Source organism: Nannocystis bainbridge (assembly GCF_028368995.1).
GTDB lineage: Bacteria > Myxococcota_A > Polyangia > Nannocystales > Nannocystaceae > Nannocystis > Nannocystis bainbridge.
The window spans coordinates 1,670,926-1,786,268 of record NZ_JAQNDL010000003.1; the positions used below are offsets into that span (position 1 = coordinate 1,670,926).

Annotated in this window: 82 protein-coding genes (1 of these 82 running past the window's edge); 37 read left to right on the forward strand and 45 right to left on the reverse strand. The window is 71.4% G+C overall.

What is annotated here, in order from left to right:
- The first annotated feature begins 301 nt into the window (after positions 1-301).
- Complete coding sequence (locus POL25_RS31910; protein WP_272090058.1) at positions 302-937, forward strand: hypothetical protein; 636 nt, start codon at positions 302-304, stop codon at positions 935-937.
- Positions 938-1,059: 122 nt separating this feature from the next.
- Here the strand turns inward: POL25_RS31910 and POL25_RS31915 are convergent, their stop codons facing one another.
- Positions 1,060-2,286, reverse strand: coding sequence for an RCC1 domain-containing protein (locus POL25_RS31915; protein WP_272090059.1), 1,227 nt, complete (start codon positions 2,284-2,286; stop codon positions 1,060-1,062).
- Positions 2,287-2,349: 63 nt separating this feature from the next.
- Between POL25_RS31915 and POL25_RS44630 the strand changes: the two genes are divergently transcribed.
- From POL25_RS44630 to POL25_RS31930, 3 genes are all read left to right on the forward strand, one after another.
- Positions 2,350-3,009: a DUF1707 SHOCT-like domain-containing protein gene (locus POL25_RS44630; protein WP_272090060.1), complete on the forward strand. Its 660-nt coding sequence runs from the start codon at positions 2,350-2,352 to the stop codon at positions 3,007-3,009.
- Between the two features lie 430 nt (positions 3,010-3,439).
- Positions 3,440-4,609 (forward strand): hypothetical protein, encoded by a 1,170-nt coding sequence (locus POL25_RS31925; RefSeq protein ID WP_272090061.1) that lies wholly within the window; start codon positions 3,440-3,442, stop codon positions 4,607-4,609.
- Positions 4,610-4,737: 128 nt separating this feature from the next.
- Complete coding sequence (locus POL25_RS31930; protein ID WP_272090062.1) at positions 4,738-5,874, forward strand: hypothetical protein; 1,137 nt, start codon at positions 4,738-4,740, stop codon at positions 5,872-5,874.
- A gap of 26 nt (positions 5,875-5,900) precedes the next feature.
- Here POL25_RS31930 and POL25_RS31935 read toward each other — a convergent pair whose 3' ends face one another.
- From POL25_RS31935 to POL25_RS31950, 4 genes are all read right to left on the reverse strand, one after another.
- Positions 5,901-7,028, reverse strand: coding sequence for a hypothetical protein (locus POL25_RS31935; RefSeq protein WP_272090063.1), 1,128 nt, complete (start codon positions 7,026-7,028; stop codon positions 5,901-5,903).
- 78 nt (positions 7,029-7,106) lie between these two features.
- Positions 7,107-7,991, reverse strand: a complete 885-nt coding sequence (locus POL25_RS31940; protein WP_272090064.1) for a hypothetical protein — start codon at positions 7,989-7,991, stop codon at positions 7,107-7,109.
- Positions 7,992-8,851: 860 nt separating this feature from the next.
- Positions 8,852-9,466 carry a class I SAM-dependent methyltransferase gene (locus POL25_RS31945; RefSeq protein WP_272090065.1) on the reverse strand — a complete coding sequence of 205 codons (615 nt, stop codon included), beginning with the start codon at positions 9,464-9,466 and terminating at the stop codon, positions 8,852-8,854.
- Positions 9,463-10,587, reverse strand: a complete 1,125-nt coding sequence (locus POL25_RS31950; protein ID WP_272090066.1) for a DUF3419 family protein — start codon at positions 10,585-10,587, stop codon at positions 9,463-9,465. Before POL25_RS31950 ends, POL25_RS31945 begins: the two co-directional genes overlap by 4 nt.
- 306 nt (positions 10,588-10,893) lie before the next feature.
- Between POL25_RS31950 and POL25_RS31955 the strand changes: the two genes are divergently transcribed.
- Positions 10,894-11,382 carry a YbhB/YbcL family Raf kinase inhibitor-like protein gene (locus POL25_RS31955; RefSeq protein ID WP_272090067.1) on the forward strand — a complete coding sequence of 163 codons (489 nt, stop codon included), beginning with the start codon at positions 10,894-10,896 and terminating at the stop codon, positions 11,380-11,382.
- A 45-nt stretch (positions 11,383-11,427) separates the two neighbouring features.
- Here POL25_RS31955 and POL25_RS31960 read toward each other — a convergent pair whose 3' ends face one another.
- Together POL25_RS31960 and POL25_RS31965 are read right to left on the reverse strand one after the other, a co-directional pair.
- Positions 11,428-11,703, reverse strand: a complete 276-nt coding sequence (locus POL25_RS31960; RefSeq protein WP_272090068.1) for a PAAR domain-containing protein — start codon at positions 11,701-11,703, stop codon at positions 11,428-11,430.
- 16 nt (positions 11,704-11,719) lie between these two features.
- Complete coding sequence (locus POL25_RS31965; protein ID WP_272090069.1) at positions 11,720-13,858, reverse strand: type VI secretion system Vgr family protein; 2,139 nt, start codon at positions 13,856-13,858, stop codon at positions 11,720-11,722.
- Positions 13,859-14,311: 453 nt separating this feature from the next.
- Between POL25_RS31965 and POL25_RS31970 the strand changes: the two genes are divergently transcribed.
- From POL25_RS31970 to POL25_RS31995, 6 genes are all read left to right on the forward strand, one after another.
- Positions 14,312-15,568 (forward strand): hypothetical protein, encoded by a 1,257-nt coding sequence (locus tag POL25_RS31970; RefSeq protein WP_272090070.1) that lies wholly within the window; start codon positions 14,312-14,314, stop codon positions 15,566-15,568.
- 62 nt (positions 15,569-15,630) lie between these two features.
- Complete coding sequence (locus POL25_RS44635; RefSeq protein ID WP_272090071.1) at positions 15,631-17,466, forward strand: cytochrome c3 family protein; 1,836 nt, start codon at positions 15,631-15,633, stop codon at positions 17,464-17,466.
- Between the two features lie 188 nt (positions 17,467-17,654).
- On the forward strand, positions 17,655-18,110 hold the full coding sequence (locus tag POL25_RS31980; RefSeq protein ID WP_272090072.1) for a hypothetical protein: 456 nt from the start codon (positions 17,655-17,657) through the stop codon (positions 18,108-18,110).
- A gap of 27 nt (positions 18,111-18,137) precedes the next feature.
- Positions 18,138-18,716 (forward strand): Uma2 family endonuclease, encoded by a 579-nt coding sequence (locus tag POL25_RS31985; RefSeq protein ID WP_272090073.1) that lies wholly within the window; start codon positions 18,138-18,140, stop codon positions 18,714-18,716.
- Between the two features lie 33 nt (positions 18,717-18,749).
- Positions 18,750-19,961 (forward strand): aminotransferase class V-fold PLP-dependent enzyme, encoded by a 1,212-nt coding sequence (locus POL25_RS31990; protein ID WP_272090074.1) that lies wholly within the window; start codon positions 18,750-18,752, stop codon positions 19,959-19,961.
- Between the two features lie 140 nt (positions 19,962-20,101).
- Positions 20,102-22,345, forward strand: a complete 2,244-nt coding sequence (locus POL25_RS31995; protein ID WP_272090075.1) for a GumC family protein — start codon at positions 20,102-20,104, stop codon at positions 22,343-22,345.
- Between the two features lie 54 nt (positions 22,346-22,399).
- On the opposite strand, the gene POL25_RS32000 is transcribed toward POL25_RS31995, so the two are convergent.
- The gene (locus POL25_RS32000) at positions 22,400-23,068 is read right to left on the reverse strand and encodes a DUF3592 domain-containing protein (protein ID WP_272090076.1); all 669 of its coding nucleotides are present in this window, start codon (positions 23,066-23,068) and stop codon (positions 22,400-22,402) included.
- Positions 23,069-23,372: 304 nt separating this feature from the next.
- Between POL25_RS32000 and POL25_RS32005 the strand changes: the two genes are divergently transcribed.
- Positions 23,373-24,410 carry an endo alpha-1,4 polygalactosaminidase gene (locus POL25_RS32005; RefSeq protein WP_272090077.1) on the forward strand — a complete coding sequence of 346 codons (1,038 nt, stop codon included), beginning with the start codon at positions 23,373-23,375 and terminating at the stop codon, positions 24,408-24,410.
- 1 nt (position 24,411) lies between these two features.
- Here the strand turns inward: POL25_RS32005 and POL25_RS32010 are convergent, their stop codons facing one another.
- Both POL25_RS32010 and ltrA read right to left on the reverse strand, forming a co-directional pair.
- Positions 24,412-26,220 carry a hypothetical protein gene (locus POL25_RS32010; protein WP_272090078.1) on the reverse strand — a complete coding sequence of 603 codons (1,809 nt, stop codon included), beginning with the start codon at positions 26,218-26,220 and terminating at the stop codon, positions 24,412-24,414.
- 113 nt (positions 26,221-26,333) lie between these two features.
- Positions 26,334-27,761 (reverse strand): group II intron reverse transcriptase/maturase, encoded by a 1,428-nt coding sequence (gene ltrA / locus POL25_RS32015; RefSeq protein ID WP_272090079.1) that lies wholly within the window; start codon positions 27,759-27,761, stop codon positions 26,334-26,336.
- A gap of 986 nt (positions 27,762-28,747) precedes the next feature.
- Here ltrA and POL25_RS32020 point away from each other — a divergent pair.
- Complete coding sequence (locus POL25_RS32020; RefSeq protein ID WP_272090080.1) at positions 28,748-31,135, forward strand: tetratricopeptide repeat protein; 2,388 nt, start codon at positions 28,748-28,750, stop codon at positions 31,133-31,135.
- A 273-nt stretch (positions 31,136-31,408) separates the two neighbouring features.
- Here the strand turns inward: POL25_RS32020 and fusA are convergent, their stop codons facing one another.
- The 11 genes from fusA to coaD all read right to left on the reverse strand — a co-directional run bounded on the left by fusA (position 31,409) and on the right by coaD (position 44,814).
- Complete coding sequence (gene fusA, locus POL25_RS32025) at positions 31,409-33,508, reverse strand: elongation factor G (RefSeq protein WP_272090081.1); 2,100 nt, start codon at positions 33,506-33,508, stop codon at positions 31,409-31,411.
- Positions 33,509-33,810: 302 nt separating this feature from the next.
- Positions 33,811-35,829, reverse strand: coding sequence for a transketolase (tkt, locus tag POL25_RS32030; RefSeq protein WP_272090082.1), 2,019 nt, complete (start codon positions 35,827-35,829; stop codon positions 33,811-33,813).
- 251 nt (positions 35,830-36,080) lie between these two features.
- Positions 36,081-36,668: a hypothetical protein gene (locus POL25_RS32035; RefSeq protein ID WP_272090083.1), complete on the reverse strand. Its 588-nt coding sequence runs from the start codon at positions 36,666-36,668 to the stop codon at positions 36,081-36,083.
- A gap of 816 nt (positions 36,669-37,484) precedes the next feature.
- On the reverse strand, positions 37,485-38,825 hold the full coding sequence (gene ahcY, locus POL25_RS32040; protein ID WP_272090084.1) for an adenosylhomocysteinase: 1,341 nt from the start codon (positions 38,823-38,825) through the stop codon (positions 37,485-37,487).
- 43 nt (positions 38,826-38,868) lie between these two features.
- Positions 38,869-39,312 carry a 1,2-dihydroxy-3-keto-5-methylthiopentene dioxygenase gene (locus POL25_RS32045; protein ID WP_272090085.1) on the reverse strand — a complete coding sequence of 148 codons (444 nt, stop codon included), beginning with the start codon at positions 39,310-39,312 and terminating at the stop codon, positions 38,869-38,871.
- An 18-nt stretch (positions 39,313-39,330) separates the two neighbouring features.
- Positions 39,331-40,011, reverse strand: coding sequence for a methylthioribulose 1-phosphate dehydratase (gene mtnB, locus POL25_RS32050; RefSeq protein WP_272090086.1), 681 nt, complete (start codon positions 40,009-40,011; stop codon positions 39,331-39,333).
- A gap of 949 nt (positions 40,012-40,960) precedes the next feature.
- Positions 40,961-42,145, reverse strand: coding sequence for a hypothetical protein (locus tag POL25_RS32055; RefSeq protein WP_272090087.1), 1,185 nt, complete (start codon positions 42,143-42,145; stop codon positions 40,961-40,963).
- A 52-nt stretch (positions 42,146-42,197) separates the two neighbouring features.
- On the reverse strand, positions 42,198-43,442 hold the full coding sequence (locus POL25_RS32060; RefSeq protein ID WP_272090088.1) for an MYXO-CTERM sorting domain-containing protein: 1,245 nt from the start codon (positions 43,440-43,442) through the stop codon (positions 42,198-42,200).
- A gap of 10 nt (positions 43,443-43,452) precedes the next feature.
- On the reverse strand, positions 43,453-43,653 hold the full coding sequence (locus tag POL25_RS32065; protein WP_272090089.1) for a hypothetical protein: 201 nt from the start codon (positions 43,651-43,653) through the stop codon (positions 43,453-43,455).
- Complete coding sequence (locus POL25_RS32070; RefSeq protein ID WP_272090090.1) at positions 43,650-44,255, reverse strand: hypothetical protein; 606 nt, start codon at positions 44,253-44,255, stop codon at positions 43,650-43,652. The genes POL25_RS32065 and POL25_RS32070 overlap by 4 nt, the downstream gene beginning before the upstream one ends.
- A 34-nt stretch (positions 44,256-44,289) precedes the next feature.
- Positions 44,290-44,814, reverse strand: a complete 525-nt coding sequence (gene coaD, locus POL25_RS32075; RefSeq protein WP_272090091.1) for a pantetheine-phosphate adenylyltransferase — start codon at positions 44,812-44,814, stop codon at positions 44,290-44,292.
- A gap of 21 nt (positions 44,815-44,835) precedes the next feature.
- On the opposite strand from coaD, the gene POL25_RS32080 reads away from it, so the two are divergent.
- Both POL25_RS32080 and POL25_RS32085 read left to right on the forward strand, forming a co-directional pair.
- The gene (locus POL25_RS32080) at positions 44,836-45,699 is read left to right on the forward strand and encodes a hypothetical protein (RefSeq protein WP_272090092.1); all 864 of its coding nucleotides are present in this window, start codon (positions 44,836-44,838) and stop codon (positions 45,697-45,699) included.
- An 84-nt stretch (positions 45,700-45,783) separates the two neighbouring features.
- Positions 45,784-49,008: a serine/threonine-protein kinase gene (locus tag POL25_RS32085; RefSeq protein ID WP_272090093.1), complete on the forward strand. Its 3,225-nt coding sequence runs from the start codon at positions 45,784-45,786 to the stop codon at positions 49,006-49,008.
- Here POL25_RS32085 and POL25_RS32090 read toward each other — a convergent pair.
- From POL25_RS32090 to POL25_RS32115, 6 genes are all read right to left on the reverse strand, one after another.
- Positions 48,982-49,914, reverse strand: coding sequence for a nucleotidyl transferase AbiEii/AbiGii toxin family protein (locus tag POL25_RS32090; protein ID WP_272090094.1), 933 nt, complete (start codon positions 49,912-49,914; stop codon positions 48,982-48,984). The genes POL25_RS32085 and POL25_RS32090 overlap by 27 nt on opposite strands.
- Complete coding sequence (locus tag POL25_RS32095; protein ID WP_272090095.1) at positions 49,911-50,489, reverse strand: type IV toxin-antitoxin system AbiEi family antitoxin domain-containing protein; 579 nt, start codon at positions 50,487-50,489, stop codon at positions 49,911-49,913. The genes POL25_RS32090 and POL25_RS32095 overlap by 4 nt, the downstream gene beginning before the upstream one ends.
- A 203-nt stretch (positions 50,490-50,692) precedes the next feature.
- Positions 50,693-51,019, reverse strand: coding sequence for a hypothetical protein (locus tag POL25_RS32100; protein WP_272090096.1), 327 nt, complete (start codon positions 51,017-51,019; stop codon positions 50,693-50,695).
- 26 nt (positions 51,020-51,045) lie between these two features.
- A complete protein-coding gene (locus POL25_RS32105; RefSeq protein WP_272090097.1) occupies positions 51,046-52,095 on the reverse strand; it encodes a phosphotransferase enzyme family protein in 1,050 nt (349 codons plus the stop codon).
- Entirely contained in the window at positions 52,092-53,825 is a 1,734-nt protein-coding gene (locus tag POL25_RS32110; protein WP_272090098.1) for a peptide MFS transporter, read from the reverse strand. The genes POL25_RS32105 and POL25_RS32110 overlap by 4 nt, the downstream gene beginning before the upstream one ends.
- A 446-nt stretch (positions 53,826-54,271) precedes the next feature.
- On the reverse strand, positions 54,272-55,045 hold the full coding sequence (locus POL25_RS32115) for a tetratricopeptide repeat protein (protein WP_272090099.1): 774 nt from the start codon (positions 55,043-55,045) through the stop codon (positions 54,272-54,274).
- A 30-nt stretch (positions 55,046-55,075) separates the two neighbouring features.
- Here POL25_RS32115 and POL25_RS32120 point away from each other — a divergent pair, with 30 nt between their 5' ends.
- From POL25_RS32120 to POL25_RS32135, 4 genes are all read left to right on the forward strand, one after another.
- The gene (locus POL25_RS32120) at positions 55,076-55,816 is read left to right on the forward strand and encodes a hypothetical protein (protein WP_272090100.1); all 741 of its coding nucleotides are present in this window, start codon (positions 55,076-55,078) and stop codon (positions 55,814-55,816) included.
- Between the two features lie 277 nt (positions 55,817-56,093).
- Complete coding sequence (locus POL25_RS32125; protein WP_272090101.1) at positions 56,094-56,507, forward strand: ankyrin repeat domain-containing protein; 414 nt, start codon at positions 56,094-56,096, stop codon at positions 56,505-56,507.
- A gap of 172 nt (positions 56,508-56,679) precedes the next feature.
- Positions 56,680-57,477, forward strand: a complete 798-nt coding sequence (locus POL25_RS32130; RefSeq protein ID WP_272090102.1) for a hypothetical protein — start codon at positions 56,680-56,682, stop codon at positions 57,475-57,477.
- A gap of 192 nt (positions 57,478-57,669) precedes the next feature.
- Positions 57,670-58,818 carry an ankyrin repeat domain-containing protein gene (locus POL25_RS32135; RefSeq protein ID WP_272090103.1) on the forward strand — a complete coding sequence of 383 codons (1,149 nt, stop codon included), beginning with the start codon at positions 57,670-57,672 and terminating at the stop codon, positions 58,816-58,818.
- 28 nt (positions 58,819-58,846) lie between these two features.
- Here the strand turns inward: POL25_RS32135 and POL25_RS32140 are convergent, their stop codons facing one another.
- Complete coding sequence (locus tag POL25_RS32140) at positions 58,847-59,620, reverse strand: SDR family oxidoreductase (RefSeq protein WP_272090104.1); 774 nt, start codon at positions 59,618-59,620, stop codon at positions 58,847-58,849.
- Positions 59,621-59,839: 219 nt separating this feature from the next.
- On the opposite strand from POL25_RS32140, the gene POL25_RS32145 reads away from it, so the two are divergent.
- The 3 genes from POL25_RS32145 to POL25_RS32155 all read left to right on the forward strand — a co-directional run bounded on the left by POL25_RS32145 (position 59,840) and on the right by POL25_RS32155 (position 64,883).
- Positions 59,840-60,571, forward strand: a complete 732-nt coding sequence (locus tag POL25_RS32145) for a hypothetical protein (protein ID WP_272090105.1) — start codon at positions 59,840-59,842, stop codon at positions 60,569-60,571.
- A 44-nt stretch (positions 60,572-60,615) separates the two neighbouring features.
- Positions 60,616-61,257 carry an RNA polymerase sigma factor gene (locus tag POL25_RS32150; protein ID WP_272090106.1) on the forward strand — a complete coding sequence of 214 codons (642 nt, stop codon included), beginning with the start codon at positions 60,616-60,618 and terminating at the stop codon, positions 61,255-61,257.
- 83 nt (positions 61,258-61,340) lie between these two features.
- On the forward strand, positions 61,341-64,883 hold the full coding sequence (locus POL25_RS32155) for a serine/threonine-protein kinase (protein WP_272090107.1): 3,543 nt from the start codon (positions 61,341-61,343) through the stop codon (positions 64,881-64,883).
- Positions 64,884-65,065: 182 nt separating this feature from the next.
- Here POL25_RS32155 and POL25_RS32160 read toward each other — a convergent pair whose 3' ends face one another.
- From POL25_RS32160 to POL25_RS32175, 4 genes are all read right to left on the reverse strand, one after another.
- On the reverse strand, positions 65,066-65,581 hold the full coding sequence (locus tag POL25_RS32160) for a nuclear transport factor 2 family protein (protein ID WP_272090108.1): 516 nt from the start codon (positions 65,579-65,581) through the stop codon (positions 65,066-65,068).
- A gap of 396 nt (positions 65,582-65,977) precedes the next feature.
- The gene (locus tag POL25_RS32165) at positions 65,978-66,328 is read right to left on the reverse strand and encodes a hypothetical protein (RefSeq protein ID WP_272090109.1); all 351 of its coding nucleotides are present in this window, start codon (positions 66,326-66,328) and stop codon (positions 65,978-65,980) included.
- A 31-nt stretch (positions 66,329-66,359) separates the two neighbouring features.
- The gene (locus POL25_RS32170; RefSeq protein ID WP_272090110.1) at positions 66,360-66,908 is read right to left on the reverse strand and encodes an RNA polymerase sigma factor; all 549 of its coding nucleotides are present in this window, start codon (positions 66,906-66,908) and stop codon (positions 66,360-66,362) included.
- Positions 66,909-66,919: 11 nt separating this feature from the next.
- Positions 66,920-67,396 carry a hypothetical protein gene (locus POL25_RS32175; RefSeq protein ID WP_272090111.1) on the reverse strand — a complete coding sequence of 159 codons (477 nt, stop codon included), beginning with the start codon at positions 67,394-67,396 and terminating at the stop codon, positions 66,920-66,922.
- 337 nt (positions 67,397-67,733) lie between these two features.
- Here POL25_RS32175 and POL25_RS32180 point away from each other — a divergent pair, with 337 nt between their 5' ends.
- Positions 67,734-68,417 (forward strand): hypothetical protein, encoded by a 684-nt coding sequence (locus tag POL25_RS32180; RefSeq protein ID WP_272090112.1) that lies wholly within the window; start codon positions 67,734-67,736, stop codon positions 68,415-68,417.
- Between the two features lie 74 nt (positions 68,418-68,491).
- Here POL25_RS32180 and POL25_RS32185 read toward each other — a convergent pair whose 3' ends face one another.
- Complete coding sequence (locus tag POL25_RS32185) at positions 68,492-70,138, reverse strand: NHL repeat-containing protein (RefSeq protein WP_272090113.1); 1,647 nt, start codon at positions 70,136-70,138, stop codon at positions 68,492-68,494.
- A gap of 448 nt (positions 70,139-70,586) precedes the next feature.
- Here POL25_RS32185 and POL25_RS32190 point away from each other — a divergent pair, with 448 nt between their 5' ends.
- Both POL25_RS32190 and POL25_RS32195 read left to right on the forward strand, forming a co-directional pair.
- A complete protein-coding gene (locus POL25_RS32190) occupies positions 70,587-71,495 on the forward strand; it encodes a hypothetical protein (RefSeq protein WP_272090114.1) in 909 nt (302 codons plus the stop codon).
- Positions 71,496-71,530: 35 nt separating this feature from the next.
- Complete coding sequence (locus POL25_RS32195) at positions 71,531-72,187, forward strand: hypothetical protein (RefSeq protein WP_272090115.1); 657 nt, start codon at positions 71,531-71,533, stop codon at positions 72,185-72,187.
- Between the two features lie 306 nt (positions 72,188-72,493).
- Here the strand turns inward: POL25_RS32195 and POL25_RS32200 are convergent, their stop codons facing one another.
- Both POL25_RS32200 and POL25_RS32205 read right to left on the reverse strand, forming a co-directional pair.
- On the reverse strand, positions 72,494-76,327 hold the full coding sequence (locus tag POL25_RS32200) for a hypothetical protein (protein ID WP_272090116.1): 3,834 nt from the start codon (positions 76,325-76,327) through the stop codon (positions 72,494-72,496).
- Between the two features lie 269 nt (positions 76,328-76,596).
- Positions 76,597-77,562: a HEAT repeat domain-containing protein gene (locus POL25_RS32205; protein WP_272090117.1), complete on the reverse strand. Its 966-nt coding sequence runs from the start codon at positions 77,560-77,562 to the stop codon at positions 76,597-76,599.
- A 400-nt stretch (positions 77,563-77,962) separates the two neighbouring features.
- Between POL25_RS32205 and POL25_RS32210 the strand changes: the two genes are divergently transcribed.
- Positions 77,963-78,712, forward strand: coding sequence for a glutathione S-transferase family protein (locus POL25_RS32210; RefSeq protein ID WP_272090118.1), 750 nt, complete (start codon positions 77,963-77,965; stop codon positions 78,710-78,712).
- 302 nt (positions 78,713-79,014) lie between these two features.
- Here POL25_RS32210 and POL25_RS32215 read toward each other — a convergent pair whose 3' ends face one another.
- The 5 genes from POL25_RS32215 to POL25_RS32235 all read right to left on the reverse strand — a co-directional run bounded on the left by POL25_RS32215 (position 79,015) and on the right by POL25_RS32235 (position 86,393).
- Entirely contained in the window at positions 79,015-80,253 is a 1,239-nt protein-coding gene (locus POL25_RS32215; protein ID WP_272090119.1) for a hypothetical protein, read from the reverse strand.
- Between the two features lie 364 nt (positions 80,254-80,617).
- Positions 80,618-84,334, reverse strand: coding sequence for a PAS domain S-box protein (locus POL25_RS32220; RefSeq protein ID WP_272090120.1), 3,717 nt, complete (start codon positions 84,332-84,334; stop codon positions 80,618-80,620).
- A gap of 256 nt (positions 84,335-84,590) precedes the next feature.
- On the reverse strand, positions 84,591-85,352 hold the full coding sequence (locus POL25_RS32225; protein ID WP_272090121.1) for a transporter family protein: 762 nt from the start codon (positions 85,350-85,352) through the stop codon (positions 84,591-84,593).
- A gap of 24 nt (positions 85,353-85,376) precedes the next feature.
- Positions 85,377-85,868 (reverse strand): DUF421 domain-containing protein, encoded by a 492-nt coding sequence (locus POL25_RS32230; RefSeq protein ID WP_272090122.1) that lies wholly within the window; start codon positions 85,866-85,868, stop codon positions 85,377-85,379.
- Between the two features lie 15 nt (positions 85,869-85,883).
- Positions 85,884-86,393, reverse strand: a complete 510-nt coding sequence (locus POL25_RS32235) for a hypothetical protein (protein ID WP_272090123.1) — start codon at positions 86,391-86,393, stop codon at positions 85,884-85,886.
- A gap of 430 nt (positions 86,394-86,823) precedes the next feature.
- Between POL25_RS32235 and POL25_RS32240 the strand changes: the two genes are divergently transcribed.
- Positions 86,824-87,705, forward strand: coding sequence for an MBL fold metallo-hydrolase (locus tag POL25_RS32240; RefSeq protein ID WP_373372121.1), 882 nt, complete (start codon positions 86,824-86,826; stop codon positions 87,703-87,705).
- Between the two features lie 362 nt (positions 87,706-88,067).
- Here POL25_RS32240 and POL25_RS32245 read toward each other — a convergent pair whose 3' ends face one another.
- Positions 88,068-92,228 carry an SUMF1/EgtB/PvdO family nonheme iron enzyme gene (locus POL25_RS32245; RefSeq protein WP_272090125.1) on the reverse strand — a complete coding sequence of 1,387 codons (4,161 nt, stop codon included), beginning with the start codon at positions 92,226-92,228 and terminating at the stop codon, positions 88,068-88,070.
- Between the two features lie 453 nt (positions 92,229-92,681).
- Complete coding sequence (locus tag POL25_RS32250) at positions 92,682-94,946, reverse strand: MYXO-CTERM sorting domain-containing protein (RefSeq protein WP_272090126.1); 2,265 nt, start codon at positions 94,944-94,946, stop codon at positions 92,682-92,684.
- 507 nt (positions 94,947-95,453) lie between these two features.
- Here POL25_RS32250 and POL25_RS32255 point away from each other — a divergent pair.
- The 10 genes from POL25_RS32255 to POL25_RS32300 all read left to right on the forward strand — a co-directional run bounded on the left by POL25_RS32255 (position 95,454) and on the right by POL25_RS32300 (position 112,389).
- The gene (locus tag POL25_RS32255; RefSeq protein ID WP_272090127.1) at positions 95,454-95,996 is read left to right on the forward strand and encodes an EF-hand domain-containing protein; all 543 of its coding nucleotides are present in this window, start codon (positions 95,454-95,456) and stop codon (positions 95,994-95,996) included.
- 393 nt (positions 95,997-96,389) lie between these two features.
- A complete protein-coding gene (locus tag POL25_RS32260) occupies positions 96,390-97,541 on the forward strand; it encodes an STAS domain-containing protein (RefSeq protein WP_272090128.1) in 1,152 nt (383 codons plus the stop codon).
- A 653-nt stretch (positions 97,542-98,194) separates the two neighbouring features.
- A complete protein-coding gene (locus tag POL25_RS32265) occupies positions 98,195-101,890 on the forward strand; it encodes a tetratricopeptide repeat protein (RefSeq protein ID WP_272090129.1) in 3,696 nt (1,231 codons plus the stop codon).
- Positions 101,891-102,751: 861 nt separating this feature from the next.
- Positions 102,752-103,381: an RNA polymerase sigma factor gene (locus POL25_RS32270; protein WP_272090130.1), complete on the forward strand. Its 630-nt coding sequence runs from the start codon at positions 102,752-102,754 to the stop codon at positions 103,379-103,381.
- Between the two features lie 58 nt (positions 103,382-103,439).
- Positions 103,440-104,414 (forward strand): serine/threonine-protein kinase, encoded by a 975-nt coding sequence (locus POL25_RS32275; protein WP_272090131.1) that lies wholly within the window; start codon positions 103,440-103,442, stop codon positions 104,412-104,414.
- The gene (locus POL25_RS44640) at positions 104,404-107,133 is read left to right on the forward strand and encodes a CHAT domain-containing protein (protein ID WP_272090132.1); all 2,730 of its coding nucleotides are present in this window, start codon (positions 104,404-104,406) and stop codon (positions 107,131-107,133) included. Before POL25_RS32275 ends, POL25_RS44640 begins: the two co-directional genes overlap by 11 nt.
- A 173-nt stretch (positions 107,134-107,306) precedes the next feature.
- Positions 107,307-107,945, forward strand: coding sequence for a hypothetical protein (locus POL25_RS32285; protein ID WP_272090133.1), 639 nt, complete (start codon positions 107,307-107,309; stop codon positions 107,943-107,945).
- A 212-nt stretch (positions 107,946-108,157) separates the two neighbouring features.
- Complete coding sequence (locus POL25_RS32290) at positions 108,158-108,787, forward strand: hypothetical protein (protein ID WP_272090134.1); 630 nt, start codon at positions 108,158-108,160, stop codon at positions 108,785-108,787.
- Positions 108,788-108,918: 131 nt separating this feature from the next.
- Positions 108,919-111,003 (forward strand): S8 family serine peptidase, encoded by a 2,085-nt coding sequence (locus POL25_RS32295; protein ID WP_272090135.1) that lies wholly within the window; start codon positions 108,919-108,921, stop codon positions 111,001-111,003.
- Positions 111,004-111,252: 249 nt separating this feature from the next.
- Positions 111,253-112,389 carry an SMI1/KNR4 family protein gene (locus tag POL25_RS32300; protein ID WP_272090136.1) on the forward strand — a complete coding sequence of 379 codons (1,137 nt, stop codon included), beginning with the start codon at positions 111,253-111,255 and terminating at the stop codon, positions 112,387-112,389.
- Positions 112,390-112,543: 154 nt separating this feature from the next.
- Here the strand turns inward: POL25_RS32300 and POL25_RS32305 are convergent, their stop codons facing one another.
- The 3 genes from POL25_RS32305 to POL25_RS32315 all read right to left on the reverse strand — a co-directional run.
- On the reverse strand, positions 112,544-114,034 hold the full coding sequence (locus POL25_RS32305; RefSeq protein WP_272090137.1) for an ATP-binding protein: 1,491 nt from the start codon (positions 114,032-114,034) through the stop codon (positions 112,544-112,546).
- 93 nt (positions 114,035-114,127) lie between these two features.
- A complete protein-coding gene (locus POL25_RS32310; protein ID WP_272090138.1) occupies positions 114,128-114,868 on the reverse strand; it encodes a hypothetical protein in 741 nt (246 codons plus the stop codon).
- A gap of 127 nt (positions 114,869-114,995) precedes the next feature.
- Positions 114,996-115,343, reverse strand: the end of a protein-coding gene (locus POL25_RS32315; protein ID WP_272090140.1) for a hypothetical protein. It continues 1,605 nt past the right edge of the window; 348 of the gene's 1,953 nt are visible here — the last part of the coding sequence; the start codon falls outside the window, past its right edge — the gene reads right to left on this strand; the stop codon is at positions 114,996-114,998.

Genomic DNA, 115,343 nt, shown 5'->3' on the forward strand with positions numbered 1-115,343 from the left:
CGCCCCGTCGCAACCGCGACGCACAGGCGCTCGCCCGACGCGATGCTCCTGCGATCCAGGAGCGGCGCATGCCTCGAATCATAGGACCTCGCCGCCTGCCCTGGCGCAGGCGCTCCCGGCCCTCGCGGCTCCTGCGCGCCCACCCTTCGCCCCTGCGCCCGCGCGGCGTCGCTCGCTCGTCGCGGGCCGCGGGGGCCACTCACCGCCGCGAGAACGACGGTATCACCGCAGCTCGCCGGGCCTCGCCGCCCCCGGCCCCGGGCACGCGGGCGCGGCCCTGGTGATGCGATATCGTGGGGCGATGTTCGCCTCGCTCGCCGCGCTCGTGGTCACGACCAGCACCCTCGCCGCCGAGCCGGCCCCGGCCGTCGCCGACGACACCAGCGCGCCGAGCTACATGCAACCGATCTACGTCGACCCGCCGCCGGGCCACTACGACCCGCCGCCCGGCTTCTACGATCCACCGCCCGCCTACTACGAATCCGACCCGCCCGGCGGTCCCCCCATTTATAAAGATCCGCCCGCCGGGTACTACGATCCGCCGCCTGGCTGGTACGACCCGCCGCCTGGCTACTACCTCCCGCCCGCCGGCCTCCCCGCGCCGCTGCCGATCCCGAGCGAGCCGGTCGCGCTGCGCGACGACGCCTGGGACAAGTGGGCCCGGCGGCACGATCAGCTGCGCGGGCGCCAGATCGGCTGGGGCGTCGCCCTCGGCCTCAGCGTGCTCACTCTCGGCCTCGTCGCCGCCTTGCCTCCGTCCGACTGCCGTGATTGCGGCATCCTCGGCCGGCCCGTCTTCGGCATCGGCGCCGTCGTCCTCGGCAAGATCTCCCTCGTCTCGACCATCATCAACGGCGTCGCCCTCGCCCGCCACAACCGCGACCGCCCCGGCGCCAGCCTGAGCCTCGGCCCCGGCTCCGTCCAGATCAGTTTTTAAAACTGGTCATGTCCCCTGGGACATGTCCTCATGAGCATGACCGCATGAACATGCTCCTGCGGGCATGTCCATCAAGGGCACCGCGCACGCATCGCCGGTGTCCCGACGCGGCCCCGGGCCGCTCACCAGGCCACCGGCGTCGGTCGCGGGCGATCGTCGAACCCGCCGTCGCCCACCCCGCCGTACGCGTTGCTGCCCCAGCACAGCACCTGCCCCTCGTCGGTGCGGGCGCACGCGTGCAGCTGCCCGACCACCACCTCGCTCGCCTCTGCCAGCGGCAGCATCGCCGGCGCCGCGCAGTACGGCTCCGGCGGCGCGCCTCGGGGCGACGGCGTCTCCGCCTCCACCACGTACTCGCGCGGCTCGCCGCACTCGGGCCACAGCGTGCGCTCCTCGCCCAATTCGCGGCCCCAGCCGCGAGCTGTGCCATCGGCCAGCATCGCCGTCGTCCGGTACTGCCCGGCCGCCACGCGCTGCGCCTCGCCGAGGCCGACCACCCGCGCCGGCGGGCCCGCCGTCGCCGTGCCGCCGTCGCCGCGCTGCCCGAACGTATCACCGCCCCAGCACACGGCTGTCCCATCGGACAGCAGCGCGCACGCGTGATCGAAGCCAGCTGTCAGCGCCTGCGCCCCGGCGATGCCCTCGACCTTGACCGGCGTCAGGTGCTCTCGTCCCGACGCGTCGCCGCACTGGCCGTACTCGTTCCAGCCCCAGCACAGCACCTCGCCCGCGGTCGTGCGCGCGCAGCTGAACGCATAACCGACCGCGACCTCCACCACCGACCCGAGCCGGGGCACCGCGCCCGACCCACTGGCGAACACCCGGCCGGCGAATACTCCGGCCGGCGCCCCGCGCCAGCCCTCGCCGCGGCACACCACGCCGCCGCCGCCCACCACCGCGCAGTCGTGATCGAGCCCCAGCGCCAGCTGCCGGACGTCGCGCCATTCGGCCACCGGCTGCGGCCGCGTGCGGATCGCCGGCGCCCCCTCCGCGAGCTCCTCCGGCGTCGCCCGGCCCCAACACCACACGCTGCCGTCGCCGAGCACCGCGCACGTGCGCTCGCCCTCCGCGACGATCTGGACCGCGTCGTTGATGCCGAGCGCCACCACCGGCCGCTCGCTCCGCGCCGCCGCCCCGTCGCCGAGCTGACCGCTCACGCCCATCCCCCAGCAACGGACCTGCCCGCCGCGCAGGCGCGCGCAGGTGTGAAACGAGCCCGCCGCCAGCTGCTCGACCACGAACCCCGCGGGCCCCGGCGATGCGTCGCGCGGCTCGACCGGCGCGCGACCCCACCACGCCGGACCACACCCGACGAGCATCATCGCCACCATGGCCCAGGCCCAGCGCAAGCACGGCCAGCATACCCGATCTCGCGGCCCTGGCGCGCTCGCCCTCATGGTACAAGGCGCCCCGTGGACTCGCCGGCCGGACAGCTGCAACGCGCGCGCGAGTGGGCCCGGACCCGCCTCGGCGACGGCTACGCGCAGGACCTCATCGACCAGGACACCCTCGACGAGCGCCTCGAGGCCGTCGAGCGCGCGACCACGGTCGCCGAGATCGACGCTCTGACCGCCGACCTGCGCCCGGTCGAATCGACCGCGCTGGTGCCCGCCGCCGCCGCCCTGGCCGTCCCTGCCGCCGGCTCCCGCCTGCGCGTCCTGTTCAGCTCGATCGATCGCACCGGCGCCTGGCACGTCCCCGCGCGCACCCACGTGCGGGTGGTGTTCGGCGACGCCACCCTCGACCTGCGCCAGGCGGTCCTGCCCGGCGGCCCGATCGAGCTCGACATCCACCTCGTGTTCGGCAACCTCGAAGTCATCATCCCGCCCGGCTGGCAGCTCGACAACGACTGTGGCGCGATCCTCGGCTCTGTCGAACAGCTGAGCGGCCCGCCCCCGCCGGGCGGCTCGCGCCAGGTCCTGCGCCTGCGCGGCCGGGTGATCTTCAGCAGCCTGACGATCCACGAGCGCCTGCCCGGCGAGAACGCCGGCGGCGCCCGCAAGCGCCGCAAACGCGAGCTCAAGGCCCTGGCCGAGCGCAGCGCCCGCGCCCTGCCGGCCGGCGACGATTGACGACATGCCTGTTCAGGCATGTCCGAAAGGGCATGCCGCCAAGGACATGCCTCTCGGAACATTATCATTGGAGCATGTCCGATCGGCCATACCGACCCCGCGCCCTTCACATGCAGGCGTCGACCCGCGGCGCGCACGCGTTCAGCGCCGTCATCACCGGCGCCTGCATGCAATTGAACTGCTCGAGTGGGACGAGCTCGGCCAGGCAGCCGGCGAATCAGGCCCCCTCCTCGAGCAGGACCGGGCGCGGCCATACAATTGCCGCGTCCGTGCTCGCCTGCGTGTGCGCGCGTGAGGTCTGCCCGAAGCGCCTGCGAGCGCGGCCGTGTCTCTCGCGGCCGGGGCCTCCAGGCCCCTTAGGATACGTCTCTGTGGACATATTGACAGTCCTCGCCGCCGCGGGCGATCCTGGCGGGAAATGAAGCGAGTCATGCGCGATCGAAGCCTACGAATGGGCGCCCTGGCGGGCGTGATTGCTTGCAGCGGCGGCTGCGGTCCGAGCGAGGACGGCACCTCCGGCGCGACCGGGGCCACCGGGGTCACCGGGGTCACGGGCGCCACGCAGGGCAACACCGGGGGCATGACCGGCGTCACCGGCGTCACCGGCGAATCGAGCGGCACCGACTCCGATTCGGGCGTACCGACCGGCACTGGCGAAAGCACCACCGACGACCCGACCGCCGGCGCCACCAGCAACGACTCCTCCGCCCCCAAGCTCGACCTGGCAATGGCCGACTTCGGCGCCCCGACCGGCGACGGCTGTACCAAGGTCGATTTCCTGTTCGTGCTCGACAACTCGATCTCCATGGGCGACGAGCAGCAGAACCTCGCCAACAGCTTCCCCGGGTTCATCAGCACCATTCAATCGCAGGTGCAGGCCCAGGATTACCACATCATGGTGATCGACACCGACGACCAGGACAAGTGGGGCGAGAAGTGGGACAAGTGCCACAATAAGTGCATGACCGACGATCCGGGCGACAACTGCCTGACGGTCTATTTCCCCGACATCATCTGCGGCATGGAGCCGCCCGCGCCCGAGGCCTGCGATCAGACCCTCGGCGCCGGCCGCAACAAGGGCGCCGGCGGGCCGCCGCTCGCCTGCCCGATCGACGGCGGCCTGCGCTACATGACGCAGGACCAGGCCGACCTCGGCGGCGCCTTCGATTGCGTCGCCGACATGGGCGCGACCGGCAACTCCAACGAGCGCCCGGCCCAGGCCATGCTCACCGCGCTGGGCCCCCAGACCCAGGCCGGCGGCTGCCACACGGGCTTCCTGCGCGACGACGCGGTCCTGGTCGTCACCATGATCTCCGACGAGCAGGAGAACGGCTCGCCCGGCACCCCGCAGAGCTGGTATAACGATTTGCTGGCGCTCAAGGGCGGCAACGAGACGGCGATCGTGCTGCTCTCGCTCAACGGCGACGCCGAGACGATGGGCCAGGAGTGCAACCCGACCGCCAAGATGGTCGAGTTCGTCGACTACTTCGGCGACCGCGGCATCATCGACAGCATCTGCGCCCCCGACTACAGCCCGTTCTTCCAGGAGGCCGTGGGCGTCATCGACTACGCCTGCGACGAGTTCGTCCCGCCGGGCTGACGCTTCAGCGTCACCGGACCGCGCCGGACCGCGGGGTCTCCCCGAGCGTCACCGGTCCAGTAGGACATGTCCCCGGGGACATGTCATGCCACTTCTGCGGCCGGGCGGCCTGTGCTAGGCAGGTCGTCATGCTCGAGCGCCTCGACGCCGTCGACTGGTCCGCCGTCTACCACGCCTACGGCCCGGCGACCGACACACCCGCCAGCTTGCGGATGCTGCTCGACGCCGACCCGGAGCAGCGCCAACGGGCTTACCGTCACCTGTTTGCGATCCTGCTCGACGACAGCCTGCGCAACCAGGCCACCGCCGCCGCCGCCCCGTTCCTGGTCGAGCTGATCGACGATCCGCACACCCCCGATCGCGCCGCGCTGCTCGGCATGCTCGCGTGCAGCGTCGCCGGCCCCTTCACCGTCGCCTCGCCGGCGATCCTCGACGACGGCGGCCCGCACGTCCACCCGATCCTCCGCGACATCTACCGGGCCGCCGAGCTCGCCGTGCCGGCCGGCCTGCAGCTCGTCGAGGCCGCCGACGAGCGCCTGAGCGTGATCGCTATCTACTTCCTCGCGACCCAGTGGCGCCGCGCCGACGCGATCGTGCCGGCGCTTCACGCTCGCTTATACCAATCCCCCACCGCGGTCGTGCGGGCCATCATCGCCTTCGCTCTCGGCCAGCTGCGACCCGAGGACCCCGAGCTGGCCGCCCTCCACGCGCACGACCCCGACGCCACGGTGCGGGCGATCGCGGCCGCGGCCCTGCTCCATCGCGCCGGCGCCGTCCCCGAGCGGGTCCTCGATGCGCTCATCGCCGTGATCGAGGCGCGCGACGACCTCGCCGGGCTCGAGCAGCTGCCGTGCATCGAGCTCGGCGTCACCGACTTCGCCCGCGCCCTGTGTGCCGTGCCGCCCGCCGCCGGCGCGCGCGCCATCCCGCCGCTGATCGCCGCCCTGCAGCGCACCACCGGCTTCGCCACCCTCGATCTGGTCGAGGCCCTGCTGCATTTTGCGTTCGGCGACCCGCCCCCGCCCGCCGCGGACGAGGATGACGGCGCGCCCGGCCCCGCTCCCGCCACCCTCATGCCCGAGCAACGGCGAGTCCTCACCGCCGTGCTCGCGGCGCCCCATCTGTGGCAGCTCGGCGACCTGTTCTTCGTCCTGAAGGCCCATCGCTTGCCGGCCACGCGCTCGGCGCTGGCCGAGCTGCTCGCCGCGCCGGCGCCGCTCCGGCCACAGCCTCACGATCGTGCTGCACGTCCCCAGCGTCCGTAACGGGCGCCGTCACTCGGGACAAGGCATCACGGCGCAGGGCTTATGCTCACCGACACTTCTTGAGCTACGGTCTCGGGCACGCTCACGGTGACGAAGAACTGACCCTCGTCGAGCCACATCACTTCCCCTTCGGAGTTACCGGTGATCGCTATTCCCGGCTCGGGCAGCCACGCGCAACCACCGCATGGCCCGAGAAGGGCGTAGCCGACAGTTCCATCCTCGGTCGTCGGAGTGACGACAACGACCTTGTATTCGCCGGGCGTATCGATGACGAAGGACCGAGACACTCGAACGCCCCATCCAGGTCGCGCCTCGTCGATCAAAGCAAGACTTACCCCTCCCTCGACATCCTCGTCGCTACAATCGAGCGTGCGCTGGAACACCACCATCCCGTCCTGGGGCACGATCTCGGGCGCCGAGCACTCGAATCGCGGCAACGGCGAGATTCCCTTTGGGCAAGCTTTCGCCGAGAGATACTCCTCGGCGAGTTCGTCGGCCGAGCGATCGTAGTGCTGCAAGAACGCCGACTGCCAATCGGGAAATTCCGACTTCCGTGGGATTGCTGCGTACACCGCGTGAAATCTTTCTGCGCCGTACACCTGGAGCAGGTACGAAACAAACAGTCCCGCCACCCCGTATGCTTCGTCCGTGAGCCCCAGATCGCCCTGGACGAAGTCCACGAGGTAGGGACGCGGATCGCGCTCGTCAATCTCGGCCAGGCTTCCCCCTGAACCAGGGTCCAGAGCGACCGCGAGGCCCTCGTCGAGGAAAGGGGCGCCCGGAGGCATCAGGGCGTGGACAACCTCATGATGGTGGATCGGAATATGGCTGTATGCCTCGGTCCCAATCGAGCATCCTTTGGCCTCTACGCACGTATCATTCGTCCAAAGTTCAAAATCCTCGTCGGTAAGCCACGAAAACGTGATACGGGGGAGCTCCTCATTATCACGATCAAGGCCCAGCACCAGCGCGGTATGAAGCGCGAATGCGTTCACAGCGAAGGCGTTCCCGGCGCAGGGCTCCATCCCCCGACTGTATCTATAATCGACGTGGTCACCTGAGATTACAAAGAAGTCGGGTTCGCCGCCGTGCTCGCAGGCGAACCCCGACCCGACGAACGAACACAGCAACAGCCGAAATCGCAGGTCGGTCATGGCCGATAGTCCGCACGGGACGGTACCATGGCTCGGCGTGGTAGGTCCACGCGAGCCATGTGTCTGTCCTCACAGAGATCAGTTGGTCTGCAGCGAGACCGCCAGGAGAGAACCTTCCGCCTGATAATTCAGCATCAGAGAAAGGACTCCATTGCGGTACGATCCCGAGAGCTGCTCGATCGTGACCTGGGTAAAGAAGTCAACGTCTCCGCTCGGAAAGCCATTCAGACTCAGCCCGCTTGCCCAAGCCCTCAGCACGGCATCATCCGTGGGGAACGTGACCGTACCGCGGGCGAAGCGCCATTGACCGCGCAGTTCCTCAGTGAGCTGAAAATCTGCATTCTGCAGCGCGTACGATGTCTGAGCCCCAGACGGCAGAGTGTAAACGCCCGTAAAATTGCGTTGACTACCTTCGATCGCGGTGATCACGAGATCGCACTGTACGGTATCACAGTTCTCGGTTCTTACTGCTAGGTAGCCAGTTACATTGGTCTGAGAACTGCTTCCGCCGTCGAACCCGGTGAGACTCAGGGTGGCGTGGAAGGTCTTCGAGGGCGAGCTTCCGTCCCACACCGGTGCAATGAATGCGCAATCGTTCTTGCCTTCTGGCGCAGGGTAAACTGTATCCTCGAAAGTGCTCACGGGCAAACAATCCCAAGTATCGTGGGCTTCACCGACCGCTTCCGGAATCACGCTTTCGTCGTTGTACAACCCGTCGATTGCAGTCTCTCGCTGGGAAACGCAGTCCATGGAACAGGCGGTGGCAGCTTCCGTCGCGGTGCCTTGGCCGCATGGAAATTGATCCACTTGCCAACACTTTCTTTGATTTGTATCTGCTAGAGCTGCAGCCCGCTTGGCCGAGTCGGCCATGTCTGCCGTCTTCATGTAATAGAAGCACATCTCCCTCATCTCGGTTTGCAAGTCGATATTCGTCTCTTCGGGATCCCACTTGCAATACCACATGCCGGTTTCTTCCGGACCATCGGTCTCTCCTGAGGTCGTCGAACTCCCACCCGTCGTCGAGTCTCCTCCGGTCGTCGGGTCACCTGCGCACTCCCACATCTCGGAGGTTTCGCTCCAAACGCAAGGAGCGTTCCCCGACGGCAGAGGTGGTGGGTCCGAGTTCACCTCGCATGGTGAGATGATCTTCTGCTCTTCTGGCAGCGACGGATAATCGCAGTAGTCCCCCCCCAAGCATCCCATCCGCCATCCGGGCTCGCTCCTTGATCGTTGAGGTAATGATGACCACACAACTCTTCCTTTGAGTATCCATCAATACAGTATGCAGTGTCGGGGTCGGGCACGCAGACCGCTGGAAGATCCTGGCCCAAACAGTGCAGCCAGTAGTGTCCGGCCTGTTCGGCTGAGGTATCACTTGTGCCACCGATCACCCAATGATCACACCTATGGCAGCTCACGGTACAAGCGGCTAGGGCAAGGAGAGCCGGCGAGCGGCGCATGAGGGTCCAAGCTTCATGAGATGACATGTACGACATTTGTTAACTCCATCTTTGGTGGCACCAAGGCCATGATCTTGGTGCGTGCTGGTTTGTCTGCTGGTTCGCTTCAGAGCGCCCTTTTCCTGTACGTGACGCGCCTCCAAGCGTCAAGCTCTCTCGACCCGAACCTTCGCCACTGGAGGTCACACCGGTCTGTGGCGAGACATCTCGTTCGAGAACTGCTCTTCACCCTGCACAGACAAGAGCCAAGAGGCTGGTTCGGCATGCCTGCATATCGAAGGGAGTCTCTGAGCAGTCTCATAGGGATTCCCAGATAGGAGACTTGGGACTCACCTGAGCTCCCTGTGTTGCGCACCCATGGAGTCACCCGGGCCGGCGCAGGCGCGCGAGCACGTAGTAGCGACCTGGCCCCAGAGACATGTCCGCCCCGAGCCCCGCGAGCCACCCCGGATCGAGCGGCGTCACGCGATACAGCGCGAGCCAGGCCCGCAGCCCGGCGGCGAGCGGGCGCGGCAGGCCGCCCAGGTCGGCGAAATCGACCACGTGGACCTCGCCGCCGGGGGCCACCTGCGCCAGCGCGCGCTGCAGCGCCTCCTCGCGGCGCTGCACCATCGACAGGCAGTACGAGAACAGGATCCGCTGCGGCGGCCGCCCCAGCACCGCGCCGTGGTCGGCGTCCTCGGCGAACGCCCGCTGGAAGCGCGCCCACGGGCAGCGGACCGTCGCCCGCTCGAGCATCGCGTCCGCCGCCTCGATCGCCCCGTACGAGGCCCACGGCCGGCGGCTCTGCAAGATCTCGAGGTTGCGCCCCGTGCCCGGGCCCACCTCCACCAGCGACGCCCACGGCCGGGTCAGCAACGCATCGAGCGCGCGGTCGCGGCCGAACAGATAGTATTTGCGCGTGACGTCGTAGAGCGGCCGGGCCGCCCGGTAATAGCGATCGAGGAAGACCCGGTGTTCGGCTTGTTCGGGCGTCAATGGACGATCCTGTAGTAGTTGACGCCCTGGTACTGGCGCGAGCGGTCGAGCTGCGCGGCCGCGGAGCTGCGGGCCACGAGCGGCTGCAGGTGGCGGCCCAGGCCGTGGCGGGCGATCAGCGAGTGCGGCTCGACGCTGCGGTACATGACGATCCCGCCGTCGCGGCTGGTGCGGAGGATCTCCGCGAACAGCTTGTGCTGCGCCGGCGCCGGCATCCAGTCGGGCGCGTCGCACAGCGTATAATGCGACCACGTGTGCGGCCCCGCCTCCCGGAGCACGTCGAAGATGTTGCGCCGGTGGAACCGCGTCTGCGTCGGGGCCCCGAACGAGCGCGCGTGGCGATCGCGGCGCAGGTACGGCGGCACCGCGTCGGGCACGTCGTGATTGTAGTGACCGGCGATCGCCGTCCACGCGAACCAGTTGCGGGCCAGGTCGGTGGTGGCCACCCGCTTGACGTGGTCGACCAGGAAATCGACGATGCCGGCGCGCGAGGACTCGAGGATCCGGTCGCGCTGGGCGAAGTTGACGCCGAGCGCGACCAGGTTGATCGGGCTCTGCAGCACCGGCGCGATCAGCGGGTGACGCAACACCGGCGTCAGCGTGGCGTCGATCAGCGCCGCCCGCTGCTCGACCGGCGTCGCGCACATCCGCCGCAGCCACGCCCCGTCGATCCCGGCCAGCCGCGTCAGCGCCGTGAACATCCGCGCCGTCAGGCCCTCGCGGTAGAACGCGCGGCGAAACATGGAATGCCGCTTGTGCCAGTAGCGCTGGACCCACTCCGGCAACGTCCCGGTCAGCCAGCGGATCAGCGACTCGTGCTCGGGGTGGGCGCCGCGGCCGAGCAGGTCGTAGAAGCGGTCGTAGCTGCGCAGGCGCTGGGCCGCGGCGGTCTTGAGGGCCGCGAGCGCCAGGTGATGCGGGTTGATGTCGACCGCGTCGATGCGCCGCGGGTGAGCGCTGAGGTGGCCGGCGATCCGGCAACCAGCGCCGGAGATGCCGAGCACCGTGCTGGTCTCGTCGAGGTCGAGGAATTGCTCGTCGACCTCGCTGTCCTCCCACAAGATGTTGTAGACGAACAGCCGCGAAAAGATGTGCTGAAAGGCCAGGTCGCGCAGGTGCATCCGCGGCGCAGGAGACCACCCGCGCGTCACCGCCGGGCCGCATCGCCGCAAATCTTCGCCCGCGCCGCGTGACGGCCGGGCCACATGCACGGGCGGCCCGTCGCTCGTGACGACTCCGCCGCGCCGCTGACGTTCGCGCGTGACGCCGGTGATACGACGAACCGCCGCTCGTCTGCACGACCCGGCTTCATCCGCGCGCTGCGACGGCCGCGCCCGTTCACCTGGCGTCGGGACCGCCCGGGCCGCGCCCCGCCTGCGCGGCGTCCGAGCCGGCGCGCCCGCCGGCCTGCGTACACTCGCGCCGTCATGCAGCTCCGCTCGCCCGCGTTCGCCTCGATGGGACCGATCCCCCGCGCGCACACCTGCGAGGGTGACGACATTTCGCCGCCGCTCGAATGGGGCGACCCGCCCGCCGGCACCTGCAGCTTCGCGCTGATCGTGCAGGACCCCGACGCGCCCGACCCCGCCGCCCCGCGCCGCATTTGGGTCCACTGGATCGTCGTCGATCTGCCGCCCGATCTGCGAGCATTGCCGGCCGACGCGGCCGCGTCGCTGCCGTCGGGCGCGCGACACGGCGCGAACGACTGGGGCCGGACCGCGTGGGGCGGCCCGTGCCCGCCGATCGGCCGTCACCGCTATTTCTTCGCCCTCTACGCCCTCGACACCCGCCTCGACGCGCTCCAGGCCCCGACCCGCGCCGCGCTCGAGGCCGCGATGGCCGGGCGAATCCTGGCCCGCGCCGAGCTGGTCGGCACCTACGAGAAACAGCGCGCCGCCCCGCACCGCACCGGATAACATGTCCATTCGGACATGTAACATGTCCGAATAGACAGGCCCGGTTCAACCACCGATGAGGATCTGCGGGAACCCGGCGACGATCGTGCCGCCGTGGCTGGTCGGGTCGCCCATGCGCGCCGCCGGCTTGCCGTCGACCAGCACGGTCGTCGAGCCGGAGGCGATGCTGTCCTGTCCGATCACACAGACGGCAGGATCTCCGACCCGCGCGGCCGGCAGGTAACCCATCAGCACTTTGGGCGAGCCGGCGGCGATGGGACCGCCGACGTGGTAGGGGATCGGGCACGTATGAACGTCGGTAGCGCGGGCTGCAGGAGGCATGGCGAGTCTCCTCGGTTCAACCGTTGGGGGCCTGTTCGGACGGAGTGGGCGCCGTCGGCGACGTCGGCGCGGTGACGGAGGGCGCGCTCGGCGAGGCCGGCGAACCGGCGGCGCCGGGCAGGGCCGCGCCGCCGCTGTTGAGCTTGAGCAGGACGCCCTCGATGCTGACGCCGGCGCTGTCGATGGTGACGAAGCCGCCCGGGCCCTGCAGGGTGATCCCGGTGGTCGCCTTCAAGATGAGCGTCATGCCCTCGACCACCACCGTGCCGGTCGCCTTGGTGCTGGCGTCGCCGGTGACGCTGACGTTGCTGTCGCCGAGGCTGCTGAGGCTGTGCGCGCCCATGACCGAGATCCGCTGCGCGCCGCCGATCTTGAGGTCGAGGCCGCCGCCGATGCCGAGCGTCGTCTGCCCGCTGACGTCGACGTCGACCGTCGCGCCGAAGCTGGCGCTGGCCGCCCCGCCGACCTTGGTGTGGGCCACGCCGACGACCTCGGTGTGGGCCGCCCCGCCGATCTTCGTCATCGCGTCGGCGCCGACGGTGCGGTGCTCGTCCTTGCCGACCTGCGCCTTGCGATCGTTGAGGACCTTGTGGTGCTCGTCGTGGCCGACGGTCTCGCGGCGGTCGTTGCGGACCGTGAGGTCCATGTCGCGCTGGGCGTGCACGAACACCTGCTCGTCGCCCTTGGCGTCCTCGAAGCGCAGCTCGTTGAAGCCGCCGCCGGTGTAGGTCTCGCTCTTGATCGTGCTCTTGGTCTTCTCGTCGGGCAGCGGGTACGGCGTGGCGTTGTTGCCGTGGTACACGCGCCCGGTGACGATCGGCCGGTCGGGGTCGCCCTCGATGAAGTCGACGATCACCTCGTGGCCAACGCGCGGGATGAACATCGCCCCGTAGCCGTTACCGGCCCACGCCTGGCTGACGCGCACCCAGCACGACGACTTTTCGTCGCTCTTGCCCTCGCGGTCCCAGTGGAACTGGACCTTCACGCGCCCGTGCTCGTCGACGTGCACCTCTTCGCCGGCCGGACCGACCACGGTCGCGGTCTGCACCCCGCGCACCTGCGGCCGCGGCGTGGCCCGCGGGGCCCGGTACGGCACGCTGCTGGGGATGCAGGTGAACTCGCCGCGGTAGACCAGCTCCTGCTCGGCGGTGTGGTCGATCGTGCTCGGCTGCTCGCCGAAGTGATTCACGCGCAGCACCCGGTACTCGCCGTCGAGCTCGACGCGCGGGTGGTCGGCCAGCTTGAACCCGAAGCCCGGGGTCAGGCGCGGCGAGTCGGTGGTGCCGCGACCGACCCGCTTCACCGCCTGGGCCGCCTCGAGCTCCGACTTCGCCAGCCGCTTGCCGAGCCCCGCGTCCTGGAACTCGCCCGGGAAGTCGTAGAGCTCGAACGTCGGCTTGGCGCCGGCGTGCTCGGCCTCGAGCAGGCGGTCCGGCTGGTGCAGGTTGAAGTCGCGCAGCGTCACGTGGTCGGGCCGGATCTCCTCGCTCATGCGGAACAGCCCGACGTGCTCCTTGTCGCGGACCATGTCGTCGATGCGGAACGGCAGCGTCGGCTCGCCCACGATCAACGGCGCCCCGCCGGCACGGTCGCTGATCACCATCACGTGGCGCTTCGCCGCGTGGTCGAAGTAATAGACGATGCCCTCCTCCTCCATCAGTCGGCTGATGAACTGGAGGTCCGTCTCGCGGTACTGCACGCAGTAGTCGCGCGGCGCGTAGCTCCCGGTCAGCTCGAACTGCTGGCGGCGGCGGCTGATGCCGGCCCCGTCGAGCACCTTGCGCAGGATGTCCGGCGTCGACATCTGCTGGAAGATCCGCGAATTGGTGCGAAACAGCAGCGTATAAAGCTGCGGCACCAGCGTGATGCGGTACATCGCCCGCGGCCGCATCTCGCCGGTGTACTCGGCGCGCAGGATGATCCCGTGGACCAGCCGCGGCTCGCCGACGCCGACCACCTTGAGCAGCGCGCTGCGTCCGACCAGCTCGCCGACCTCGATGTGGCGGGCGACGACGTCGAGGTGGAACTCGTACAGCGCCGAGATGCCCTCGCTGCCGCTGAAGCGCACGACCCAGAAGTTGTCGCTGAGCCCCTCGATCTCGAACGTACACGAGCGATCAGCTTGACGTGCGACCAGCAGCAGCTCCGACTCCATCGCCGACCCTCCAGCTCGGCTCTTATCACGCGGCTGCGCGCCGGTGCAAACAGAACGGGCCGTGCGGGCTGTTCCGCGCGCCGCCGGGCGAAGCCGCGCCCGCGCCCGCGCGCGATCGACTGGCCTGCATTTCACATGTCTCATGGGACATGACCTTCGAGACATGAAGAGGTCGCGTCCGCCGCGCTCGCGCCCGCGAACGCCCGTCCCGGCCGCGCTCCGCCGGGCGTGCGCGGTCGCGGCACGGCCGCGCCCGGATGCGCTAACCTGCCCCGGCCGCACGGGATCGGCCCGCATCGGTCTTTGTGTAATTCCCTGACCCCGGACGACGCGCATGACATCGCCTCGAAGCCGCATGCTGCCGGACAATCCGATCCTCCACGACGCCGACCGCGAGCAGCACGAAGACCTGGGCATCCGGGCGGCCCTGCACGAGGCCAGGACCGCGGCGACATGAGCGGTGACGAGCTGGAGCGCCTCAGCCAGGCGATCGCCCTCGCCGACGGCTTCCAGCTGCTGGTGCTCGAGTGCCACGACCTCGACGCGTGGGACCTTCACCGCCTGTTCGACGCGGTCCAGACCCGCGTCGCCGCGTTGCGTGGAGTGCCGCCGCTGGTGCTGGTCTATGACCCGCACGTGACCACGCGCGAGTCTGGCAGCCTGCGCGACGAGGCGTGGGTCGAAGGTGTCCTCGAGGCCATCCTGCGCGTGCCGGCGACCGACACGGAGGAGGCCTCTGTGGTCGCGGTGATCGACGGCACCGGATTCGACGAGGCCGATGCGGACAGCCGCGAGCTACTCAGCTGGGAGTTCCTGTTTCATCGCATGAACGAGCGCCGCAATGCGGTCAGCCGCACCCTGCGCGGGACGCTGGCGCTGGCGCTGCCGCCCGCGCTGGTGCGCGTGTTCCTCGAGGAGGCGCCGGACGTGGCTTCGATCCGCAGCGACATGATCGGCCTGAATCCGTCACACGTACCAGCTTCACCCGGCCGCCCGCAGCTGACGCGCCGCATGGGCTACGCGCCCGAGCTGCTGCGCGAGGCGGCGCTGCGCCGCCTCGCCGCCGATCCGCGGCTCGAGCCGTCGGCGCGGGACAACGCCCGCCGCGCGCTCGCGCCGGCCTCGCAGCACGAAGAATCACCCCCGGCCGCGCATGATCCTGCGAGGCAGGCGCTGCTCGAGCTGCTGCTGTCGCTCTTCTCCGTCGACGAGCTGCACCGCATCACCGTCTATCAGTTCGGGACGGAGCTTGGCGCGCAGCTGCCCATGCAAGCGCCGGCCGCGAGCGTCGCCTTGGCGCTGATCACCAGCCTCGAGCGACGCGGGCTGCTCGACGACAACTTCTTCGCGCTGCTCCGCCGCGAGCGTCCGCGCCGCACGCCGGAGATCGATCGGGTCCAGCAGCTCCACGGCGGGCCGTCAGCGCGCCCGCTCGTTACCTCGTCGTGGCGCTGGACGCCGTCGCCCGAGGAGCTGCACCTCGCGCTGCTCGAGCTGCCGCGCGCGCAGGTCCACCAGGCCGTGCAGCTCGCGGAGGACGAACGCGTCAGCGCGCCGCTGACCCGCAGCGGCGCCGCGCACGCCAGGAGCGTGCAGCGGGCCCGCATGTCGGTGCGCGACATCGTCAACCAGGCCGCAAACCAGGGCCCGGACGCGCTGCAGCGCCTCGCCGACGCGCTGGTGACTCTCGGCTACCAGCCGCGCGCCTGAGGTCCCGGCACGCACCTGCGGGCCTCGCAACGCACCCTGGTGGTTGTGCCATCATCGCCGACGTGCGCCCCGCCCCGCTGCTCGCCGTGGCCGCGTTCGCCGGCGCGGCCGCGGTCGCCTCGATCTCCGGCCGCCTCGGCGATCATCACGAGCGCCGACGCAGCCACGCGGAGCTCACGCGACACACGCCCGCGATCGGTCGCAGCGGCTACGTCGGCTCGGACGCGTGCGCCCCGTGTCACCCGGCCGCGCACGCCAGCTGGGCGGCCACCTATCACCGCACCATGACCCAGCGCGCCGGCCCGGACAGCGTGCTCGCCCCGTTCGACGGCCGCGACCTCGACGGCCCCGGCGGCCCGCACCGCCCGCTGCGCCGCGGCGACGAGTTCTGGGCCGAGCTGCCCGACCCCGAGCACAAGCTCGCGCGCGCCGCCGAAGGCTTGCCTCTGGGACATGTCCCGAAGGTCATGCGCCGCATCGTCATGACCACCGGCTCGCACCACATGCAGGTCTACTGGGTCGAGAGCCCGCGCGACCGCCGGCTGCACGCCTTCCCCTCGGCGTGGCTGACCGACGAGCAGAAGTGGGTCCCGGTCGAGAGCACCCTGCTGCGGCCGCCACAGGGCGACGTCGTCTACACCTGGAACCGCGCCTGCGTGCCGTGCCACGCCGTCGCCGGCCAGCCGCGCATCGACGACGCCCGCGTCGACACCCGCGTCGCCGAGCTCGGGATCGCCTGCGAATCGTGCCACGGCCCCGGTCGCGCCCACGTCGAAGCCCGCCGCAGCCCGCTGGCCCGCTACGCCATGCACCTGTCCCCGGGGCCAGATCCATCGATCGTCCAGCCGGCCCGCCTCGACCACCGCCGCAGCGCCGAGCTGTGCGGCCAGTGCCACGGCGTGGCCCGCTTCCCCGACGAGGCCACCTGGCTGGCCCGCGGCGACGCCTATCGCCCCGGCGAGCCGCTCGCGCCGCACCGTCAGTTGGTCCGCCACCCGGTGCGCGAGGCCCAGCCGTGGCTCGACGCCGTGCTCGACGAGGACCCCGAGTACCTCGCCGGTCGCATGTGGTCCGACGGCCACGTGCGCGTGACCGGCCGCGAGTACACCGGCCTGCTCGAGACCCCGTGCTTCCAGCGCGGCGAGCTGTCGTGCCTGTCGTGCCATCAGTTGCACGGGTCCGATCCCGACGACCAGCTGCGCGCGGCGGCGACCGGCGACGGCGCCTGTACTTCGTGCCATGTCCTTCCGGACATCCAGGCCCACACCCGTCACCCGGCCGGCAGCGTCTCGTGCTACGACTGCCACATGCCGCGGACCTCCTACGGCCTGCTGGGGGCAGTCCGCAGCCACGTGATCGACAGCCCCGATCTCGCCGTCACCCTCGCCACCGGCCGCCCCGACGCCTGCAGCCTGTGCCACGTCGATCGCCCGCTGGCGTGGACCGCCGGCCACCTGCGCGGCTGGTACGGCCACCCCGAGCCCGAGCTCGCGGGCCATCAGCGGACCGTCGCCGCGGCTGTCCTTTGGGCCATCTCGGGCGACGCCGGCCAGCGGGCTCTGGCCGCCGACGCGCTCGGCCGCGGCGACATCGTCGGCCCCGACTGGCGCGCGCCGATCCTCGCGCACCTGCTGGCCGACCCCTACGACGCGGTGCGGCAGATCGCCGCCCGCGGGCTGCGAAGGCTGCCGAGCGCCGCCGGCCTCGAGGTCGACGGGCTCGCGCCCGCGGAGGTGCGCGAGACCACCGCGGCCGAGCTGCTCATCCGCTGGCGCGCGGCCCCGCGGCCTGGCCCCGACCCCGCGCGGCTCGTCGATCCCGCCGGCGATCACGATCTCGCGACCCTGCAGGCGCTGGCCGCCCACCGCGACGAGCGCCCGATCGACCTGAAGGAGTAGCCGATGCCGCCCCCCTGCCGTGAACTCGACTGCCCCGCTCGCGGTGCCTATCTCCGACCGCAGCGCGGTGACGCTCGAACGCCGATTCCGAGGAGCACCAAGCCTGCTCGCTCACCGCGAACTCGCGAGCCCGTGACGAAGCTCGACCGCGCCGCCGGTGACCCGTTCGCTCGCGCGAGATATCACCGATGATCGCTGCCGACCCCGCCCCCGCGGACCGCTACGCCGCCCGCCACCTGCGGAGCGGCTGGCTGTGCCTGCTGGTGTTCCTCGCCGCCGGCCTCGCGCTCGAGTCGCTGCACGGCCTCAAGGTCGCGGCCTACCTCGACCTCGACCAGGCGGTGCGGCGGCACATGTGGACGCTCGCCCACGCTCACGGCGCCCTGCTCGGGCTGGTCCACCTCGGGCTCGCCGCCACCGCCCGCGCTCACCCGTCTCTTGCGACATGTTCTCATGGACATGTCGCATCGGTCAGCCTCGACCTCGCCAGCCTGCTGCTGCCGCTCGGCTTCTTCCTCGGCGGCCTGTGGCACTACGCCGGCGACCCCGGCCTCGGCGTCCTGCTGGTCCCGGTGGGCGGCGCGCTGCTGGTGCTCGCCGCCCTGCAGGTGTTGCTGGGCCTGCGCCCCGCCCCGGAGGCGTGAGCGCGCGCGGCGTGCTATCGTGCGTGGGTGTCGACCGCCCGCAAGCTCGCTACCTACGACGACCTCCTCGCCGACCCGAGCGAGGCCAAGACCGAGATCTTCGACGGGGAGATCCACGTCCAGCCGAGCCCCCTGGCCGGCCACGGTCGGGCGCAGCTCGCCCTCGGGCGATTCATCGGCGGGCCCTTCGACGGTGACCGGCGCGGGCCCGGCGGGTGGTGGATCCTGGCCGAGATGGACGTCCGCTTCGACGTCCACAACGTCGTCCGTCCGGATGTGGTCGGCTGGCGCCGGTCCCGACTGCCGGATCCATGGAACTCTCGACCGATCGACGTCGTGCCCGACTGGATCTGCGAGGTCCTCTCGCCCTCCACCGCCAAGATCGACCGCGTGCGCAAGCGGCAGCTCTACGCCCGCCATGGCGTCCCGCACTACTGGCTCGTCGACCCGATCGACCGCGTGCTCGAGGCCTTCGTCCTCGACGGCGCCGAGTGGCGGCTCGCCGGCACCTACGACGACACCGACATCGCCCGCATCCCTCCGTTCGAGGCCATCGAGATCCCGCTCGAAGAGCTATTCCCGCCCCTGCCGCCGCCGCCCGCTTGACCTGCGCCGCCGCGGCTCGGTTATCCTCCGCGCGTGACCTTCCCGCTCGACCACGTCCGCTCGCAGTTCCCCGGCCTCGCTTGCGACGAGGTCTTCCTCGACAACGCTGGCGGCTCGCAGATCCTCGGCGGCGTCATCGACGGCATCGGCGCCTACCTGCGCGACTGCAACGTCCAGCACGGCGCCACCTACGGCGCCTCGCAGCGGGCCGTCGCCCAGGTCACCGCCGGCAAGGAGGCGCTCGCCTCCCTGTTCGGCGGCGGACCGGGCACCGTCGTGTTCGGCCCCTCGACCACGCAGATCATCTTCAACATCGCCGTCGCGCTCGGGCCCTCGCTGCGGCCGGGTGACGAGATCGTCGTCACCGAGGCCGACCACGAGGCCAACGTCGGCGCCTGGCGGCGCGTCGCCGCCCAGCGGGGCGCCGAGGTCAAGGTGTGGCCCCTCGATCGCGCCCGTCAGACCCTCGAGCTGGCCGACCTCGCCCCGCTGCTCGGCCCACGCACGCGGCTCGTGTGCATGACCCACTGCTCCAACATCCTCGGCACCATCTTCGACGTGCGCGCCGCCGCCGAGCTGGTGCATCGGGCCGGCGCCCGGCTGTTCGTCGACGGCGTGGCCTACGCCCCGCACGGCCCGATCGACGTCGCCGCGCTCGGCGTCGACGGCTACGTCTTCAGCGTCTACAAGGTCTACGGCCCGCACCTCGCCGCTGCCTGGCTCGCGCCCGAGCTGTTCGCCGAGCTCGCCAACATCAACCACGACTTCTACGACTGCGGCCCGTACCGCCTGCAGCCCGGCGGCGTCAATTACGAGCTCGTCGCGGCCAGCGCGGCGATCGCCCGCTACCTCGACGATCTCGGCGAGCGCCTCGGCCCCGGCCCCGACCCGCGCGGGCGCGCCTGGGCCGCCATCGCCGCCCACGAGGCCGACCTCGCCGAGCACTTGCTCGGGTTCCTCGGGACATGTCCCAAAGTCCATGTCGTCGGGGACATCCGCCCTGGCCGGGCCGTGCGCGTGCCGACCATCAGCTTCGTGGTCGACGGCGTGCCCTCGCCGACCATCCCGGCGCAGGTCGATCCGCACGGCGTCGGCGTCCGCTTCGGCGATTTCTGCTCGCGCCCCCTGGTCGACGCGCTCGGCCTGCGCCCCCACGGCGGGGTCGTGCGCGTCTCGCTGGTCCACTACAACAGCCACGCCGAGGTCGAGCGGCTGATCGCCGCCCTGCGCCCGATCGTCGCCTGAACGGCCCGTCCTGGAGGCGGGTCGCCGCTCGCGCCGCGGCCCGTCGCCGCCTGCCGGGCGATCCGTCACCGCCCGTGAGCACGGTTCCCTCCGCGTCGCTCTCTTGGCGCTGCGGCGCGCTCGGCCTAAGCTGTCCCGACGTGACGCCCCCGCCCGGAACCGCGCCCGCGCCCGACCCGACCGGCCCTGACGAGGCCGACCGGGCCATGGAGCAGCTCATGCGCTTCCTGGCGATCCTGCGCCGGCGCTGGCTGGTCGTCGCGATCGTCACGGTGCTGGCCCTCGCCGGCGCCGCGATCGCCATCACCGCCCTGCAGCCGCGCTGGCGGGCCAGCGCCACCGTCGTGCTCCACCTCGGCGGCCCGCAGGTGCTCGACAAGGTCAAGAACGTCACCGAGGACACCGAATCGCGGCTCCTCGCTTACAAAGAGTACTACCAGACCCAGCGCGAGATCATCGGCAGCCGCGCCGTCGCCGAGCGGGCCCTCGCCGCTCTCGGCCTCGCGCAAGATCCGGTGTTCCTCGGCCTCGCCGACATCGGCTCCGAGGCCGAGCGCATGGCCCTGGCCGCCGAGGTCGACCCGATCGAGCGCCTGCGCGGGATGGTGTTCGTCGAGGAGGTCCGCGGCTCGCGGGTGCTCAAGATCAGCGCCGACTACCCCGACCCGCAGATCGCCGCCGACATCGCCAACGCGCTCGCCGAGGCCTACCTCGCCCACGTCGACGCCTCGCGCATGCGCACCGGCGACGCCGCCAAGGCCAACATGGAGACCGAGCGCGCCAAGGCCCTCGCCGCGCTCCAGCGGGCCGAGAAGGCCCTCTCCGACTTCAAGCAGCAGCACGGCATCAGCTCGATCTCCCTCGCCGACCGCCAGAACGTCATCACCGAGGCGATCATCAAGACCACCGCCAACCTCAAGGACGCCGAGGCCGAGTCGTTCGCCGCCGGCGCCGTCCACGAAGAGGCCGAGCGCCTGCACAAGGCCGGCAGCATCGCCGGCGCCAGCCTGCTCCCGCCGCTCGAGCGCCGCGTCTTCGAGGACATGCGCGCCGAGGAGCTCGAGGCCGAACGCGAGGTCGAGCAGCTCAGCGTCAAGTACGGCGACAAGATGCCCGAGCTGCAGCAGGCCAAGAGGCGCCTGCGCATGATCCAGGGCCGCATCGCCAAGGAAGAGAAGGAGCTGCTCGCGGGCATCAAGGCCCGCGCCAACGCGGCCCGCAAGACCGAGGTGCGCCTGCACGGCTCGCTCGACGGCGAGAAGGCCAAGGCCCTCGGCCTCACCCTGCTCGAGCGGCAGTACCGCGAGCTCGAGCGCGAGTCCAAGACCGCCGCCGAGTCCTACGAGCTGGTGTCGAAGCGCGACACCGAGATCGAGATGCTCGGCCGCATGCAGTCGGAGGACATCGAGATCCTCGACCGCGCCACCCGGGGCCGCAAGCCGGTGTTCCCGCCCAAGGCGCTGCTGGTCGCGGTGGCGCTGGTCAGCGGCCTCACCCTCGGCGCCCTGCTGGCCCTCGGCGTCGACGTCCGCGACAACCGGATCCGCGGCCTCCTCGACCTCGAGCGCGCCCTCGCCGGCCTCGGCCTGCCGGTGCTCGGTCAGCTGCCGCTCCTGCCCGCCGACGCCCGCATCGGCGTCAGCAACCTGCGCGCGCAACGGCGCCAGCGCGACCTCCACACCCTGCTGTTCCCGCAGTCGCTGATGGCCGAGCGCGTCCGCGGCGTGCGGACCTCGCTCGGCTTCGCCGCCGGCAAGGACGGCCTGCGCACCCTCGTCGTCACCTCGCCCAACTCCGGCGAGGGCAAGAGCTCGACCGCCGTCAACCTGGCGATGAGCTTCGTCCAGTCCAAGAAGCGCGTGGTGCTCATCGACGCCGACATGCGCCGCCCCCGGCTGCACCAGGTGTTCGAGCCGCCGATCGGCCGCGAGGTCGACGGCCTCGCGCGCGTGCTCGCGGGCAAGTGCACGCTCGACGAGGCGCTGATCACCGGCGGCGACGTGCCGGAGGGGATGTCGCTGCTGCTGTGCGGGGAGATCCCGCAAAACCCGTCGGAGCTGCTGGAGAGCCCGCAGACGCGCAAGCTGCTGGCGGAGCTCGGCGAGCGCTTCGACCTGGTGGTGCTCGACACGCCGCCGGTGCTGCCGGTCAGCGACCCGCTGATCCTCGCGCGCATGGCCGACGGGGTGGTGGTGGTGGCCCGCTGCCAGGCGACCACCCGCGCCGGCCTGCAGCGCGCCCTCGCCACCCTGCGCCGCAGCGAGGCCAACCTGCTCGGCGTGGTCCTCAACGAGGTCGACGCCCGCCGCGAAGAGGCCGGCTACGGCGCGGGCTATTACTCGTACCACGCCGACCCCAAAGCCGCCGCGCAGGGCTCGGCGTAGGGATGTCTCTTGGGACATGTCTCATTCGACATGTCCCAAGGGTAACCTAAAATATCACGGGTCCGGCGGCAGCGCCCGGGTGTCGATCACCACGCGCTGCGGGTCGCGCGGGTCGTAGCAGACCGGCAGCGTCGGACCCTGGAGGTGCGGCCGCGGGTCGTACCAGAACAGCTGGCTCTTCACGAGCCGCAGCCGCCGGTCGCCGGGCAGCACGAACTGGCACAGGATGACCCACGGGTGGTGCTCGAGCTCGTCGTCCGAGCGGTCCTGCTCGACCGAGACGATCGTCCCCTCGACCCGCGCCCCGTCGCGCACGATCGCCGCCATCACCCGCTCGTGCCGGCGCGCCACCAACAACCAGATCAGCGCCGAGAACACCAGCTGGCCACCGGCGCCGGCGAAGATCAGCGGCAACAGCCAGCGCGCGCCCCAGGTGTCGATCTCGGCCCACGCGTCGTCGGCCAGGTCGTAGACGATCGGGACCTCCTCCCCGATCGCGTACGGCGTCTGCGTGGCGATGCCGGCGTGGAACACCCGCGACTCGCCGCCCTGGGTGACGTAGGCGATGTCCGGCGCGAACAGCTCGTCGACCGGGCGCAGCGACACCACCCGGCCCTCGGCCAGCTGCGTGGCCGCGAGCGCGCGCGCGCCGACGATCGCGAGGACCAGGCCGACGACGATGAGCACGACCCCGAACAAGCCGACGACCGTCGAACCGCGCACCTTCCCAGAGTGACCGCACGAACGGCGGTGCACAAGCCGACTCGATTGTACTTCGCCGCGGCCGCGCGCGAGCGAGCGACACCACGAGCGCGCCGCGGTCCCCATCGCCGGGCCGACCAGCCCCGCCCGAAGTCACGCGATGCTCTGCACCGGCCTCGGCGCGAGATGCACCTTGGGACAGGTCGATTCACCCGCGAACACGCGATCGCGTCGGGGACATATCAGCGCGCGAGGCGGCATCACCCCGATCTGGCGCGCCCGCGCCCGCGCGTCCTCGTCGAGGTCCCCGTGTTACGGTCCGGCCATGATCCAACGTTCGCAGGTGTGGTCCTTGTCGGCGATGCTGCTCGTGGCCTGTGGCGACTCCGGCTCCGTCAGCACGGAGAGCACGTCGGCCGGGCCGACCACCGACACCGAGGCCGCCACCGATCCGGGCACCTCCACCGACGCCACCAGCTCCGGCACCCCGACCGAGGGCAGCTCCACCGTCGATCCCACCGTCGACCCCACCGGTGCGACCACCCCCGGCACCACCGAGGGGCCGGGCACCACCGAAGGACCGGGCACCACTGACGGGCCAGGCACCACCACCGAGGCGACCACCGACGGCACCACCGGCGGCGCCGACGTCCAGTTGCCGCCGCCCGACGCCGAGTTCGACTACCAGCTCGGCGAGGCCTACGACCCGCCGGGCGAGGTCAAGATCGTCTCGCGCGACCGCAACGCCGCGCCCGCGCCCGGCATCTACAACATCTGTTACGTCAACGGCTTCCAGGTCCAGCCCGACGAGGAGGACTTCTGGCTCGACGATCACCCTGACCTGATCCTGCGCGACGGCATGGGCGATCCGGTGATCGACATCGATTGGCAGGAGATGCTGCTCGACACCAGCACCCCGGAGAAGCGGGCCGCGCTGGCCGAGATCGTCGGCGGATGGATCTCCGGCTGCGCCGCCGACGGCTACGACGCGATCGAGATCGACAACCTCGACTCTTACTCGCGCTCGCAGGACCTGCTGACCCAGGACCAGGCCGTCGAATTCATGGCCCTGCTGTCCGCCGTGGCCCACGCCGAGGGCGTGGCGATCGCCCAGAAGAACTCGACCGAGCTGCTCGATCGCAGGGGCGAGATGGGCACCGACTTCGCGGTCGCCGAGGAGTGCAACACCTACGAAGAGTGCGGCGATTACATCGACGCCTACGGCGACGCCGTGCTGATGATCGAGTACGTCGAGAAGGACTTCGCCGACGGCTGCGCCAATTATCCGCAGATGTCGCTCGTCCTGCGCGACCTCGACCTCGTCGGGCCGGACGACAACGGCTACGTGCGCGACGCCTGCTAGCTCAGCGCTCGCACAGCCGCTCGGCGAGCTGCCGCTCGAACAGCGATTCCGGCACCAGCCCCGGCTGACCGGCGCCCTCGATGTAGCCGGCGGGCTGGTCGAACGGCGCCGGCGGCTTGTCGCCGGAGAACGTGCCGCTGCCGCCGATCGCGTAGTTCTGGGCGGTCGGCGGCTGCTGGATGACGGCGACGCCGTCGCCGGTGGCGTAGTTCCAGGCCACCGAGTGGGCCAACGACCAGCCGTGGCCGGTGCCGTAGTCGCCGCGGTTGTAAAGGCCGAGCACCACCAGCTTGTCCTTGGCCGGCTCGGCGTCGACGACGTTGTCGTAGAGCAGCCCCATGCTCCACCGCCGGTGGCCCTCGCTCGACGCGTTGGCGCCGGTGGAGGTCGAGCGATGGAACACCACCCCCGAGGTGTACGACGTCCCGTTCGACACGAAGTGATGGCGGCCCCGGGTCGCGTGGCAGTCGGTGAACAGCACCTGCTGCCCGCCGCTGGCGTCGAAGTTGTACATGCGCTCGCCCGTGATCTGGGCCACCGGGTCGAGCGCGCGCGCGTGGGCCACGGTGACCTGCACACCGGTCTGCACCGTGACCGCGGCGAAGCCGAAGTGCAGCGCGGTGAACCGGCGCACCCACGCGTCCTCGACCCCACGCATGGCGATCGCCGTCCACGCGTGGTCCTCGTCGTCGCCGCCGAGCGTGTCGATGTCGATCCGCAGGTCCTCGACCCCGACCTCGGTCACCAGCCCCGCGCGGTCGGCCCTGTACACGTACGCCTGCGACAGCGCGCGATCGAGGTGGTTGAACACCGGCGCGTCGACCGTCAACGCCGGCCCGTCGATCGCCATGACCTGCCGCTTGAACACCAGCGGCTGCGAATCGACAGTCCACGGCCCGTCGGCCCCGGTGCCGCCGTGGTCGACCGCGGCCAGCCACGCCTCGGTGCACGGGTGCACGATCACCACGTGATCGCCGACCGCGTAGAGCGACGGGTCGGCGACCTCGAAGGTCCGCGCCCCGACCGGCACCCGCGCGCTGACGATGTCGCTGCGGCTGTTCGGAAGCTCGGGCTGCCAGCGATCGTTGTCCCCGCTGCCGACCACCAGCACCGGGCGCTGGTGCGGCTCGTCGCCGATCGCCCGCAAGATCGTGCTGGTCGCCGGATCGTCGCCGTCGCCCGCGCCGCGCAGCACCACCCCGCTGTGCCGCAGTCGCACGGTGCCGTGGATCTCGTACTCGCCGGGTCCCAGCAGCACCGCGCCGCGCAGGCCGTCGACCCCGGCCGGCATCGCCCCGAGCTCGTCGATCGCCTGCTGCAGATGCTCGGTGTTGTCGCCGGCGACCGGGCCGATGCCGAGCACCGTCGGCACGTCGGGGATCGGCGCTTCGCTGCGGTGATAGCCGGCGTAGCTGAAGTCGGCGATCCGGTTGTCCTGCTCGTCGGCGACGTAGGTCAGCGCGTCGTCCTCGACCGGCACGATCTGCGAGGTCCAGCTGCCCGGCGGCTGCGCGAGCGGCGGAGGACACTGCGCGGCGCCGGTGGTGCTGTCGTCGCCGGTGCTGCTGTCCGTCGCCGCGCCGCCGAGGTCGGGCGCGGGCGCTCCGGTCGACGTGCCAGTGATCGTGACGACGCCATCGGTCGGGTCGGTGCCGGTGGTCGGCGCGCCGCCGGTGCCCGTCGTCCCGGTGGTCGTCGTCGTCGTCTCGCCGCCGCTGGTGCCGGTGGTCGCGCCGCCGCCCGCAGGACAGGCGGTGACCGCCGTGAGGAGGATGCCGCCCAACACAGCGCCGCGGACCGGGATCGTCATTGGTAGATCCTACCCTTCCTCTGCTTGAGCCGGAGGAAGGGCAGGACCCCCGTTCAAACCGTGCATGCGGATTTCCCGCACACGGCTTACCGGTGGTCTCTCGAGCCGCCGCATTACGCGGCCTCCGGGTACTGCACGGTCCCCCGTAGACGGTGGAGACCGTGGTTGTGGAAGAAGTCGCGCGTCCAGCTCTCGACCTCACCTGCGCGGAGGTGCCGGCCCTTGCGCCTCATCATGAAGCGACGAAGGCGAGACCACACGTAGGTGTCGATCCGGTTGAATTTCACGGCGGCGTTCCCGGTGCGGAAGTAGTTACCCCAGCCACGCAGCACCGGGTTGATGTCACGGATGATCACCCGCACATCTTTGGCCCCGTTGCGGTTCGAGCCGGTCAGCTCCTTCACGCGCTGCCGCGCCCGCGTCATGCTACGCGTCGAGGGCCAGCGCTGGAGGAAGTACACCCTGCGATGTTCCTTCTCCCAGATCGGCCCGGACATGCGCTTGCGCAGGTGGCAGCCGAGGAAGTCGAAGCCTTGCCGTCCCCAGCTCAGCTCGACTCGCCTCGTCTTCTCGGGATGCAGTTCCAGCTTGAGACGCCGCAGGATCTCGCGGACCCTGACCTCGGCCTCCTCGCACGCCTTCCTGGTCCCGCACAGGATCACGAAGTCGTCGCAGTAGCGCACGAGCTCGCCCAGATGGGCGTGCCGTCGCTGCCACAGCTTGTCGAGGACGCCGAGGTAGATGTTCGACAGCAGCGGTGAGATCACGCCGCCCTGGGGTGTCCCCGAGAGCATCGCCGTCACCTGGCCGTCTTCCATCACGCCGGCTTCGAGCCATTGCCGCACCAGCTTGAGGACCCTTCGATCCGAGATCCGCATCTCGACGAGCTTCATCAGTCGCTCGTGATCGATGCTGCCGAAGTAGTCGCGGATGTCGGCGTCGAGCACATGGTTCCCACCTCGAGCTCCCAGCACGCGCAGTCGCTCGAGCGCCTGCGTCGCGCTGCGCTTCGGCCGGAAGCCGTACGAGCACGGAAGGAAATCCGCCTCGAAGATCGGCTCCAGCACCAGCTTCGCCGCCATCTGCACCACTCGGTCCCGGACTGTCGGGATCCCCAGCGGCCGCTTCTTCCCGTCCGCCTTCGGGATGTACCGCCGCATGACCGCGCTCGGTCGGTATGTCCCGCCCTTGAGTTCGTCGGCGATCTCTTCGAGGAAGCGATCGACGCCGTACTGCTCCACCTCGGCCAGCGTTTGTCTGTCGACGCCCGCTGCCCCCCTGTTCTTCTTGACCCGCCTCCATGCTTCCTTCAGGACGTCACGCCTGAAGATGCGGTCGTACAGCGCATGGAAGCGTCGACCCGGTTGCCGCTTGGCTGCGGCCCACAGTCGGCGTCGAAGTTCTCGCACTTTGTCACGCGGCCTGCGCCGCGTGGGGTGGTTGGGACCTGTCCTGCAGGCCATGCCCTCGCGCTTACCTTCTTCTCCGACACGACCACCCCAGGGGTCCTTCCCTCCGACGGCGTTGTTCTGCGCCGCCATCGCCGGTACTACGACCCCCTCGGACTCCCGCTGCACAGCGCTCGACTTCGCCTTCGGCTTATACGAGTCGCATCGCCCCGACACGGGCCGTGCAGACGGGCCTCTCCTGTTCCGCATCGCTCCTTGAACGCGTGCTGCGCCCCATACCCCGGGAGGACCCATCGCGCTTTCTGCTCCGGATGACTGCGCGGTGGGCGTGGCCTTCGCCGTGAGATGAGCGGCTCGGCTCCCCCATTGTTCATCTGTCGAGGCTGCAGGCTTCACTTGATGTTGCGGCCCGCGTTCTTGCTCCCTCCGCAGAGGCTCTTGACGCCCCGCTCGGGCCGCGAGAATCTCTCCTCGCGCCTGGGGCCTGCTACCGGGCGCTCCGGCGCCTACCCGGGCGGGACTTTCACCCGCTGGAACGGTGCAGCATGACGCGGCCGAGCCGCCCCCTCCGGGGCCGAGCTCGTCCGCGTCGTCAGGACGCACCATCGAGCCACGCTATCAACCGCCCCGGCGCCGAACAAGGCGCGCGCCTGCTCGCTGGCTGGGGGCGCGGGTCCGCCGAGGTCGTCACGCGCATGCCGAGGACGCACACCTCGCGCGCAATCACATGTCCGATCGACCATGCTCGACACGACATGTCCTCATGGACATGTCCTAAACGACATAAAATGCGCGAAGCCGATCCTGCACCCGGGTCGAGGTTCGGGACCGCCCGCGCGTTGGCTCCCGGTGGGACCGCCGCACCGTCCGGCCGCGCGCGAGCGGGGTCCTCGCGGATGAAATGGCGGGCAGGGGTGTGGGGTAGATCTCCGCGGCGCCAGCCCTGGGCGCCGTTCGGCGGGGTCGTTCGTTCGCCCGACAGGAGCAGGTCCGACGCAGCCCGGCAGGCCGGGTCGGGCTCGGGCTAGTATCCTTGTCACGTGCGCCGGACCGCCGCCGACCCGACCTGACGCGCGCTCCTGCGACCTCCCACCGCGCCCCCCTCGCGGCCCTCGACGATGTCCCCTCCCAAGATCCCCTCCGTGGTGGTTCGCGGCCTCGAGCCCGAGGCCGCGGTCAGCTCGATCGCGCGCGACCGGCCGTCCCAGCCGCCGTGGTCGCGGATCTTGCTCGGCCTCGCGGTCGCGGGGCCGGCGCTGTGGCTCGGTGGGGTGCCGTCGATCGTGGTCCCGGGCTTCTGCGCGCTGGTGCTGGCGCTGTGGATCCGCCTGTGCACGCGCAGCGAGCAGCCGCTGCGCGTGCCGTCGGGCGCCTTCATCGGCCTGTTCGCCGCCGGGCTGACGCTGCTGCAGTGGATGCCGCTGCCGCTGTTCCTGCGCGAGCTGGTGGCCCCGGGCCTGACCGCGCGGGTCGGCGCGGCGCTGGCCGACAGCGGCGCGAGCCCGTGGCCGGGGCTGTCACCTGTCCCCGGGGACAGCGCGCTGGAGGCCGCGCGCCTGCTCGCGCTCACCGGCCTGTTCGTCGGCGCGGCCCAGCTGTCGTGGCGCGTCAGCGCCGGCCTGGTCGCGCTGGCCGGCTCGCTGGTGGCGCTGATCGGCCTGGCGCAGGCGGCGTTCGGCCTCGAGGCGATCTACGGGCTTTATCAGCCGCTGCAGGTCGACCCGACGGTCACGCCGGCGCTGCTGACGACCTTCGTCAACGCCAACCACCAGGCCGGCCTGTTCCTGCTCGGGATCTTCAGCGCCGGCGCGCTGGCGGTGCACATGCGGCTGCAGGGCCGCACGGCCACCGACCCGGCGCTGGTCAGCCGCCTGCGCGAGCGCCGATTGGCGGCTCTGGCGGCCCTGGCGATCCAGGGCGCGGCGCTGCTGCTGTCGCTGTCGCGGGCGGCGATCGTCGCCCTGGCGATCGTCGCTCCGGTGGCGCTCATGCTCGCCTGGCGCAACGGACCTGTCCCTGTGGGCAGGTCGCGCGCGCGCGAGCCGGAGGGCCGGCTGTGGCTGCAGCGCGGCGCCCTGGCGCTCGGGCTCGGACTGCTCGCGGTGGTGGTCGCGCGCCAGGGCGCGTGGGCCGAGCTGTCGACGCTGTGGCGCGTCAACGAGGCCGAGACCAAATTTCGCATCGCCTCCGACGCGGTGGCGCTGATCGATCTGTCGCCGGTGCTCGGCGTGGGTCGCGGCGCCTTCCTCGACCTGTTCCCCGCGGTCGACTCGCGCCCGCTCGGCGTGGTCCACACCCACCTCGAGTCGGCCCCGGCGGCGATGCTCGTCGAGTGGGGCCCGGTCGGCGGCGGCCTGGTCGCGCTCGGCCTCATCTGGTGGTGGATCGCCGCCGTCTACACCACCGGCAGCGGCCGCCACGTCAGCGCCCGCCGGGTCGCCCTGTGCGGCCCGCTGGCCCTGGCGATCCACAACCTCGCCGACTTCAACCTCGAGTTCCTCGGCGTCGCCGCGCCGCTGTGCGCCCTCGCTGGCGCGCTGTCCGAGCGCCGCGGCTTCTTCCGCGCCCCGGCCCGCCCGGCCATCCTCGTCGGCGGCCTCAGCCTCGCCGGCGCGGCCGCGCTGGCGCTGTGGGCCCAGCCGTACACCTGGCAGAACCGCACCGCCGGCGACGGGGCGATCGGCGCCGGCGACATGTCCCCCGAGGCAGCCCAGCGGATGCGCCCGCTCGACGCCTCGCTGCACATCCTGCTGGCCCAGCGCGCGCTCGAGATCGAGGACTGGGCGCAGGCGCGGGCGCAGGCGACGGTGGCGAGCGAGCTGCAGCCGGCCAACTCCGACGCGTGGCTGCGGCGGGCCCACGCGGCGCGCGAGCTGGGCGACGCGTCCGAGTCGGCGAGCTCGCTGGCGCGGACGCTGGCGACGATGCGCCACCCGCCCGACCTCGAGCTGACGCGCTACCTGCTGGGCCGCTACCCCAACGCCGAGGAGCTGGCGCCGTTGATGCCGCAGGAGCTGGCGCCGTGGACCGCGGTGATGGAGTCGCTGATCGCCGAGGCGCCGGCCTACGCGGCGATCCTCGCCGCGGCACGCAGCCAGGTCGACGGCCGCGAGCCGCCGGTGTTGCACATGCAGGTCCGCCTGGCCCTCGCGCTCGACAACCCGTCACTCGCGCTGCACTACGCCCGCCTGCTCCGCATGCTCGCGCCGCACGAGGTCCACAGCCACCTGCTGCTGGCCCGCGCGCTCGAGAGCCAGCGGGTCCCGCGCGAGCGCGAGCTGCAGCACGACCTCGAGGAGGCGCTCGCCCAGGGCCTCGTCGCCGAGCCGGCCCACATCGCCCTGGTCGAGGAGAAGCTGCTCGGCTCGTACCTGCGCGACGGCCAGCCCGACGCCCTCGCCCGCGCCCGCGACCTGCTGCCGCGCCTGCTGGCCCGACCTGGCGACCGCGCCGCGCTGCAGCGCCGCCACGCGCTCGAGCGGGCCCTGGCCCAAGCTGTCCGCTAGGACAGGTCGACCGCGAGGCCGATCATTGACGCAATGAAATGCCTCTCAGGACATGTCCTGAGAGGCATCTTCAAAGCGAGCGCGCCGACGATCCGGGGAGGTGTCCCGCAGGATGTCTCCACTCAGGAAACTCCGCGGGCGCAGCTGCGAGTCACCCGCTCGGGCGTTCCGGCCCGCTCGTGCCATCGCGCTGCGCGCCCGCCGAAAGCGCCGAGGGCGGCGCGATCGCTCGCACCGCCCTCGAATGTGCGGACCTTCCGGCCCGCGCGGGCCTCAGCCCTTCTTGTTGCCGGCGTACTTCTTGATGAGCTCGTCCTGCACCTGGCGGGGGACCGCCTCGTAGCGCTCGAACTCCATCGTGTACTCGGCCTTGCCCTGCGACATGCTGCGCAGCTCGGTCGAGTAGCCGAACATCGTCGCCAGCGGGACGTGGGCCTCGATGACGCTGATGCCCATGCTCGACTCCGAGTTGATGATGTTGCCGCGGCGGCGGACGAGGCCGCCCTGGATGCCGCCCTGGAACTCCTCGGGCGTCTCGACGGCGACCTTCATGATCGGCTCGAGCACCTGCGGACCGGCCTTGGGCATGGTCTCCTTGAAGGCCGCGCGGGCGGCGATCTGGAACGCCATGTCGCTCGAGTCGACCGCGTGGGCCGCACCGTCGTTGATCTCCATCTCGACGCCGACGACGGGGAAGCCGATGAGCACGCCGCGGTCGAGCGACTGCTTGAAGCCGTTGTCGCACGACGGGATGTACTCGCGCGGGATCTTGCCGCCGACGACGTTGTCGACGAAGCGGTAGGTCTTGTCCGGCGCGTCCTCGGGCAGCGGCCGCATGGCGCCGCCGATCTTCGCGTACTGACCGGAGCCGCCGGTCTGCTTCTTGTGGATGTACGTGAAGGGGACCTCTTGCGTGATGGTCTCGCGGTAGGCCACCTGCGGCTCGCCGACGGTGGTCTCGACCTGGTACTCACGCTTCATGCGCTCGATGTAGATGTCGAGGTGGAGCTCACCCATGCCCTGGATGATGGTCTCGCCCGACTCCTCGTCGCGGTGGACGCGGAAGGTCGGATCCTCCTTCGAGAAGCGGTTGAGCGCCTTCGAGAAGTTGGCCAGGCCGTCCTTCTTGGTCGGGGTGACGGCGTAGCTGATGACCGGCGCCGGCACGAACATCGAGCGCATCGAGTAGACGACGTCGGACCCGGTGAAGGTGTCGCCCGAGGCGCAGTCGATGCCGAAGAACGCCGCGATGTGACCCGCGCCGACCTCCTCGATGTCGACCATCTCGTCGGCGTGCATGCGCACGAGCCGGCCGACCTTGTTCTTCTTGCCCGTGCGGGTGTTGAAGATCGTGTCGCCCTTCTTGACGTGGCCCTGGTAGATGCGGATGTAGGTCAGCTGACCGTACTTGCCCTCTTCGAGCTTGAACGCCAGCGCGCACAGCGGCGCGGCCTCTTCGCTCTTGAGGATGACCTCGGTCTCCTTGCCGTCGTTCGCGATCTGGTAGGCGACGTTCTTCACCTCGTAGGGCGCCGGCAGGTACTTGACCACGCCGTCGAGCAGGTGCTGCACGGCCTTGTTCTTGTAGGCCGAGCCGCAGAACACCGCGGTGAAGTTGAGCGACAGGGTCGCCTTGCGCAGCACCGGCACGATCTCCTCGGCGGTGACGTTGGCGCCGTCCTCGGCGAGGAAGCGCTCCATCAGGCCGTCGTCGAAGTCGCCGAGCGCCTCGACCAGCTTCAGGCGGTACTCCTCGACCGCCTCCTTCAGGTGGTCGGGGCACGGCTCGCGGCGGATGTTCTCGCCGTTGTCGCCGTCGAAGTACAGCGCGTCACGGGTGAGCAGGTCGACGACGCCCTCGAAGTGGTCCTCGGCGCCGATCGGGTAGGTGACGAGGTGCGCGTTGTGACGCAGCTTCTCGCGCAGCTGGCGGGTGACCTTGAACGGGTCGGCGCCGGAGCGGTCCATCTTGTTGATGAACGCCAGCCGCGGCACGTTGTAGCGCTTCATCTGGCGGTCGACCGTGATCGACTGCGACTGCACGCCGGCGACCGAGCACAGCACCAGGATGGCGCCGTCGAGGACGCTGAGGGCGCGCTCGACCTCGATCGTGAAGTCGACGTGTCCGGGGGTGTCGATCAGGTTGAGGAAGTGGTCTTTCCACTCGAGGTAGGTGGCAGCCGACTGGATCGTGATGCCCTTCTCGCGCTCGAGGTCCATCGAGTCCATCGTCGCGCCGACGCCCGACTTGCCCTTGACCTCCTCGATCTTGTGGATCTTCCCCGAATAGAACAGGATGCGCTCCGAGAGCGTCGTCTTGCCGGAGTCGATGTGCGCGGAGATCCCGATGTTTCGGACCTTTGCGAGTTCCATGGTAGTGCTCTGCTGACCTTGCCGATGACGAGTGCAGGGGTCGGGGTCCGGGTGTCCCGGCAAAAGGGAGCGGAGTGAACTCCGCCGCCCGGCCCTCCGAGCCTGTTGTGCTGCTCAACCCCGCAAACCTCGGACCTGGATGGCCTCGGCCGGGGGGGTTGAAGTTTTGCCCTGGAGCCCGAAAGACAACCCCTTGGGGTGCTTTTGAGCGCGCGGAGCATGCCACAAGGTGCCCCGCTTGGCCGCTGGAGGCGGCTCGGCGGGGCGTGATCGTCCGCACCCGCCTCGCGCGCCTCGGGCGCCTAGGGGAGCTCCAGCCAGCGCTTGACCACCGCGGCCGGCGTGAAGCCGAACCGTTCGGCGAGCAGCTTGCCCGGGGCGCTGGCGCCGTAGTGGTCCAGGCCGTGCTGGTGGGCCGCGAACCGGGCCCACCCGAACGTGGTCCCCGCCTCCACTGACAGGCGGCGCGAGATCTCGGGCGGCAGGACGCTGTCCTGGTAGGCCTTCGGCTGGGCGAGGAAAGCCTCCCAGCACGGCATCGAGACCACCCGCACGCGCTTCCCGTGGTCCTTGTGCAGCGTCTGCGCCGCGTCCAGCGCAGTCGCGACCTCGGAGCCGGTCGCCACCAGGATGCCGTCGAGCTCGCCCTCGGGCTGCCACAGCACGTACGCGCCTTCGTCGATCGCCTCGCGCGTCTCGGCCATGATCGGCAGGTCCTGGCGCGTCAGCAGGATCGCCGTGGCGCCCTCGCCGTGCCCGCGCTGCAGCGCCAGCCGCCACGCCGCCGCGGTCTCGCGCGCGTCCGCGGGCCGGACGACGTACAGGTCGGGGATCAGCCGCAGGCTCATCAGCTGCTCGATGGGCTGGTGGGTCGGCCCGTCCTCGCCGACCCAGAAGCTGTCGTGGCTGAACACGTAGACCACCGGCGCCTTCATCAGCGACGACAGCCGCAGCGCCCCGCGCAGGAAGTCCGAGAACACCAGGAAGGTCGCGCCGTAGGCCCGCACGCCGCCGTGCAGCGCGAGGCCGTTGCAGATGCCGGCCATGCCGTGCTCGCGCACGCCGAAGTGCAGCACGCGCCCGTCGGGCTGGGTCTTGCTCTGGGACGGCAGCTTGAGCTCGACGCCGTTCGAGCCGGCGAGGTCGGCGGAGCCGCCGAGGAGCGTCGGGTGGGCCTTGACCAGCGCCTCGAGGATCTTCTGTCCGGCCTTGCGGGTGGCGACCGCGCCGCCCGGCTTGAAGCTCGGGATCGCGCTGAGCACCTCGGCCGGGACGACATCGCTCTGCAGCGCCTCGAACTGGGCCGCGAGCTTCGGGTGGGCCTTGCGGTAGGCGTCGAACTTGGCCTCCCACGCGGTGCGCTGCTCGCCGAGCGCGCGCCGCTGCTGGGCCAGCGCGTCGCGGATCTCGTCGGGCACGCGGAACGACTGGTCGTCGGGCCAGCCCATCGCCTTTTTGGTCGCCACGATCTCGGCGTCGCCGAGCGGCGCGCCGTGAGCCCCGTGGGTGCCGGCCTTGTTGGGGCTGCCGGCGGCGATGACCGTACGGCAGGCGATCAGGCTCGGCCGCGTGGTCTCGCCGCGGGCGAGCACCAGCGCCGCCTCGACCTGCGCCGCGTCGGCGCCGTCGATGCGCTGCACGTGCCAGCCATACGCGGCGAAGCGTCCCAGGACGTCTTCGGTGAACGCGAGGTCGGTCGAGCCGTCGATCGAGATCTTGTTATCGTCATACAGGAACACCAGCTTGCCGAGGCCGAGGTGGCCGGCCAGGCTCGCGGCCTCCGAGGCGATCCCCTCCATCAGATCGCCGTCGCTGCAGATCCCGTAGGTGAAGTGATCGACGATGTCGTGTCCCGGCTGGTTGTAGGTCGCGGCCAGGAAGCGCTCCGCCAGCGCCATGCCGACCGCCGCCGCGAAGCCGGTGCCGAGCGGACCGGTCGTCACCTCGACGCCGACGGTATGTCCGTACTCCGGATGCCCCGGGGTCTTGCTGCCCCACTGACGAAACTGCTTCAGCTCGTCGAGCGGCAGATCGTAACCGGTGAGGTGCAGCAGCGCGTACAGCAGCATCGACCCGTGGCCGGCGCTCAGCACGAAACGATCGCGGTCGGGCCAACGCGGGTGCTCGGGGTCGTGGACGAGGAATCGCGTCCATAGCACCGAGGCCATCACCGCCGCGCCCATCGGCATCCCCGGGTGGCCCGAGTTCGCCTTCTGCACGGCGTCGATGGCGAGGGTCTTGATCGTGTCGACGAGCAGCCCGGAGAGGCGGGCATCGGGGCTCGTGGTCGCAGGGAACTCGCGGGGCGGCACGGCAGGCATGCTCGGGTGCCTATCACGATTGCGACGGCGGGGACCGACCAGGCCGCGGGGCGGCGACGTGACCGAACGCGGGAACTGCGGACGACGCCGGCGAATCTACCGCATGGCCCGCGAAGTTCGACTCGCGCGGACGCAAACACGGGACCCGCCGGACGACCGATGGTCCGGACAACTTACGGAACAGCAATGGCGGACCCGGCGCAGCCTCGACCGCGAACGGCAGGCGAAGGCTGACGCCGGAAGTCGATTGCTCAGACGGCAGTGTAACGAGTGCCGCGAGCCTGACCGGTCCACGACACGAGGCCGCGCTCGATGAGGCGCGCCAGGGCGGTGCGGACCTGCAGCGGGGTGCCACCGACCACGGCGGACAGATCCGGCGCGGCCTGCGGGCCCGGGGCGGTCTTGAGGGCGTTCAGCATGCCCTGATCGTAGGCGTCGCGGCCGGCGGGCGTGCGAGTGTCGACGACCGACTTGTTGCTGCCACGCTTGGCAGCCGGCGCCGGCGCCTCCTTGGCGGGTGCAGCAGCACCACGGCCGCCCTTGCGACCGACCGGAGCAGCAGGGGCCTTGGCCAGCGCTTGCGGGACCTTGACCGGCTTGCCGGCGCCGCGGCCGCGGGGCGCAGCGGGGGCCGCCGCGCCTCCGCCCTGACCCAGCAGTTCACCGATCGTGATCCCCTTGAGCAGCGAGCCGAGCTCGCCAGTCGCGAGCTTGCCGAGCTCAGCGAGGCTCATATGGGGAGCTGAACGGATCTGTTCGATCATCACGTCGCGCTCGGCATTCGCGACGGCATTGCGGAAGGTCGTCTCGAACCTAGACATCGTCTTTGCTTTTTGCATGACCCGAGATCCGAGGTCAATCCATATTCGGCAGTCCCGCGACAAAAATCTTCAGTCCCCGCACTTTTCGTCCTCACTTTTCGTCCGCAGTGGCTGCGTTCGGCCCGATCTGGCCAATCTGCGGCGCCTTCAGCCGTTCTCCGCAGCTTCGCCCGTTCTCCGCAGTTTCACCCGTTTCTCCGCAGTTGGGGCCCTTCTCCGTAGTTCCACCCCCCACTCGGTCGTTCGACCCCCTCGCCTCAGTTCCCCCCACTCCTCTGTTCCCCCCCACTCCGCCGCTCGCCTCAGTCCACCCCCCACTCCCCAGTTCCCCCAACGGCCCCATCCCCCCAACCTTCGGGTCCCCCCATCGGAGCGATTGGATGTCCCGCGTTTACACGGCCGTTTCGTCGGCTGCCCGGTTCGCTTACCCGCGACTCCTCGGCCCCGGCCGCGCCCGCCGTTTCCGGGCTGCTGGAGCGCTTTGGGGCGCTCGCCGGCCCGGCGACGGAAATCGGTAGCGGCCGTCCGCCTGCGACACTGTTCATATCGTCGGCACTGCCGACTCGTCGGCATCGGGCGGCTACCTGCGCGACGACCCGCGCGCCCCCTGTGCAGTATCCCGCGAACGCGGCGATCCGATGTTCGTACTTCGTTTCAGCGGACGCTCGTCCGCTCGACCGCAGCGTATGCGCGGGCGCGCGCAACATTCTCCTGAGGCCGACTCGCTACTGACTACCTTTTAAGGACCGCACAAAAGCGAAGAGGGGGACGGTCGCAGCCGCCCCCCTCAGTCGGGACATCAGCGCGCGCCAGGCAGGCCCGGCGCGCTCCGGATCAGTAGCGGTAGTGCTCGGGCTTGAACGGGCCCTCTTGCGAGACCCCGAGGTATTCGGCCTGCTTGTCGCTGAGGCGGGTGAGCTTGACGCCGAGCTTTCCGAGGTGGAGGCGGGCGACCTCCTCATCGAGGCGCTTCGGCAGCACGTACACCTTGCCCCGCGCATAACGGCTGCGCTCGGTGTAGAGCGACAGCTGGGCGAGCACCTGATTCGTGAAGCTATTGCTCATCACGAAGCTGGGGTGGCCGGTGGCGCAGCCGAGGTTCACCAGGCGGCCGCGGGCCAGCAGGAGGATCGCGTGGCCGTCGGGGAACACGAACCGGTCGACCTGCGGCTTGATGTTGATCTCCTGGACGCCCTTGTCGGCGACCAGGCCGGCGACGTCGATCTCGCTGTCGAAGTGGCCGATGTTGCAGACGATCGCCTCGTCCTTCATCTTGCGCATGTGCTCGAGCGTGATGACGTCGCAGCATCCAGTGGCAGTGACGAAGATGTCGGCGAGGCCGGCGGCCTCGTCCATCGTCGTCACCTGGAAGCCCTCCATCGCCGCCTGCAGCGCGCAGATCGGGTCGACCTCGGTGACGAGCACGCGGGCCCCGAAGCCGCGCATCGACTGGGCGCAGCCCTTGCCGACGTCGCCGTAACCGGCCACGACCACGACCTTGCCGGCGACCATGATGTCGGTCGCCCGCTTGATGCCGTCGGCCAGGCTCTCGCGGCAGCCGTACAGGTTGTCGAACTTGCTCTTGGTCACCGAGTCATTGACGTTGATCGCGGCGATCTTCAGCTCGCCGCGCTCGGCCATCTGATACAGGCGATGGACCCCGGTGGTGGTCTCCTCGCTGACGCCGAGGCACTGCTCGAGCGAAGCGACGTGCTCCGGGCGGTGCAGCACGAGCGTCAGGTCGCCGCCGTCGTCGAGCAGGATGTTCGGCGGGCTGCCGTCGGGCCAGCGGATCGTCTGCTCGACGCACCACCAGTACTCCTCCTCGGTCTCGCCCTTCCACGCGAACACCGGCACGCCGGTGGCCGCGATCGCGGCCGCCGCGTGGTCCTGCGTCGAGAAGATATTGCAGGACGACCAGCGGACCTCGGCCCCGAGCTCCGTCAGCGTCTCGATCAACACGGCCGTCTGAATCGTCATGTGGAGGCAGCCGGCGATCTTGGCCCCCTTCAGCGGCTTCTCCGCCCCGTGCTTGGCGCGCAGCGCCATCAGCCCGGGCATCTCCTTCTCGGCCAGGGCGATCTCCTTGCGGCCCCAATCGGCCAGGCCCATGTCGGCGACCTTGAAGTCGGGCGTGGTGGGCGGCTTTACCTTCGACACAGTGCTTGCAGTCATCGTCTACCTTGGTCCTCTCGCGAACAATGCGAATCCAGCGTCATCAAGCGCGGTACTCCGGCACCCAGCCCGCGGCGTCCTTGAACAGACGCACGCAGCGGATCTGCCGCCGCTCGGTCAAAAAGAAGCGGTGATACAGGTCGGCGGGCACGACGATCAGGTCGCCGCGCTCGACCTCGATCCGGATCCACCGCTCGCCCGGCCCGCGGACGTCGAAGATCCCCGCGCCGTCGAGCACGAAGCGGACCTCGTCGTCGCGGTGCAGGTGCTCGTCCTTGAACTTGCCGAGCAGCCCGTCGAGGTTCGGCGTGTCCGGCCGCAGCTCGATCACGTCCTGGGTGACGTAGCCGCGGTCGGCCTTGAGGCGGTCCAGCGCGCCCTGAAAGTCGTCGTCGGGCAGGCGCTCGTAGAGCACCCCCACGGCCGCGAGATCGGCCAGCGTCGGCCCCTCGCCCTGCGAAGCATCCTCGAGCCATTCGAGCCGCATGGTCCCTCCGCCTCCGCGTCACGCCCCGCCCAGCGGCAGCCCGAGTCGATGCGACTCGACCACCGCGCGGAACAAATAGTCGAAGCTCTCGGCCTGCGTCTTGGCCTGCACCCAGTCGCGGCCCCACACGTACACCCCGTGGCCCGCGACCAGCACCGCGTCGACGTCGGGGTACGCCAGCATCGCCTCGGCCATGCTGGCCGTCAGCTGCGACTCGCGCGGGGTGTTGGCGATGATCGGCACCCGCAAGGTGTCGAAGCAGCCCATCCCGCGCAGGCCCTTCTGCATCTCGAGCCCCTGGCACACGAACTCGCCCGGCCCGCCCTGCGGCGCGAACAGCCGCGCCGCCAGCACCGCCCACACCGAGTGCGAGTGCATCACGGCGCCGGCGTCGCGCAGGCGATAGGCGTTGAAGAACAGCGGCCGGCACTCGCTGACCTTGAGCCCCGAGGCCGGCGCGCGCACGACCTCGCAGTCGTGCTCGCCGGTGGCGCGGTCGCTCAGCACGAAGATGTCCTCCGGCTGCAGCCGCTCCTTCTGCACCCCCGACGGCGCCATGTAGATGCCCTCGGGGCCGCGGATCGAGATGCCGCCGCCGGTGCCGCTGACCCAACCGTGCTGATAAAACAGCCGGCAGAGCTCGCAGATGAGCTCGGGAATCGGTGGGTTCGACGCGTGATCGCGAGGCGCTGCGGACATCGAGGCGCGGGGAGTCTACCCCCGGGCCTCCAGGGGCGTCACAGCCGGCCGAGTGTGGATCCTCGCTTCCCGCGCCGGTCCCTCGCAAACCCTCGCCGAACCTTCGCGCCGCCCGCCGCGCGACCCAAAGCCCCGCCGCCAGCCCCGCCCTCGTCGATTGCGCGGCGCGGCGAATGTCACGCCCGCACGTCGCGGACGTCCGACCGCCCCCGGTCGCAGCCATTGGCCGCCGGCCCCGCTGGCGATTCGCCGGGCCGAACGTCGATGTGAAGCTGTCTCTCGGGACATGTTATCGCAGCGCCGCCGGCTCGAATCCTCGCAGCGCGGTCTCGCCGCCGGGCCCACCGTCGGCGCGCGGCCGTCGCGCCGTCGCCGTGAATCCGTCGGGTCGCAGATCTGCCCGGTCGCGGCGAACGGCGATCGCCCGCCGGCAATCGCCGTACTCGTACCTGTCCTCGCGGACAGCTGGGTGAGTCGCGTCGAATCGCCGCGCCCCGCCGGCCGCCCCGACGAATCGGCGGCGCATTCGTTGTCGCGCGTTCACGGGGCGAATTGCAGCACCGCGCGCGGACCCCCGCCGCAGACCGGTGTCAGTTCCGGCGGCGCCGACGCGTCGTGGCACCGACGAGGAGCAGGCCGAACGGCGATCGCGGGGCCGCATCGCTCTCGCACGACACCCGCGCGTCGAGCCCCGCATCCTCCGTCGGCGACCCGTCGGTCGAAACCCCCGACGGACGCCGGGCCGTCGGTCGACGGATGGCGACAGAACGCGACTGTCGGCGACCTCGGCCGGCGGCGGCGATTGCATGATGTCCTCGAGCGGGCTCGCCTCATCGACCACCGTCATGCACCACGAGCGTGCGATGGTGGTGACGAACTGTCACGCTCGGCGAGCCGGGTGATCGTCGCCAGCGCGCGCCACCTCGCCGATCTGCCAGCGATTCGCCGGCTAGCGCGCCCGGGCTCGCCGGCGCCGCGCCAGCGCCACGAGCCACAGCGCGGCCCAGCCGGCCCCGGCCCCGCCGCTGCGGCAGCCGCACCCGGCCGGCTCCGTGCCGGTGCCCGGGGCCGTGGTCGCCGCGCCGCCCGTGCTCGTGCTCGTGCCGTCGCTGCTCCCCGCGGTCGTCGGGTCGTCCCCGCTGGTCCCCGTGGTGGTCTCGCTGTCTCCGCAGGTCCCGTCGCCGCCGCCCGCCAGGAACGAGCCGCTGTCGCTGCAACCACCGCTCGAGGTCTCGCTCGGCTCCAGCACCGACAGCAGCGACACCGGGTACGTCGAATAGGTGCGCTGCATCGGGTCGATGACGTCGACCCGCAACACCACCGAGTCGGGCGCGACCTCCGACGGCGGCGTGAAGGCCAGCGCGATCGTCTCGCCGACCAGCGGTTCGCTGACGAACTCCTGCCACTCGAGCGCGTCGGCCAGGGCCCAGTAACCCTTCAGCGTCGAGCCCGGCATCGCCCGCGCGCAGCCCTCGAGCAGGTACGAATCGCCGGGGAACACGAACGCGCCCTCCGGATTGGTAAGCGCCGCCGCCGGCGGGGCCGAGGCTGGATCGGCGTCGTCGACCACATGCACCACCCCCGGCCGCCGCGACCAGCGGTTGAGCTCGGGCTCCCACGTATAACCGTCGATGCGCCACGCGCCCGCGGCCAGCCCGGTCGTGTCCCACACCACCGGCTCGGCCGCCTCGGCCTCGGTGATCGGTCGGCGCGCGTCGTCGGCGGTGATGCGGACGAAGCAATCGGCGTAGAGGCCGTTGGTCTCGAGCACGTCGTCGTCGCCGATGACCGCGGCGTCGATCATCTTCTCGTCGGCCCAATCGAGCCAGGCGTCGGCGTCGGCCCACGACAGCCACACCGGCGGCGGCGTCTGCGGGCTGTCGTCGCGGCAGAAGGCGACGAATTGGTGGCGCCGGCTGGTCGGCAATTCGTCGGGGGTGAGGTCGGTGTCGGGATAGGGGATCGCGTAGTCGAATTGCAGCGTGCTCGACTGGCTGCGATCGATCACCGTCATGCACGGCACGCCGTCGGGCCAGACCACCGGAGTACGCGGGTGGCCGCCGTTGGCCGCGTGCGCGGCCCCGGGCGCCGCGAGACCGACGAACACGAGCGCGACACGAAGAGGACCTCGCACGCGGCCAGTGTAGCGCGGGCCCGTCGCCGGCGCCGCGCGCGGCCCGGGCCGCTCACGCCCGCGCAGGTGCGAAAACCCCACGTCGTCGCCGGCGCAGCCCCAGCAGCACCAGCCCGGCCCACGCCCACGAGCCCGCCGACCCGCCGCTGTCACAGCCGCAGCCGTCGCGCGTCGGCAGCTCCTCGGAGGTCGTCGCCGCATCACCGGTGGTATCGCCCGTGCTGCCGGTCGAGGCCGGCCCGCCCGTCGCCGAGGTGTCGATCGGCGCCTCGCCGCTGCTGCTGCTGACGCTGCCGGTGTCGTCGCTGCCGCCGTCGTCGCCGCAGCTCTCGTTGCCGATGAACGCGTTGGTGTCGCTGCAGCCGCCGCCGGTGGTGGTGGTGTCGCCGCTGCCCGGCAGCACGACCACCAGCGACCGCGGGAACGCCGAGAAGGTGCGCTGCATCGGGTCGGTCACGTCGATGCGCAGCGCCACCGTCTCGACCAGCGCCTCGGGCGGCGGCTTGAACGGCAGCTCGAGCGCCTCGCCGTCGATCGGCACGCCCTCGGCGAACGCATGCCACTCGAGACCGTCGCCGCCGGTCACCGCCCAGAACCCGCTCATCGTCGAGCCCGGCATGGTCCGCACGCAGCCTTGCAGCATCAGCGTGTCCTCACCGAACATGAAGTCGTCGGTGTTCATGATCGCCGCCGCCGGCGCGACCGCCGAGAGGTCGGGCCCGTCGACCACGTGGATCACCCCGGGCCGCTTGCTCCAAATGTTGAACGCCGGCTCCCAGGTGTAGCCCTGCAGGATGTACGGCCCGGGCGCCAGCGCCGAGGTGTCCCACTCGAAGCCCTTGTCCGCCTCGGCGAAGGTGATCGGCCGCCGCTCGTCGTCCTCGGTGACGCGGAAGAAGCAATCCTTGTAGATGTCGTGGGTCTCGAGCACGTCCTGGTCGGTCGCGTCGGCCTTCTCGGAGATGCCCGCGGCGTCGGCGATGTCGACGTCCTTCCACGACAGCCACACCGGCAGCGGCTCCTGCGGGGTGTGATTGCGGCAGAAGGCGACGAACTGGTGGCGCCGGCTGTCGGCCACCTCGTCGGCGGTGACCATCGTGTCCTCCGCCGGGATCTCGTAGGGGAAGTGGACGACCGCGCCCTGGCTGCGATCGATCACCGTCATGCAGGCGGTCTCGTCCGGCCACTGCACCGGCGTGCGCTCGTGGATCCCGTTGGCGGCCCGGGCCAGCGTCGGCGTGAGCAGCGCCGCGGCGACGGCGGACAGGCCGAGGATCCGGAGACGGGCGGAGCGCATCGCCGACAATCTACTCCTGCGCCGGGCCCGCGGAAACCTCGCCGGCGACGAAGCGGGCGCAGCGCAGCACCGGCAGGCGCGGGTACTTGGGCCAGCTCGGGTCGTGGTCGTGCTCGGCGCAGCGCCAGAACGTCGAGCCGCGGGCCGAGTCGACCCGCCGGGCCGACACGCAGCGGGCGCACAGCCCCGGCGACGGTGAGACGACGGTCACGATCCGCCCCGCTCGGCGGGCGGCAGGATGAGCTGCTCTTCATGGGCGAGGATCCCGAGCCCCACCGCGAGGCGGGCCGCCAGCATCGTCCGCCCGCTGACCTGCCCGCGCCGCAGCGCCGAGGCCCCGACCAGCAGGCCGATGCCCCACACCAGCAGCGCCGCCATCTGCGAGCCGCCCTGCAGCAGCGCGAAGCCGATCAGCCCGCTGGCGATCCAGATCAGCAGCACCATGCGGACCGCGCCCTGGACCGGCTCGCTGGCGTCCGCGGCCTGCCCGGCCACGCGCAGCTCGAACTCGCCCTCGACCACCCGCAGACCGATCGAGTCGGGCCCGATCCGCAGGAACCGCAGCATCGGCTTGAGGCTGCGCAGCATCTCCTCGGCCCGCAGCACCGTGCGCCCGCGCAGCACGATCGCCCCGTCGGCCGGGTCGCGCTCCTGCAGCCCGCGGCGGAACCCCTCGGTGTAGAGGTCGATCGCCGTCTGCCCGACCGGCAGCCCGGCCTCGCGCGCGGCCGCGACCTGCAGCGCGTGCTCGTCGCCGCGCCACGGCTGGTCCGTGCGGGCCAGCTGTCCCTTTGAACCTGCCTCTTGCGACATGTCGTTCGAATCATGCATGATCGGACATGTCCTCTCATTCGCCGCGCATGCGCCCGTGCATCGCCGCCGCCACCGGGCCCGGGACGTAGCGGGCGAAGTCGCCGCCGTGGCCGGCGATCTCGCGGACCAGCGAGCTCGAGACGAACTGGTGGGCCGGGCCGGGGATGAGGAACACGGTCTCGACCGCCGGCTGGAGGTCGCGGTTGGCGGACGCGATCTGGAACTCGGGTTCGAAGTCACCGTGCGCGCGCAGGCCGCGGACGATCACTCGCGCGCCCTGCTGCATGCAAAATTCGATCATGAGGCCGTCGAACTTGCTGGCGCGGGCCCGCGGCAGGTGGGCGATGCACTCGGCGATCAGGGCCACGCGCTCGTCGACGCTGAAGTAGCCGGTCTTGGTCGGGTGGCGCCCGACGGCGACGATGACGTGGTCGAACAGCCGCAGCGCGCGCTCGACGATCTCGACGTGTCCGCTGGTGATCGGGTCGAACGAGCCGGGGTACACCGCCGTGAGCGGGCGCGGGAGTTCGGTCGACGAGCCGGGTTCGGTGGCTGACACCGGCGCAGTATACTCCGCCGCATGCTCCGTCCCGCACCGGCCGCCCTCGTCGCCCTGCTCGCCGCCGCCTGCGGTGGCACGCCGACCCCGCCGCCGCCGACCAAGGTCGAGGTCTCGTCGCACCCCGCGGAGATCCAGCCGCCCGAGCGCGACGTCCGGAACCCGTTCCGCCGCGCCGATCGCGACCCGCCGCCGCCGCGCTCCGAGCCGCAGTTGCCCCCGGCCGAGCTCGGCCAGGCCCTCGCCGCCGCCGCCGCCGCGCGGGCCGCCGGCAACGACGTCGAGGTCACCCAGGCGCTGCTCCCGTGCGCCAACAAGATCCCCAAGAGCACCCGCTGCGAGGGCGAGCTGGCGCTCGTGCTCGCCAAGTCGGCCGGGCACAAGGCCGAGTCCGACTACTACCTCCAGCACGCGATCGCCGACGACGACCCCGCCGCCGACGCCGATTTTTACGGCCGTCTGGCCGCGGCGCTGCGGCTGGCGCCGATGCTGCCCGAGGCGGCGGTCGCGCTGCAGCGGCGCATCGCTCGCCTGCCCGAGCCGGCCGCGGCCGACTGGCTCGCCCTGGCCGAGGTGCTCCAGGGCCTGCCGCGGCGCGAGGCCGAGGCGGCCGAGGCGCTGCAGCGGGCCTTCGAGCGCGACCCCAGTCAGCTCAAGTACCTGGGCGACGCCGGCGAGCTGCTGTCGCAGGTCCCGGGCCGGGGTGCGGAAGCGCTCACCATCCTTCAACGCTACCGCGAATCGATCCGCACCACCGAGCCGGAGCTGCTCCCGGGCCTCGATCAGCGGATCGCGCAGGTCCAGGCCGAGTTGAACCCGCCGGCGGTCGCGCCGGGCACGGCGCCTGCGCACGCCAAGAGTGCGAAGCCAGCCACCCCGAAGTAATCGCCGTCAATCGCGGCACCAGACCCCGCGGAAAGCGGCTTGTTTGACCAGTCGCCGCGCGGTGTGCGACCCTTGAGCGCCCCCGTGGACAATAAGCGCAACGGTTCCGGTCCTCCTCCGCCGCCGCGGAACGGAGGTCACAAGCCTCCGCCTCCGGGCCGACCGGCGACGTTTCAGTTCACTGACGACGACGACGACGCGCCCTTCCGCCCGCACGAGGCGGGGGAGAGCCTCCCCGAGCTGGCCGCCGACCTGGTCGACGACGAGGCTGCGCCCGAGGACGGCGATTTCGCCGATGCCAGCATGAGCCAGGATCGCCGCAGTCAGCCCTCGCCCTCGCCCTTGCGCGAGCGCCGCGGCGCGTTCCTCGACGACGGCGAGATCGCGCTCCCGCCTGGCCTCTCGCAGGTCGTGCGCAGTCAAGCCAGCCGCTTCCCCTTCCGCGACGTCGCCGACGACGACGACGAGCTGGGGGCCGCCTTGACCCCCGCCGACGACGAGCCGACCCCGCCGTGGGCCGACGACGACGACGACGACGCCCCGACCACCGCCATGCCGGTCCAGTCGTCGGCCGGCGCCGGTTCGAGCTGGCCCAAGGCACCTGTCCCGAAGGCCATCCGCGACGACGACGACGACGCCCCGATCGCCGACGCCGTCACCACCGTGAGGCGCCGGTTCGGCCACGAAGAAGACGACTTCACCGACCTCAACGAGCCCTCGCGCGCCCTCGCGGCCGCGAGGCGGCGCCCGCCTGCCGCCGAGCAGGACGCGCCGACGCTCAAGCGCCGGGTCGACTCCGCGGCCGTGGGCGCCGCGCTCGACCGCTCCGGCCTGGCCCCCGCGCTCGAGGTCACCCTGCACCCGGTCGACGACGAGCCGTTGCCGCCGCCGCCGATCGCCGCCGCGCTCGACGACGACGAGACTCTTTCGCCGCTGATCGCCTCGGCCCAGAGCGGGGTCGCGTTCGCCCGCCCGAGCCTCGACGAGCCGGCTCCGCCGCCCGAGGAGTCCGAGGTCGACCAGCCGCTGTCCGCCTTGACTGTCCCTCGGGACAGGCGCCCCGGCACCCCGATCCACGTCAGCGATCTCGACGACGACGACGACGACGAGCTCGGCGATCCCGGCGACAGCATGCTGGCCGCCCCGGTCAAGCTGGCGCCGCCGCCCCGCGAGCCGCTCGGCGAGCCGTTCCCGCTCGACCTGTGGAGCGACCCCGACGAGCTGATCGGCCGCGACATCGAGCGCTGGCGGCTCGTCAAGCCGCTCACCCACGGCATCACCACCCGCGTCTACGCGGCCATCGACGAGCAGACCGACCGCCGCGTGGCGATCCGCGTGCTCGGCCCCGATCACTCGCCGGCCGGCCGCCGCGGCCGTCAGTTCCTCTACGAGGCCCAGCAGCTGGCCCGGCTGCGCCACGAATCTCTGGTCGAGGTGATCGACGCCGGCATCACCAGCGACCACCTCACCTACTACGTGATGGAGCAGGTCGAGGGCGACTCGCTCGGCGCCGTGCTGCGGGCCGAGGGGCCGCTGCCGTGGCAGCAGGTGGCGATCCTCGTCACCCAGATCTGCGAGGCCCTGATCGTCGCCGCCGACAAGGGCGTGGTCGCCAGCGACCTCAACCTCGGCAGCGTCATTCGTCTGCACGCCGGCGACGACGAGGCCCGGCGGCGCCAGCCGATCAAGCTGCTCGACGTCGGCATCGCCCCGGTCGCCAGCATCTACCGCTCGCTCGACGGCAACCTCGTCGAGTCCAAGGGCACCCCGCCCGGCCACGCCGAGTACATGGCCCCCGAGCTGGCCAGCGGCGGCTTCCCGGGCGAGAGCACCTCGGTCTACGCCCTCGGCGTGATGATGTACGAGCTGCTCACCGGCCGGACCCCGTTCCGCGGCGACAGCTTCCTCTCGATCATCAAGAAGCAGATGTACGACGAGCCGAACGCGCCGCGGCTGGTCGTCCCGCAGCAGGACATCGCCGAGCCGTTCGAGGACGTGGTCCTGCGCGCGCTGGCCAAGGACCCGTCGCGGCGCTACGGCTCGGTCCGCGAGCTGCACGAGGCCGTGCTGGCCGCCCGCGCCCGCGAGGGCGAGCTGCGCCGCGCCACCGCGATCCTCGCGCTCGACCCGACCGACTGGGACGAGGAGAGCGCCCGCAAGGCGGAGCCGTCCGAGCCGCGGGCCGCCCACGCCGACCCGACGCCGCTGGCGACCTTCACCGCCGACCTGCGCCAGCGCGACCCGGCCCTCGCCGCCGCCGTGCTCGACGGTCCGCCGCCACGCGCGGGCCAGGCCGCGCGCAGCGCCCCCGTGCCGCAGACGCGGAGCTCCGCGCGGTCGGAGCCGCGCGCCATCCCGATCCCGACCGCGCTGCGCAGCGCCTCGCCCTCGGGCTCGATGTCGTCGTCGCGGCCCGAGCCGAGCATGATCCTCGCGCACCTGGCCCCGCCGATCCGCGCGCCCGAGCCGGTGCTGCCGCGGCCGAAGACCGCGCCGCTGCCGGTCATCGTCGTCGCCCCGCCGTCGGCCGCCGCGCCCGCGCCGAACTTCGTGCGCAACGTCAGCGTCGCCGTCATCCTCGGCGCCGCGCTGCTGTTCCTCGTCATCCTCGTGTCGCGGCGTCAGAACCCGCCCCCGCGCAAGGACGACGCCGTCGCCGAGGGCCCGCGGCGGGCCAAGGACAAGGAAGCCCCGCGGTCGAAGAAATCGGCGCGAGACGCCCGCAAGCAGACCGCCGACGAGCCCGAGCCGATCGTCGTCGGCGCCTCCGGGGTCGTGCCTCAACCTGTCCCCGAGGCCAGCCCGCCGCAACCTGTCCCCGAGGCCATCCCCGAGCCGTCACCTGTCCCCGAGGCCATCCCGCAGCCGACGGTGGTGACGCCCGAGCCCCCGCCGCCCGCCAAGGTCGAGCCGCCCCCGCCCGCCAAGGTCGAGCCCCCGCCCCCGGCCAAGGTCGAGCCGCCCCCGCCCGCCAAGAGCGAGCCGGTCGCCAAGACCGAGCCCAAGCCCAAGCCCAAGCCCAAGCCGCCGGCCAGCGACCTGCCGCTGCGCATCGAGCCCATCCGCCTCAAGTCCTACTTCACAGCGATGGAGCCGCGCGTGGTCAAGGCCTGCTCGACCTTCCCCGGCTCGGCCGGCGCCCGCGTGTCGGTCAAGATCACCGTCGACGTGCACGGCAACGTCAAGGCCGTCGCCCAGGACAAGGCCAAGGGCACCCCGCTCGGCAACTGCGTCGAGAACTTCGTCGAGTCGAGCCGCTTCAACGAGACGCAACAGGGCGGCTCACGCCTGCACATGTTCGGGTTCTAGCGGCCCGTCACGCCACGTCCAGGTCGCCGGATCCCACACGGCGGCCTGCGCTTCACGACCCAGCACCGGTCCGAGGAACGCCCGCACCGCGGCGGTCACCTCGGGCAGCGTGGGCCACGGCAACTCGTGCTGGCGCGCCATCCGGGCGTACGGCGCTTCCCACGGGTCGGGCGGATCGGGGAACGTCTCCAGCAACGGGTGCGTGCGGCGAAACGAGAACGTCAGCTCGAGCGCCGCGAGCAGGCGGGCCCTTTCGACGGCCCGGACGCTCGCCAGCAACGCCAGGTCCGGGAGATCCTTGACCCGCGAGTTCATGCGCGTTCGCGGCAACGTATAAGCATGCAGCTTCTCGGCGACGTGCGTCTCGAGCGGATAAACCCGGAAGCTCGCCCGCGACACGCCGATGAAGGCCAGCGCGTCCTCGCCGGCGACCACCTCGGGCTCGCCCAGGCTCGGCTCGCCGAAGACCACATCGACCCCGAACGGATCGGCGAACGGCTGCCCCGACAGGCTGCATTCGACCCTGAATCGCCTCCCGCCGTGAATCGCCCCGTCCGCCACGATCTCCGGGTGCTCGGGATCCTCGTGGAGCTCGAAGCGAAAGAAGTCACCCAGATCGTGAACCACCGCGGCGCGGAGCTTCGCCTGCAAATCCTCAGCGTCACCCACCCACCGCAGGTCGACGTCCCTCGTCGCCCGCGCGCGTTCGATCCGCAGCTCGAGCGCGAACCCTCCTTTCAAGGTCACGGTCGCGGGGTACGCCGCGAAGATCCGCGCCAGGAACCGCTCGAACACCAGCCGCTGTCGCTGTCGCGTCAACGGGACCCTTTGGGTCGCCGCGGCCCGCAGCCGCGTGTCCAGGGCCTGCTTGAAGCCGAGCGCAGAATCGTACTTCTTGACGCTCATGGATCGAGCCCGCCGTAGGGGAGCAGCGCTCGCTCGACCTCGCCGATTGCTTCGCGGTCCACAAGCCCGCGCCGAAGTGCTTGCATCGCAGCCTGCTTTAGCAGCTCCGGCGAGACAGCGCCCGCCGCACAATCTCGCAGCGTGCGGACCACCGACGTCACGGGCACGGCTCCGAACCACTGCCGCTCCTCCGGCGGCACCTCGTCATACGCGACGACCACCCCGTCCGGGCCTCTTCGCCGGCGCCAGCGGATCGGCAACGTGATGTGGATGTTCGCGGGCAGGACATCGGAGAGGCGATGCAGCGCCAGCGCGGTCTCATGGGAGAACACGCCCTCGCGATCCGACTGCAACCAGATCTCTGCCAGCTCCTCGTGCTCGCCCACCGGATAGCGGACGAGGCGGTACACGGCCCGGCGGGGCCGTCGCACGTGCCCGCGGTGGAGATGCGCCTGCAGGTTCGGCCGCGAAATCCCGGCCGACTGCGCCTGGTCGACCGAAAAGTAGCCGTCCTGCGCGGCCGCGATCTCGAACAGCCGGTCCCAGTCGGGCCCCCCCTCCTCGCGCCGCCGCATGCAGAAACGTTAAATCCGATTGAACTTTTCTGCAAAGCGCGACTCACCCGTGCAGAATTGTTCAATGGCATTTTACTTTTCTGTATCTCCAAACTCACAAAGCGCAATATCGCGCGTCTACACCCCTGCTCGATATCGCGCTGTGCGCGCCGAGGAATCTGTCCTGGCCGCCTTCGCCACCTGTCCCGAAGGACATCCCGACTTCACGGCCGATCGCGGATCAGCCTGAACACCAGCCGGTGTCCCTCGCCTGCATCCGGTCGCCAGCCGTCTGCCAGCGCCTGCCTCACCATCACGCGCACCATCCCCGGCTTCACCGCCGTCTTGTGCGAATGCACCTTGTTTTCGCAGCGCATCAATCCCGTGTCGACCATCAGCACTGCCCGGGACGGCGGCACTACTCGCTGGATCGCCACTGTCATGCCGCCCTGGCCCTCCGCTTGCGCCGGGGTCGGCCCCGGGCGGATCGTCCACGCATAGACCTCCTCGCCGACCTCGACCTTGCGGCTGCCGCGGGACCTGATGCTCACCGCACCAGCATCGCCGATGCGCCCGCTCAGCGCAGCAGCAGTTCGGCCCGCAGCTCGCGGGACGCCAGCGTCGCCTGGTGCAGCGCCCACTGGCCCTTCGCGCGGTGCAGGTGATGTTCGCCCGCCGCCGGGAAGCGCTGGGGGTCCCAGCCGAAATAGCGCTCGTTCAGCGCGTCGGCGGCGAACCTGGCCGTCAGCTCGAGCGCGATCCACTCGACCCCGTGGACCAGGTTGCGGCGCTCCACTGGCGCGAGCGGGAACGTCAGCGCCTCCAGCCAGCCGGCCAGCGCCGCCGCGAAGATCTCCGCGTCGAAGCTCGGTGAGCCGCGCTCCTCTCCCGCCGGGTTACACCACGAGCGCCACGCGTCGCCGAGCTCGTGGTGCAGCGGCATCGGGGCCACCGAGTCGAGGTCGATCAGGCAATGCGCCTGTCCTTCGGGACCTGTCCCATCGAACAGCAGATTGTTGAACTTCAGGTCGCCGTGGCCGACCCGCAGCGGCGCCGGGGCCAGCGGCGGCAGCGTCTCGACCGCCGCGAACACCGCTCGCGCCAATGGTTCGACCTCCGCGAACAGCCGGTGCTCGCGGTGCTGCGCCACCGCCTCGGCCAGCGTGCGCAGGTGGGCCGGCGTGTCGTGGAGCGTGCGGCGGACCGCGAACGGGTGCTCGAGGTCGGCCAGGGTCGCGTGGAACCTGCCGACCAGCGCCCCGGCCGAGCGCGCCTGCGCCGGGCTCGTCACCGCCTCGAAGCTCACCCCGGCGATCCGCGTCATCGCCCGCCAGATCCCGCGCTCGCCGAGGTCCGCCCAGCGCTCGCCGCTCGCGGTCGCCAGCAGGCGCGGGCTGACCTCGCCGCGGCGGCGCAGGTGCTCCGTCACCGCGGCGATGTTGTCGTGGATCTGCGGGGCGAAGATCGGGTGCAGGCGCTGCAGCACGAACGCGCCGGCGGGGGCCTGCACCGCGAAGGTCGCGTTGATGAGCCCGCCGGTCAGCGGGCTGACCGCGCCGCCGGCGAGCTCGGGGAACCGCGCGAGCGCCTCGGCGATCGCGGCGGCGTCGGGGGGCGGCCGGCTCATTTGAGGTACTTGTTCATGACCCGGCGCAGGCGCGGCAGCATCAGCACGATCATCAGCGACGCGAGCAGGGCCCCGCCGAAGTTGATCAGGAACACCGCCGACTTGTGCTCGAACAGGGTGAACAGGCCCGAGAGGATGCCGGACAGCTTGTTGCCGATCGACGTCGAGAGGAACCAGCCGCCCATCATCAGCGCGGTGAGGCGGGCCGGGCTGAGCTTCGACACCAGCGACAGGCCCATCGGCGACAGGCACAGCTCGCCGATGGTGATCACCCCGTAGGTGCCGATGAGCCACAGGGCCGTGCCCTTGTCGGCGCCGTTGTGGGTGTAGAAGGTCGCGGCGACCATCACGAGGGTCGAGAGCGCGGTGATCGCCAGGCCGAGGGCGATCTTGCCCGGCGTCGACGGCTCCTTGTTCTTGCGCCGCATCCACGCGAAGAAGCCGACCACGAACGGGGTCAGGACCACGACGAAGAACGCGTTGACCGACTGGAACAGCTCGGTCGACACCAGCTTGGTCTGGGCCGCCTTGCAGCTCGCCTCGGTCTCGGGCGTGAGCACCTCGGTCTTGCAGGCGGGGCTCGGCGGCGGCGGCCACTCGCTCTTCGGCACGTTGTTGAAGTACGGGTCGGGGCCGAGCTCCTTGGCCGGCTTGCCGTCGGGCCCGAGCACGGGGGTGCCGTGGTCGTCGACGATGGTGACCTCGCGCAGGCTGGTGTCGACGCGCTGGACCCCGCCGACGCCCTCGAGCAGCGGCGCTGCGACTTCGGGGATCTCGCGCCGGGTGTAGCGGTCGGCCCAGGTGGTGAGGGCGTCGCCGTTCTGGTGGAAGATGGCCCAGAACGCGATCACGGCGGCGAACAGCGGCAGCAGGGCGCCGATGCGCTCCTTGTCCTCGCCGTCGGAGCCCTTCCAGAGCTTGTAGTAGAACCAGGTCACCGGCAGGCAGGCGAACAGGAACGCGTCGTTCGACTTGGAGCCGAACACGGTCCAGCCGTCGCCGCCGAGCAGCGTGGGCACGAACCACCCGAGCGCGGCGAACACCGCCGCCGGCCCGAACACCGCCGCGAGGATCTGCCCGACCGGCTGGTCGCCCGGCTTGGTCGGCTTCAGCACGTCGGCCTCGGCCGTGTGCTTCATGCCGGTGAGGAACCAGCCGACGCCGAAGAACATGCCGATGCCCGCCGCCAAGAAGGCATAGCCCCAGCCGTAGGTGTTGCGCAGGTACGCGGCGACGAAGTTGCAGATGAAGGCACCGATGTTGATGCCCATGTAAAAGATGTTGAAGCCGGCGTCCTTGTGCTCTTTGTACTGCTCGTTGTTGTAAAGGTTGCCGACCAGCGTCGAGATGTTGGGCTTGAAGAAGCCGTTGCCGATGATGATCAGCAGCAGCGACAGGAAGAACCACGGACCGTAGCCCGGGATCGCCAGGCCCGAATAACCGAGGCCCATCAGCACGCCGCCGATCACGATGGCGCGGCGATAACCGAGGACCCGGTCGGCCAGCAGACCGCCGATGAACGGGGTCAGATACACCAGCGCGATGTAGGTGCCGTAGATGTCGCTGGCCTGCTGCGGCGCCAGCCCCAGCCCCGACTTCGCCGGCATCGCCGCGTCCGCACCCGCCTTCATGTACAGGGTGAAGATCCCGAGCATGAGGTAAAAGCCGAAGCGCTCCCACATCTCGGTGAAGAACAGGACCGGCAGGCCGCGCGGGTGGTTCTTGAACATCGGGCCCAACGATAGGGCCCGACAAGCCCGCGCGACAAGTGCGAATCCAGGGCCCGGTGGCCGGACCGCGGCGCGCCCGCAGCGGCCTCGCCGCAATCTCGCCGCCCGACCTGCACAGCGCCGCCCGCAGCGCCCGCGCCGACTCACGCCGACTCAGACCGAACAGCCGTGCGAAGGCCGGTCCGCCCGCACCACGCCCGCAGCCTGCGAACGTGCATGCACCGTCACCCTCACGAATGATTCGGCCAGCGGCGAATCACCGCGCACGGCCGAGTACGATGCGATCCCGGCAGGACGGTGGTTCCTTGTCGAGGACAAGCCATCGGCCGCGCTCCACCGATCTCGATCGGCACGGACTCGCCGCCTCGGGGCCGCGTCGGTTCATCGCAGCGGCGTCCTCTCGCTACACCTCGCCGGCCCGCGCTCACGCCGCGAACGGCCGCGCCTCACTTCTGCGGCCCGAGCCGGGCCTCGAGCGCACGGATCCGGGCCAGCACGTCGGCGTGCTCGGACGACTTGGCCCAGCCCGGCTGGAGCGACGCCATCTGCTCGTCGTACTGGCGGTACATCACCCGCGCGCGCCGCAGCCGCTCCGGGTCGGGCGTCACCTCGTAGCTGCGCTCGTAGACCACCGCGAGGTTGAAGATCACCGCCCCGAGCACCTCCGGCGCGGCCGGGTCGTTGCTGCTGCGGATCAGCTCGTAGGCCGCGCGGAACTTGGCGATCGCCACGTCGAAGTCGGTCAGCTCGTAGGCCTTCTGGCCCTCGTCGTAGAGCTTGCGGGCCTTCGCCATCGGGTCACCCGGGCCGGGCGTGACCGTCGTCGGCGGCGGCAGCGGACCGCCGAGCTGCGGGTCCGGCGGCGCCGCGCCCGGGTCCGGCGGCGTCGGGGCCGGCGGCGGGCTCGGAGCCATGCCGACCACGCGGGCCCCGACCACCTGCCCCGGCTCGCCGTCGCGGCGCAGGGTGATCTTCGAGTCGCGGTCGATATAGACCTGCGCGGCGACCTGCTTGCCGTCGGGCCACCGCGCCAGCAGCGTCGCCGGCTCGTCGCCGCCCGACACCGACCAGCGCTGCTCGCGGCTGGTGTTGCCGTCGAGCGTGACCTCGGCCCCGGTCGGGTCGGTGTCGACGCGGACCACGTAGCGCGCGCAGCCCAGCGTCGCCACCAGCGTGAGGCACCCGAGGGTCGAGGCGATCGCAGAGCGTGGGCCTGGCATGCGCGAGGTCAGGATACACTCCCGCGGGCGATGGAGAAACCCGGCCCGTGGCCGCCCCGGCCCCAGCTCGACGCCCTGCACGCGCGCTACGTGGTCGAAGTCGTCGAGGAGCTCAGCCTGTGCCCGTTCGCTCGCAAGTGCCGCGAGCTCGGGCGCCTGCACCGGCCCATCTTCCCGGCCCCGCCGAGCCCGCACGAGGCCGCGCAGGGGCTCGCCGAAGTCGTCAGCGCGCACCCCGACGCCGAGGTCGTGCTGCTCACCTTCATCACCCGCGGCGCCCTGCCCGGCACCCCGCCGGCCCCGACCCAGGCCGAGCGGGCGTTCGCCGACACCGAGCTTTTTGAGGAATTCGTCCGCGAGGTCCGCGACGCCTACGCCGGCCTCCCGCGCGCCCCCGCGCGCTTCTACATGGTCGCGTTCCACCCGGCCTACACGCGCGTCGACACCCGCCGCCCGCTGACCGCGGACTCGCTGGTCCCGCTGCTGCGACGCACCCCCGATCCGCTGATCCAGTGCATCCGCGCCGACCTGCTCGACCAGATCCGCCGCCAGGCCCAGGCCGCCGCCGAGGTCCGCTTCCGCGAGGAGATGGCCCGCCTCGGCCCCGAGTTCCTGATCCTTGCCGACCGCGCGATCAAGGCCGACCCAGAGCTCAGCCAGGACATCGCCCGCCACAACTTCGCCAGCGTCGGCGCCGGCCCCGGTCGCGAGCAGCTCGAGGCGACCATCGCCGACATCCTCGCCCAGCGCCGCGCCCTCGAGCTCGCCTGATCGTTCGGACATGCCCTCTCAGACATGCGCTGAAAGGCATGCCCGATCGGACATGCCTGATTAGACATGGTCAAACAATCATATCATCCGCCTGACGCCTCGTTCCGATCCAGAGGCCTCGCCGCCTCACACTCGGCCCGTACGACGCTCTCCTCGCGCGGCGGGACGGCCGGGTCACGGCCGCGGCAGCCGACCTGACGGCTCGCCGCCCGATCCACGCCCCGCTCGTCCGCAACGACTTCTCCGTGATTATCTCGCCCGTGGTAGCCTGCGCGGCATGTTGTCCAGCGAGCTCGTCGCCGCGGTCGAGGGTGGTGACATCGAGGCCATCGAGCAGGCCCTGCGCGCCGAGCCGGGCCTCATCGCCGCCCGCACCGGCGACGAAGACACCCTGCTGCACCTCGCTTGCTGGCAGAAGCAGACCGCGATCGCGGCCTTGCTGCTGGCCCGCGGGGCCGACCCCAACGCGCGCGGCTGCTACGGCCGCACGGCCCTCCACTACGCGGTGCACGACGGACGCGCGGTGAGCGTCGAGCTGGTCCGCTCGCTGCTCGCTCGCGGCGCCGACCCCTGGATCGCCGAGAACAACGGCTTCACCGCCGAGGCTTGGGCGCGCCAGGAGATGTGGGACGAGCCGCTCGCCGCCGTGCTGCAGATGTTCGCCGCCTCGCGCAGCCGCGCGCCCGGGTGATCCGACCCCGCTGGCGAGCTCGGCGGTGACGACGTTCCTGGCGAGCTCGACTGTTTCGCCTCTCGCTGAACGCTGATTGTGCGCACGTTCGCCGCGGCGCCCGCCTCTCCATCGCATCCTCGGGCCGCGCCGGGTTCACCTCGCGCGGCCGGGCGGGCTATCCTCCGCGTGCATGTCCGAACGCCACGTGCAGTGCAGCACCTGCGGGGTGCTCCGGCCCGAGAGCGAATCGCACAACGTCCCGACCCTCGACGCTGCCTCGGGTCATTACGTCGACGGCTACTACTGCAGCGAGCACGCCGGCCCGGCCCTCGCCGGCACCCGGGCCCACGTCGCCGCGCTCGACCTCGAGGACGACGCGCGCGACGACATGACGCCGCTCCTCACCCTCGACGCGCTCGTGCGCGCGCGCGGGCTGGCCAGCGAGGCGATCGATCCGCCCGCGACCGGCGACGGCATGGAGCGCGTGCGCAACGAAGCCCTCGCGCTGCTCGACCTGCTGGTCCACACGCGCCTGCCGATCGTCGAGCCCTCGGCCCTTTGCTCGGGCTGCTACCGCACGGTCCCGGCCTCGCAGGTCCGCGTGATCCCGTGGTTCAACGACAGCGCCGGCGATTTTGTCACCACCTTCCGCTGCGGCGACTGCTGCGCCTCCTCGCTGGCCGACACCCGCGCGCGCCTCGACGCCGGCGGAGCCCGCGAGGTCGGCCAGCTGGCCGAGTTCTTCCAGCGCCACGGCGTCACGATCCTCGAGCACCGCCGCGGCGATCCCCCCGAGGTCGTGCGACCGCTGCTGGCGCGCACCCTCGAGCTCGTGGCCGGCGGTCAGCTCCGCCTGCAGATCGGCGAGACCGTGCCGCTGAAGGACGTCCTGTCCAGCCCCCAGCCCGAGCCCGCGCCCGCTCCCGAGCCGGCGCCCGCGGGCCCGTCGCTGTGGGGGCGGATCCGCCGGGCCTTCGGCCGCGAGTGATTGTCCCTCGGGACATGTCCGAAGAACACTGTCTTTACGGGCATGTCCTGTAAGACATGTACTGACCTGCATCCGGTTGTTTTGAGGGTTGCCGGCGACACACGCTGCGCCGCAGACGACACGCGCTCGCACTGCGGCGAGTCGCGAGCGGCCGCCTGCGCGAGCAGGCCTCGCGTACACTGCGGCGGGGTCATGGCGCCGGAAGATTTCGCACCGATGGACGACGATCCGCTGCTCGAGGCCGTGCGCGTCGGCAGCATCGACGACGTCCGGCGGGCCCTGTCGCGGGCGCCGGCCGACCTCGACGGTCGCAGCCACGCGTACGACTACACCCCGCTCGAGCTGGCGATCGCGCTGGACCGCGGCGACGTGGTGCGGCTGCTGCTCGACGCCGGCGCCGATGCCAACGCCCCTTCCGCCAACGACACCGACGCATTGACGGTGGCGATCGAGGAGTACGGCGAGGACACGCGCCCGATGATCGAGCTGCTGCTGGCCCACGGCGCCCGTCCGACCGACGCGGCGCTGCTGGCCGCGGCCCGGGCCGGCGACCTGTGGGCGGTGGATCGACTGCTCGCCGCGCTGTCGGCCGAGTCGGCCTCGAGCCGCGACCTCGAGGAGATCGAGGGCGCCCTGCTGGCGGCGGCGGTCCGGCGCGGCGACGCGGCCCTGTTCGAGCGCGTGCGCGCCCGCAGCGACGACGTGTCCGGGCCGTACCTGCAATGGGCCTTCGAGGCCGCCGCCGACAGCGGTCAATCGGGCATGTGGGGCCGCCTGCTGCAGCTCGGCGAGCCCGACCTGCCGCGCGCGCTGCAGTCGGCCGTGCTCGCGTTCCTGCGCAGCGGCACCCCCGGGCAGTACGAGCTGCTGCGCCAGATCACCCGCGCCGCCGGGCCCGCCGCCGCCAGCCAGCTGTTCGCGTTCGCCGTCACCTGCGGCCTCGCCGTCTCCGACCGCACCGAGGCCCTGCTCGCGCTCGCCCGCGAGTGCGGCGGCGACCTCGAGGCCCGCGACGCCGCCGGCATGACCGCCCTGCTGATGGCCGCCGACCGCCATCACATCGAGCACATGCGCCGGCTGATCGCCCTCGGCGCCGATCGCCGGGCCCGCGACGCCTCCGGTCGGGGCCTCAGCGCCCACGTCGAGCGCTGGCCGCAGAGCGTGCGCCTGGCCGAGACCCGCGCCTACCTCGTCGAGCTCGGCGTGCCGACCGAACGACCGATCGGCGGCGAACCACTCCCCTCGCGCGACCCCGTCGGCCCCGCGCTGGTGGTCGGCTTCGCTCTGGCCGCGGCGATCGTCGCGGTCGTGCTGCTGCTGCACGCGCTCGGCCTGCTGTGATCCCACCGCGGATCGCGGTCACGCGCCGTCAGACGATCCCCCCGTTGGCGCGCACGGTCTGGCCATTGACCCACTCCGCCTCGGGGCCGGCGAGGAAGCTGACCACGCGGGCGATGTCCTCGGGTCGGCCGAGCCGCTCGAGCGGCGCGAGCTTGGTCAAGTGCTCGATCTGCTCCGGCGTCTTGCCGTCGAAGAACAGGTCGGTGGCGGTGGGGCCAGGGGCGACGGCGTTGACGGAGATCCCGCGGCCGCGCAGCTCCTTGGCGACGATGCGGGTCATGGTCTCGACGGCCGCCTTGGTGGCCGCGTAGACGGCGTAGCCGGGCAGCGCGAGGCCGACGACGCTGGTCGAGAAGTTGACGATCCGCCCGCCCTTGCGCAGCCGCTGGACCGCCGCGCGCATCGTGTAAAACGTGCCCTTGATGTTGATCGCCAGCAGGCGGTCGAGCAGCGCGTCGTCGGTGTCGACCAGCGGCACCAGCCCGGGCTGGATCACCCCGGCGTTGTTGACGACGACGTCGACGCCGCCGAACTCCGCCTCGGCGCGGTCGAACAGGCGGCCGACCGCGGCCGGGTCGGCGACATCGGCCTGCACCGCGATCGCCCGCCCGCCCGCAGCGACGATCTCGCCGACGACGTGCTCGGCGTCGGCGACCCGGCCCGCGTAGTTGACCACCACCGCGAAGCCGTCGGCGGCGAGGCGGCGAGCGACGGCTGCGCCGATTCCCCGGGACGAACCGGTGACGATGGCGACGCGCGTCGCGGTGGGAGCGAGGGTGGAAGGTTCGGCGGCGACGGTCATGCCGCAAGGATGACGAGCGTCGCCGCCCGCGGGTAGCCGCCCGGCCGTGAAATTCGCCCGTCCTCCTCCGAACACGCGGCTGCAGCCCGAGCTGTTCGCGGGGCTCCTCCGCGATTGCCCGCGGTGATGTCGAAAGCGCGGGAGACGTCATCGGTCGCGCGCGAAAGCGGGAGCGGGCGCGCCGCGAACCGGCGCAGCGGCGCGGGCTATGCTCCGGCCATGCAAGGCTCCGCGATCGCGCTGCTCATCCTCGCCTACCTCGCCGCGCTCGGCGTCGCCGTGTGGAGCGACGTCCCGCCCGGCGTGCTGCTGACCTGGGGCGCCGGCGGGGCCGCGTTGATCTGGCTGGTCGTGCTGGTGACCTTGCCGTGGAACTTGCACTTCCGGGCCCGCGAGGTCCTGGCGGAGATGCGGCGCTCGCGGGACGCCGGCATCAAGGTCACCGACGAACAGATCGCCTTCGCCGAGCGGGTGAAGCGCTGGACCCTGATCACCAGCCTCGCGATTCATTTCGTGTCCGCCGGCGTCGCCCTCGCTGTCGCCGTCTTCACCGGCGCCGACCTCGGCTATCCGTTCGCCGGCTTCTACTTGCTGTCGTGTCTGGTGCGCCCCGCGATCGCTTCGATGCAGCAGATCCGCCGCCGCCTCGAGGCGATCGCCGAGGACACCCGGTTCCCCCGCGACGACGTCATGAAGCTGCGCGGGCAGGTCGCGCACCACGAGAACGTCGTCGTCAAGCTCGAGGAGTCGCTCAAGACCCTGCGCGAGGAGCACGACCAGCTGGCCGCCCGCACCGACCGCCAGCGCGTCGAGCTCGAGCAGAAGATCGGCGCCCTGGCCCGCAAGTTCGAGGAGAGCCTCGACCGCCTCACCGACAACCGCGAGCTCATCTCCGGCATCAAGGCGTTCTTGCGGATGATCCGCGGGGGCGACGTCGACGCCAAGGTCTAGCGCCCGCTGGCCGCCCCGCGCCCGGGCGGGCTATGCTCGCCGTGATGGACGACCCCGATCGCCGCCTCCTCGATGCCTGGCGCGCCGGCGATCGCCAGGCCGGGCAAGCGCTGGCCTCGCAGCACTACCCCGCGGTCTATCGCTTCTTCTTCGGCAAGGTCCGCGACTCGGTGTGCGAGGACCTGGCCCAACAGACCTTCGAGGTCGTGTGCCGCCGGCGCGACGCCTACCGCGGCGACGGCAGCTTCCGCGCCTACCTGTTCGGCGTCGCCCGCTTCGTCCTGATCGGCTGGGCGCGCCGGCAGCGGCGGTTCGAGCCGACCGAGGACAGCCTGCCCGCCGACGCCGAGCCGCTGCCCGGGCTGCTCGCCGACCGCGAGCTGGTGCGGCTCGTCGCCACCGCGCTGCGCAGCCTCCCGCTCGACGATCAGCTGATCATCGAGCTCAAGGACTGGGAGCACCTGACCCAGGCCGAGCTCGCGGCGCTGTTCGAGGCCCCGCAGGCGACCGTCGCGCGCCGGCTGCAGCGCGCGCGCGCGCGCCTGCGCGTCGCGGTCGAGCAGCTCGTGGACGACCCGGCCCTGCGCGACCGCACCCTGCGCGGCCTCGAGAGCTGCATGGAGAGCATCCGCGTCGAGGTCGAGCGCCGGTTCGGCCCCGAGCCGCGCGGGCGGGACCCGGAGTGACGGGCAGCGAAAATAAATTCGCTAGCGCCGGGGATCAGCCCGTCGGGTCGCCGCACTTGGCGGCCACACCCACGGAGTTCGTCATGCCCGCCACCGCTCGCCCCCAAGCCCCCGCGTCCCACGTCGTCCGCGCCGCCCAGGCCCGCCTCGTCGCCCACCTCGGCGAGGCCGACCTCGGCGCCTCGGCCGAGCCGACCCTGACACCCGCCGGCAGCCCCACGCGGCTCGCCGACCCGACCTCGTGGCCGGGCCCCTCGCGCGCGCCGCACCAGCCCGCGGACGACGAGCGCTACGAGTTCGGCGAGGCCTTCGCCGCCGGCGGCCTCGGCGTGGTCCGCCGCGCCCGCGACCGCCGCCTCGGCCGCGACGTCGCCGTCAAGGAGTTGATGCGCACCGACCCGGCCGCCGAGCACCGCTTCGCGCTCGAGGCGGCGATCACGGCCCGCCTGCAGCACCCCGGCATCGTCCCGCTCTACGACATCGGCCGCCACGCGACCGGCGAGCCGTACTACTGCATGAAGCTCGTCGAGGGCCAGACGCTCGAGCACGAGATCCGCCGCCGCTCGCAGCCTTACGAGCGGCTGGCGCTGATCGAGCACGTGATCGCGGCCGCCGACGCCGTCGCCTACGCGCACCGCCACGGGGTCCTCCACCGCGATCTCAAGCCGGCCAACATCCTGGTCGGCGAGCTCGGTGAGGCGGTGGTGATCGATTGGGGCCTGGCCAAGGACACCACGCAGCCCAGCGCTGACCCGCCCCCGAGCCCGCACGCGCCCACGAGCGGCTTCATCTCGACCGTGACCGAGCACGGCACGGTGCTCGGCACCCTGCGCTACATGCCGCCGGAGCAGGCCCGCGGCGAGGTCGTCGACGCCCGCGGCGACGTGTTCGCCCTCGGCGCGGTGCTCTACCACGTGCTCGCCGGTGCCCCGCCCTACGCCGACGTCGACGGCCGCGTGCTCGCCTCGCGCGTGGTCGAGGCCGCGGTCGATGACCTGCGGGAGCGCGCCCCCGAGGCCCCGCGCGAGCTGGTGGCGATCGCCCAGCGAGCCATGGCCGCGCGCCCCGAAGACCGCTACGCCAGCGCCGAGGCGCTCGCCGAGGACCTGCGCCGCTTCCTCACCGGCCGCATGGTCGACGCCCACCGCTACTCCGCCGGCGAGGTCGTGCGCCTGTGGCTGCGCCGGCACCGGGCCGCTGTGGGTGTCGCCTCGGCTTCGCTGGTGGCCCTCGTGGCCGGTGGCGCCTACGCGGTGCAGAACGTCTACCACCAACGCGACGCCGCCGCGGTCGCGCAGGCCCACGCCGAGGCCGCGCGCGGCGAGGCCGAGTCGGCGCTGGCGACCGCCCGCCAGCAGACCACGGCGTCGCTGCTGGCCCAGGCCCGCGCCGCGCTCAACGGCGACCTCGCCGGCAGCCTGACCGCGCTGGCGCAGGTCGACCTGTCCGATGAGACATCCGCACGCCGGGCCCGCCTGCTGGCGCTGGCAGCCGAGACCCGCGGGGCGCCGACGCGGATCTTGCACGGCCACGCGCGGCCGGTGTCGCAGGTGGTCGCGCTGTCCGACGGCGCGCTGGTCAGCGTCGACGTCGGCGGTGACGTGTGGAAGTGGGACGCAAAGACCGGGGCCGGGGCGCGCCTGTTCGAGCTGGGCGAGCGCGAGGTGGTCCTGGTCGTGGCCCGCGACGCGCCGATCTTCGCGGCGATCGGCCGCCGCAGCGCCCGCGTCGAGCGAGCGGGCCATTCGCAGGCGATCGACGTGTCGATGGTCGACCGCGGCGACCACGGGATCCAGCAGTACCGCTGGACGATGTCGGCCGGCGGCGAGGCGCTGGCGGCCCTCAGCGAGCCGGCCACGTCGAGCGCCGGGTTCGCCGGCGCGCCCGCCTATCGCTGGGACCTGACCCAAGAGCCAGCCAAGCTCGACGTCGTCCCGGGCACCCGCGGCCGGACCGCGGCCCTCAGCCCCGACGGCCGCACCGTCGCCTACGAGGACGCCGCCCGCGGAGCCTTCCTGCGCACCGGCGAGCAGTCGCTGGCGACGCCGGCGATCTCCGGCCCGCTCGAGTTCTCGAGCAGCGGCGCGCACCTCGTCAGCTGGGCGGTCGACCAGCCGCCGCGCCACGTCGCGTACACCCCGGCGACTCAGGAGGTCCACCCGCTCGGGCGCTGGACCCTGGCGATCGCGCCCGACGACCGGGCCCTGGTGCTCGACGTCGACGACTTCACCGGCATGATCTCGCTGTCGATGCGCTCTCTGGCCGACGCTGCGACGCGCTGGACCGCGACGCCGGTCGAGTCGGGCAACCTCGTCGAGTGGGGCGACGCGCAGGAGTACGACGTCGTCGTCGACCCGCGCGGCGACAGCCTCGCCGTGCGCACCCCCGATCACTGGCTGCTCGGCTCGCAGACCGACGGCAGCTTCCCCCGCCGCCTCGACGCCGACAACGCGCGCCACGCCGCCTACGCCGGCGACGGCCGGTTCGCGGTCGCCCACCTCGGCGACATCCACGTGTGGGAGCCCGCGCCGGTGCCCCCGGCCGCGCAGGGCCTGGCCGGGCTGAACGTCGGCGCCCTGGCGCTCGATGGCCGCCAGGCGATCGTCTACGCCGACCAGGGCTCGCCCCGCCTTCGGGACATGTTCTCCGGGACATCCACGGCGTCCTGCCACGATCGCCTCACGGTCGAGCAGTTCCTCGACCCCGAGGCCCGGTCGGCCGTCGGCGGCGGTCGCTCGCTGTTCGTCGACAAGGCCGGCGAGGCCTGCCTCGGCGACGGCGCCGGGCTTCACGAGTTCGCGGTGGGCAAGCCGACCACCAGCGTCGCCCTGGCCGACGCCGGCTCCGCGTTCGCGGCCGGCTTCGCCGACGGCACCGTGCTCACCTGGCGCGACGTCGCCGCCACCGCGCGCAAGTGGGAGCTCGGGGCGCAGGTCGCCGGGCTCGTGCTCACCCGCGCGGGCGACGGCGCGATCGCCTTCACGCCCGCCGGCCAGGTGTTCGCGCTCACCGACGCGGCCGACGGCCCGCGCCAGATCGCCGCCATCGATCCGGGCCCGCCGACCACCTACTACCGGCCGCCGCAGACTATCGTCCACCCGCGCGCCGCGATCGCCGTGGTCCCGCTCATCGGTCACGACGCGATCGCCGTGCACGACTTCGCCAGCGGCGCCACCACGCGCCGACCCGTCGTGCTCCCGGCCGTGCCGACCGCCGCCTACAGCCCGAGCGGCGAGACCCTCGCGGTCGCTGTCGCCGGTCGCCGCGTCCTCCTGGTGCGCGGCGCCGACGACCCCGGGCGCGAGCTCGCCTTGCCCGACGACGCCCGCGCGCTCGCGTTCGTCGGCGAGGACCAGCTCGCCGTGCTCGGCGAGTCCGGCGACCTGCTGCGCCTCGACACCGTGCTCGGCGAGGCCGCCGTCGTGCGCCGCGCCTGGACCGCCCGCCTCGACGGCTACGCCGCCCTGACCCGCGCCAACCTCGTGGCCGACCCGGACGGCGCCACCGTCGCGTTCACCCAGGCCGACTTCGACCTCACCGTCCAGCCCGCCGACCCCCTCCCGCGCGAGCCCGCGGCCCTGGCGGGCTGGCTGCAGACCCGTGCGCGTCAGCTCGCCGGCGGATGATGAGCCCGTGATGACATGTCCATATGGACATGTCATCACGGACATTCATGCCTCGCCCAATGTCACGATCGCCAGGCGGAGGTCGTCGCGTGCGACGGCCCCGCCTGCTCGTGTGAACCGGCCGCTGCCTGACAGCAACGACCGCCCGTCCGACCCCCACGCTGCCGTGGCCGCGCTCGCCCTCACTTCCCCGGCTTGCGCTCCTTCAAGAAGCGGAGGTCGCCGGCGACGTCGTGCAGCGACGTGATCGGCACCACCACGGGCGAGTTCGGCGTCGTCTCGAGCACCTTCGGGTTGCCGCCCGCCCACGTGATGCGGTTGATGCGGTGCTGGATCCGCCACTTGCCCTTCACCTTCACCAGGCGATCATCATAGTAGCCCTGACCCTCCCAGAAGTCGCCCCCGGGGGTCCCGGGCTTGATCAGGCGGAAATGCCCGTACGTCAGCGCCCACGCCTCGTTGCCCTGGAAGTCCCACAGCGTGTTCGACATCGTGTGCTGCGTGCCGCTGTAGACCGCGTGGATGGCGGCGAAGATCTGCTTGAACGTGGCGAGGCCGGTCCACACCGCGCCCTCGCCGTAATCGGCGATCACGTCGCTCGTGAACACCTCGTCGAACAGGTGCCACTGCTGGGTATCGATCGCCAGCGCGTAAAGGTGGACCAGAGGCAGGATCGTATCGGCTTCGTTGCTTGACATGCTTGAACCTCGCGCGAGAACGTCCGCGCACGACGATCGGCCGCGCCGGCCAGAAGTTGCCGCCGCGACGTGTTTTGCAGCTTAACACGCCGCTGCGACGATTCGACGGGAGAATGCGCGCACCTCCGGCTGTCACGATCGAGACGTCGGCGCGCGCCTTCCAGGCTCACCCGAGTCGCGTCCGCTCGTCGGCGCGGCGGCGCGACGCCTCGCTCGCGCGCGCCAGGTCGCGGCCCGGAGGTCGGCCGGCGGCCTCGCAGCGCGGCGACGACGGGCCCTGCCACGGAGCGACCTCAAGAACATGACGTTTCGAACATTATCGAAAGGACATGTCCATGTGAGCATATCCCAAAGGACATGTTCTTCGGCCCCGAGCCACCCGGCCCCGGCCGCGCTTTACTTCGGCGCGCGCCGCAGCGCCGGGGCCTCGGCGAGCCACCACAGCAGCGGCAGCGCGACCACCAGCAGCGCCAGCCCGGTGGGCGCCCAGGCGAACCGATGCGCCGCCTCGACCAGCGGGCGCAGCGGGCCGGCCGGCGCCGTGACGACGATCCGCAGGCTCACCGCCGCGGCCGCCGCGAACGTCAGCACCTCGAGCACGATCGCGGGCGTCAGCACCCGGCGCTCGCGGGCTCGCAGGCGGGTCAGCGCCTCGACCAGCGGGGCCCGGCGGATCAGCGTCGACGGATCGATCACCCGCGCCCGCGGCTGCGGACTGCGGGCCAGGCTGTCCATGAAGACAGCCACCGCGCGGGCGCGCGGGTCGGCGTCGGCCGGCTCAATCGCGGGAGCCGGGGCCGCGGGAGGGCGCGAGGATGGGGGCGAACGCATGGGGGTCTGTGCTTTCGGTTTGCAGGAGGTCGGCCAGCCGCGCGCGCGCGCGGCTCAGCAGCACGCGGACGCTCGCGGGCTTCACGTCGAGGATCTCCGCCATCTCGGCGTGATCGTGGCCGTCGACGTACGCGAGCCACAGCAGCGCCGCGTCGCGCCGCGGCAGGCGGTCGAAGATCGCCTGCAGCTCGCGGCCTTCGCCGGGCTCCGGCGCTCGCGGCGGCGCGGCCTCGTGGGCCAGCAGCAGCTCGCGCAGGCGGGCGCCGAGGCGGGTGCGGCGGCGGTGGTGATCGGTGACGAGGTTGGTGGCGATCCGGTAGAGATAGGCCCGCTCGGCGCCGGCGCGCACGCGGCCGGCCGGCAGCTGGAGCAGCCGACAATAGCTGTCCTGGACCAGGTCGTCGGCCACGGCGCGCTCGCCCACGAGGCGGTAGACGTACGCCCACAGGCGCGCGTGGGTGGCCGCGTAGAGCGCCCGGAATTGGGGTTCGTCCATGGGTTCCGCGCTCACGAGCCCGCGATGTCGCGGTACGGCGAGGCGCTGCGGCCGCGGGCGCGGTCGCCGAGCAGCTCCCACCGCTGGGCCAACTTGTACGCCACCGCGGCCCCCAACAGAAGCGAAGCGCCGAGGCAGAACAGCAGCGTCCCGGGCACCACCAGGTCGCCGTAGCCGGCGAAGGCCGACAGCACCAGGAACGCGATCCCGAGGGCCCCGAGGGCGATGCCGCCTTGCACGCTGCGGAGCAGCCGGCGCTGCAGCGGCGGCTCGCCCTGGTCGAGCAGGCGCAGGAACTCCTGGCCGGCGAGCCCGCCGAGGAATTTTTCCAGCGCCTCGGGCTCGCTGAACCGCTCGAGGGTCCGCACCCCGAGCTCGAACCGCCGCTGCGTCTCGTGCTCGGCCCGCAGGCGCGACTGGCGGACGAAGAACCCGATGAGGAAGAAGAAGCTGAGGGGGATCAGGATGGCTTCGAGCTCGATGTCCATGGCGACTCCGTGCAGCCAGAGACGCCGGCCCGGGGCCCGAGGTTAACAGCCCCTCGCCTGGACCTGCAGCCAACGGGCAGGACTGGTCGCATGTCCAGGGCGAGGCAGGCGACGCGGCGGGCCCGACGCCAGCCCGGCCCTCCGACGAGTCCCCAAGGACATGTCCATTCCAACATGTCCCAAGATTCATCTCGCGCAATCGCGTCGGTGTGACACCGACGCTCGCTCCGGCCGGCCCCGAAACCCGGTCGCGGCCGCCTCCGGTGGCAGTTGGAGCCACGGTTCGCGACAGAACAAAGATTCGGCGCCGCTGCGGCGTCGGGGTTAGGCTGCGCCCATGCTCCTTGCTTGTCCTTCTCGCCCCCTCGCGTTCGTCCTCCTGCTGGCCGCCTGCACCCCCGCGCCAGACAGCGGTGACACCGACACCACCGCGGCCACCGCGGCCACGACCGACCCTGGCACGGGCACCACCGAAACCACCGGCGCCGCGAGCACCGACACCACCACTGGCGTCGAACCCGACCCCACGACCACCACCGGCATCACGACCGGGACCACCACCGAAGACCCCACGACGGCCGGCACCACCGCCGATACCACCACCGGCGACACCACCACCAGCGGCCTCGCCTGCGACCTCGTCCAGATCACCACCGAGCGGGCCCACGTCCTGGGCGGCGAGGTGATCGACTGCGGGATCGTCGATCCGTGGAACAACACCGTCGAGGAGTGGCAGGCCGCGCACGCCTGCGCCCTCGAGGCCGCCGCCGCCGAGCAGCAGTTCCAGCTCGTCGTCTGGCTGCAGGGCATCGACAGCGACGTCGGCCGCGGCTACATCGGCACGGCCGCCCGCTCGTACCAGCGCGAGGAGATCCACTTCGACACCCTCGGCATCCCGATCACCGGCGCCCGCCCCTGCGCCGCCTTCGCCGCGGTCGACGACTGCTACGATTTCCTCGGCACCCCCTGCATCAGCTGCGAGGGCCCGAGCCCCGGCTACGAGATCTGCGACATCCCGTGATCGCCGGGGCGCCCCGGCTCTCGTGAGCCCTCAGGGACATGTTCTAAAGAACATGTCCCATCATTTCTCTCGCCTCAGTTCGGCGGCGGCTGGTACTTGAGCTGGAAGCGCAGGCGCAGCACGTCCTCGTCGTTCCAGCCGTCGCCGTGCCAGTACTGCCAGCCGAGCACGTGGAGGATCGCCTCGGGCCCGAGCGCCGAGGCGATCGGCTCATTATGAAAATCACCGGGGCTGCCGAAGCGGGCCTGGCCGAAATCGCCGCCGGTCGGCGACACCGCGCGGACGCGTGTCTCGCCGCGCCAGTCGTTGCCCAGCTTGCGCTTACCGCGGCCGAGCACCCCGATCGCGCCGTTGGGGAACCATACCAGGCGCTCGACGTTCATCGCCGCGTCGCCGCTGAACGTCTTCGTCCAGCTGACCTGCCCGCCGCCGAGCAACAGCGGCTCGGCCAGCTTCGCCTGCCCGACCTTGCCCAGCGTGTGGACGCCGTCCAGGCCCGAGTCGGCCGGGCCCAGCGGGATCGTCACCCGGCGCAGCCACCACTGGCTGTCGAGCTGATCGGTGTCGTCCCAGGCGAAGTAGACCGCGCCGTCGCCCCCGACGGTCGCGTACACGCCCCGCAGGCCGCCGTCGCTCAGCTTGCCCTCCTGCGGCCCGAGCTTGGCGGTGAAGTTCAGGCGCAGGTCACCGCTGCCGCGCGCGTAACGGCGGACGAACACGAAGTCGTCGCCGCCGCCGTTGTAGGTGCTGCCGGCGACGACCAAGTCCCCGTCGGGGGCGAAGAACGCGTGGCGCCCCTTCGGCTTCGCGTACTGCGACGGGGCCGCGAAATCGGAGGTCCAGCGGATCGCGCCGTCGGCTGCGTACTTGCGCACGCGCATGCCCCCGTCGTCGTCGCCGACGATGTAGATGCTGCCGTCGCCGGCGACGGCCAGCGCGTTGGGGAAATTGTTCTCGCCGGCGACGTCGTATTTGCTCTCCCAGAGCAGGTCGCCGGCGCCGGAGATCCGCGCAGTATAGAGATCGCGGACCTGGCCGTTGCAGGCCGACAGCAGGGCCACGCCGCCCTGCGGGTGCGGGGCCATGAAGGTCGGCTCCTTGCCCCACGTGGTGGTGTAGAGCGTCTTCTGCCAGGCCACCGCGCCGGCCCGGGTCACCTTGACGATCCGCCACTTGTAGCGCGAGGACGAGACCGCGGTGACGTACATGAAATAGAAGTCCCCGGCGACGTCGACGGTCGAGGCCAGCGGCTTGCCCCACGCCTCGCCGGAGGCCCACTGAAATTTGGTGCGCCACAGCTCCTGGCCGGCAGCGTCGAATGCCAGCACCAGCGCGTGATCCATGGCGACGTTCTTCTGCACCTCCCACACCTCGTAGCGCCGGCCCGCGGCGCCGAAGCTCAGCAGCACGCCCCTGTCGATGTTGGCGAACCCGCCGTCGAACAGCGCGCTGTCGAGGAGGCGCGGCGGCCCGGCCGGCGGGAACTGCTCGGGCACCGTCGGCGCACCGTGAGCGTGGCCGACCTCGACCGGCGGGTGGTCGGACTGCTTCTCCAGCTTCGGCTTTGAACTCGACGCCGGCCCGAGCTGCGGCGACGCGGAGCCACCCTGCGTCGCCTGCGGCTGCGGCTGCCCCTGGGTCGGCTGAAGCCCCGGCTTGTTCGCCGTCGGGGCGAGCGTGGAGCCGAGGACGAGGGCGAGGACGAGGCTGAGATCAGGCATCGGCGACCCCACGATAGGCAAACCACTGCGAGATTGCGCCGCATGTTTTCGAGCCGGGTCCGCAGCACCCATGCGCATCGCTCCATCACCGCGCCGCGCATGGAGCCGGACCCAATGCCGGCACCTTCTCCCGCGACGCGCCAGGCCCCACGGCCTGCGTCCCCGCGACCTCGAGTCGACGGCGAACCTGGGGCCCAACGGTCGCTCGAGCGCCGGTCCCTCGTCACTCCACAGGCCGCCGCGCGTCGCGTCTGCGCGAGGTGTGAGCCCGCCGAATCGTGACCGTTCGCCGACGCGCCGTGGTACCCGGAGGTGTCGTGCCTCGCCGCCGCACGGGCGCGCGGGTTCGCCCGAACCCGCGCGACCCCCCCGTCCGCGGCCCTACCCTTGATTTTTCGCCGCCCGCAATTTTTCCGGCGGGTCCGGCGACTCCACCGACGGACCGATCATGCTCAGCTCAGTCTTTGACTCTTCGACGACGCGCGCGCGCCTCGTGGCCGCGATGGCCGGCGCGGCGCTGTTCGTCCTGCCCGAGCGGCCCGCCGCGGCGCTCTCGTGCGACTCCCCGCCGTGGGAAGAAGGAGGGGCCACCAACCTCCTCGACGCCGCCAGGCAGTTCCCGATCGACGCCCAGTTCTGGGAGCTGCGGAGCTGCACGTACGAGCTCGACATGCCCTCGAACTGTCGACTCGAGCGCGGCGACGACGTGATCCCGGTCGACATCGATCTCGACGGCGCCGACCACTGCGAAGTCGATCCAACCTACGTCGGCGACGGCAACAACCCCGACGTGATCGTCCGCTACGTGCCGACGCGGTCGATGATCCCGAACCGGGCCTACGTGCTGGCGTGCGACACCAACGGCCCGCCTGCCAACAACGACTCCTTCCAGCACACGGTGGTGCGCTCGCGCCTCGACCCCGAGCCGGCCGCCGCGCCGGGCTCGCTCGACGATCTCGTGCTCGAGTACAAGCGCGGCGACGACGGCTGCTGCTCGACCGGCGACTGGATGGAGCTGCAGCTCGATCACGAGCAGACGTGGCTGCGCGAGGGCGGCTACGTCGAGGCGATGTACGACGACGGCCAGGTGTTCGTGGTCAACGGGCCCGACCCATGGTCCGAGCGGATCGAGATGCCACCGACGAACAAGGGCCTCGCGCTCACCCCGGTCGCCGCGAACGGCGTCCGCGGCGAGACGCTCCGCCTGGAGCGCGGCGACTACGACCGTGAGCTGGTCTATGTCGCCTGTGCCTTCACCCGCAACCCGTCGCCGCTGGCGCTGTGGCTGATCGCGCCGCTGCTCTGGATCGGCACCCTCGGTCGCCGCCGTCGCCGCGCCGTCGGAGGTGCGTCATGATGTTCTCCGCGATCGCTGCCTCTGTTCTTTTGCACATGTCTCTCGCAGCAGGTCTGTTCGGACAGGTGCAAGCACCGACCGACGGGAGCGTCGCCGTGCCTCCGGCTCCCGCCGCCCCTGCCGATCCCGCAGCGGCCCCGGCCCCGGCCGAGGCCCCCGCCCCGGAAGCGCCGCCCGAAGCTCCCGCGCCGGCCGTCGAGGCCGCCCCCACGCCGGCGCCGGTCTATGTCCAGCAGGACACGTCCTATCCGCCACCCCCGCCGACGCCCAAGAAGCCGCGGTTCGTGTTCGCCTTCCTGCCGGGGCCGACCTTCGGCCTCAGCCACCTCCCGTCGGTCAACCTGCCGTTCTTCTTCGGCGGCCGGCTCAAGCACAGCAACTGGGCGCTGGGCTTTCAGTTCACGCTCTCGGCCGGCCTCGCCGAGCGCTACTTCTCGGGGCTGCTCACCCACCGCTATCACCTCATGGGCCTGACCCAATTCGGCGCGCGCGGCCGCGGCTTCGCCAGCGTCGGCGGCGGCTTCGCCGTCCGCATGTTCTCGCCGATGGTCGAGGTCGAGGGCCGGGTCGGCTTCCGCTTCGGCAGGCGCGGCGTCGTCGGCGGCATGGTCCGCCTCGGCTACGACTTCGCCCACCGCGAGGGTGCCCCGGTCCCGCAGGTCGGCGCCTTCATCGGCGTCTGCAACTTCTGAGAGCGACCGCCCGGGCATGGCCGCCGCGCGCGCCATGCCCCAAATCATCTTATTTGGCTTGGCTTGCTGGACAGGCACCGGTCCGTCGTGGGGCGCCGGCCGGTGCCTGTCCTTTCGAACACTTTATGATTGGGAGTTCGTGAACGCTCGCGGGGAATCGCCGACCCGGCGGTTTATGTCCTTTCGGACATCTCGCCACCCGCGGACACGGACGTGACGGCGCGCCGCTGCATGTCCTTTCGGACATGCGAAAGCGCCGGTACGGCGTGGCCGTCCGGCGCCTGACCCTCGGGACATGTCAACCGATCAGGTCGAGAGGAACCAGCTGCTGCCGACGACCGTGCGGACCAGCGCCGCGATCGTCGCCTTCGGGTCCGGGTCGGTCGCCAGGCGGTAGCCGGGCTCGCGCATGGCAGCGGGCAGCAGCGGGCGGGCCAGGCTGTCGAGCTGCTTCTCGACCTCGCTGGCGATCTTGCCGCGGAGCAGCCCCGCGAGCACCCCGTCCTTCTCGAGGTCGATGTGGAAGTGGGCGTCGTCGAAGCTGTAGGACACCCCGGCGAACTTGTAGTCGAGCACCGTCGCCCCGTCGATCTCGATCGGCGGGTCGGCCGTCACCAGCAGGCCGTGCTCGCTGATCCGGACCACCAGCATCGTGTCCGCCGGCAGCAGCACGCGGGCCAGCTTCGAGTCATAAAGCACGCGGCGGCCCTCGTCGTCGACCGGGAAGCGGTCGAGCACCGCCGCCACCGCCGAATAATCGGACTGCGTCGCGTTCGGCTCGATCCCCGCCAGCGACTTGCGCACCACCGCTTCGACCAGGGCATTCTCGAGCTGACCGAACTCGCCGAACTGGATCTCGCCCGACTCGAGGTGGTAGCGCGCCCCGTGGAAATCGACGCGCAGGCGCGGGCCGGGCATGTCGAGCTGCAGCCCGCGCTCGCTCGAGATCGCGGCCTCGCGGCGGTTGGCGCTGACCGTCAGCACGTCGCCCGGCGCCACGTGGACCCGCACCTGGGCGAACCCGCCGGGCAGCTGCGCCTGCAGCACCGTGATCCGCCCCGGATCCGGCTCGGGCGCCGGCGGCTGCGGCAAGATCCGCAGGCCTAGCCGCTGCGTCCACGCCGGCATCCGCGGGATCACCAGCATGCGCAGCAGATCGGCCAGCACCTGCTCCGTGCGCGGGCTGACCGGCGACGGCTCGCGGTAGTACTTCTCCTCGATCCCCGCCACGCCGACGTGCACCGAGCCGTCGGCGAACCGGTAGGCCGTCTCGTGCAGCGTGAACGACGGCATGTCGGCGAACGCCGCCCCGGCCAGGCGGATGCCCTCGGTCGAGCGCAGGGCCACGCCCTCGGCGTCGACGCTCAGCTCGAGCGCGCCGCCCGGGGCCGTCGTCAGCTCGATCGGACCCCACGAGCTGCTGGCGCCGAAGGCCACCAGCACGTCGTCACCGGCCTCGGTGGTGTGGCGCGCCGGCCAGAACCAGGGCAGCACGCGGGCCAGCATGCCGCGCACGACGTGGCCGAGCAGCCAGCTGTCGAGCTCGCCCGCCGCCGGCCGCGAGGTCAGCTCGAGCGTGAACGGCATCAGCGAGATCTTGGCCGCGAGGGCGTCGACGTGGATCCCCAGGTCCGGCATGCGGACCACGCAGCCCTCGCCGAAATCGAGGTGGGCCCCGTCGCGGCGCAGCTGGACCGCGAACGGGCGCTGGCGGTCGACGTGGATCGTCAGCGGACCGACGACCGGCAGCCCCAGCTCGCCGAGCGGCATCGAGGTCGGCGTCGGCGGCAGCGGCGGCGGCGGCCAGGCCTGCGGCAGGCCCAGGCGCTCGGCCAGCGCGTGCATGACGATCTTGGGCGTGAAGTGGGCGTGCAGGCGACGGACCAGCGCGTGCAGCAGCGGACCCGCCGGCGGCTGCGTCACCAGCTCGATCTGCTCGCCGTCGGGGCGCCAGCGGACCGCCTCGACCGCGAACTCGCCGATCAGCGACTCGCCGACCGGGCGCACCTGCAGCGGCGCGGTCGCGCCGAGCACCAGCGCGCCGCTGACCCGGGCCACCGTCACCGATGCGCCCGGCGGCAGCGTCAGATCGAAGGCGAGGCCGAGCTTCTCGCCGAGGAAGCCGGCGAGGACCTGCCGCAGCACCCAGGTCTTGCTCGGGTCGGCGTCGGGCCACAGCGGCACGACCTTGCGCAGCAGCGGCAGCGCGAACGCTTCGAGCGCGGCCACCCCGAACGCCTGCAGATAATCACCGGCCGGCGGCGTCGAGTCGATCACCAGCTCGTGCTTCGGCAGGTCGTAGCGGGCGCTGCGGAGCTCGAGCATCAGCCCGAGGTCGCGCAGGACCAGGAACAAGCCGCGCTCGCTGCGGATCGTCAGCTCGGTCGGCCCGAGCGAGCCGCCCGCGGTGTCCTGCGGGTCCATGCGCAGCTCGACGCGCCCGAGCACCGGCACCGACAGCCCGAACACCTCGACCGAGAACCGCGCCAGGCGCTCCTCGTCGAGCTTCGGCCCGCCCTCGCCGCGCATGCCGATCCACTTCGGCGCGCGCGGGGCCCCTTCCTTGCGGGCCAGGCCGGACAGCAAGGCCTGACCGAACTCGCCGAAGTTCGGGTCGCCGTCGATCTCGAGGGCGCCGTCCTCCCAGCGATAGGCGATCCGCCGCAGCTGCGTCGGCGGCACGTGCCAGGACCCCGGGAACCCTAGCGACAGCCCGCCCGGGGCGCTCAGCACCAGCGCCTCTTCGGTGTGCCGCAGCTCGACGTACTGGCCGGTCCCGGTGTGCGCGACGATCGGCTCGCCGGCGGTCGGCTGACGCCACAGCACGTGCTGCTCGCTGCCGTGGGGCGACGGCAACACGCCGTGGTCGCGCAGCCACGCGGCCGGCACGATCGGCGCGAGGTATTGATCGGACACGCGCTGGACCACCGCGTCGAGCAGGGGCCCGAGCGCCGGCTCGGCGCGGAACTCGACGACCGGTTTGTCGTCGCGGCCCCAGCGGAGCTGCGAGCCCACCAGCCGCAGCTCGGCGAGCTCGGGGAATTGATCGGAGTAGAGGTAGATGCCGCGCGGCGCGTCGATCCGCAGGCCCTGCTCGTCCTTGATGAAGGCGACGTCGCCGCCGCGATCGGTGGCGACCGCCAGCGAGCTGAACGGCCCCAGCGGGATCGTGAACAGCTTGCGCGTGGCCTCCGGCGGGTTGTCGGCCGAGATCCGCATGGTCGTCAGCGCGGTCGCCAGCGCCGCCTTGGTGCCCGAGAACAGGCTGGCCGCGCCGCCCTCGCCCTCGCGCGCGTTCGGGTGGCCGGGCGTGCCCTCGGCGCCCGCGAGCGGCTCGCCTTGCGGCAGCGCCTTGTCGTCGGCGCGCAGGTTGTGGACCAGCTCGAGCAGGTGCTCGCGGCGATCGGGATCGGCGAACAGGTCGTAACCGGGCTCGGCCATGGCCGCGGGCAGGCGCTTGCGCAGCCACTTGGTGGCCTGCCGGCCGGCGACGCGGACCAGCGCCCGCCGCACCGGACCGATCGGGGCGCTGACGACCTCGACCGTGGCGGTGGCAAAATCATAGCGGACGCGCAGCACCGAGAGGCTGAGCCCGACGGCGCGGATCAGCAGCGGCCGCGACACCGCGACCTCGATCGCGTCGCCGCGCACCTCGACGGAGAGGATCGCCAGTGGGTCCAGGCTGGCCGATACGCCGGGGAAGCGGCGGCGGAACTTCAGGTTGCTCGCGTCGGGCTGGTCGGGGAACAGCCGCTTCGCCGCCGCGTGCAGCATGCTGCCGCCGGGGGTCCAGCCGAGCGTGTGCCGCAGGACGCTACACAGCGCGACCGCGACCGCGCGCGGCACGAAGCCGCCGAGGCCGTCGCTGTCGGTCTCGACCACGCCGTCCACCAGATCGATGTAAAGCCGGCGCAGCCGCGCCGAGGGTAGCTCGACCGGACGCACCTCGAGGCCGCTCCCGAACTGCAGTTCGATGGCGTCGGCGTCGATCTCGAGCTTGAGCGGCTGGCCGAGCCCGAGCGCGACATCGACTTCGCCGACGACGGGTACGGTCAATCGCTCGGACTCCTCGTGCGACAATACGGCGGTCACGAACTCCCTGCTCGGCTCGACCTCGTGGGTGGGCTGCGGTTGCGGCATGGCCACGATGTAGTCGGCAATGTCGACCGCGCTCGTGTCAAAGGCCACGTCGCGCCACGAGCGACGCCAGACCGCTTTCACCGCGTCCGGCCGGCCGGCGCCGCCAGGGTGTCGCAAGCTGCGCAGCGCCTCGCCTGCGGAGGTCCGATCGCCCTGGCGGCGGCTCGCTTGCGAAGCCGCAAGGATCGGCAATGCTTGCCCGGCGGACCCTCCGCCGGACCGCCCCGCAGACGATCGGCCGCCGCCACGGCGACCTGGGCAGCACGCGCCTACGACTCGCTCGCGAGCGCTTCCAGGAGCTGCCTCGCTTCCTCGCGCACGTCGGGATCCGGGTCCGCGAGGAATGCCCGCATCCGCTCGCCGCCATCGGCCGGGTGCCGCCGGGACAGGCCCTGAAGCACGGCGAGGCGGATGTTGGCCGCTTCATCGCCGCGCAACGACCACAGCAGCTCCAGCGCCCGTGGATGCCGGTTTTCGCCGAGCCCGCGCACGAGCTCGTAGGTGCGGTACATCGGTTCGGCGAGCGCCTGGCCGAGAGCCTCCACCGCCTCGTCCGTCGCGTGGGGACAGAGCCGCTTCAGCGCCACGAACGACCGCTCCCCGCGGCCCTGCAGCAGCCGCACATAATAAGCGACCACGCGATCGTCTTCGATCGTGGCGAGCGCCTGGTCGGCCTCTCGCCACGCGGTGTCGTCGGCGGCCAGCATTCGCCCGCCCCATTCGTCGATGATCGCACCCCGCTCGGCCGGCGAGGAGGGACGGACCTCGAGTTTCGTCGCGACCTGCACGCGCACCTCCGCCGCGGACTCGCGCATACTCGCCGCGGACCACGGCTCCTCGGCGCATCGCAGCTGCTTGTCGACCGCGATCCGATAGGCGCCGGCGGCGTCGAAGCGGACCCAATGGGCGAGCAACAAACGCCTCCGGAACGGCCTGTCGGCTGAAATACGCCGGCCGCCGACGACACCTCCCAGTTGCGGGCCGGCGTCGCGAATCGGAAGACTGCGCCCTCGCTCCACGTCGGTCGCAGTCAGCGCGTAGCTCTCGGGCCGTCCCAGGTGGTTGCGGTAGTCGCCGCCCTCGATGAGGATGAGTGATTCACCGCGGACGAGCCGCACCTGCAACGAGAGATAGACGGGCTCGTCTTGCAAGATCTGCCGCCGGTCGGGTTCGAGCGAAACGGCGAGCTCGCGCCCGAGAGCCTCCACGCGCGTCACCGATTCGCCGGGCGTCATGCGCCCCGAGGATGGCAGACTCGCGAGGCAGCGTCGACCTTCGGACGGCCCGTCGCCGGCCAGGGGCAACAAACCACCGCCTGGCGTCCGCTCGTCGCTCTCGGAGAATCGGGCCGTTAGGGTCCATCGGCGAGTCGTCGCTCCCGGATCGAGGCCCGTCACCCGCCAGGGGGCAACGAACCATCGCCCGGCGTCGACGCGTCGATCGCGGAGAACTCGATCAGGTCGGTAGGGCCGATCGGCGAGTCGTCGCTCCCGGCTCGAAAACGAAGATCCCAAAAAACATAAATGTCTCTTGGGACAGGTCGAACATGCGCCGCGCCCCCGGTCACGACCGAACCTGCGTCGTCTGGACGCACCCGCGGTGGGAAGCCGGCCGCGAGGGTGATACATCCTGCACGTGGTCGCCACCCTCCTGCACCTCCCCATCTCGCCGTGGTCCGAGCGGGCCCGGTGGGTCCTCGACCATCACGGCTTCGCGCATACCCGGGTCGAGCATGTCCCGGTGATCGGCGAGCGCAAGCTCCGGCGGCTGGTCGGGCGCCGCGACGGGCCGGCGACCGTGCCGGTGCTTATCGACGGCGACCTGGTGATCGCGGACTCGTGGGAGATCGCGCGTCACGTCGAGCGGCTCGGTTCGGGGGCGCCGCTGCTGCCCGAGGGCCGGCTCGACGAGGTCCGCCGCTGGACCGCCGTCGCCGACGCGGCCATGCAGAGCGGGCGAGCGATGGCCATCGCGGCCATGCTGCGCGACCCCGCGGCGCTCGACGCCTCGATGCCGCCGCCGATGCCCGGCTGGGTCCGGCGCCTGCTCCGGCCGGTCAATCGTCAGGCCATGCAATGGTTCGCGCGCAAGTACGGCCTCTCGCTCGCGGACCTGGCCCCCCACGCGGCCCAGCAGCGCGAGGGCCTCGAAGCCGTGCGGGCCGGGCTCGCCGCCAGCTCGCCCTACTTGCTCGGCAGCTTCAGCTACGCCGACATCGCCGCTGCGACCCTGCTGCAGGGCGTGCAGCCGGTCGCCGACGACCTCGTCCCCTTCGACCCTGCGACCCGCGCCGCGTGGACGCAGCCCGCGCTGGTCCGCGAATACGCCGACCTGCTGAGCTGGCGCGACGAGCTCTATAAAAAGCATCGCCGGCGCTCGACCTGAGCCGGCCGAGAAAATCCCAACACTCGAGCGAGCCCCTCGAATCACCGCCGCCGCCGATCATCGCCCCTCGGCCACGCTTCGGCTGCGAATCTACCAATTCTCGCTAGCCCGCCCCGCTCAGCGAATCGCCTCACTTCCGCGAGCCCTGAGTTCGCCCGGCGCAGCAATCATCACACCTCGGTGCGCGCCGAACCACTCCACGAAGCCGCATACGCGCCAATCACAAGACACCCGCGAGCCTGCCGGACGCGCCGATCGCTCCACTTCCGCGGACCCGCCCAGCCCGACGAATCATCCCACTCTCAGCGAGCCCGCCGAGACTTCCCGCGCTTGCTTTTGGGCGCTGCCGCCTCGAGCTCGCTCGCCGCGGCCGTCCGCGCCTCCTCGGCCTCCTCGGCCTGCGAGCGCGCCGCCTCGGCTACGCGCTCCGCCTTGTCCGCGCGTTGCCTCGCCGCCTCGGCCGCGCGTTCGGCCGTTCGCGCCGCGCGTTCGGCCGCTCGCGCCGCCGTCTCGGCGCGCTTCGCCTGCTGCGCCTGACGCTTCGCCTCTCGCGTCGCCTTCTCGAGCGCGCTGCGCAGGGTCTCCAGCGCCTTGCGCTCGGCTTGCTCACTGCGCCGGCGCTCCGCCTGCTCGGCCTTCTCGCGCCGGCGCTGTTCGGCGCTCTCGGCCGCGCGCCCCGCCTTCTCCGCCGCCCGTGCCGCCTTCTCCGCTGACCGGTCGACGCGACGGGCCGGCGGCTTCGCCCGCCCGCGCTTCGTCCCGGCCTTCGCCCCGCGCTTCCCTCGCGCCGGCTTCGCGACCTCCTCGTCCTCTTCCTCCGCGCGCTCCGCCTTCGCCCCACGCTTCCCTCGCGCCGGCTTCGCTTCCTCCTCGTCCTCCTCTTCCTCCGCTCGCTCCGCCTCCGCCCCACGCTTCCCTCGCGCCGGCTTCGCTACCTCCTCGTCCTCCTCTTCCTCCGCTCGCTCCGCCTTCGCCCCACGCTTCCCTCGCGCCGGCTCCGCTTCCTCCTCGCGCACCGCCCCGCCGGCGCGCGCCTCCAGCATCTGCATCACGTCCGCGACATCGGCCGGCTCGAGCTCGGTCGCCAGCGTCCCGCGGCGCAGCAGCTCGCGTTCGTGCTCGCTGGCCGTCGGCGCCGATTGCAGGGTGATGCGAATGCTGTCGAGGTGGTCGCCGGGCGTGCGCACGCCCGCCTCTGCCAGCACGTTGATCGCCCGCTGCAGCAGCTCCCACACCACGTCGTGGTGCGCCTGCATCGCCGCGCGCAGCCCCGCGGCCCCGTGGGCCTCGCGCAGGCGTTCGCCGGCGCGCAGCAGCGCCTCCATGCGCGCCGGTTCGCGGCGGGCCAGTTGATTGACCGTCCACACCGCCGTGCTCGGCTTGCGCAGCGCCTTGACCCGCGTCGCCCCGGCGCTGTCACCCGCCGCACGCAGTTGTTTGGCCAGCGCGTCGCGTTCGGCGGTGAACTCGTCCAGCGGCGCGGCGTACAGCGCCTCGAGCCCGGCCGTCGCCTCGTCGTCGCTGTTCGCCCGCCGCGCCATGGCCCCGTTCTCGTGACAAACACAGGGCCCCCGCGCCAGCCCCCGGGCGCTCGCTACGCCGCAGCGCCGGCCTCCACGCGCGCACGAGCGAGCGGCGGAGCCCGCGCAGCCCCCTCTCGAAAATCCACGGCTTCGATCCCTCTACCGCGGCCCGCGAGCTCCGAGATCCGCCAGTTCACTGTCGCTATCCCGCGGCCATCACCGTCAAGCTCGCCCGGAGTGGTGGACACACCGCTTCGGGCGCGCACTCGGAGCCCCCGACTCCGCCGACCCACTGCCACCATTCCGGCGACTCACCCGGGCCCCTCTCGCATGATTCGCCCACCGAGCTGCCCCGCGCAGCTCCCCCCATTCAAAACTGTCGCTATTTCCCGGGCGACGACTCTGCCAGCAGCTTCTTCAGCTCGGCCATCGGCACCGGCTTGACCAGGTGCAGGTCGCAGCCGGCGGCCTTGGAGCGCGCGCGGTCGCTGTCCTGGCCCCAGCCGGTCAGGGCGATGATGCGAATCGCCTCGCCGCCCGGTTGCTGGCGGATCTGCCGGGTCGCGTCGTAGCCGTTCAGGCGCGGCATCCCCATGTCCATCAGGATCACCTCGGGCTGGAACGTCTGCGCCGCCGCCACCGCTACCAGCCCGTCGTGCGCCGTCTCGACCTGGTGACCGAGCAGCCGCAGCATCATCGCCATCGTCAGCGCCGAGTCCTCGTTGTCGTCGACCACCAGCACCCGTCGGCCGCCGCCTGCGCGCTCGCTGCCGGCTTGCCGCGGGCTCGCCGGCTGCGGCTGCGGCTCGGACACCGGCAACTTCACCGTGAACGTGCTGCCTCGCCCTGGCCCCGGGCTGTCGGCCGTCACCGCCCCGCCGTGCATCTCGACCAGCCCCTTCACCAGCGCCAGCCCGATCCCCAGGCCCCCGTTCGAGCGCTCGATCGAGCGATCGATCTGCGAGAACATGTCGAAGATGCTCGTCAGCGCCGCCTGAGGGATCCCGATCCCGTCGTCGCGGACCGCCACCCGCACCTCGCCCTCGCCGCGCTCGGCCGTCAGGCTGATCTTTCCGCCCGGCGGCGTGTACTTGGCGCTGTTCGTCAGCAGGTTGCTGAACACCTGCGCCAGCCGGGTCAGGTCGGCGTCGAGCGCCACCGGTCGCGGCGGCAGCGAGACCTCGAGCGTGTGGCGGGCCGCGTCGATGAACGGCCGCGCCGTCTCGATCGCCGCGTTGACCACGTCGGCCAGCATCACCCGGCCGCGCCGCAGCTCCATCTTGTTGCGGCTGATCCGCGACACGTCGAGCAGGTCGTCGATGAGCCGGACCATGTGCCCCAGCTGGCGGTCCATCACCGCCTGCGAGTGCTCCTGGACCGCCGGGTCGTCGGTCAGGCGCAGCGCCTCGAGGCCGTTGCGGATCGGCGCCAGCGGGTTGCGCAGCTCGTGGGCCAGCAGCGCCAGGAACTCGTCCTTGCGCCGGTCCTGCTCGCGCAGCGCCGCGTTGAGGCGGGCGTTCTCGATCGCCACCGAGGTGATGTGCGCCAGCTGGACCAGCATCACCTCGTCGCTGTCGCCGAACCCGCCGTCGCGGTCGTCCCACAGCTGGACCAGCCCGAGGTTGTCGCCCTGGCGGTCGACGAACGGGGCCGCCAGCCAGCGCCGCGGCCCCCCGCTGCCGCTCGCCGGGCCCTCGGCGGCCAGCCGCAGCGGCCGCTGGCTGCGGCTCACCAGGTCGACCAGCACCCCGACGCCCGCGGGCGCCCCGTACTCGCGCCGCACGCCCTCGCCGGTGCTCGTCACCGCCAGCGGGCCGGCCGACTCGTCGCCGCCGCCGTGCAGGCTCGAGCAGGCGTGACTGGCCCCGATGATCCGCCGCGCCTCCGCGGCCACGGTCTCGAGCACGCTCTCGAGCGACTGCACCGAGTGGATCGCCAGCGACGCGTCGGCGACCTGGCGCAGCATGTGGCCTTGCTCGCGCTCGCGCTCGAACGCGAGGGCCAGCCGCTGCTCGTCGTGCTTGCGCTCGGTGATGTCGACGGTCACCCCGTCGAAGCGGATCGGCGTGCCGTCGCTGCCGCAAACCGTGCCGCCGAGCGCGCGGATCCACTTGATCGCGCCCGAGGCGGGGTCGACCGTGCGGTAGTCGATGTCGTAGGGCCCGAGGTCGCCGATCGACGCCTCGATCGACGCGCGCGTGCGCTCGCGGTCCTCGGGGTGGATCTTCTCGTAGAACATGCCGATCGTGACGCGGGCCGTCGGCGGCAACCAGAAGTGCTCCTTGACCCGCGCGTCCCACTGCAGCTCGTCGAACGGCAGGTCGCAGTACCAGAAGCCGACGCCCGACAGGCGCACCGCGAAATCGAGGCGCGCGCGGCTGTCGGCCAGGGCCCGCTCGGCGACCGCCCGCTGGGTCACGTCGCGGCTGACCGCCAGGTGGTGCCAGCCGCCGTCGGGCGCCGGCAGCGGCACCGCCGTGCTCTCCATGTGCCGCCGCGTGCCGGCGAGGCCGACGATGTCGAACGAGAGGTGACCCGGTTCGCCGCGGCACACCCGGTCGTTGAAGGCGCGGAAGGCCTCGCGGTCCTCGGGCGCGATCACGTCGTAGATGGAGCGGCCATGCACCACCGCCTCGTCGGCCTCGACCATGCGCATGCCCGACGGGTTCATCTGCAGCAGCGTGCCGTCGGGCCCGAGCAGCTTGACGCACTCCGGCGTGGCCTCGACGATCGCCCGGTAGCGGGCCTCGCTGTCACGCAGCCGCCGGGCCGCGCGAGTCCGCTCGAGCGCCTCCCAGCAGCGGTCGGCGACCGTGCGCAGCAGCGTGATCTCGTCCTCCTGCCAGCGCCGCGGGTCCCGGGCGTGCAGCGCCATCGTGGCGATGAACTGGCCTTGCTTGTGCAACGGCACGCACACCCCGGCGCCGATGCGCGCGGCGCGGTAGGCCGTGAGGTCGGTGCCGACGCGCGGGTCGTGCTCGACGTCGTCGATCACGAACGGCTCGTGGGCCTGCATCACCGCCTGCAACTTCGGCCCGAACCCGGCCGCCGGCCAGCGCCCGACCATGCTCGGCACGCCGCGCGTGTAATCGCCGAGGATCACGAACGCCGGCTCCTCGCCCTCGGCGTCGAACTCGGCGTAGGCGCAGCGGTCGACGCCGACGTACTCGCCCAGCAGGCGGGCCGTGACCGTCAGGACCTCGTCGGGCTCGGTCAGCGGCTGGGTCGCGGCCGCGAGCTCGGCGAGGAACCGGTGGCGGCCCTCGCTGGCCCGCAGCGCCGCCTCGGCCCGCTTCTGCGCCGTGATGTCGCGGGCGATCTTCGACGCGCCGATGATCCGGCCCTCGGGGTCGAAGATCGGCGAGACGGTCAGCGAGATGTCGAGCAGCGTCCCGTCCTTGGCCACGCGCACGGTCTCGAACGACTGGATGCGCTCGCCGCGGACCAGTCGGGCCAGGATCTGCCGCTCCTCGTCGAGCCGCTCGATCGGGATGAGCATGGTGATCGGGTGGCCCTCGGCCTCGGCGGCGGTCCAGCCGAACAGCCGCTCGGCCCCGGCGTTCCAGGTGCGGATGACGCCGTCGAGCGTCTTGCTGACGATCGCGTCCTGCGACGAGGCGACGATCGCCGCCAGGCGCGAGCTGGCCTCGTCGGACCGCCGGCGCTCGCTGACATCGCGGAACACGAGGACGGCGCCGACGGGCTTGCCGGCGGCGTCGCGGATCGGCGCCGCGCTGTCGTCGATCGGGCGCTCGACGCCGTCGCGAGCGATGAGACAGGTGTGATTCGCCAGCCCGACCACGATCCCCTCGCGCAGGGCCCTCAGCGCCGGGTTCTCGGCCGGCTGGCGCGTGTACTCGTGGACGATGTGGAACACCTCGGTGAGCGGGCGCCCCGCGGCCGCGGCCCCGCTCCAGCCGGTCAGCGCCTCGGCGACCGGATTGAGGTACGTGACCCGACCGTCGACGTCGGTGCTGATGACGGCGTCGCCGATGCTGGCGAGGGTGATCTGCAGCCGCTCGCGCTCTCTGGCGAGCTCGTCGTCGTCCTGGCGCATCATCGATTCGCGCGCACCGCTGGCGAGCAGGTCCGGCCGCACGCGCGGCGGTTGGAGTCGGCAGAACGCGGCGCAAGGGCGACCATGCGAGGAGGAGGCTAGGCCGAGGCGGTCTGAGCCGCAAGCGCGATGGGCGAGCGGTCGCGCACTCCGTCAGCCGGCGAGCGCCGCGCAGGTCGCGAATCGCGGCAGTCGTGGTCCGCGCCCACCACCGTGTCATCGCGCGACCACCGACGGATCATGGACGACTCGCGTCGTGGATCCAGGAGCCACGCGACCTCCACGCGCCACCCTCATCTCAGCGCCCACCGAACCGCACCGACAGCCCCGCGAGGATCGCCACCACCAGCGTGCGACGGGCGCGACCGACCAGCACGCCGGCGTCGAGCGCCACGCGTGGGTGCAGGTGGACCATCAAGCCGCCGTCGCCCGCGAGCTCGGCGAGCTCGGTGTGGGGGAAATCGAGGCGGGCGTACGCCTCGCCCCACAGGCGCAGGCGCTGGTCGGCGAGGGTGCGCGCGACGGACACTGCGAACAGGTCGCTGATCTCGCAGCAACGTCCGGTATCCGCGGGGGCCGTCTTGACGCCGGCGTTGACGCTGAAATTCCACTCGCCGGGTTCGACGGTCAGCAGCAGCACCAGCGCCGGCAGCGGGGCCCAGAACGACGCCGGACCGAGCGGCGGCACCGGCAGCAATTGTGGCTGGAGCCCGAACGAAGTCTTCGTGCGGCTGTCGCGTTCGACCAGCAGGATCTTCGCCCCGATCGAGATCTCTTGCTGCTGCCGGACCGCCGCCTGCCCGAGGCCCCAGCGCACCGGATCGCCGTCGAACACGCGCAGCTCGACCCGCTCGTGCAGGCCGATGCGGACCACCAGCGGCGTCGCTACCAGGAACTCGTCATGATCGGCGCGGCCGTACACCTGCGCATCGACGCCAGCCTCGATCTGGACCGCGCCGCGCGGCACCGTCGCGGTCGAATTCGTGATCGTGGGCCGGTCGGGGTCGACGCGGCGCGCTTCGTCGTCGCCCGCGAGCAGGGCCCAGAGCGTGAGCCACACAATGAACATAGTCTGCCCTCGCGGTCAGCCGCCGCCGACCGAGCTCGAGCTCTCGCCGCTCGCGTGGCCGCCCGCGCCTTCGCGCGGGATCACCGAAAGCTTGCCGTCGGTCTCGAGCACCACCCAGCGCACCTGGGCCAGCTCGTAGAGGCCCACCTTGCGCATCTCGGTGAAGATCTCGTCGGGCGAGATGCGCTCCTTGTTCATGTTCTCGGCCAAAAATCGCCCGTCGCTGACCAGCAGGGTCGGCGAGCTCGAGATCGCCGTCTCGAGCGGGCGCACGTGGTGCATCAGCAGCGAGACCACGAACACCAGCGAGAACAGCGTCGTCGTGCCGACGATCGCGTTCGTCAGCGACGGGTCGTCGCGCACCAGCGCCGGTGACACGATCTCGGGGACGATGAGCAGCGTGACCAGCTCGGCCGGCGACAGCTGGCCGAACTCCCGCTTGCCGAGGATCCGCAGGCCGGCGATGATGACCGTGTAGAGGATGACGATGCGAATGACGGTTTCCATGCGGCCTCCTCGCATTCACGGCAACACGGTCAGGTGGACCGGCAGCTCGGCCAGCGCCGCCTCGCCGGCCCGCACGCGCACCGCCCCGGTGAGCGCGCCGGCGGCGGTGCTGCGATAATCGAGGGTGACCGCGCGGGTCGCCCCCGGCGCCATGTCGCCGAGCGGGACCACGTACCAGTCGCCGTCGATCCGGGCCAGCGGCGGCTGAAACGACGGCCGCGCCACCGCCTCGAGCAGGCCGCGGCTGAACTCGGCCTGCGCGCGCGTCAGCGGCCCCGACGTACGATTGACGACGGTGACGCGCAGGTGGCCCCAGTCCTCGAGGTGCTCACGCGGCGCGAACTCCACCGCCAGCCCGACCCCTCGCAGATCGATCTCCTCGCGCTGGCGCGGCCCGCCGAGCAGACCCAGCGCGGCCACGATCGGCACTGCGAACATCAGCGGCAACAACAACCATTGCTCGCGGTGGAATTGCAGGCGCCGATCGATCTCCGGCGGCGACGGCGGACGGTCGTGCGCTCGCATGCACGCCGTGGGTTGCACGCAATCGGAGTCGCGGCCAATCGATCCGGTGTGATTCGCCGCGACCCGACGATGCAGCCGCAAACTTCCTTTTAAAAGGGGAGCCCTGCGAGGCGCAGGCGCAGAATGCGCGGTTTCGCGCTCCTTCTGAATTGGGCGATCGCATGCCCCGGGAATCGGCGCATTCGGCGCCACTCCGCAGAAATCATCACACCCTCGAATCGACGCCGAGCCCGCTCTCGTCGCAAATGTCCAGGGTATTTCCTCGTCATCGAATCATCATACCGGCCTCGACCGATTCGCGGCGGTCGCCGCCTGCGCCGACGCGGGCGCGCGGACGCCACCTCTGCTCCGGCGGCGCCTCCTGCTCCAGAGGTTCGCCTCGAGGTTGCCGCCTCGACCCTCGCCGTCAACCTGAGCGACGGAGGCCGCCTTGCGCATTCATCACCTCAACTGTGGAACCATGTGCCCCTGGGGCGGGCGGCTGATGGGGAAGCCCGCCGACGAGCCCGGCCCGGCCCGGCTGACCTGCCACTGTCTGCTGCTCGAGACGGACCGCGGCCTGGTCCTCGTCGACACCGGCCTCGGCCTCGAGGACATCCGGGACCCGGTGCCTCGCCTCAGCCGCTTCTTCGTCGGCATGATGCGGCCCCGCTTCGACGAGCACGAGACGGCGGTGCGGCAGGTCGAGCGCCTCGGCTTCTCGCGCGGCGACGTGCGCCACATCCTCCTGACCCACCTGGACTTCGACCACGCCGGCGGGCTCGCCGACTTCCCGCACGCCCAGGTACATCTGCTCGCCGACGAGGCTCACGCCGCCCAGCGGCGGGCCAGCCCGCTCGCCCGCGGCCGCTACCGCCCGCAGCAGTGGGGGACGGCCGGCGCGTGGCAGACCTACGCGCCGAGCGAGGGCGAGGAGTGGCTCGGCTTCGCGTGCGTGCGAGCGCTGGTGGGCCTGCCGCCGGAGATCTTGCTGGTCCCGCTGGTCGGCCACACCGAGGGCCACGCGGGCGTGGCGGTGCACACCGACGAAGGCTGGCTGCTGCACGCCGGCGACGCGTACTTCTACCGCGGCGAGCTGAACGCCGAGCACCCGCGCTGCCCGGTCGGGCTGCGCGCCTACCAGACGATGATGGAGGTCGACCGACGAGCCCGCCTCGCCAATCAACAGCGCCTGCGCGACCTGGTGTATCAGCACGGCGAGGCGGTCCGCGTGCTGTGTGCCCACGACCCGGTCGAGTTCGAGACCTGGGCCGCCCGCAGCCCGTACGGCCAATCCCCGCACCCGCGCGCGCCCGACCTCGGCGCGGGCTGAGCCGGCGGTCTCGCAAAACGTCCTTTGTGACATGTTATTAAAAGCACGCTACAAAGGACGTTTTGCGCAAAGGGCCATAAGCGTCGAGTCGGCACCCCCGAGCCCACAGCGGGCGACCGCCGCCCCCGGCAGTCCACCGCACGAGCACAGGCGCCCGAGCGCCCCGCTCGCGTTCGCCAGCTTCGCCGTCGACGGTCCGCAGCTCAAACGCAGGCGTGGGCGATGGGAACCTCGCCACGGGGCCAGCCTTATGTCGTTAGCGTCTGGCGCGCTGCGCCGTGACGCCGGTTACCTTAGACCTACAAGAGGACCTCAGTCGTGCGAATCGTCGAGGACCTCACGCGACCGAGGTGGATCCTTATTCAATGGTTGGCCAGCACAGCGGCTACGCGAAAACCGCGATTGTTGGAGTAACTCCAGAACACATCTCCGCTTCGCGTAGCGGCCGCTCGCGCTTTGTCGAGGGCCCACCCCCCACCGCGCAGCGCCCGCTCCTCAGTCCTCCGGTGTTTGACAACCGGGTCGACGCTCCTTTGACCCGAACGCCCCTCGTACGCCTTCGCCTCCCAATCGTCGAGGCACCACTCCCAAACGTTTCCGATCAGGTCGAGATGTCCGAAGGGCCCCCGCCCGGCCGGGCACGAACCAACCGGCGCGGTCGTCAGAGGCCCGTCGTACTTTCGGCCAAAAACAGCCCGGCTGGCCTCCGGCTTGTCGTTTCCCCACGGATAGCGTCGCCCGTCTGTGCTCCTTGCTGCGAACTCCCACTGTGCCTCGCTGGGCAACTGCACCCGCACTCCAGCGGTAACTAGCGCCGGGTGGGTCGATAACCAAGCGCAGAACTTGATCGCGTCGTCCCAACTTACCGTCACGACCGGTCGCGTGTCGCCAGCGTACCGCTCGTCTCGCCACATTTGCGGCTCCGAATGCCCCCGGTTCGCTGCGAGGAACGCTCCATACTGCGCGTTCGTCACAGGCGTTTCGGCGAGCCAGTACGGCGAGACCTGTACCCAGTGTATAGGATCAGCTACTCCCTTTTCGGCTATCCCCTTCTCCCCCATCTCGAACGGTCCCCCCGGTAACCACAGGAAGCGAATCCCCGTCACAGGCTCGATGAACGGCTCGTTGACGACAATGCCTCGCCCTCTGCGCGGCTGCGCCCGAGCGAGCCACCGCTGCAACTCGCTGAGCCCGTCTCGCCGCTGCAGATTGATGAGCGTCGCTCCGGGCGGCAACTGCGCGGCCACTGTACTCTTCGGCAGCACCACGCAGGCGACAGCCTTTTCTGCATCGGCGAACAGCGACATACAACTGGCGGCTGCCTCCGTCGCCCATGCTGGCCCCGTCTGGTCGCACAGTGCAGCCACGCCACACCCGGCAGCCAATGCCATGTCTAGTTCACTCTGCAGGTCAAGTGCGTCTAGGAGCTGTCCCTTTCTGTCCTTCCAGACAGACACTCCGTTCCCTGTAAGCTGCAGCGCAAGCGATTCCGCCGTACGCCGTTGTGTCGCCGTAAACACCAGTACCAGCGCCCGCCCCTCACCTGGCGCCTCCTCGCAGAGTTGCCCCGCAAGCACCCGGACGGTCTCATCCGTTGTCGTTGCGAGTTCTTGCTTCGCCGCGTCGCTTACGCGCGGGTCGCCCGAGAACTTCCGCAACAGGCGCAGAAGCGTTACCCTTTCACTCGCAGGGATTTTCTCGTGAAGCCGTGTGATGAGCGGCTCTGGGTCGGCTTCGGCAGCTTCTTCGAGCAGGTCCCCGACTAGGCCGCCATGCACTTCTCGCGCTGGTGAGCGTAAGACTCGTTGAAGTAGCGGCGCATACACTGAGCGACCTGGCAAAGCCACCAGCAGCCGAGTTACCTCGATCCACCACGTGTCGTCTCCTCTGTCGAGATGCCGAACGAGCATGTCGAGCGGCAGTTCGGTCGTCTCGTCGTCGCGCTTCTCTCCGACCGCGGCGATGTGCGCTGCTGCAAGAAACTCTTGCACCCCGAGGTGAAAGAACCCGAAGTGCTCTGCCGCGAACTCCTTCAGCACTCCCGCGCCGCGGTACAGCCATTCCACTACCGCGAGCCCGTTGTTGCCCGGCTTGCCGAGCGCTCGCAATCGCTGATTTATATGCAGCGCCAGCTTTGCCCGCACCCACGCGTCTCGCTCACCCGACCGGTGCAGCTCGAACGCCAGGGAACGCAGCACCGCCATCGCAGAGTCGAAATCAAGCGGCGCTATCTGCTGTTTCGATTGCCCCCAGCGCAAGAGAAGGACTCGTAGGCACTCCTCGTAATAGGCGGCGCGGTTGCGCGGCATCTCGCGCCCCTGGTTGACGATCACGCATAGCAGGGTCAACAGCAGTGGTGTGCTGACCATTACTTTAAGCCGCTGACTCGAGAACCCTGGGCTCTCGATCGCGGCGATCAATCCCCCCGCTCGTGCCGCGGCCTCGACCGCCGAAACCGATGTCATCACGCGCCCAGCTTCCTCGAACCACAGCTGCACCAATGTTCGAACCTGCTCGGGGCTGAGCGGCCGCAGGTCGAGCCGTGCGAAACGCTTGTCGAGTCGTACATCTTTGCGATAACCGGCGTGGCGGCACGACACCACGGCGCGCACATCCACGGCCTCGGAACCGCTGAGTTGAACCATGAGCTGCTTGCATAGTTCTGCTCGCAGCGCCTCGTCGGCGATCTCATCGAGCCCGTCCGCTAGCAGGAGCAGGCGCCCGTGTCGCCACAGCTCGGCGCCAAGCGCCGCCGGCAGTTCGCCGCCCGAACGCTCGACGAGTTCGTCGGAGAGCCATCCCGCGAGCGACTGCCCGACCCGGTCCGTGTGGAAGCGGCGCAGCCGGAGCGCCACCGGCACCACACCATCCCGCAGCCCCAGCGCCTTGCCGCCTTCGCGCACGCACCGGTGCAGCAACTTGTGCAACGCCGTCGTCTTGCCCGACCCCGGTGACCCCAGAATTAGTGCGTGCGGCGTCTCGAGCTTTTGGAAGAGCGCGTCGACCTCGAACTCACAGCAGGCTAGCGCCTCGTGTGCGAGTTCGGCGCGCTCTTGTGGCGCCCTTCGGGTCCACGTACCGTCAACGCTGCGATCGCCCCGTCGACCAGACGACTTGCGCTCATGCTCGCTATGTGCCTTCGGTCGTCGCCGGCCCTCCTGCAGGTCTATATCTCCCGACCCGAATGCATCGTGCTCAGCATTCGCCAGCGTTTGCACGCGCAGCGGCACGTACACCGAGTCGAGGTCGAGCTGCATGTCGCCGCCGCCGACACCGATCAGCTCGACCCCTTGCCTTTGTCGCAAGAGCCATGTCCGATACGCCAGAATTGCCGCTGGCTCGCCGACGCTAGCAGCGGCCGGGCTCACCGCGATCGGCCCCGACGATCGCGGTGGTACATAGGCTCTGCCGTCGCCTTTGCGCAGCAAAACCCCACCTGCATCGTTCCAGTGGAAGAAGGGGTCGCGCTCGAACGCCCCGACTCCGTCCCCCTTGCGCAGCCACCTCAACGGCCATGCCCGTAGGTCCCCAGTACTTTCGAGCTGCCCCCACGTATAGCCGAAGAGCCGCGACTCGTGCTTAGTGCCGTACTGTTCGAGGCCGAACAGCGACGGTGCCTGATAGAAGCAGCGTGGCGCACCGCCAAAGTGCGCCAGGTTTACTGCGCCGGCCTCGTGCATGTGCCCGTGGAGGCAGGCGACGAAGCGATCGCCAGGGTAGATGCTCCCATCGAAGTCCTGCCGGCTTGACTTCGACAGCCAGTTCCGCGGATGGTGCATGAGCAGCAGCGCCCGGTGTACCGAGGTGAGTGCCGTCAGCGGCGAGTGCCCTGCAGTCCGCGGCAGCGACGCCTGAAACTGCTCAACTGGCACCGCCAGTTTCTCCGCGTAATCGCCGCTATGGACCTGCAACCACGCCGAGTTGAGTCCGATGACTCCCAGCGGAAACCGACCCGGCAGCGCCACTTGCAGCCAGAAATCACCGGGAAAAAATGACGCGTGTAGCTTCACCCCTGGTCGAATGGCCTGCGGTTTGACATAATGGTCGAACCATTCGACATAGTTCGCAAACAGAGGTTTAATGAACGACGCATCCGATGCCTCCCAAAGATCGTCCATCACTGCCGCAACATCCGGATCTCCACGACCCAGCTCGTAGTCGCGGAGCACGCGATACGTCAATGCCTCGCGCTTGACTGGTCGCGCCAGATCGTGATTGCCTGGCACCGGCACGATGAGCGGCGGCAGGCCATCCTCGGCTCTCGGCAACTTCGCTAGGAGCGACTCGAGAAACTGTGTTAGCTGTTCGAACTCCTCACGCGCACCGCGGTTCGTCAGGTCACCTGTCAAGAGGACCATATCTGGTGCCCCGAGCCTGCCGAGCTCGATGTCGAGGCTGCGCCAGAAATCTTCGAGCACTTGCCACCACTGGGCCTCTCCGCGCCCCCCGACATGCAAGTCCGATAGGTGCAGCCACCGTATCGGTCGCGCGCCGACCGCCGGCACCGAGTTCGTGGGGTTCACTTGCGCTCCTTCCAATGAGAAAGGCCCCGCTGTTCCGGGTTGTTGAAGGGCCCAGACAAAAATGCGTGGAGGGGATCCCCGTTCATGTTCGCCCCATGATCGCCGATGGCCTCTGCGCCAACAAGCCCTGCGAGGTGCGGGTTCTGGGGCAGCGCACAGTTCTCACAGGGCCTGCACCTCCGCGGAGCCGGCGCCGAAGAACCTCCGAAACCCGAAGCCGGACGACCAGCGTCAACTGCGCGAGACTTGGGCGTGGTAGGGGTCAGTTCGGATCTCTTCGTCGACTTTTGCACGCCATCAGGGCCGAGCGCCGCGGTCTTGGCCGCCGCCCGAGCGCGCCCGCTCGCGTTCGTCAGCGCCGCCACCGGTCCACCACACGAGCACCCCCGCCGCTTCTCGCGCAGACGCTCGAGAGCCGAGCCTCCGCCCGAGAGCCAAGCCTCCGCGCGTTCGTCAGCGACGTCGCCGGCGCCCGAGCGCCAGCAGCACCAGCGACCCGAACGCCAGCCCCTGCGCTGGATCTCCGGTGCGGCAGCCGCAGCCGCCCTCGCTGTTCGTGCCGCCGGTCCCGCTGTCCGAGCCCTCGCCGGTGTCGCCCGTCGAAGCCGAGCCTTGCGTCGCCCCGGTGCCGCCCGGCCCCCCGCCGGTCCCGCCGGTGGTCGGCGCCTCGCCCGTGGTCGCGTCGGTGCCCCCGCTCGTATCGCCGCCCGTGCCCTCGGTCCCCTCGGTCCCGGCGGTGGTCGGATCGTCGGTGTCGCTGCTGCCGCTGTCACTGTCGGTCTCGCCGCTCATCGACTCCCACTTCTTGGCCCGGATCACCCGCGTGATCGCCACGTCCGGGCTGCGCGGGTCGTCGTCGGCGATGACGACGCGGATCCAGTGGGCCTCCTCGTCCGGCATCACGAACGCGAGGTCGAGTCCGGCGCCCGCCGGCGCGCCGTCGACTGTCCACGCGATCGTCACAGGATCGTCGTCGGCGTCGATCGCCTCGACGTGGAGCCCGACGACGTCGCCGACGTCGGCGAACGGCGCCGGCTCGGACGGCGTCAATGCGGTGACCTCGGGCGGAGCGTTGGCGACGGTCACGTCGACGAGGACATACGCATAATCGACGAGCTTGCCGTCGCTGACGCGCACGCGCACCAGCTGCACACCGGGCGCGGTCGGCACGTAGTCGGCGAGCGCGGCGGCGGCGTCGTCGAACTCGCCGTCGAGGTCGAGGTCCCAGGCGTAGGTGAGCGCGGCCTGCGGGTCGAAATGCGCGGTCTGGGCGGTGAGCTGGACCGGCTCGCCGACCTTGCCCGGCGCCGGCGCGGCGACGGTCAGCTTCGGCCCGGGCCGCAGCACCCCGGCCTCGTTCTCGGCGATCGCCGCGTCGGCCTGGGCCACGAGGTCGAGCAAAGCTGGCTTGAAGGCCAGGTAGCTGCCGCGCGCCCGCTCGACCAGCGCGCCGTAGGTCAGGTCGTCGTCGACCGGCGCCCAGCCCTGCATCACCGCCACCGCCTCGGCGATCTCCGTGTCCGACAGCCCGAACGAGCGCAGGAAGGCGGTGTCGCCGGCCGACGGCCCGCCGTCCTTGAAGCCCTGCAGCGCGGCGTTGAAGCTGTCCTTGGCGTAGCCGGCGTCGGCGATCCCGGCGCCGACGAGGTGAGCCTCGAAGGCGTCGGCCGCGGCCACCAGCCGCTCGCCCGCGGCGATCGCCAGCTCGGCGTAGGCCTTGACCTTCTCCGACTGGATCAGCATCCCGAGGCCGTTGCCGGCCGCGAACGCGCCCTGGGCCTTCTCCATGCTCGGCACCAGCGAGGTGTACGCGGCGCTCTGCAGCGCGATCAGGTTGGCGAGCTCGACCTGCCCGCGCGCGAACGGGTGCTCGGCGCCCGGCGTGGCCGGGAACCCGAGCCCCACGATCTCGCCGACGTCGAGCGCCACCGGGGCCGCAAAATCCGGGTCCGGCGGGTCGGCGATGATGGCGTAGAACTTCTTCTCGAGCGAGTCGGCGATCCCGTTCAAGATCTTGTTGCCGATCGTGATCACCGCCGAGTTGTACGAGGTCGGACAGTCGGTCCCGGTCGCGTTGCAGTAGATGCCGAGCAGCCCGCCCGCGATCCCGCCGCCCTGACCGAAGCCGATCGACCAGTCGACCACCGTCGAGATCGAATCGATCGCCGCCAGCGTCGAGGTGAGGATACGGATCCCCAGCGCCATCTCGACGCCCTTGACCGCCTCGGCCTTGATCATCGTCGGATCGACGCTGTAGACCAGCGGCGCGGTGCTGACGGTGAAGGCGAGGCCGGTCCGCAGGTCCTTGCCCGGATCGAACGGCGCGCCGTCGTCGAGCCAAAACGGGTGATTGTCGATCACGAACTCGTACTGCCCGCTCTTGAGCGGCGGCAACCACACGTACTCGTCGATGAAGCCGCCGGCGCCGAGCGTGGCGATGATGTAGTTGGGCGCGCCGGAGGCGTCGGCGAACGGGCTCGCGCTGCCGAGCGGGATGACGTAGATGTACGCCTCGGCGAAGATCTTGCTCGGCGGGACATAGTCGAGGTCACCCGTGACGCACACCGCGTCGCCCTTGTTGTAGACGTTGGTAAAGTCGAGGTTGCAGTCGGAAGCGACGACCTGCTGCGCCGCGGCCCCGCGCGGGACGACGAGGCCCGCCGCAGCGACGAGGATCGTCATGCAGGTCGAAAGACAGGAGATCCGGCGAGAGGACATGGAAGCACCTTAGCCATTCACCCGAGGCGAAGGCGCGCACGCACCGGACGATCGACGGCCTGTTCCGCGCAGCGACGCGAAAATTCATGAAGTCCCAGTCGGACGACAGAGCACGACGGCCATCCGCGCGCACGTTCCTGTCGACCGCGAAAGCCACCCAGGCTGCCTGTGCGGATAGCTGCTCGTTTCGCCGCGAGCGTTGACGAACGACACGCCGGTCCGGTCGACGCCCTGAAGATTCACTCCTCGGCGAGGTGCTCGCAGGCGGATGGCCGCGGGCTCACGAGGCATTCGATCCGAAAGACTGCAGATTGCCACCACGACGACAAGCTGCAGTGGATGCAGGTACCGGGCTCTGCTGCTCCGCTGTGGTGATCCCTCGCACCTTTCCAAACCACTTGCGGCGATCGATGAGATGCTGTACTGCGGTCACCGCGCGCCCCATGTCGAGGCGGGTTCGATACGCGAGCCCGACTCGGGTCAAATCAAACGAGTAGAGGTCTTGTCATGACGATGGATCTGCAGGTCAAGAAGTTCAATTACGTGTTCACATGGTTCGACCAGAACCGCGACGGATGGCTCACCCGAGACGACTTCGAGAAGATCGCTGAGGTCTTCACCGCGGTGGCTGACGAGGACGACCACAAGAACAAGGCAGCCATGACGAGGGCCTTCATGCACTGGTGGGACCTCCTGCTGGCGGCCAGCGATGGCACGCCGGGCGAGAAGATCGGGAATGCAGAATTCCTCCGCATCATGCACTCCAGCATCATCGCCCCGCAAAACTTCGAGAACGCCGTGGGCGGCATCGCCGACGGGCTCATCGCGGCCCTCGACCGCGACGGCAATGGCAGCCTCTCGCGAGAAGAATACGTGCGCATGTACGACGCGCTGGGCGTGCCCCCGACGACCTCGACCGAAGCGTTCAAACGGCTCGATCGCGACGGCAGCGGAGAGATCAGCTATGCCGAGTTCCGGCAGGCGATCGTCGAATTCTACCTGAGCGTGGATCCGAACGCGCCGGGCAACTGGCTGCTCGGCGCCACGTGATACGGCGCTGCTGGCACCGAGCACGGTCAGCCCCCGCTCGGTGATGCGCTCGAGCGCGTTCGCTTCCCGACGAGCACCGTCGCCGGGCGCGCGCGTGTCCGCCTCACGCTCGATGAAGCGCTCACGTATTCGGCGTTCGCCCCCGTCATACATCCTGGATCACTGCGACGAATCCTCGACCGTGTGACCGCGAGCCAATCGCATGACCGCGATCTCCCTCGACCTGGAGTTCATCGCGTGTCCGGCTCGCAGCATCACGCAAGCGGACAGGCGTTCGGGCCGGCGGGAGCGGGTCCGCGGCCACACCTGCGCCCTCGCAGCGCAACGCGCGCCCCCACGCATCCTACGACCTCGGCAACGCCGCGGGGATATGCCAGGGTTTCGGCCTCGCGCATGGACCTCGACCCGACGCCCTGCACTCCTGCCGACCTGCTCGTCCTCGACCGGCTGCGCACGCCGACGTGGATCGTCGAGCTCCCTCAGGCCGCGCGGTGGTGGTGCAACCGCGCCGGCCTGGCGACCTGGAACTCGCCCTCGCTCGCCGAGTGGATCGGTCGCAACGCCCTGCATCCCCCGTCGGCGGCCACCCTGACGCGCATGGAGAGCCTGCGCCGCCGCTTCGAGCGCGGCGAGGTCGCCACCGAGCGCTGGACCTTTTATCCCGACGGCGCCGGGCCCGTCGTCGCCGAGTGCCGCGCCTCGGGCATCTTCATCGCCGACGGCCGCGACCAGCCCGCGCGCCTGGCGATGTTGGTCGAGGCGCGCCCGCTCGCCGCCGAGGAGATCCACCCCGCCGAGCGCCGCGGCTACGAGGCGCTGCGCAACATCGGCGAGCTCGTCTCGTACTACGCCACGAGCGGCGAGGCGCTGCTGCGCAACCCGGCGGCGATCCGCGCCCTCGGCGATTCCATCGGCCCCGGCGAGGCCCACGATCAGCTGCTCGCCGGCTTCGCCGACCCGGCCCAGGTCGCGGAGATCCGCGCCAGCGTGGCCGCCGGCGCCGTCTGGCGCAACGACGCCAGGATCCGCACCACCGGCGGCGAGCGCTGGTACGACACCGAAGCCCGCGCCGTGCTCGACCCCGTCACCGGCAACCCCGGCGTGCTCGTCACCCAGCGCGACATCGCCGAGCGCCGCGCCCACGTCGAGGAGCTCGAGCGCAGCCGCGAGCTCCTGGCCGCCCAGGCCGAGGAGCTGCGCAACCTCGCCGCGCCGGTGATCCGCGTCGGCGACGGCGTGCTCGCGCTGCCGCTGATCGGCAAGCTCGACCGCGAGCGCGTCGAGGTCGCCCTCGCGGCGCTGATGGAGCGCACCGCCGCCGAGCGGACCGCCCGCGTGGTCCTCGACCTCACCGGCGCCGCCGACGTCGACGACGCCGCCGCCGAGGGCCTGCTCCGCCTGGTCCGCGTGCTCCGCCTCCAGGGCATCGCCCCGGCCCTCAGCGGGATCCACCCCCGCCTCGTCCACGCGATCCTCGCCGCCAGCCTCGACCTCGGCGCCGTGCCCTGCTTCCAGACCCTCGAGCACGCGCTGCGCGCGAGGTGACGTTCCGACAGCTGTCCGCGCGGCGCAGCCGACGCTCGGGCCCGATTCGTCGATACCGGGGCCTCGCAAATCACGCGACCGTGAAGCGCAGCCAACCTCCGGCGGCGCATATCGCGATTCACAATGTTCATAGGTCCGGCAGCACCGGTGTCAACATTCACAACGTCGCGGGATATCGGACTCTACACAATCGCCCGCCTCGCCGAGACGCATCACCAGCGATGAAGTCTCGCGCGATCCCGACGATCACGCGAGCCTGACTCCTCCCAGCGATGCATGGACCCCATCTCGCCGCTCCCTTCATTCTCGCGAACGTCAGCGCGCGGCCGAGCAGCCCGCATCGTCGATCCCCACGAGCCCGGGCGCCTCGAAGTCAGCCCTGACCCTCGCTCCGGGCCCGGCCCGGCAGATCGCCGAGCTTCGACGTCCTCGACTCCAGCGGCCACCGTGCATGACGCTCGCCCCTGTGAACATCGTACGGCGGCCCGTTCACAGCCTGCCGCGCCTGTATGTCCCTGTCCCCCCACCGGCTCCGCGGCGACCTACGCTGCAGGATTCACTGGTCGACTCGCAACCTCCCCTCCCTCGATCGTGCGACACTCCGCCGCTGGCGGACGCGGCTCGACCTCGCCGCGCTGCCCTGGAGACACGCCATGGATCCGCACGAAAGTTCCGACTCGATCGATCCGCGCCTTGAAGCATTCGTCGCCAGCGTCGGCGCCCTCGCCGACCTCCTCCGCGCCGACGACCTCGATCCCTCCCCGCTGCGCAACGACTGGGGCGCCCACGAAAGGCAGCTCGGCGAGGTCCGTCGCCTCGTCCAGACCGAGATCTTGCCTGCCGCCGAGGCTGCGCTCGCTGCCGCCGCCGAGGCTGACGGCCCGCGTATTCGTCAGTTCTGCGCCGACGTGCTGGGCGACGCCGCCGGTCTCCTCTACGCCGCCCGCGAGCAGGACGCCGCCCGCACCACCGTCGCCGCCGCTGCCCGGCTCGGCGCCGGCACCGAGGCTGGCACGCTCGCCGCCGAGGGCGTCCGCGACCTCGAGAACTTCGCCCAGCTCATTCGCGCCTGGTGGCTCTTGCGTCACAAGCGGCGCGACGAGGCCCGCCAGCTCGCGCGCAGGCTCATCGGCCTCGCCCTGCTGCCGACGCTCGTCGCCTCGGCCCGGCTCATCGCCGACGCCCCTGAGCCGCTCAAGAGCGCCCCCGTGCTCTTCTCGCTCAACGGCTGCGGCGTGCGGGTCCTCGGCGATCGCGACCATCGCAGCGACGGCACCTATGTGACCACCCGCTACGCCACCCTCATCTTTATCCCGCTGTGCCCAGTCGACGCCTATCGCGTCGCGGCCGCCGAAGACGGCCATTACTTCCTCCACCGCGAGCCGCTCTCGCGCACCACCAAGATCTGGCGCTGGGCCTTCCTCGCCGCGATCCTGGTCGGCGCGCTCTCGATCGCCGCCACCCAGTACTTCGGCTCCCCCGATTATCGCCTGGGCGCCGCGATCGGTGACATCCAGCGCGAAGAGCCGGGCGCCGACAGCGAGGCGCTGCTGGCCCGCTACGAGGCCGCGCTCGCCGAGCACCCCGAGGCCAGCGTCGACGCTGCATTGCCCGCGATCGAGGCGATCGTGCGCCTCGCCACCGCCGACCTCACCGAGCCGCTCACTGTCGACGAGGTCCCGCGGCTCAAGCGGGTCATCCGTCGCTTCGAGGCCCTGCCGCGGCCCTTCCGCGGCGACGGCGGCACCCGGCCGATGATCGCCCGCATCGAGGCGCTCGCCGCCGGGCTCGGCGAGGGCTCGGACGAGGCCGTCGACGCCCAGATCCGCCTCCTCACCGACGCCCGTCGCCTGGTCGACGGCGCCGAGAGCGAGCGGCTCGCCGAACGTCAGCAGGCCCTGCGGCTCGCGCTCGCCGGCCGGATCGCCGACGCCTGGCCGCTGCGGGCCGTCCGGATCTACGCCGCCAGCACCGACGACCCGCAGGCCGTCACCGCCGCCGCACCGCTGATCGTCGGCCTCGACGACGGGCCCGCGCAGTGGCTCGAGCTCGCCGACGCCATCGAGCGCTGGCTCGGCCCCGCGCGCAAGCAAGGCGGCCTCGGCGACGCGGTGGAGCGGGCCACCGAGCGCCTGCGAGCCGCTCGCGGCAGCACCACCGATTCGGCGCGCGTCGAGCTGCTCGGCGGCAACGACCTCGAGGCGCTGCGCACCGCCCTCGCCGCCGCGCCCGGCGATCAGGAGATCGCGATCGCCCTGGCCCAGGCCCAGCGCGGCGCCGGCGAGCTCGAGGCCGCGAACGCGACCCTGGGCGCGCTCGGCAAGCCCGGGCGCCTCGTGCTCGCCGGTCAGGTCGCGCTCGCCAGCGTGTGGTCCGATCTGGGCCGCGTCGACGAGGCCGAGTCCTTGCTGCGCCAGGTCTTGATCGATCGCCTCCCGGCCTTCGAGGACGCGCGCGTGGTCTACCTCGAGGCCCGCGCCGAGGAGGCCCAGCGCTTCGTCGACCGCGCCCGCGCCGGCGACCTCCCGTCCGACCTCGAGCGCAGCCTCGAACGCGCCTCCGAGCAGGAGCAGGGCGCCATCTTCAGCGAGTGGCTCGAGCAGCAGCTCGGCGACAGCCCCAAGCTCACCCCGCTGCTCGCCAGTTACACCGCCGCGGCCGACGTCGTGCCGGTCGCGCTGCTGCTCGGCACCATCCAGCTGCAGCGCGCGAGCGGGCTCGAGGGTGACGCTCGCGCCGCCGCCCTCAACGCCGCCGAGGGCACCTTCCTGTCGATCCAGGCCGAGGCCGAGGGCGTGCCGAGCTATCACCTCGGGCTCGGCGAGATCTACCACCGCCTCGGCAAGCGCGACGAGGGCGACCGCGAGTTCGCGGCGCTGCTGGAGGCCAACGACCCGATGGTCGCCCTGAAGGTCGCCCATGCCTACCGCGGCCTCGGCATGAAGGAGCGCTCGCGCGAGCTCAGCGAGAAGCTCCACGCCGAGTCGCCGTCGCCGGTCAAGGAGCACGCGGCGATGCTGCGCTCGCTGCTCGCCCCCGGCCTCGAAGAGCAGCGCACGTGGGTCGAGCGCGCCGACCTCAAGGACCCGTCAGTGCGCCGCAAGCTGGCCTCGATCGAGGCCCAGGAGCTGATGGCCAAGGGCGCCTGGGAGCAGGCCGATCGCAAGCTCGCCGAGGTCCTCGCCGGCTACCTCGCCGAGGCCGAGACCGACAGCAGCTCGGCCAACAACGCCGCGGTGACCATGCTCGAGCGCTATCACTGCACCGGCGAGCGCCGCATGCTCGACGACGCCGTCGCCGTGCTCGAGAAGAGCCGCCGCCTCGACCCCGACGGCGCGGTCATCCTCCACAACCTCTCGAGCGCGGTCGAATCACTGGCGGCCGCGACGCTGGTGTCGAAGTGGGTCGACATCCACCGCCTGCCGCTCGACCTGGGCGACGCGACCGACGTGCTCGAAGCGCTGGGGCGCGGCCGGACCCGCGACGCCTTCCGCAAGCGCGTGCGCGAGGAGCCGCTGGTCCAGCGCGCGCTCGACCTCCACCGCCAGACGGCGACCCTCGCCCCGCGCAGCTCCGACCCCCACGAGGGCGACGCCAAATGGCTCGACCTCGCCGGGGACGTCGCGGGCCTGCGCGAGCTGCTCGCCCGCCTCGAGCGGCTCGAGAACCTCGACACCAGCGACGCCGACGTCCACCGCGAGCGTCACCTCCGCGGCGAGGACGACGAGCACGTCCAGACCACGCTTACCACGCTGCTCGGTCGCCTCGACCGGCGGATCGCCAAGCTCGACCGGCGCCGCCACGGGCCGACCCTCGCCGCGGCGACCCTGGTGCGCGGGACCTACCTCGAGTCGCAGAGCCGATTCGACGGCCCCGAGCGGGCCCTCGAGGCCGCCGCCGCCTACCACCTCGCCCACGAGATCTGGCCGGAGCTCGGCAGCCGCTCCGACGAGACCCGGGCCCTGATCCTCGCCGCCGCCCTCCGGGCCGCCAAGGACTCGCCGGAGTTCGGCACGATGTGGACCGCCGACTACCGCCGGACCGGCCTCACCAACATCGTCCTCACCCTGGTCCGCGCCCCCGACTCGGCCAACGCAGCCGCGCTGCGGGCCACGCCGGAATTCGCCCGCGCGCTCGCCAGCCTCGGCGAACGCGGCGAAGACGAGCTGGAGCTCCTCGACTGGGCCCTCGCCACCCTCGGCCGCGACAACGCCCAGATCGAGCGAGCCCGCGACGCGCTCACCCGCGAGGACCTGCAGCTCATGCGCAAGATCGAGACCCGCCTCGATCCGAACGACCCGAGCTCCAGCGAGCTCCTCACCCACCTCGCCGCAATCACCGGCGGCTGAGCATGCATTCGTGAGGCGAGCAGCGGTGCGCCCCCCACGAGGGCGGGGTCGCACCGCAATCGCCACGATACTACCGGCGATTCGTAATGTCCCCGCATGCCGATTCATGCCACCCTATCTCGCATCATGCTCGGCCCACGCCTGATAGTGCTCCTTTTCATGGCGTCCTGTACGCGGTCGCCCGACGGCTCCTCCGGCTCCGACGCGACCACCTCGTCGTCGGAGCTCCCCCCGGGGCGATGCGACTCGGAGTTTCACGGCGAATTTTGGTGTGAGTGTGAGAGCGGAGAGAAGACGGCGTGCGACGGCGACGGCGACGGCGTGAGCGTGTGCTTCGTATGGGACGACGAGGTCATCACCGAATATCGATGGGGCCCATGCGGCGAATGTGAGCCCGGCCTGTCGCGCCCGTGCGAAATCGACGGCGCTCCGGGTCATGAGTTCTGCGCCGTCGCCGGTACCATGGTCGACTCTCTCTCCGACCTGCCGACCCCGCGGTGGGGCATCTGCGCTGGAGGCGTCGATCGTCTGCCTGCCAGGACAATCGAAGATGTGCGACGACGGCGTGTCCTCCGTCCTCTGCGAGGTCGACGAGACGGGCGTCCCGTACTGGCTGCCGTGCTGACGCGTACTGTCTGACAGCCGGGTCGTCGAAGCGCTGGGCTGAGGCATGTTTCGCCGGGCTCATCGGCACACTGTCCCGGGCCCGGCCTTGTCGCTTCATGGCCTCGCGGTCGCTCACGAATCCGCGAGGCCTGAGCGCTCGCTCTCCCCTTGCAATGCTCAGAACCCCGCTGCCGCGCCGACGTGACCGCAGATCGTCATTCGATAGTGGCCCGCCTGTGATAGCCTCCGCGCGGCTTGTCCACGCGCGACCAGGAACTCGTGCGCAGGGTCGTCGCCGGTGATGGTGCGGCGACCCGCGAGCTGGTGACGCGCCTGCTCGAAGTCGTCGCGCGCGAGGTCGGCTTCGTGCTCCTGCGGCGGGCCGCGCCCTCGCGCCGCGACCCGCGACAGGAGCGCGACGACCTCGCCCAGGACGTCCTCGTCGGCTTGCTCTCCGACGGCGCCCAGGAGCTCGCGCGCTGGGATCCCGCACGCGGCCGCTCGCTCGACAGCTTCGTCCAGCTCATCGCCCGGCGCCGCGCGATCCGCCTGCTCAGCGGCGGCCGCGGCAACCCGTGGGGCCACGACCCGGTCGCGCCCGACGACCTCGAGGAGCTCCACGAAGGCGCCGCCCGCGACGTCGAGGAGCTCGAGGCGCGCAACGAGCTGGCCAGCGTCCTCGACGGCCTGCACGCGCACATGAGCGACCGCGACGCCGAGCTGTTCGAGCTGGTATTCGTCGAGGAGCGCGCGCCCGAGGAGGTCTGCGAGCAGATGAGCATGACCCGCGCGGCCCTCAACACCTGGCGACACCGCCTGCGCAAGCTCGCCAAGCAGCTCGCCGAGCAGGCCCTGCGGCCTGCGCGGCCCGGAGGCGGCCCGTGATCGGCGCCATGTCAGAGCGCGCGAGCCCGTCGCCAATGAGGAGAGGAGGCGAGTGGACATGGCCGACGAACTCCTGAACGCCCTCGGGCGGCTCGCGCGCGAGCAGAGGGCCGCCGCTGACGCCGACCCGCGGACCGGCCCGCTCACCGCCGACGAGCGCGACGACCTGCTGGCCGGCGTGCTCGCGCGGCTGCAAGCCTCCGGGCCTGCTGCGACCTCGCCGCAAGACCCAATCGCGCCGCCGAAGCTGCACAGCGAGACATCGCTGCAAGACCCCGTAATCGCGCCGCCGCACAGCGAGACCTCGCTGCGGGGCCCTGCAATCGCGCCCCTGCACTCCACCGCCACCTCGCTGCAAGACCCTGCAATCGGCCCGGCGCCGCCGCCCAGCGAGACATCGCTGCAAGACCCCGCAATCGCGCTGCACGCCACCGCCACATCGCTGCGAGACCCCGCAATCGCGCCCCTCTCCGCCGACGCGCCCGCTCCGCTCGCCAGCGAGCCCTCGCCTCCCGCCCCGACCAACCTCGTCGAGCTCGCCCCTCGCCGCCGCGCCCGCTGGTTCGCCGGCCTCGGCTCCCTCGCGGCGGCCGCCGCCCTCGCCCTCGTCCTCCTCCGCGGCGGCGGCGAGCCCTCGCTCGACCTCCCGGCCTACGCCCTCGTCCGCGGCGGCGACGCCACTTCTCGCGCGCACGACGCTCCCCCGAGCGCCTCGCTGCGCCTGCGCGTCGACAGCCCGGTCGACCTCGTGCTCGCCCCCGCCACCCCCGTCGCCGGCCCCGTCGAAGTGCGCCTCGTCGCCAGCCAGGCCGGCGCCGCGCGCTGGCTCGTGCCCGACGCCACCGTCTCCGCCGACGGCGCCATCCGCCTGCGCGGCGCCGCGGCCTGGGGCCTCCCGGCCGGCCGCTGGCAGCTCGCCGTCCTCGTCGGCCGCCCGGACCGCCTGCCCGCCGACCTCGCCGCCTGGCAGGCCGCCACGACGCCCGAGTGGCAGGTCCTCGCGCTCGAGCTCGAGGTCGTGGGTGCCGACTGACCCGCTCCGCCGCGCCTGCCTTTTTGCGCCCACGCTCGCCGCGGCCCTCGCCTGCGAACCGCCGGCGCCCCCGCAGCCCGCCGCCCCCCTCGACGTCGAATTCGTCGGCTGCGAGGCCGTCCTGCGCGGCCCGATCTGCACCGTCGCCGCCGAGCCCGCGCCGCTGGTCCTGTGGATCGACGCCGCCCCCGGCCGCAGCTTCGCCGCCAGCATCGACGGCGCCGACCTGCCCACCACCGCCCGTACCGTCGCCGGTGGCCTGCAGCTCCGCCTCACCCCGCCGGCGCGCGGCGGCACCCTCGAGCTCCGCGAGCCCGGGCACGACGCTCGCTGGTCGCTGCCGCTGCGCCCCTCGTTGCGCGCCCCGGCCCTCGCGCCTGCCTGGGCCTCGCTGCGCGCCGGTGACCTCGACGCCGCCGAGGCCGCGCTGGTCCCCGGCGACGATCCTCGGACCCGCGCCGAGGCGCTGACCCTGCGGCGCAAGCTCGCGTTTCGCCGCGCCCAGGCGGCCCGCGGCGAGGCCCGCGAGGCCGCGATCGCCGGGGCGCTGCAGCTCGCCGAAGCCGCCGTGCGGGCCGCCGACGCCGCCGATCTCGCCAGCGAGATCGGCGAGACCGCGCTGGCTGCCGCCTGGCTGGCGATCCACGGCCAGCGCGACATCCTGTCCGCAAAGACATGGCTCAGGCGCCAGCAGGCGGCCCACGCCCACGACCCCCGGGCCCGGGCCACCGCTCCTTATTACGCCGGCCTGGCCGCCTACGCCGCCGGCGATCTGCGCGGCGCCCTGCGCTCGTTCGCCGCTGGCGCGGCGCGGAGCCGCCGGCTCGACCTCGTGGCCGACGAGCAGGCGGCCGCGGCGATGCACGCCGTGGTCCTGGCGGAGCTCGGCCGCGGCGACGAGGTCCTGGCCCAGGCGCGCCGCGCCGGCCTCACCGCCGCCGCCCTGCAGCCGTGCGACCGCGCCGCCCTGCTCACCAACATCGGCTGGTCGCTGCTGCTGCTCGCCGAGGCCGGCCAGCCCGCCGACGACCCGACCGCCGCGCTCGAGCAGGCGCTGGCGCTCAGCGAGCCCGGCGGCGCCTGCCCGGACCCGGCCAAGGCCGACAACCTGCGCATCAACCTCGCCCTGGCCGCGCTCGGGCGGGGCGAGCCCGATGAGGCCCGGCCGCTGCTGGGCCTCGTCCGCGAGCACGCGCCGACCGGCCGCGCCGCTCTGTGGCTGCGCGAGCTCGAGGGCCGCGCCGACCAACTCGAGGGCCGACCGCTCGCCGACGCCGAGCTGCTCGCGCGCGACCCTACCGAGCTCGAGCCCGGCCTGCGGTGGAGCGCCGCCGTGCGCCGCGGCCAGGCCCTCGCCCGCGCCGGCCTGCCCACCGCCGCCCTGGCCGTCTACGCCGGGGCCGAGGCGCTGCTCGACGACATGCTGCGCGCCATCGACCTCGACGAGGGCCGCGAGCTGTTCCTCGCCGGCAAGCTCCGCAGCTCGCGGCTGCTCGTCGACCTGCTCGTCGACCTCGGCCGCCCCGACGAGGCCCTGTGCGCCGCCCGCCTGGCCCGCCTCCGCTCCCTCCGCGCGCTCGACCGCGCCGCCCGGCTCGAGTCTCTCGGCCTCGCCGCCCGCGAGCGCTGGGACGCGGCGATCGCCGAGCACCAGCGCCGCCGCGAGCGTCACGGCCAGCTCGAGCGCGACGCCTGGCGCTTCGTCGGCCCCGCCGGCGAGCGTCACGACCAGCGCCGCGAGCTCGAGCGCGACGCCGCGGCCCGGGCCCTCGACGCCGCCTACGCCGCCCTCGGCGACACCGCCCCACCCCCGCGCTGCGCCGACCTGCGGCCGCCCGGGCCCGACGAGCTGCTGCTGCTCGTCGTGCCCGGCGACGACGGCTGGCTCGCCTTCGCCAGCGATCGCGACGGCGTCGCCGTGGTCCGCCTGCCCGAATTCGACCCCCGCCACCCCGCCGCCGGCGACCTCCTCCTGCGACCGTTCGCCGACCGCCTGGCCCGCGCCGCCCGGCTCCGCGTCATACCTGTCTCTTCGGACATCCAGCTGCACGCCCTGACCGTCGCCGGCGAGGTCGTCGCGGCCCGCTGGCCCGTCGCCTACTCGCTCGACCTCCCCCCGCGCCCGCCCCCCGCCGCCGGCAGCCGCGAGGCCCTCGTCGTCGCCGACGCCACCGGCAACCTCGCCCACGCCCGCGACGAGGCCCGCGCCGTCGCGGCAGCGCTCGCGCGCGGCGGCTTCCACGTCACCCACCTCGAGCACGGCCAGGCCACCACCGCCGCCGTCACCCGCGGCCTCGGCACCGCCGCCCTGCTCCACTACGCCGGCCACGGCAAGCGCGAGGGCGTGAGCGGCTGGGACAGCGCCCTCGCCCTCGCCGAGGACGCCAGCTTCGGCGTCGGCGACGTCCTCGCCCTCCCGCGCGTGCCCGCGACCGTCGTCCTGTCCGGCTGTGAGACCGGCGCCAGCGACCCGTTCGCCCTCGCCGGCGGCATGAACCTCGCGCGCGCCTTTTTGCTGGTCGGCGCCGACGCGGTGATCGCCGCCAGCGACGTCATCGACGACGCGCTCGCGGCCGAGGTCAGCGCCGACCTCTATCGCAGCCTCGACCCCGACGCCCCGTTCGACGCCCCCGCCCGCCTGCGCGAAGTCCTGCTCGAGCTGCGCCGCGCCCACCCGGCCACCGACGAGTGGAAGAAATTCCGCGCCTTCGTCCCCTGACGAAAAAAGTTTGTAAGCGCCGGCCGCCTCGTCGCCAACGAGTCGATGTCAGCCGTCGACGGCCACCGCCCCGCGAGCCGCCGACCACCCTCCGCCCTTCGCACCTGCGCGCGACGATCCGTCGCCGGTGCAATCGCGGCGACGCCTCCCGCTCGCCGAGAAAGCCACCCATCATGCCCCTGCGCTCGCTCTCCTTCCTGATCTTCACCACGAGCCTCGTCGCCGGCCTCGTCGCCCCCGAAGCCGCCGCCACCGAGGTCGCCAGCAACGTCCCGTTCGCCGCCATCGAGCCGGTCATGCTGCGCTACCCGGTCGGCAGCCTCGGCGCCGACCTCCCGATCGAGCTCCGCGTGCGCCACCAGAACCTCACCCACCGGCTCGAGGGCGCGTGCAAGCTCAAGCTCGTCTCACAGAGCCCGCCGAAGCGCCGGCTCGTGTGCCCCGGCGTCGGCTCGGTCGACGTCGAGCTCGTCGAGCAGCTCCCGGCCCAGCTGTCCTTCCTCGCCGACCTGCGCGACTTCCAGCTCGCGCCCGGCATCCCGGGCGAGCTCCGCGGCGTGGTCCTCGGCGACGACGAGCCCCTGATCTCCTCCATCCGCGTCGAGCGCCACTGGTTCTGGGGCGTCAGCTGCATCCTCGAGCCGACCGACGCCAACAAATGCGACCTGGCCTGCGGCCTCGTCGGCGCCGCCGACAGCGAGGTCCGCGGCTACGCCGACCACGTCAACGACCAGTGCATCGCCATCTGCAGCTGCCTCGACGCCGCCGGCCACATCCTGACCAACACCGTCGTCGCCACCGCCCCCTTCTAAAAGACAATCAATCTGTCCCTCGAGACAGCTCGCTGTGCTCCGCGAAGACCTGTCCCTTCGCACGCCCCACCGAGGCCCTCGCCGACCTGTCCGTTCGGACACCTCCCCGCGTCCTCTCCGACCTGTCCCTTCGGACATCATCGGTCTCTGGCCGCTCCAGACGAATACCCGATCACCGCGGTGTTTCACCGCCCACCACGAAAGCTTCAGCCATGACCACCATCTTCCGCACCCTCCTCGTCGCCTCCACCCTCTCTGCCGTCGCCCTCGCCGTCCCCGCGCGCGCCGAGGCTGCTTGCGGCAGCTCCGCCGCCACCGTCGCCGGCGACGTGTGGGAGCAGTTTCACGACGAGGCCCTCATGCTCGGCTGCGCCGCCGGCTCGGTCCTCGCCAGCGTCGACTTCGACGACTGCTACGGCACCCTCTCCTTCTACAACGACATCTTCGACGCCATGGTCGGCTGGTGGAACGACATGGCCAACAACAGCTGGGCCACGATCGGCCCGCGCCAGCTCCAGTGGAGCGGCATCATGAACGGCACCCTGCAGCTCGGCGGCGGCCGGGTGTTCTGCAGCGCCGCGCCCTCGAACAAGGACACCGTCGAGATCTCCATCGAAAAGCTCGACGGCCGCGCCGAGACCGAGGTCGAGATCTGCAAGATGCGCAAGGACGGCTCGTCGCTCACCACCCACACCTTCACCTTCGCCAACGGCCTCGACAACGTCGGCACCGTCAAGACCCGCACCGTCACCGGCGCCAAGGACGACGTCATCTGCGTCCACCTCAACAACAAGTCGGTGACCAACTCCTTCCAGTACTCGATCGACGCCGACAAGTTCTGAGCGGCCCCGCCCGACCGACCGCAGCCCGGCGAGCGCCTTCGCGCCGCCGCGGCGCTTCGCCGTCGCAAAAACTTTGGTCTGTAAGAGTCCGCCGCCTCGCCGCCAATGAGGCCGGCGAGGTGATGATCGACATGCGCAAAAGCCCCAAGAACTCGGACCCTGGACACTCGACGCGCGGCTGCAGGGTCGCGGGTGCCACGGCCTTCGCCTGCGCCCTGCTCGGCGCGTGCGACAGCGACCTCCCGCCGGACCTCGAAGCGACCGCCGAAGTCGCCGATGACCTCGAGGTCCCCGCTGCCGTCGCAACAGAACACGACCCCGCGCTCCACCCCGACCTCACCCCCGAGTCCGACCCCGCCCCCGCCGACCTGTCCCTCGCGGACGACTCCTCCGACATGTCCCCGAGGACAGGCTTCGATCCCTGCCCTGAAGGGCGCCAGATCGCCCTCGACCCGCCCGGCGGCTGCACCCACCGCAGCGGTCCCCTGGGCTACTGGAAGGCCACCTCGCTGTTCGCCGAGGTGACCCCGCCCCTCACCGACGCCGGCGCTCCCCCGCCCGCGCTCGCCGGCTACTGCCAGTTCACCTGGACCCCCAATTCGCCCGCCATCCCCCCGCAGCTCACCTACCTCCCCGCCTCCGCCGAGAGCGGCCTCGCCCCCGATTGCGAGGTCGTGTGGGGTCAGGGCGACGTGCTCACCGACGCGCTCGCCGACGACCTGCGCGACGCTCACCAGCGTCACCTCGGCGCCGCCCCGCAGTTCGTCAACCCGGGCGCGCCCGTCCCCGTCACCATCGCCGTGCTCGACTCGGCCCCCAACGCCTTTGTCGACGCCCGCTCCGACCACGGCGAGAGCGTCGGCGAGACCATCCGCCGCGTCGCCTGCGCTGGCCCGGGCCAGTGCACGAACCTGGTCCGCTACGAGCTCGCCCTGCCGCGCTTCGGCGAGCACAACGTCGACTGGACCCTTGGCGGCCACTACGGCAGCCAGCGCGAGCTGGCCCAGGCGATCTTCGGCAGCGTGCGGCGGTGGAAGAGCGCCGGCGCCTCGCAGCGGCTCGTCCTCAACGTCAGCCTCGCCTGGGAGCCCAACCTGTTCGGCGGCACCGGCTCGCCCGCGACCATGCCCGCGCCCGCGCGCGCCGTGTTCCACGCCCTGCAGTACGCCGCCTGCGAGGGCGCCCTGATCGTCACCGCCGCCGGCAACGCCACCGGCGACACCTGCCAGACCGGTCCGATGGCCCCGGCGATCTGGGAGAGCCGCGCCGCCCCGACCCCCGCGCTGTGCCAGGCGTTCGGCGTCGCCAACTCGACCTCCTCGGCCGCGTTCCCGCTGGTCCGCGCCGTCTCGGGGATCGGTCACGACAATCGCCCGCTGCAGGCGACGCGCCCCGGCGGCCGCCCGCGCCTCGCCGCGCCCGCATTCATGGCAGTCGGTGGCCCCAACGCCCAGCCGACCACGCCCCTGACCGGCACCTCGCTCGCCGCCGCCAGCGTCAGCGGCGTCGCGGCGCTCGCCTGGTCGTACGAGCCCGGCCTCACCGCCGGCCAGCTCGGCCAGCGCCTCTACGCCGCCGCCGCCCCGATCCTCCCGCACGTCCCCGCCCAGTTCGGCACCACCGACCCGATCCGCCGGATCACCGCCTGCTCGACCCTCGCCGCCTGCACCGGCGCCCGCTGCCCCACCGTCGTCTGCAGCGCCCCGCTCCCCGACCTCGCGGCGCTCGCCGACGCCTCGTACCTCGCGGTCGACGCCCTGCGCGACGCCGACAGCCTCGACATGGTCGACGCCCTGGCCGTGACCACCGCCAGCGCCTGCACCGACGTCTGCGGCGATTCGCTCCACACCTTCACCCCTGCAAGCGGCGCCCAGACCGCCTGCGATCACGACGAGGTCGCCGGCCGCCAGCGCTACACCAGCCCCCAGCCCGAGTGGCCGGCCTGCCCCGCCTGCTTCCTCAGCAACAGCAACGCGACCGCCTACCTCGCCCTCGGCGAGCGCTTCGCCGATCGCACCGTCAGCGACGTCGAGCTCGAGCTCGAGGACGCCAACGCGACCCAGCGCTTCGTCCTCGGCGCGCTGCCCCTCACCGTCGACCGCGTCACCGAGGTCACCCTCCCACCCGACGAGCTGTTGGCGACCCCCCGCCGCGCGACCCTCCACATCACCTTCGCCTCCGGCGCGACCCAGAGCAACGAGATCCCGATCCACTGAGCCTGGAGCGAGCCGGCGCGACGGAGTCGCCGCACGGCCGAGCCCCGCGCTCGGCCATCGTCTCGGCATCGAATCGAGCGAGCGTCCCCAACGCCCGCCCGACTCTCATCATTCTCTGCCCCGAACTGCCCCACGATTCGAACTCTTATCATTCCCCTCCGCAGCTGGGCTCGCCGGCTCGCTCCTCTCCCGCACTCCCGGGGGTCTCTCGCCTCGCCCCGCGATTTCGTGATAGATGCGATCACCCCCATGTCTGCCGACCCCGCCGAGTTCACGCAGTTCTTCCTCGACCTGCTCGACCTGTGCGCCGTCATCCCTGGCGCGCGCGTCCCTCCCGGCGCCAGCGACCCCGAGCTCGCCGCTCTCGAGGCCGAGCTCGAATACCCCCTGCCTGCCGATTTACGGACCGCCCTGAGCCTCTGTGACGGCCTCGAGGCCCCCGAGCTCGCCGGCCCTGGCAGCGACGCCGGCCTCCTCTCCGTCGCCGGCATCCGCGAGCGCTGGCGGTCCCTGCGTGAGCTCGACGGCGCCGCCGATCGCCGGCTCTTGCCGATCGCCGACGACAACGGCGTCCTCCGCTACCTCGTCCTGATCCCCGGCTCCAAGCATTTCGGCGCCGTCGCCACCTGGGACAGCGACGGTGACGCCTGGGGCGTCGTGCGCGGCAAGCCCGTCGCCAGCCTGCGGGCCCTGCTCGAGAAGGCCCTGCCCAAGCTGCAGAAGAAGCTGCCCAAGGGCCTGCCGATCATCCCCGGATTCGCCCGCGGCGCCGCCCCCGACCCCGACACCCTCGCCGGCATCATCGCCGGCCTGCAGGCCAGCCTGAAGAGACACCAGCCGATCGACGACCGCCTGCAGTTGTTCGCCCGCGACCCTGCCCTGCTGACCGCCATCCTCGACGCCCTCCTGCGCGCCGGGGCCCCGCTGCTGGCCCTCGCCGAGCATCACCCCCACGTCGCCCAGGTCGCAGCGCGGCTCGACGCCGGCCTCCTGCTGGCCGCGCTCACCCGCTACGAGCCGGTCGCCACCCCCCACGAGCCGCGGCTGCTGCTCGACTGGAGCGCCCACCTCGACGACATCACCGCCGCCCTCGTCGCCCGGTCGGCCCCGAGGTCGAGGAGAGCTGAGACTCCGCCCCGTCGCTCAGCCCCGAGCGCGTCGCCACGCGCCCGCCGTCACGCTTCGCCTGAGCCGGGTGAAGGTGGCAGATGCACCGGCAGACGTCGTCGCGCAGTTGCCGGCCACAAGCGGTTCAGATCCAACTCGCGCACCCAGCGCTTTCCACCGCTCGACGACATGGCGCCAGGCGCGCTCAAGTGGCCGTCAAGTTGCCCGAGGGGTCCCAAGGGCTGCTCTCCGGAAAGTTTGAGGAGCCGAATCAAGTAGCCGTCACGTACAACCCCGCCCGAGAATTAGATTTGGCAGGCTCAAATCTTCGCCGCAGAGCGCGCCAATCAAGTACCCGTCAAGTTCGCTTCTGCCCAAATACCCCGCCGCCCCGAAGTTTGAAGCCCAGCGAGGTCTGGGAAGCAAGTAGCCATCAAGTGGACCCCCTGGCCGACGAGGTCGCCCACCAGGGCAGGTACTGCATGAGCTTGGGAGCCGCGGCAGCGTCGCGGGGCACGATGACGCCCGCCTCGACCGCATCCCGCAACAACCGCGAGGCCATCGCTCGGTTCGGCTCCGAGATGCCGAAGCGCTCCCGTATCGTCGAGTTCGTCACCGGTTCACGCTGCACGTACTTGAGACAGGCATGCCAGTAGCAGGCCCGGACGCGCTCTTCTTTGTCCATCTGATTGAAGTCGCGGGGCGCGAACAGCACGACTCGCGTGAACCCGGGGGGCGTCTCGAACAGCGGCGGCGGGAGTTGATGCAGCTCGACCTGTGCGACGACCTTGTCGATGCCACTGCCACGCTCCTCACAGATACGAAATCTCCGCATGAGCGACGCCAGCGTCTCGTTGCGAGAAAAAGGCGGGCTGTCGAGTAACCTCTCGACGGCCACCAACGGCTCGCCCGGATCGGTGATTTCCACGCGGCCGTCGAAGACCTCGACCATCGGCCCCGCCCCGGTGACCGAAAAATCCTGGTGAATGAGCGCGTTGGCCACCAATTCCCGGACGGCCAGCTCCGGGAACCTCGGGACCTGGTGTCGCAGCGCCTGCCCCACGACCTCGGTCGTGGGCAGGATCCCGTTCAAGTAGACCAGCAACCCCTCGAAGCCACTCGCGTAGCCCCTGCCGTCGAGCTGCTCTCGAACTGTCTCGGTGCGATCGCGGCCGCGGTACTGGATCACTCGTACCGCCTTGCGGCTCAAGCTGGCGAAGTCCGAGATCCGCTTGGCGAACAGGATCGCTCCCAGATTGGTGATGTCCCAGGTCTCTGCGTTCGCTACGACGAGTTGGTCGCGCCTGAGCGCGTCGAGGATCGCGCTGCGCCCGTCCGGCAGCGGGAGCTCCAGAAGATCGAAGTAGGACGGATAGTCGAGCATCTGCAGGACTTCGTCCTCACTGAGGTGTGGGGCGGCGATGCCCTTTTCGAAAGGCACCCTGTCGAACAGGCGCCAGAGCTCCCGCTCCTTCTCGGGAAAGTCCCCGAGCGGCTTCTTGTAACTCCCGACGCGGATGTACTCCCGACCCGAGAAGCTCACAGGGCGACCCGAAGCGGCGACGATCTCCAGCAATACGACCCGTTTCCCGTCGAGCTCGACGGTCGAGAAACTGAATTCGATGCGAGGTTCGAGGAGGCGCAGCAGCCAGCTCTCCAGCGCTTCGTTGCCCTTACGGGCCTTGTTCGGGTCGAATTGGGTCCCGACGATCGCATGATCATCGTCCTTGATTCCCCATACCAGATACCCCCTGGTCTTGCTTGCAAGGGCAGCCCCGTTCGCGAGGGCCGAAATATACTCGCCGATCTCTTGCGGCTCGGCGTTGTCTACCTTGAACTCCACCCAAGGGGTCTCCCCCGGCAGCTTGCACAGTTCCCGCACGAGGCCTTGCAGATACGAGGAACTTCGGCCCGGCGTCGGCATTCCCCGCTATGATAGCAAAAATCACCGCGCGAGCAGCGGCTGAGCGTTCCTGGTACCAAGGGATTGGCCACGAGGTCGACAGGGCCTCTCGCGTCACTCCGCGTCGGCCGCGACCTCCGCGTCGAGCGCCTGGGCCCACCACGCCACGCGCTGCGCCACGTGCTCCTTCGCCACGTTGCCCGCGATCATCTCGAGCTCGAACGTATAGTTGTCGACCTTCCCGCGGATCATGTCACCGAGGCGATGCCGCGTATTCGTCACCCAGTAGCCCTCCGAGAAGATCCGCAGCTGCTTCGCCGAGAAGCTGCGCGCCCGCCCCAGCGCCCGGCCGAACGGATAACGGCGGATCGTCCGCGCCTCGAGGTCGACCACGAACATCGGCCGCCAGTACACCATGAAGAAGCCTGGCAGCCCGATCACCGTCACCGCCAATGCCACCTCCGCAGCGGAGATCCTCTGGGTGCTCGACTCCCCGCCCCAGACCTCGGTCGATCCGCTCAGGATCACCGCGAACAGCCCGAGCCACAGCAAGAACGCCCCGAAGCCGGCGATCATCAGCTCCGTCACCGCGCCGAGCTCTCGCGTCCGCGTGATCACGAGCCCCGGCGCGTCCGGCCGCAGCGCCTCGAGACGGAAGATCCGCACCGCGCTGACCATCAACACGGGCGTGATGATCGCGAACGCCAGCCACCCGGGCCCGTCCATGCGGTAAATTTCGCCGAACAGCAGGACCCTGACGAAGCCGGCGGCCATCAGCACCGGCATCGCCGCGCGCACCGCATCGCCAAAATGCAGCCCCTTTAAAAATCCACTCGCTCGCGGCACGTTCGGCATGGTCCCTCGCGCTCGCCGACAGCGACGAGCGCGACCAGGATACACCGCGCCGCGGCCCGAGGACCGCCCGTGCCGCGACCCCGAACGAGCGCAAATCAGCGCATGCCCCTCGACGCTGTGGCGCCACTCACTGCGGCACGACGCGCGTGACCAGGCACGATTGCCCGCTGCACTGCAGGACGGCCGCGCGACCGACAGCCGTCGAGAGGTACCGGAGCGGGCCCGCGACCGGCGATGCCGGCAGCGGCTGGTCGGTGGGCCAGGCGAAGACGCCGTCCTTCCAGGACCACAGCGCGGTGCCATGATCGCCGGAGCTGTCCACCAGCCCGGGCTCCACGCGGGGCAGCTCCTTGCCAGTCCCGCGCTCGTGGCGGGCGTCGTTGACGACGAGCACGCGGCCGTGCTCGAGCGCGGCACCCACGTATGTCTGATAGCGGCCGGGGCTCGTGAAGCGGCGGCCGAGGGCGCCCGTCGC

Coding starts and splice junctions, on each gene's coding strand:
- POL25_RS32205 (WP_272090117.1), bottom strand. CDS start 77,562: ATGACGCCCGGCGAATCGGTGACGCGCGTGGAGGCTCTCGGGCGCGAG.
- POL25_RS32300 (WP_272090136.1), top strand. CDS start 111,253: ATGTCTGCCGACCCCGCCGAGTTCACGCAGTTCTTCCTCGACCTGCTC.
- POL25_RS32260 (WP_272090128.1), top strand. CDS start 96,390: ATGGACCTCGACCCGACGCCCTGCACTCCTGCCGACCTGCTCGTCCTC.
- POL25_RS31935 (WP_272090063.1), bottom strand. CDS start 7,028: ATGACCGACCTGCGATTTCGGCTGTTGCTGTGTTCGTTCGTCGGGTCG.
- POL25_RS32200 (WP_272090116.1), bottom strand. CDS start 76,327: ATGCCGCAACCGCAGCCCACCCACGAGGTCGAGCCGAGCAGGGAGTTC.
- POL25_RS31930 (WP_272090062.1), top strand. CDS start 4,738: ATGCTCGAGCGCCTCGACGCCGTCGACTGGTCCGCCGTCTACCACGCC.
- POL25_RS32155 (WP_272090107.1), top strand. CDS start 61,341: ATGCCCGCCACCGCTCGCCCCCAAGCCCCCGCGTCCCACGTCGTCCGC.
- POL25_RS32215 (WP_272090119.1), bottom strand. CDS start 80,253: ATGGCGCGGCGGGCGAACAGCGACGACGAGGCGACGGCCGGGCTCGAG.
- POL25_RS32305 (WP_272090137.1), bottom strand. CDS start 114,034: ATGCCGACGCCGGGCCGAAGTTCCTCGTATCTGCAAGGCCTCGTGCGG.
- POL25_RS31950 (WP_272090066.1), bottom strand. CDS start 10,587: ATGCACCTGCGCGACCTGGCCTTTCAGCACATCTTTTCGCGGCTGTTC.
- POL25_RS32190 (WP_272090114.1), top strand. CDS start 70,587: ATGCTCAGCTCAGTCTTTGACTCTTCGACGACGCGCGCGCGCCTCGTG.
- POL25_RS32080 (WP_272090092.1), top strand. CDS start 44,836: ATGCTCCGTCCCGCACCGGCCGCCCTCGTCGCCCTGCTCGCCGCCGCC.
- POL25_RS32150 (WP_272090106.1), top strand. CDS start 60,616: ATGGACGACCCCGATCGCCGCCTCCTCGATGCCTGGCGCGCCGGCGAT.
- POL25_RS32145 (WP_272090105.1), top strand. CDS start 59,840: ATGCAAGGCTCCGCGATCGCGCTGCTCATCCTCGCCTACCTCGCCGCG.
- POL25_RS32020 (WP_272090080.1), top strand. CDS start 28,748: ATGTCCCCTCCCAAGATCCCCTCCGTGGTGGTTCGCGGCCTCGAGCCC.
- POL25_RS32310 (WP_272090138.1), bottom strand. CDS start 114,868: ATGCCGAACGTGCCGCGAGCGAGTGGATTTTTAAAGGGGCTGCATTTT.
- POL25_RS32265 (WP_272090129.1), top strand. CDS start 98,195: ATGGATCCGCACGAAAGTTCCGACTCGATCGATCCGCGCCTTGAAGCA.
- POL25_RS32295 (WP_272090135.1), top strand. CDS start 108,919: ATGCGCAAAAGCCCCAAGAACTCGGACCCTGGACACTCGACGCGCGGC.
- POL25_RS32180 (WP_272090112.1), top strand. CDS start 67,734: ATGCTCCTTGCTTGTCCTTCTCGCCCCCTCGCGTTCGTCCTCCTGCTG.
- POL25_RS32110 (WP_272090098.1), bottom strand. CDS start 53,825: ATGTTCAAGAACCACCCGCGCGGCCTGCCGGTCCTGTTCTTCACCGAG.
- POL25_RS32035 (WP_272090083.1), bottom strand. CDS start 36,668: ATGCAAAAAGCAAAGACGATGTCTAGGTTCGAGACGACCTTCCGCAAT.
- POL25_RS32230 (WP_272090122.1), bottom strand. CDS start 85,868: ATGGAAACCGTCATTCGCATCGTCATCCTCTACACGGTCATCATCGCC.
- POL25_RS32185 (WP_272090113.1), bottom strand. CDS start 70,138: ATGCCTGATCTCAGCCTCGTCCTCGCCCTCGTCCTCGGCTCCACGCTC.
- POL25_RS32090 (WP_272090094.1), bottom strand. CDS start 49,914: ATGAGCGTCAAGAAGTACGATTCTGCGCTCGGCTTCAAGCAGGCCCTG.
- POL25_RS32105 (WP_272090097.1), bottom strand. CDS start 52,095: ATGAGCCGGCCGCCCCCCGACGCCGCCGCGATCGCCGAGGCGCTCGCG.
- POL25_RS32140 (WP_272090104.1), bottom strand. CDS start 59,620: ATGACCGTCGCCGCCGAACCTTCCACCCTCGCTCCCACCGCGACGCGC.
- ltrA (WP_272090079.1), bottom strand. CDS start 27,761: ATGGCGGCGCAGAACAACGCCGTCGGAGGGAAGGACCCCTGGGGTGGT.
- POL25_RS31970 (WP_272090070.1), top strand. CDS start 14,312: ATGAGCGGTGACGAGCTGGAGCGCCTCAGCCAGGCGATCGCCCTCGCC.
- ahcY (WP_272090084.1), bottom strand. CDS start 38,825: ATGACTGCAAGCACTGTGTCGAAGGTAAAGCCGCCCACCACGCCCGAC.
- POL25_RS31960 (WP_272090068.1), bottom strand. CDS start 11,703: ATGCCTCCTGCAGCCCGCGCTACCGACGTTCATACGTGCCCGATCCCC.
- POL25_RS32275 (WP_272090131.1), top strand. CDS start 103,440: ATGGCCGACGAACTCCTGAACGCCCTCGGGCGGCTCGCGCGCGAGCAG.
- POL25_RS32005 (WP_272090077.1), top strand. CDS start 23,373: ATGATCCAACGTTCGCAGGTGTGGTCCTTGTCGGCGATGCTGCTCGTG.
- POL25_RS32285 (WP_272090133.1), top strand. CDS start 107,307: ATGCCCCTGCGCTCGCTCTCCTTCCTGATCTTCACCACGAGCCTCGTC.
- POL25_RS32125 (WP_272090101.1), top strand. CDS start 56,094: ATGTTGTCCAGCGAGCTCGTCGCCGCGGTCGAGGGTGGTGACATCGAG.
- POL25_RS32115 (WP_272090099.1), bottom strand. CDS start 55,045: ATGCCAGGCCCACGCTCTGCGATCGCCTCGACCCTCGGGTGCCTCACG.
- POL25_RS32290 (WP_272090134.1), top strand. CDS start 108,158: ATGACCACCATCTTCCGCACCCTCCTCGTCGCCTCCACCCTCTCTGCC.
- POL25_RS32250 (WP_272090126.1), bottom strand. CDS start 94,946: ATGTCCTCTCGCCGGATCTCCTGTCTTTCGACCTGCATGACGATCCTC.
- POL25_RS31925 (WP_272090061.1), top strand. CDS start 3,440: ATGCGCGATCGAAGCCTACGAATGGGCGCCCTGGCGGGCGTGATTGCT.
- POL25_RS32070 (WP_272090090.1), bottom strand. CDS start 44,255: ATGTCGCAAGAGGCAGGTTCAAAGGGACAGCTGGCCCGCACGGACCAG.
- POL25_RS32170 (WP_272090110.1), bottom strand. CDS start 66,908: ATGGACGAACCCCAATTCCGGGCGCTCTACGCGGCCACCCACGCGCGC.
- POL25_RS32060 (WP_272090088.1), bottom strand. CDS start 43,442: ATGCGCTCCGCCCGTCTCCGGATCCTCGGCCTGTCCGCCGTCGCCGCG.
- POL25_RS31910 (WP_272090058.1), top strand. CDS start 302: ATGTTCGCCTCGCTCGCCGCGCTCGTGGTCACGACCAGCACCCTCGCC.
- POL25_RS31940 (WP_272090064.1), bottom strand. CDS start 7,991: ATGTGGTATTGCAAGTGGGATCCCGAAGAGACGAATATCGACTTGCAA.
- POL25_RS32130 (WP_272090102.1), top strand. CDS start 56,680: ATGTCCGAACGCCACGTGCAGTGCAGCACCTGCGGGGTGCTCCGGCCC.
- fusA (WP_272090081.1), bottom strand. CDS start 33,508: ATGGAACTCGCAAAGGTCCGAAACATCGGGATCTCCGCGCACATCGAC.
- mtnB (WP_272090086.1), bottom strand. CDS start 40,011: ATGTCCGCAGCGCCTCGCGATCACGCGTCGAACCCACCGATTCCCGAG.
- POL25_RS32135 (WP_272090103.1), top strand. CDS start 57,670: ATGGCGCCGGAAGATTTCGCACCGATGGACGACGATCCGCTGCTCGAG.
- POL25_RS32175 (WP_272090111.1), bottom strand. CDS start 67,396: ATGGACATCGAGCTCGAAGCCATCCTGATCCCCCTCAGCTTCTTCTTC.
- POL25_RS32255 (WP_272090127.1), top strand. CDS start 95,454: ATGACGATGGATCTGCAGGTCAAGAAGTTCAATTACGTGTTCACATGG.
- POL25_RS31965 (WP_272090069.1), bottom strand. CDS start 13,858: ATGGAGTCGGAGCTGCTGCTGGTCGCACGTCAAGCTGATCGCTCGTGT.
- POL25_RS32160 (WP_272090108.1), bottom strand. CDS start 65,581: ATGTCAAGCAACGAAGCCGATACGATCCTGCCTCTGGTCCACCTTTAC.
- POL25_RS32010 (WP_272090078.1), bottom strand. CDS start 26,220: ATGACGATCCCGGTCCGCGGCGCTGTGTTGGGCGGCATCCTCCTCACG.
- tkt (WP_272090082.1), bottom strand. CDS start 35,829: ATGCCTGCCGTGCCGCCCCGCGAGTTCCCTGCGACCACGAGCCCCGAT.
- POL25_RS32095 (WP_272090095.1), bottom strand. CDS start 50,489: ATGCGGCGGCGCGAGGAGGGGGGGCCCGACTGGGACCGGCTGTTCGAG.
- POL25_RS32120 (WP_272090100.1), top strand. CDS start 55,076: ATGGAGAAACCCGGCCCGTGGCCGCCCCGGCCCCAGCTCGACGCCCTG.
- POL25_RS31955 (WP_272090067.1), top strand. CDS start 10,894: ATGCAGCTCCGCTCGCCCGCGTTCGCCTCGATGGGACCGATCCCCCGC.
- POL25_RS32235 (WP_272090123.1), bottom strand. CDS start 86,393: ATGCGAGCGCACGACCGTCCGCCGTCGCCGCCGGAGATCGATCGGCGC.
- POL25_RS32045 (WP_272090085.1), bottom strand. CDS start 39,312: ATGCGGCTCGAATGGCTCGAGGATGCTTCGCAGGGCGAGGGGCCGACG.
- POL25_RS32195 (WP_272090115.1), top strand. CDS start 71,531: ATGTCTCTCGCAGCAGGTCTGTTCGGACAGGTGCAAGCACCGACCGAC.
- POL25_RS31980 (WP_272090072.1), top strand. CDS start 17,655: ATGATCGCTGCCGACCCCGCCCCCGCGGACCGCTACGCCGCCCGCCAC.